This window comes from Limosilactobacillus reuteri, from assembly GCF_034259105.1.
In the GTDB taxonomy this organism is placed as follows: domain Bacteria; phylum Bacillota; class Bacilli; order Lactobacillales; family Lactobacillaceae; genus Limosilactobacillus; species Limosilactobacillus reuteri_G.
Genome location: NZ_CP139478.1, coordinates 175001 through 290343, shown reverse-complemented (window position 1 = coordinate 290343; position 115343 = coordinate 175001). Strand labels below are relative to the sequence as shown.

The following is a 115343-nucleotide window of genomic DNA, read 5'->3' as shown; positions in this document are numbered from 1 at the left end:
GTGAACTCGCTAACCTTAACTGGCTTCAACATGCTAATCCTAAATCACCATACGATCGCTACATTGCAACGCGATTAATTGCAATGCTTGGTAAAGATGGGACTGTTTCTTCATATGCTAAAAAGATTGCTGAAGGAAAATCCCTGAGCAGTTTCGATATGGGAGTTATCCGCTTCCGGCTTAATATGCTTGTTCATGAAGATGCCATTTTCTCAGGTTTTCAATTAAATAATAACTATGGCAAGCATATCCTCCCAAACGTTAAGAAACTTCCTCCACGTTACAATTACAATGAACTTTATGATGATGCAATGAACGAAGCCGCACGTGATACTAATAACAACCGTTTTGGTATTAAAAACAGCTTCTATACGCAGCGTGTGAAGAAAAACTTAGCGAAAACAAAGGGATCACAACGGAATTTCAATTATACTAAGTCACCAGAATATGGCGATTTGGAAGTAGTTTTGAATCAGTTTAAGAATACCAATTCAAACGTCCTCTTTATTATCCCACCGGTTAATTCAAAGTGGGAAAAGTACACGGGGATGAACATGAATATGTATTACCAATCTGTTGAAAAAATCAAATTTCAACTTCGCCAACAAGGGTTCAATCACATTTTGGATCTTTCTCATGATGGTGATAAGCCTGGATTTATGGAAGATACTATTCATATCGGTTGGGCTGGTTGGGTAAAAGTTGATAAAGCTACTAATAGTTTTATTTCTAACAAGCAACCGCAACCACATTATCAAATCAATAGTAAGTTCCTTTCACCAGAATGGACTAACTTAACCCCAACTCCTAGTAACTTACAGAAATTCCAAGAAAAATTACATTAACAAAAAGCGAGACTTGAAGAATTTTCTTCGGGTCTCGCTTTTATTAAACTACTAATTCTAATTGATCAACAACATCTTGTAATAAACTCATTCCTGCCAAACTATTGCCATGTTGATCAAGAGCTGGACTAAAAATACCAATACCACATTTTTGCGGGGCACAAGCCAATAAGCTGCCGCCAGTACCACTTTTAATAGGGAGTTCAATTTTAATTGTGTATTCTTTTGATTCTTCAAACGAACCAACTGTTGTTAGCAATTTCTTTACCAACTCGTTATCTTCATAGCTAATAAGACGCTCATTATCCCAAGGTTTAATTCCATCATTTGCCAAGACTGCTCCTAAGTTAGCAAGACTCTGTGATGTCACCATCATTGAGTTTTGCATACCCGAAATGTCAATTTAAGTTAGAAAGAAAATAGTTGCTCATCAGTGACGTAAGACATGAATACTTCATATGGAGTTCGATAGCCTAGTGATTTACGGGGCAGGTTATTTCGCTTACTCATCAGTTGGGTTACCAATTCATCAGGAAGATTGCGGAAATCTAGCTGTTTCGTTAAGCCATCCCGGCGTAAAAGACCGTTGTTGTTTTCGTTCAGCCCTCGTTGATTGGGAGCACCAACCTCGGCAAAGTAAGTGTGAAGGTCAAATTGATTGGCAATCTCGCGCCAGCCGGCGAATTCTTTTCCGTTGTCAAAGGTAATCGATTTGAAGAAGTGCCGCGGGAATTTCCGAAGCCACTGACTTAAGTGTTGGTTAATCGCATTAGCCGTCTTTTCGTGCACATTGAGTACAATTTCGACCTTCGATTGGCGTTCGGTCAGGGTCATTACCGCCCCTTGGTGCTTTTTGCCTTGGACGGTATCAGCTTCAAGGTGCCCAAATTCAGTGGCATAGTGCGGAAAGTCCTTGGCACGCTCGTGAATACTTCGCCCCAATTGGCCAGCCTTCCCACGGCGCTCGACATAGCCATTCGGGTGCCGCTTACCTCGCATCGGCAAGGAACGGACATCGAAGCCGAACTGGCCACGTTCAAACATCCGGTAAAGAGTTCGCCGGTTACAACTAATTGGGCGCTCAGCGCGCCCAATAATGGTATCAGGCGTCCACCTCTGGGCAATTTTGTCGTTGATATAAGTGAGTTCAGCCAGTGACAACTGAGTACGTTTTCGGCCACAACGTTGCTTATTGCGCATATAGTGATCTTGATAATCAGCAATTGAGGCACCGGTTTCCAGGTAACGATAAACGCGATAAACGGTTTCGGCGCAACGTTTGATCATTTGGGCCACTCGGTACGCTTTAAGCTTTTGCACGAAAGAATGGGCGATGATTGTCAGCTCGTTTGTGGTAAGATGGGTGTAAGTCATTTGTGGTTTCCTTTCTTTTGTTTAGGGGTATTCAAAAGTCTACCACAAATGGCTTTTCTATTTTTCTAACTTAATTTTACAAACGGCGAATAAAAAAGCCCTTGGTCAACTCTCAACCAAAGACTTCGTAGTTAATTTAATTTTCTTTCCGGTTCCGAATATTAAATGAATGACGACTGGAATGGCTCTTTCCATGGTTATCATTCCGATGACCACCATGTTGGTGACGGCGGAAATTCTTACGCCGGTAGTGGTTGCCACCATGCGCATTATTTCGGTTGCCATTACGGTTATTCCGCTTGTTACGTCGTGGAAGGGGACGTTCAGGAGTAATCTTAACGGGAACCTCACTCGCTGCTTCCTTCGTCATGTTATTTAACAATGCTGCTACTAGGTCAGTTGCATTATGAGTTTCTAATAGCTTTTCAGCGGCTTCTTCATAACGATCAGTTGAATCCTGCGCGATTAATTCATCGATATCATTAAAGGCTGATGCAACTTGACCCTTAAATGCTTCTTCAGCTGTTGGTGGCTTGAGTGGCAGCATCCGTACCCGGGTTAATTTTTCAATCTCATGAAGGTAGTCCATCTCATTTGGGGTAACAAAGGTTAAGGATACCCCGTGATGTCCGGCCCGCCCTGTTCGACCAATCCGGTGAACATAGCTATCTGGGTCAGATGGAATATCGTAATTATAAACATGCGTAACCCCGGAAATGTCTAAGCCCCGGGCAGCCACATCCGTTGCGACTAAGATATCAAGTTCATTGTTCTTAAACTTCCACATGATCTTAGAACGCTTATCCTGAGTAAGGTCTCCATGGATACCAGCTGCATTGTAGCCACGTGCAATCAAGCCCTTCGACAATTCATCTACCCGCCGCTTTGTCCGACCAAAGACAATTGTTAAGTCGGGGTCCTGAACATCAATCAAGCGAGTCATGATGTCAAACTTTTCATAGTCACGGGCACGAACATAGTACTGATCAACTAAGTCAGTAGTCAATTCCTTGGCCTTGATCCGCACAGTTTCCGGATCAGACATAAATTGAACCCCAATCCGTTTGATCTCTGGTGGCATAGTTGCTGAGAAGAGCAATGTTTGTCGATCATCCGGTGTTTCCTTGATGATGGATTCAATGTCCTCCAAGAATCCCATATTTAGCATTTCATCTGCTTCATCGAGAACGAGGGTCTTAATGTGGTCAAGCTTAACTGTATGACGGTTAATATGGTCCCGTAACCGTCCAGGAGTCCCAACAAGAATTTGCGGGTGTTGTTTCAAACTCTTAATTTGGCGCCGAATATCTGCCCCACCGTATACTACTTGCACGCGAACATGTTTATCCTTACCAAGACGATAAAGTTCTTCTTGAGTCTGGATCGCTAGTTCACGTGTTGGTGAAATGATAATTGCCTGAATATTTGGATTTTCAGTATCAACGTTTTCAATAATTGGCAATCCAAAAGCAGCCGTCTTACCAGTCCCAGTTTGTGCTTGGCCAATAACATCCTTACCCTCAAGAACCATTGGAATCGTTTGTTCTTGGATTGGTGTTGCTTCTTCGTATCCGCTCTGTTTAATTGCTTTTAATAGGCTATCTGATAAGCCTAATTCACTAAACTTCAAAAATTTTCCTCCTAAAAATGACCAGTCGATTCATGATATAAGCATCAGTAATCGACTGGCAAATATATTAACTATTCTGCTTTTAATGCCGTCAAGACTTCTTCTAGGTGAATGCCATGGCTTGCCTTCAATAGGACAATATCATCACCTGTCAAAGTAGCTGTAAGATCGGCAATTAATTGTTGAAGGTCACTGGCAGCATAATGATAGATATCTTCAGCTGGGTACCCTTCTTGGATCAACTTGGCTTTAAGATTTTTCATTTGTTCGCCTACAAGGTAAACGCTAGCAATCTTTTGGTGGTCAATCTCTTCTGCTAAGCTAGCATGCAACTTTGCCGCAGCATCCCCTAATTCCAGCATGTCCCCTAATACGGCGATCCGGCGACCAGCTACTGGTGTTTCTGCAATCGTCTTAAGGACTTCCTTGGCAGCGGTCGGGTTTGAATTGTAAACATCACTTAAGATCTGTTCACCATTCTTTCCTTTAACCCATTCAGCACGATTTTCCGTTAATTCAACGTTTGCCAACGCTTGCTTCATGTGGGCGGGAGTAATATGCAGAATCTTACCCACTTCCATAGCCGCTAACGCATTATTAATATTGTATTCACCAACCATTGGGATAGTGAATTCTTCATCTGGCCATTCGTTGACGGTAAATGATAACTGCCGTGGTTCATCGCGGACACTTGTTGCATACAAATTATTGCTTAGTTGCCGACCAAAGCGCATCTGTCGTTGGGCAAGATCTTTTACCCGTTCCTCTAATAATGGTTCATCCCCATTAAATACTAGTGTTCCATCTTCCTTTAGGCCATGAGTAATTTCCATCTTTGCATCAGCAATCTTATCACGAGTCCCGAAGAATTCGATATGTGCTTCCCCGATCATTGTAATAACGGCAATGTCAGGATTTACAAGCTTACTTAAGAAGTCAAGCTGACCAAAACGGTCCATGCCCATCTCAACTACCACTGCTTCGGTATTAGACTCCATGTTAAGAAGCGTTACTGGAACCCCAATCTCATTATTAAAATTAGCATATGTCTTCGTGACATTAAACTGCGTACTTAAGATTGACGCAATCATATCTTTAGTCGTCGTCTTCCCATTACTGCCTGTAACTGCAACAACAATCGGATTGATCTTATGCAAGTAGTACTTCCCTAGTTGTTGAAGGGCCGCTAGTGGATCACTAACGACTAATAGCGGGTGCGTCTGATCCGTTATCTCATGGTCACTAGCCCATAAACTAGCTACTGCACCATTGTTAAAAGCACTCGGTACGTATTGATGGCCGTCTTGGGCACCTTGCAATGGAACAAATAAGCTCCCTTGATCTAAGTGTCGACTGTCAAATGACACACTAGTCACTTCTACGTCTTTCCATTGTTCAATGTCATTTTGTACGTTGATCGCCTTGGCAATTTCCGCTAATTTCATTTTCATGAAAAAGATACCTCTTCTTTTGATACTTTGGTCTAGCTTTTTAATTATATCACTCTCACTAGTATAAGGCGATTAAAAACGATAAGTCGTGAGTAAAAATAGCAAAGACTGAGAAAAAGCAAAAGTTTTTTCTCAGTCTTTGCTATAAACTTATTACATTTGACGCAACCGTTCAATTCGCTTATCTAGCGGGGGGTGAGTGTCAAATAGATTTGAAAAAGGATGGTGCTTAGCGTTCTTTTCTGGATCGCTAATATATAATGCCGAACTGCTTGGGTCCACATGTTTCATTGGGACAGCAGTTTTTAGCTTTTCTAATGCACTAATCATCCCTTGCGGATTACGGGTTAATTCCACAGCACCTGCATCGGCTAAGTATTCCCGATTACGTGAAAGAGCCATCTGCGCAATGGTTGCTGCCAATGGCGCTAAGATAATCAAAAGAATCGAACCAAGGATGGCGAAAATACTTGATGGATTATCCCGGTCATCACTACTGCTCCGACCACCAATCCACCAGAAATTTCCAGCAAAATTAACAAGCATTGCGATTGCGGATGCTAAGGCTAACGCAATTGTTTGCAGACGGATGTCATAGTTACGAACGTGAGTCATTTCATGGGCCATTACCCCTTCTAGTTCCTCACGATTCATTTTTTCCATCAAACCAGTAGTAGCGGCCACAGCAGCATGCTTAGGATCATTACCAGTCGCAAAAGCATTGGGACTTGGGTCATGGATGATATAGACTTTCGGCATTGGTACCCGTGCAACTAAGGCCATATCTTCAACAATATGCCAAAGTTCTGGCGCATCACTCGCTGATCGTACCTCTGTCGCGTTATTCATCCGCATCACTACATCAGTCGATTGACCAATGATCACGGACATATAGATCACCGCAATAATCGCCGCAATGATCATGCCGCCAATCGCTGTCCGCGCAAATAAATAGCCAATTGCGGCCCCAATTAAAGCAAGCAATACAAAGAACCCAAACATCACCAAAATTGTTTTTCGTTTATTACGGGCAATTTGCTGATATAACATGCTTAATCACCTAAATCATCAAATGAAACTTTTGGCACAGCCTTGGCTTCTTCTGGCACTTGTAAGTAATCCATTTGTTGGAAGTGATGAATTTTAGCCACAATATTGCTTGGGAAAGATTGAATCTTAGCATCTAAAGCAGCCACAGTACTATTGTAAAGCTGCCGTGAGTAGGCAATCTTATTTTCAGTATTGGTTAATTCTTCCATTAATTTTTGGTATTCAGCACTTGCTTTTAAGTCTGGATAATTTTCAGCGACGGCAAACAATGTCCGTAAAGTTCCCGTTAATTCATTGGAAACTTCCATTTTTTTAGCATGATCGCTATCTGGAATACTATTTAATTCTGTCCGCAGCTTTGTTACCTTTTCCAAGGTCCCAGCTTCATACTTGCTATAGCCCTTAACTGTTGAAATTAAGTTAGGGATCAAGTCGTTACGTCGTTGTAATTGAACATCAATTTGACTCCATGATTCTTGTGCGTGTGTCCGCAATTGAATCAAACTGTTGTAAAGTCCCGCATAAATGGCAATCAGCAAGACAATGACAACAATTACAATAATAAGGGTCATTTTTGTTCCTCCTCTAAAAAATATTTGTCCTTAATTTTACCAAAAACTTAAGGATAGTGTTAGGTTTACCGAATATTTTAGCAAAATATTATCTTTTTCGGTATGATAGAAGTATAAATGAGGTGATTACATGAACGTTTTATTTGTCTGCTTAGGAAACATTTGTCGGTCACCAATGGCCGAGGCAATGTTCAAGCAAATGGTTGATGACGCAGGATTAAATGGCAAAATCAATGTTGATTCTGCTGGAACAAGCAACGAAGAAGAAGGAAATGGTCCCCATCCAGGTGCCGCAAAGACAATGCACGCACACGGGCTATCAACTGACGGCTTAATCTCACGCCCAATTACACGACAAGACTTCGATTGGGCTGATTACATCATCTGCATGGATAATATGAACAAGTACAACTTGCAACGTATTGCACCAGCACAAGATCGTGATAAAGTTCATTTAGCATATGAAGTAATTCCCGGCAAAGAGGATCAAGAAATTCCTGATCCTTGGTATACTCACCGCTTTGAAGATACTTACAATAGCCTAAACGAGACATTGCCATTATGGCTGGATAAGATTACTAAAGAATTATCATAATAACAAAAGAGGTTTGGAAAAAATTCCTTGCCTCTTTTTATAGTTTAAATTGATTGTATCCGGTAATTTCAACGTCCTTAGCTGTCAACTGAACCTTCATTAGCGCACCGTTATGTAAGTTTTCATACTTATATCCAGGTTCACCATACATCCCCGCAATATATTGGATGATCGATCCATGAGCTACTACGACCACATTACTTCCGTCAGGTAAGCTTTGTAAAAAGGCAATTGCCTGTTCTATACGAGTATTTAACTCATTACTATCTTCTGCAAGGTGGGCCGGATCGGCAGCTTTCAGCAGGTCATGCGCTTTTTCAACGCCAAATTCATCAACTAATTCACCGATACGCCTAAATCGCTTGCCTTCAAGATAGCTTGCCCAGATGGCTCCTTCCTCATTACTATGGCCTTCAAAAGACCCATAGAATACCTCGCGGAAGAATTCCTTTTGAATTGGTTCCTTCATCGTCGCAGTTGGGTGGTCCGCAATTAAAAGCCGTGCCGTATCAACTGCTCGTTTTAAATCACTGGAGAAAAGGTAATCGATCCTTAAGTCCGCTAAAACTTGGCCGATCTTTTTAGCATTCATCTTGCCCTTTTCTGTAAGTGGGGTATCTGACCATCCTTGCAAACGAGCAAACCGGTTAAAGTAGGTCTCACCATGCCGGACAAAGTAAACTGTGATTGCCATTCCATAACCTCCATTATAATTAGGCAACTGCTGGCGTGCCTAACCATTCAATCATATCTTTCATTTTAGCAGTTATTGCATCTGTTCCGGGAAGTAATAATTTCCGCGGATCATATCCTTTTTGTTCCTTATTGAGGTCTAATTCATTTTCAATATACTTCCGTGTTGCATCTTGGAACGCTAACTGGAATTCAGTATTGATATTCACCTTTGCAATCCCCATTGAAATTGCTTTTTGAACCTGTTCTCTAGGAATTCCTGAACCACCGTGAAGTACTAGCGGAATATCAATCGCATTCGCAATTTCTTGAAGGCGGTCAAAGTCTAACCCTGGCCAGTTAGCAGGGTAAATGCCATGAATGTTGCCAATCCCACAAGCAAGACGGTCAACTCCCATCGCTGCAAACGCCATTGCATCTTCAACATCAGCAAGTTCCCCACTGCTGGTATCCTGATTTTCTCCCACTTTACCGATTTCGGCTTCAACCGCAATGCCGCGTGAATGCGCTAATTGGACAATCTCTTTGGTTTTGGCGTAATTTTCTTCAATCGGCAACTTATGGCCATCAAACATGACTGACGAATACCCTAAGTTAATGCATTCAATCGCCGCATCATAGTTACCATGATCAAGATTCAGGATAACCGGAACTTTAATTTCCATTGCATCCATCTGGTCTTCAACCATATCTTTGACAAATTTATAACCACCCATATATTTGGCAGCTCCCATTGAAACTTGGATCAGCACTGGGGTATTAGTCTCCGCTGCCGCCCGCAAAATTGCCCGGGTCCATTCAAGATTATTAATATTATATGCCCCAATTGCGTATTGATTCTTCCGTGCATCATCAAAAAGTTTGTTTCCGTTATCAAAGTAAGCCATCATTCTTCCTCCTAAATTACCTGTAACTTCTGCTTGCTCGCTAATTCGATATAATTAATCATTTGTAAGAAGCTTTCAATCTCGAGACTTGCGCGACCGATTAGCGCCCCATCAACATTTGGTTTACTCATAATTTGACCAATATTCTCGGGATTAACACTGCCACCATAGAGTATTCGGACTTGCTCGCCAATCTCATTACCATACATTTCAACTAGGCTTTGACGAATTGCCTGACATCCCTCTTCCGCAATGTCTGGATTTGCTTGATGCGTGCTCCCAACGGCCCAACTTGGTTCATACGAAATAACAATCTGTGATAGTTTATTAGCTGGTACCCCTTTAAGGACGCTTTTTAGTTGGCGAAATACATAATGAATTTGTCCGTTAACTTCTGTTTGGACCATCTCTTCATCCGTACAAATGATTGGAATAATACCAGCATTGATGGCCGCTAAAACTTTTTGATTAATTGAATCATTACTCTCGTTAAAAAGGCGCCGGCGCTCTAAATGTCCTAGCATCACATATGTCACGCCCGCATCTGCTAAACTTCGCATGCTAATTTCTCCAGTATACGGTCCCTCTAACTCAGCAGATGCATTTTGAGCAATAATTTGTAAGTTAGAAGATCCTGCCACTTTTTTCATGTTATATAGCGAAACTGCTTGTGCCGCGATCCCAATTTCTTTATTTGCCGGGAGTTTTTCTTTAATTGCTTTAACAAACGCAACGGATTCATGAACGTTTTTATTCATTTTCCAGTTCGCAATAATAAATGGTTTGCACATTCCTTTACCTCCTTAAAACAGTAGCCTAAATAAGCGTCGACTATATTCTTCTTTCGTATCAAAAGGTCCAGCGGTTACACTAATTCCTTCACGATGGTTCCCTAAGAAATTTGTATCAAAATCACGGGCAGTCTTGGGAGTAACACCAACCGCGATCACCCGACTGGTATCTTCATTCAAGTAGTCGTAGATATTACTATCAAGAAATACCCCATCTTCGTTTGAATCGATGGCGACTTTAACGTCTTCTTGCTCATCATTCATAAAGATATTTCCTGCTTTATTAGCTGGAATATAGCTTCGTTGTCCACTGACTAGGCCAACATAAGCAGCATTATCATCGCTATGATTATCGATTGGTTGTTCACTTGCCTGTTTGTGGGCAAATGCCATTAATTTTGCCATTTCACTCCGGAGGTTCTTCCGGATAAAGACATTGTTATAGAAACAGGAAGAATCGTAAGGAGCACTTTCTGGCACATTTTGTTGGTAAAGGCGGTGGTAGTAAGGGTCATTTTCAACAACATTCGTATTGCTTAACCATTCCACACTGCCATTAATTAGGTTATGAACGAGAAGGACGCCTTTAGATTCGAGCTTAAGTGCACAATCTGATAATAAGAAATTTTTATCAATCAAGGTCACACCCATCGAATTCTTAATTTCAATATCTTCACCAAGGGCCGCAACTAAGTCCTCCCGATTTTCGTTTGTGACTTCAAATGAATCTGGCAGTGAATTGTTGTAGAACACATTCCGTGAAATTTGGGTATCTTCAACCTTGTCACCAAGCCATATTCCGCGCGTACAATCATGAATGCAGTTGCGTAAAATCTTAGCCCCAATCGCTGGCGAAAGGTTGATCGCACTAACATCATCGCTGACAAGGTTTTGCCGGACGTTAATGTTATAAATACTATTGTGTTCAATAATTGGCGATGGGTTGCCTTCAACACCGATAATTCCGGTCTGCCCGCAATCATGAATCGTATTGTTCTTAATCCGATGTGGATAAGCCTTATCATCGTCAATGGTTGGAACAATATTTCGACCAAGGGAAATCCCGGAACACTTAGCGTGAGAAACGTCACACTTGGCAATCTTCCATCCCTGACCACGATTAGTACCAATAATCCCCTTATTATATTGCGAAGATGCCCACCGACAAGCAGCCTTTGTCATTGTAAAGCCCAATAGAATAAGGTGATTGAGTCCTGCTTTTTCTGGATAGAAACACGTCTCACGGAAAGTCAGGTCAACATGTTCATCATTAGGATTTTGCGCTTGAAAGTTTGCATAGATTACGGTTGAATCTTCTGCTGGCAACTGTTCGGTATACCAGGTATAGCAGGTAAACTTCCGGTCTCGGGAAAGTTTGTTTTCACTTGGTGTTTCAACTTTTGCTAACTGATCAACCTCATACATTGCTTTATTATTTAGGAAGATTTCACCGGCATGATTAAAGGTTTGATCAACTAAAACGTTGTATGGATTATAGTTACCAAATTCGGCATTAGGGAGTTTTAATTGCCATACCGGACCAGCAACATGTTGCCAGCCAGTAACACGGTCAGCGCCCGTAATGATTGCCCGATTTTGCTTAGCAGATGCATAAATAATCGGCTTATCACTAGTGCCGGAATATTGTGGATGAACTTCCTCATGATATTCCCCCGGCATTACTTGAACATAATCCCCCGGTTGAGCGATATCCGCCGCTTGTTGGATGTACTTAAACGGAAACTCTTGTGAACCATTACCATTTTCAGAAGGATTAATATCAACAAAAATTTGCATTTTATTCAATCCTTTCTACCATGCATAATTTTCCACAGCTTGTCGTCCCTTACCCGTCGCATTATCCAGGATTATGCGCTGTTCAATCCTTGCCACGTTCTGTTTGGTTTCTTTAACCATATCTGGATTAACTGAAATATAATCAATCCCTTGTTGAATTAAGAAAGATGCTAATTCAGGATATTCAGATGGTGCTTGCCCACATATTGAAACCGTCTTGTTATCTTGGTGAGCAGCCTTGATAAGGTGGCTAATCGCACGTTTTACCGCAAGATTGCGTTCATCAAAGAGGTGGGCCACTGTATCATTATTCCGATCACAACCTAAAATAAGCATTGCTAAATCATTGGACCCAATCGAATAACCATCAACATATTTATTAAACTGATCTGCCAAGATGATATTACTTGGGATCTCGGCCATCATGTATACCTTAAAATCTGGACCACGATGTAACCCGGCAGCTGCCATTAATTTTGTAACTTTATCAGCTTCGGCAACGGTGCGGACAAACGGAATCATTACATTGAGGTTCTTTAACCGGAATTCTTGACGCACCTTTTTTACCGCCGCAAGTTCTAGCTTAAAAGCTTCGATATATTTGGAATCATAGTACCGAGAAGCGCCGCGCCATCCCAATAAGTCGGCAGGTTCATGGGGCTCATATTTATCGCCGCCCGTTAAATTACGGTATTCTCCCGACTTAAAATCAGAAAAACGTAAAACCATCGGCCGTGGAGCAATCGCCCGAGCCACTTTAGCAATCCCATCTGCTAACATATCAACAACTTTTTCAGGATGACCAGTTTCAATTAAGTAGAGGGGATGATCATGAATATAAGTCGTCAAAAGAAATTCTTCTCGCATTAAGCCAATACCATCAACAGGAAGTTCTGCATATTTTTCTGCTAGTTCTGGATCGCCTAAATTCATCATGACCCTGGTTGCAGTCGGCGCGTAATATTCTGCATGGTGACATTCCGTTGTCTCCTTTTCGCCGTTAAATTGTTCTGCAAGATCGCCTTGATAAACGACCCCGTTTTTAGCATCAACGGTTACTTGTGCGCCATCTTGCAGCATTTCAGTAACTGCTTGCCCACAGCTCTTAGTTCCAACAATACATGGGATCTGCATTTCACGAGAAACAATTGCGGCATGGCAGGTCATTCCACCATTATCGGTGATGATTGCTGATGCTTTTTTCATTGCCGGTACCCAGTCAGGCGAAGTCATCAACGTTACTAATATTTCTCCTTTTTCAAATTCATCAATATCTTTAGGATCCGCAATTACGTGCACCTTTCCAGTGGAAACGCCTGGACTTGCCGTTAATCCTTTGACCAAGATTTTTTTAGTTTTATTCATTGAGACAGTGGACTCCTTTGTTGCTTGCTTATTATTTTTATTCGACCAAACCGTTTCTGGACGAGCTTGCACTAGCCATAACCGATCTGTGCGTGCATCTAGCGCAAATTCCATGTCCATGTAACAACCATAGTGCTTTTCAATTTCTTTTGCATATCCCGCTAATTCATGAATTTGGTCTTCAGTTAGTGCCGGCTGGATTGCCCGGTCTGCTGGCACCGATTCTTCATGCACTCCGCCACCAGGGGTTTGACACAATTCAATCGCCTTCGGAACTACCGAACGTTCTACTACTTGAAGATTATTTTTATTAATTACAAAATGATCTGGTGTTACTTTTCCTAAAACAATGTATTCACCTAATCCCCAAATCGTATCAATAACAATTTGGGCATCATTTCCGTTCGCCACGTTAACTGAAAACATAACCCCAGAAGCTTTTGAGAAAACCATCATCTGAACGGCCGCCGATAAAGCCACTTTTTCATGAGGAAAATGTTGCTTATGCCGGTAATAGGTTGCCCGATCGGTAAACAAGGAAGCATAACATTCTTGAACCTTTGCTAATACCATTTCAGCTCCACGCACGTTCAAATACGATTCTTGCTGCCCCGCAAAAGAAGCATTTGGTAAATCTTCAGCGGTAGCACTTGACCTAATCGCTACAAACGGTTCGGTTTCACCCATTTTTTCTGATAAGGCTGTATAAGCTTTTTTGATTGTCATAGCAATCTCACTTGGCATCGGTGCTTCGACAATCATCTGCCGGATATGTGAGCAAACCCGATGAAGTTCATCAGCATTTTCATAATCATTAATTTCAGCTAATAATTTATTAATTTGGTCGTTTAATCCCGTTTCCGCCATAAATTGACGATAAGCGTGAGTTGTCGTTGCAAAGCCATATGGAACTGGAATTTTCATTGCAGAAGTCATTTCACCTAATGAAGAGGACTTCCCACCAACGAGATTAACGCCAGAGCGATGCAATTCATCAAACCATAAAACATTCTTTTGTTCGCGCTTTTCCATTACTGCATCTCCTTAAATTCAATGTATCTCTTTCTTAGGCGGTTCCTGAAAAAGAGTCAAGAAATTTATTTACAGCAAAAAAATGAGCAAACGGTGGCATTCCTGTCCGTTCGCTCATCTGTTTACTTAAAATTTATTTTAATTTGGCTATTTTTTACTGTCATTGTGTTTTTCTTAATTTCCTAAATTTCAAGAATAAGTTAGCCACTGGACTCAAATAAATAATACTGACCAATTGATTATTGGTTGATGGAGCTGTGATATCTCTTGGTAGAAGGCCTTACGATAGATATCCATTGACGAATGTCCATTAAACATAGCTCGTGGATAGTGATTCATCCAATCATTAGTCGCTATGATCTGAGCACTACTATAGTTATTTATAGCTTCACCTTTGGTAATCTCCTTGCGGAGAAACCGGTTATTGATCTCATTGGATCCACGTTCCCAAGGGGAATACGGATCAGCATAGAAAACATGATCGTGAACTTGTGTTAACTCACTAAATTCTGAACCGTTGTCAGAGGTTATTGTCTTAAAGATGCGATAGTAAGCATCTGTGCCCATTTTCTGGCGTAAATTTATAAAGAACTGATTTACTGCATGCGCAGTTTTACCAGCAATTTTACTCGTGATATTAACTCGTGAAAGGCGATCAGTCATTACTAGTACAACACTGTCATTACCGTTTTTCTGTCCCTGAACTGTATCTAGTTCCCAATGGCCAATTTCGGACCGTTGGTCCGCAGTTTGAGGTCGTTGAGCAATATTAGGCCCTAAGCACCTTTTAGCTTGCGGATGAGTTCGATGATGCTTACGTTTAGGTTTTTCAAAGAGGTCTAAATTGGACGTACGAAGCACACCCTCATTAATCCATTGATATAAAGTTACAACCGACTTTGGGATCAGGGTGCCATCATTCATTAAATCTCGAGCCTTATAAATAACCGCTTGTGGGGAGTAATGGTGGTCGTCAAACTCACCAAGCATTAGCTGATCAGCTAATCGTAAAAATTGCTTTGAAGAATAATATAAGCGACGACGACCAGAATGGCGGTGATGTTCAAGATATGTGGCCTGACCAGCTTCATAACTATAGATGTAGTAAGAATATTCGTAAATCTTACCATTAGATTTTTGACGACGAAGTTGGCGGACCGTACCACGGTTGAGCTCGTTATTAATTGTTTGATGATTAACTCCTAATTGGCGACCAATTGCGCGATTGGAAAGTCCTTGCGACTTTAAAGTCGCAATCATCACACGTTCTTCTTTAGTAAGATGAGCATTCTTTTTATGAGTAGTCAATAAACTAGTAGACATGGTATCATTTAAGTGCGTCATTTGACGGACATCCTTTCATATAGGTTTGGTTCACTTAATATGATACCTGATGTCACGCCGAATGGCGTTTTTTATTTACCACCAACTGGGTGGCTAACTTCATTCTATAATCCACCTTTTTCTTAATTTGGAATGGATTACAAATATCGTAAAAATTTGCAAACAAAAAAGGACTTTGATATAAGTTAAGTTACTTTCATAAAAAGCAAATACGCAGTACAACAATGGCCTCCAACGTTCGGCTCAAAAACCGAACATTGGAGGCCTATTGTTGCTTGCGGGGGCTCGAAAACGAAGTCACAAGTGACTTCTGTCTCGCTCCCTTTAACGACCTGTTGTATATTTCTCGCTAAAATTCTTTTGTACATTTTGTGGTGCTTTCGTAAATGGTTCTGATTTAACAAATTTACCGCGGATCATCAACCGATTGGCCCCGGTAGCGTCACAAGTAATCAAAGTAATAATCTTTTCCGGCGTATTGTCTACCACATCAACCCGGGTCGCCGCAATAAATTCACGCTGATAAATCTTATATTCATAAACGCGATCCATGTTGGTGATATAAATCATCTGTCCCACCTTAGCATGATAGTACAATGGGGAAAATAGGATTTTACTTCCATGGGCCATATTATGACCAGCTAACGCATAGTTTCCTTCCCCCATCTTCATGTCTGGACGAAGGGTTCCTGCTGCTAACGCAAGAGTTGTATTATCAACCCCATTAGCAATTGGAATCGTCATATTAATAGCGGGAACCGTAATTGCTCCAATGGTATTAATCGATTGCTTATTTGCACGAGCCTTGGCAGCCGTTTGCAAGTTAAGATCTTTGACACTTTGAAAATCATAAGTCGCCTTTTTCTTTTGGTTGCTTTGAACCGTTTGCCGAGTAATCTCAGGTTTATAACTCCCTACCAAGTAAGACTTAATCTGCTGGTTAAAAATTAAGACAACTGATACCAATAACAGTACAACAACCGCTGTCCACCGTAAACATTCAAGTGATCGCTTTTTATCTTTTTTCACGATATTGAACTCCTTACTTTTTATTATGAACTTAGTATAACCTGCTTAATTAATTTTGAGTAGCCCCCTGCTTATTTTGCGAATTAGGATTACCATTGTCATTTGGATCAAGCAGATACTCTTCAATTAACCGTACAATCTGCTTATTTTGCGGCAATCTAGAGTGCTGAGCATCTTTTCCCGTGACCGTTATACTCGTATAATGGGCCACTTGTTTTTGGTAAATATACCTACCAGCATCGACGCTTCCTTCTGGGACAAGGCCATCGGATGTATAAGTTTCTGTTCCCGCGACCGAATAAACTAATAAGTTTTTGGGAATCCGACTCCGATACTTTACAAAATCAGAAAACATTTGTGTCGGATGGCTAACAGAAGATTCCGCAAAGTTGTATGGCGTTCCCAGTGTCATCAGCCTTTTAATTGTAATCGCATCTTTATATTTAGAGTAGTAATGTTCCAACCAATAAGTCCATACTAGACCCCCATTGGAATGGCCAAACGCCTTAAAGTTATTAAAGTTATACTCTTCCGTCAATCGTTCAAAAGCCTGATTAACCATTTGTGCTTGTTTCTTTATATTTTGATAACCATCATGATTATTCTCAAAGCCAATCACGATAATTGGCTCGTTATCGCCACGATTTATCCATCCTTGCGAAACAATTTTACCGCTATTCATTACTTCTAATCGCAACACACTATGTTTTTTAGGACTATCTTCGTTAAGTTTACGAATAAGCGGATTAAAGCGGTTTTGTGTTGCTGAGCTTCCTGGAACCATAATTATCGGCGACGTTCTAGAATTATGTTGGGCAGCTAAATATTTATTTGTATCTTTCATCCAAAAATATGCTGGGATTGCCATTAGGACTAAGATCAATATTAGGCCAATCAATACTAAACGAGTGTGGAGAATTAATTTAGTCATTTTTTTCATGACTGGTCACGCCCTGTTCTGCTAATGTTAAGCGATTTTCAACTACTAAGGTCATTTTTACAAAGGGGATATAAGCAGCGATATCGATTAAAAGCAATACCAAGGTAAAAATCAAAATTCCCCAATTGCCATTTGTCCCCAAAAAACTAATAAGCGGTCCTGGTGTCCCCTGCAAAACCGGGTAAGGCGTTGAAGGTATTAAGTGAATCGCAATCGCTAAACTGGCAAGGAGAATGTTTACAATCGGTAAGAAGACAAATGGGATCAGAAATAATGGGTTAAATACAACCGGTAAGCCAATCATTGTTGCATAATTAAAATTAAATAATGTTGGTAAGGCTGTCCACCGTGCAACACGATGCATGTAGGAGCCATTAGAAGTTAACAGAATGGCAACTATCAAGGCCAGGATCAATCCATCGCCCCCAAAGTTAGCAAATGAATTATAAAGAGAACTGCCTAAAAACTCATACGGCACATTCCATGGAGTTCCATGAGCAAACGCATAGTTCAAGTTAGCAGTAAATGAATCTCCAGAGGTTAACGCCATCGAAGTGTATGGAACACCTAATCCTAACCAATCAAATATTGTTAGCCCCATTGTAGCTAATAACGTCAGCCATAGTTGCCGATGCTCTTGGGCAGTCGTAACTAACGTGGAGTAACTTGCTGACCAAGCATGATAGATTGTGTTGGAATTTAAGAAAAGAGCAACTGTCACTCCAAAAATAAGACTAATTGTCATTGGCAGCATTGAACTAAATGATCGTTCCTGTAATAACGGCAACGCATTGGTATTATCATCATCTTTTGGCTGGGTTAACCACCGGTAAAGCTGGCCGATTCCGTAACCAAGAATTAAAACGATTAACAAACTATTGCCACTGAGGAGCCGTTGATAAAAGCTAAGGGAAAATTGCGGGGACGACTTGCCATAACGATAAGACATTAGTAAAAGGGTCAAAATAGCGGTTATTCCGGCAAATTTACCGTCTCGCCGATACCTTTTCGCCGTAAACTTTGCTGCCATATAAACAGTATAAATTCCTAGAATCCCTAAGGTTAATTGACTAATGCTAGTTAACATAAATTGAATAATCCGCAACACGTTCTGTGGTATTACATCAAGAAAAGCAATATTATAAATAAATCCATCTGGTTTAAAAACAGTTTTCAAAATCATCTTTGCCATCGTTCCAATAAAGACAATGGGAAAAATCATAATTAATGTCTGCCGGGTTATCCTAACAAAAGAATAACGATGCAGGGCAATTATTCGATTAATAATTTTTTCATGCATAGGTAGCCCCCACTTTCTCAATTATCAATATTATACGCAGAGAAAGATCAATATTTAAAGACGCAAAAGAACGTTAATAATGATTTATTGGCCTTAATTCAAAAAAGCCGGGAAAAACTTTCGCTTTTCCCGACTTTTTTGAATAATAAGAAGTTCGATTACTTGAGACCGTACTTCTTGTTGAACTTGTCGACAGCACCGTCGGCTTGAGTAAACTTTTGCTTACCAGTGTAGAATGGGTGTGAATCTGAAGTAACTTCAACCCGAATTAATGGGTATTCATTACCGTCTTCCCACTTAACAGTTTCACTTGAAGTGGCTGTTGAGCCAGAGAGAAACTTGTAACCAGTAGATGAATCTTCAAAAACTACTGGATGATAATCTGGATGAATTCCTTGTTTCATAATTTATTACGCTCCTTTTGCCATGAATCATTGCCTGAAACATAGATAATCAACTTTAACAGGATACCACGATTTAAAGAAGTACGCAACTTCTAACCAATTTTTACTGAAGAATCGTCCTCAATAGAAACATTGGCGTGAAGGCGATTAAGCTTCCAGACAATCCGATCGTAACCCCGTAAAATATTTCCAGCATTATTAATTACAGTCTGTCCATCTGCCATTAAACCAGCAATTGTTAAAGCTGCTCCGGCACGAATCTCACCTGCCGAGACCTCTGCGCCATGAAGCTCTTCTGTATGTTTAACGACAATCATCCCATCATGCGCTTCAATCTTCATCCCCATTTTTTGTAATTGGGAAATATGTTTTACACGCTTTGGATAGATAGTATCAACAATCGTACTATCACCATCAGCAAGCGACATTAATGGAGTAAGCGGTTGTTGTAAATCGGTAGCAAAGCCAGGGAATGGCATCGTCTTAACTGTAACTGGATGTAAATTGCTGGATTTTGGTACATAAATCTTATCGCTATCAATTTGTAGGTTAACACCCATTTCAATCATTTTACTTGTAAATGATTCTAAGTGTTCAGGAATAACATTATGGATCATAACGCCATCACCAAGCGCTGCAGCCAATGATAGGTATGTTCCTGCTTCAATCCGATCAGCAATAATTGTATGAGTATTCATTGACTGAAGGGCCTTTACTCCAGTGATACGGATAGTATCGGTTCCAGTCCCGCGAATTTTGGCGCCCATATTATTTAAGAATGTTGCCAAGTCGATAATTTCTGGCTCACGAGCTGCATTTTCAATAATCGTTGTTCCTTCAGCGCGAACAGCTGCTAAGATAGCATTAATCGTTGCACCAACTGATACCATATCTAAAAAGATCCGAGACCCATGTAAGCCATTCGGCGCATCTAAATGAACAGTACCTTTTTCTTCGCTAACGGTTGCTCCAAGTGCTTTAAATGCTTTTAAGTGTTGGTCAATTGGGCGGGGGCCGATATTATCGCCTCCCGGAAATGTTAATGTCGCGCGATGGAAACGACCTAATAATGCACCCATAAAGTAATAGGAAGCCCGAAGACTTTTAATTGCCTTGCTTGGAAGTTCAGCTTCTACGATTTGTGTTGGATCAATATCTAAAACTCCGTGACTAAACTCGGACTTTACATTCATTGACTCCAAAATAATCATCAGATTGTGAACATCCAAGATATCTGGAACCGTGTCAAACTCTACAGGGGTATCCGCAAGAATAGCAGCTGGGATTAATGCCACTGTACTATTTTTGGCACCACCGATCGTGACTTCGCCAGAAAGACGGTTTCCTCCTTGAATGATCATTTTCTTCATTTCTGCGTTTCCTCACTTAAAAATTTTAGTCTGTTTTTCATTTAAGCTAAGTTAATGATTATTTCAGTTACAAAACAGTCAACTGTAATGATAATGAAATATCAAGAGAATTACAACCTTTTATAAACAATCTTAAAAAAAATCATAAGGTCAGGCTAAAAATTAGCATATTTAACTTAAAATTTAACAATTCTATTAAACAAAAAACAAGAGAAGTGACATTCTTGCCCCCATCTCTTGCATTAAATATATTATACACTTTAAATTTTTATTTGTCCTCAGCAGCTGCTTTCACAAATGCAGCAAATAATCCTTCTGGGTGGTTAGGACGTGACTTAAATTCTGGGTGGTATTGAGCAGCCACGAAGAATTTCTTATCAGGAATTTCGACTACTTCAACTAAATTCCGATCGGGGTTCACTCCGGAAATAACCAAGCCATGATTTTCCATTTCTTGACGGTAGTCGTTGTTAAATTCATAACGGTGACGGTGCCGTTCACTGATCATTGATTGGTTACCATAAGCCGCTGCAGCAACTGTTCCTGGCTTAAGCTTACATGGATATGCACCAAGCCGTTGTGTTCCTCCCATATCTTCAATGTCTGCTTGATCTGCCATCAAGTCAATAATATTGTGTTTTGTGTTTGTATCAAATTCAGTTGAGTTTGCATCAGTGTAACCTAATACATCCCGTGCAAATTCAATACATGCTGTTTGCATCCCTAAACAAATACCGAGGTAAGGAACATCATTTTCCCGAGCATACTTAATTGCAGTGATCATTCCTTCTACTCCCCGGTTTCCAAAACCACCAGGAACAAGAATTCCATCGTAGTCTTTCAATGTTTCTTCAACATTTTCTGGAGTAATGTTTTCAGCATTAAAGTGGTCAATCTTTACCTTAGCATTTACAGGATAACCAGCATGACGTAATGATTCATTAACTGAAATATAAGCATCCTGTAAATCAGTATACTTACCAACCATCGCAATCTTAACGGTCTTAGTTAAGTCGTGTTCGATATGATTTACCATTTCTGTCCATTCTGTCATGTCAGCTTCTGGTACATCTAAACCAAAGTGGTCGACAACCAATTGATCCATGCCTTGCTTTTGTAAGTTTAACGGAATTTCATAAAGGGTATGAACATCCATTGATTCAACAACGGCTTTAGGATCAACATCACAGAATAAAGCGATCTTCTTCCGCATATCATCAGTAATTGGTTGCTCTGTCCGGACTACCAAAATGTTAGGTTGGATTCCTAAACCACGTAATTCGCGAACACTGTGTTGAGTTGGCTTAGTCTTCATTTCACCAGCAGCACGAAGATATGGTACTAAGGTAGTGTGGATGTACAATACATTGTCACTGCCCACTTCTTCTTTCATTTGGCGAATAGCTTCCATGAATGGTTGTGATTCAATGTCCCCAACTGTACCACCAATTTCGGTAATTACAACTTCAGCATCCGTACTTTCACCAGCACGCTTAATCTTGTCCTTAATGGCATTAGTGATGTGCGGAATAACTTGTACTGTCCCACCAAGGTAATCCCCACGGCGTTCCTTACGAAGAACTTCAGAGTAGATTTTACCCGTTGTAACATTTGAATATTTATTGAGATCATTATCGATAAAACGTTCATAGTGACCAAGGTCCAAATCAGTTTCCGTTCCGTCATCAGTCACAAAAACTTCACCGTGTTGGTATGGACTCATCGTACCGGGGTCAACATTGATGTAGGGATCAAACTTTTGAATTGCAATCTTTAGGCCCCGATTTTTTAATAATCGTCCTAAAGAGGCAGCAACGATTCCCTTTCCTAATGATGATACAACTCCACCGGTTACAAAAATGTATTTCGTCATTGTCGTCTACTCCTTCTTTATATTTGCGGGTGTGATAATAGAAAAAACTCCCTATTTCAAATAAAACACTGAAACAGGGAGCTTATTTATCTACGAACTTATTGGCCTGTCTTTACAGGCGCCCAAGAAAGATAATACAGGGTCAATAAATAATAGTCAAGCACAAAGTTGAAAATTATTCGTCATCCTCGTCTTCATCTTCCTCATCATGTAATTCTGATAACTGACCCTCGATACCATCATCAAGATCATCATCGTCGTCACTGAAGTCATCAGTGTCGTCATCATAATCATCCTCAGAGTCGTCTTCATCGTCAGTATCAAGATCCTGATCTTCAGGATCATCATTGTCATAGTCAATTACATCGTCATCGTCATCGGTGTCTGCGAGGAAGGCATTGACTTTACGCCGCTTCTTCTTTGGACGATCATCCTCTTCATCTTCTTCGTTTTCACCAACCGTGGCTTCATCGATAGATTCGAATGGGTACCAAGCACGCAGACCCCAGGTGTTGTCACCAAGGGAAATAAAACTGCCATCAACATTTAAGTCAGTATAGAACTGTGCAAGACGTTCACGAATTTCCTCATCGCTCTTACCCAGATATTGCTGAACCTCGTTGGTTAAATCAACAAACGCCATTGCTTCTCCATGGTGAGCTAAAATAGCGTGTGCGACTTCAATCATTGAAAGTTCTGATTTGTCCTGACCGTCAAAAACCTTTAAATCCAAATTGGTGCACATCCCTTCAAAAAGTCTAAACTACATCATACAATATTAGGCCGCAAATTGCAATTCTAGTTGGTAACTCCCTATTAATTGTCCCGCTTGTTTTAGTTGGTATTTGACAGAAAGATGACCAGCCGGGGCGTTTACATCGATGTCTTTTTCCAAGCTTTCTGTCAACACATCAATTTTAATCATGCCGTATTCTGTTTGATAACGCATGATAGTTTCTTGCGTCGGGTCCAAAAATAGGTTTGGTTCGACATTTCCACGCCTTCTTAAACGGATCAGCTCATCTTCAAATTTGATTTGCACCGGCGTTTCTTGACCGTCTTGGTGTTCAATGTACCGTAAATAATACTTACCATTCATTTCGACAAAAGTACCTTCTTCAGTAAAGGTAAATTTTTCTTGCTGTCCATTCTGATCAATAATCGTTGAGAGATTCACATGAACAGGAATTACGCTCTTGATAATAAACTCCTCCTTTCACTTTACTCATCGTCATTATTATACTCTTTTTACTAATAAATACCCCGTGAAACGTCCATGTTCTCATGAGTTCTTGTATAATATAAATATATTATTTCACAGAAAAGAAGAAGTACGATGCCTAATTTTAAAAATCAGTGTTTTCAACAGTTTATTCAGCCTTTATCTCCAGCAGATAATCTGTCGTCTTTTATCTATACCAACGCTTTGTTACGTTCAGCTAGCGAACTCAAATTTCCCCTCCTTCATTTTTGGACATTAGAGGATACGGTTATTTTAGGGTTAAAAGATCAACGATTACCGCATTTATCAACTGCCCTTGCTTCGCTTACGCACCGCGGTTTCCACTATTTCATGCGTAATTCAGGGGGATTGGCAGTTGTGAGTGACGACGGTATTTTAAACCTATCAATTTTTTATCCATGGCACCTCGAAGATCATGAATTAACTATTGATGAAGCATACCAGCGAATGGTCAACCTAATTCAGGCAGCTTTTCCTAGCCTAGAAATCGCTACTGGTGAAATCACTCATTCATACTGTCCGGGGAGTTTTGATATCAGCGTTAACGGCCAAAAGATTGGCGGAATTTCTCAACGACGGAACAAAGTGGGAGTTACAGTAATGCTTTACTTAAGTGTCTGTGGTAATCAGCAGGATCGGGGCAAGTTAATTCGTGACTTCTATGATACAGGATTGCAACAAGATCAAAACAAGTGGCATTTTCCAGATGTTTGGCCAGGAGCAATGACAACTGTTTCTAAAGTGCTCAACTCACAATTAAGTGTTCAGGATGCGATCCAGCGAATCCAATCAATCGTTCAAATCATTGCTCTTGACAGCCTTAATAACTTAATGTGGTCGCCTAATTTTATATCAACTCTCAGTAAAGAACTAATCAGCATGAAACGTTTACAAGAACGTTTAGAGAAAGAAGATTAATATGAATCACTTTTATGACGAAAAACTTCGCCGTGAAAAGGTTTTTCGCGATCCAATTCACGGACAAATTATTGTCGATAATCAAATTATTATGGACTTAATTAATACGCCTGAATTCCAACGATTACGACGAATCAAGCAGCTAGGAACTTCATCATTTACCTTTCATGGCGCAGAGCATTCACGCTTTGGCCACTGCCTAGGCGTCTATGAAATTACCCGCCAAATGTGCAACTATTTTCAGCGAAACTATCCTAGTCAGCACCCTGGCGACGGCCTATGGGATGATCATGAACGGCCGGTTGCTTTATGCGCAGCCCTCCTCCATGATTTAGGTCACGGTCCTTATTCCCACACATTTGAACATATTTTCCATACAAACCATGAGCGAATTACCCGCCAGTTGATCACCGATAGCAGCACTAACATTAATAAGATATTACAACGGGTTTCACCTGACTTCCCCCATCAAGTTGCTAGTGTGATCGACCATACTTATGAGAATCCACAAGTAGTTCAAATGATTTCAAGTCAGGTTGACGCAGACCGAATGGACTACTTGCAACGAGACGCGTATTACACAGGAACAAACTACGGAAAGTTTGATCTTGATCGTGTTCTTCATGTTATGCGACCGGCTAAGAGGGGGATTGCCTTTGAAATTTCGGGGATGCATGCGGTAGAAGATTACATTATCAGCCGGCTCCAGATGTACCTGCAAGTCTACTTTCATCCCGTTTCTCGTTCAATGGAAGTTATCTTGGACCACCTCTTAATGCGGGCAAAATATATTTACCAGCACCCAAATGACTTTGAACCTGACTTCACCCCTCATATGCTGATGCCGTTTTTTAATGGTAAGTTCACCCTGGATGACTATTTGGCACTTGACGATGGTGTTTTAACCACTTATTTTATTCATTGGACCCATTCTCGTGATGATATTTTAAGTGATCTTGCTAGTCGTTTTCTTAATCGCCGGCCATTTAAATCAGTCATTTATGATCAAAATACACAAAAGCTTTTGCCAACTTTACGAAAGCTAATTCAGACTGCTGGATTTAATAGCCAGTACTACACCGCAGTTAACGACAGCTTTAAACTTCCGTATGATACTTATCATCCACAAGATTCTAATACCCAAACGCAAATCGAGCTTCTCCAACCTAATGGCGATTCTATTGAGTTATCCCAAGTTAGTACCTTGGTCGCCAGCGTGTCGGGACGAGAAGCCGGGGATCAACGGTTCTTTTTCCCAAAAGAGATGCTTGAAACGCGAAACAATATTGAAATTTTCGAACCAATCTATGAAGAATTTCAAAGCTATATCAAAAATAATCATATTATCAATCCAAAGGAGCAAAAATAATGGCAATTAAATTAGTCGCAATCGATATCGATGGAACATTAATCAATGACCAACGCCAAATTACACCACAAACTGTTGCCGCAATAAAAAAAGTCTGCGCACAGGGAGTAAAGATCGTCTTATGCACTGGACGTCCAATGACAGGCGTAAAGGCATACCTTGACCAACTGGACTTAAATGATTCAGATAATGAATTTGTTATTAGCTTCAACGGTGCGTTGGCCCAATCAACTAGTGGCAACGTCTTGGTAAACTACACTATGTCTTTCAATGACTATGCAGACTGGCAAACTTATTGTATTAAAGAGGGTATCAAGTCCCAGATTGAAACCCGGAATTACATCTACACAATTAACCGAGATTTAAGTCCCTATACAGTCTACGAGTCAGACCTTGTAAGTATGCCAATCCGTTACCGCACCTTTGAAGAACTTTCTAAAATGCAAGATCAATACGTAATCGCCAAGGCAATGATGGTTGATACTAAAGAACAAATTGACAAAGCATGGGCAGAACTTCCGGCAGAAATGCGTGATCGCTTTTCCATCGTCCGCAGTGAAGACTTTTATTTGGAATTCATGAATAAACAAGCAAGTAAAGGAAATGCTCTTCAATTACTTAGTGAAGAACTCGGAATTAAAAAAGATGAAGTAATGGCTCTTGGCAACGCACAAAATGATGATTCAATGATCGAATTTGCGGGGTTAGGGGTAGCGATGGGAAACTCAATCCCTAGCACCTTAAAGATCGCTGACGTAACAACTGCTGATAATAATCATGATGGTGCTGGAAAAGCGATTGAAGAATATGTATTAAACTAAAAAAAGCGGTAACTGTAGCTCTTTTCACGGGCTAGGACAGTTACCGTTTTTAATTATGTTTACGATGCCATTCGTTAATTTGATCCATTCGTGCTTGAAAGCGTGGTTCCCGCCCCTGAGTACTAGGATGATAAAAAGTTTGACCATCCAGTTCTGACGGCATCGTCTTCATCGTGGTTAATTTATCTTTAGCATCATACGCATACTGGTAATTTTTACCGTAATCCAACTCTTTCATTAACTTTGTCGACGCGTTTCGGATCGTTAAGAGGACAGGTAAATTCCCCGTCTTTTTGATCACGCGTTTTGCTATCTGGCGAGCAATATATGCCGCATTAGACTTAGGAGCTAGTGAGAGATAGATGACACACTCCGTTAAGTGGACATCACACTCAGGCATTCCCAAAAACTGACAAGCATTAAAAGTATTAACTGCTACCTGTAAGGCATTAGTATCTGCTAGTCCAATGTCTTCACTAGCAAAGCGAACTAATCGCCGCGCAATATACAATGAATCTTCCCCACCATCAATCATCCGCGAGCGCCAATAAACGGTTGCATCTACATCACTATTACGCATTGATTTGTGAAGAGCAGAAATAATATTGTAATGCTCTTAACCTTTTTTGTCGTATCTTAATGATTTAGTGTTAATCAATTGTTTCAAGGTGTCCATCGTTAACGTAACTTTTTGCTCATTCTTTTCGCTGTTTAGTACCGCCATTTCGAACGTATTAAGCGCAATCCGGGCATCCCCGTTCGCAAATTGAGCAATTAATGGAATAACTCCCTCCTCACAGTTAATTATCATCCCCGGAAAACCATGCGGATGTTTTAAAGCATGTTGTAACACTTCTTCAACATCACTAACACTAAGAGAGTTAAGAACAAATACCCGACACCGACTCAGCAAGGCGGCATTAATTTCAAAGGACGGATTCTCAGTTGTCGCACCGATTAAAATAATACTTCCCCGTTCGACAAAGGGTAAGAATGCATCTTACTGAGCCTTGTTAAAACGATGAATTTCATCAATAAAGCAAACCGTTCGTTCACCATATTCACGGTTTTGTTCTGCCTCTTCCATGATTTTACGGATGTCACGAATGCTGCTTATTACTGCACTAAAAGTAATGAAGTGGGATTTTGTCTGCTTAACAATAATTTCAGCTAATGTGGTTTTGCCAACCCCTGGCGGTCCCCAAAAAATCAGTGATGATAATTGATCATTCATGATAATTTCCCGTAAGATCTTATTTTTTCTCAATAAGTGTTGCTGACCAACAAATTCATCAATACTAGTTGGACGAACACGATTAGCTAGCGGCGTGTTTTGTTCGCTATTTTGGTTGAATAATGATTCTTGATGCATACTTTCCCTCCTTATACAAAAAAAGCAGGAGTCCAGCTACTTATTCGCTGGCTCTTGCTCGAATATCGTTATTATCAATAAATTATTAAGCGATCTTTGTTACCGCTCCAGTTTGACTGTTATATTGGTAAATACCAATCAAGCTTGCAACAGTGTTATCACTATTGTTTTGCCGAACTTCAAACTTGTAAACATTGCCATCCTTGCCTGTTGGCATAATTTGGTAACCTTGGGAGCCACTAAAGCCCATCTTGTTAGCAAATTGTTGGACTACATTATCACTAGTTGCATCAGATGCAGCTTGGTTAGCAGTAGAGGATGATCGTTGCGTTGCTGAGCTTGTAGAACTGGATTGCTTATTTGTTTGCTTGCTATTGGCAGATGATGAAGCTTGAGAACTCGTGGAACCTTGTGCAGAACTTACCTTGCTTTGTAAGTCAGCGTATGCATTGCGCATTGCCGTACTAGTCGACTTTTGTGATTTCAAATTGTTCTTAGCACCATCATAATCGCCATTTTCATATGCTTTTTGGGCGTTCATATAGCTCTGTAAATCATCAGCAAGTGCTTCCGTTTGAGCATTATGATCGTTTAATTGACTTAATTGTTCATATGCTCCTTCATAGTCATGATTTTGGATAAGCTTATTAGCTGTACGATAAGCCTTTGAAGCTTTACTTTCGGAAGAACGGACAGACGATGTGCTGGAAGAACTTGTATCACTACTTGACGAAGATTGTTTACCACAACCAGCGAGGGCAAAGACAGTGGCTACTGCAGCTGTTCCAACCATTGCTTTTTTGAAAAACTTAATTGTTGTCATTTTTCTCCTCCTTATTTCACATCGTATTATAACATGAATTGATAATGACTGTTTGTCTTTCCTAAATCTTTATCTTCTTTTAAAACGGCAGATTGTAAAATTTAAGTTGAACATTTAAGTGGACAGAAAAACCCATCAAGGTCTTTAATGGTGTTACCACACAATCCATTAGAAAGAAGGACCTTGATGAGCACCACTATTTTATCATTCCAGAACCGTGTTGTCATTGAAACGCTTCATAATGAAGGACGTTCCTTGCGATACATCGCTAACTACTTAGGCTTTAGTAAGACCACCATCTTTAACGAACTTCACCGGCTAAATAGTGGGTATCAAGCTGAACTAGCGCAAACTGACTTTGAACGCAAGGTTAGTCAACGGGGGCGGAAGTCTTCACTCACTAAAAGCCTTAAGCACTTGATTGAGGAAAAGATTCAAGTCCAGAAGTGGTCCCCTGAACAAGTTGCCCATGTAGTTGGGATTGCCTACAAGACGGTCTATAACTGGATTGATCAAGGATGGCTTGATGTACAGTTACCCGATTTGCCTGATCATGGAATTCGTCGTCATCGTGCTAAAGAAAAGCGTGGTACGTTCAGTCACGGCCGCTCCATTGAGGAGCGTCCTCATAAAGTCGAAACTCGCCAAGAATTCGGCCACTTTGAAGCTGATACCGTACTTTCTGGCAAACGTAAAGGTCAAGCTGTGGCGACTTTTGTGGAGCGTAAGAGTCGCCTGACAATTGTTAAACGGCTCCATGGTCGCGACAGTCAGTCCATGACTCAAGCCGTACTTGAACTAGCTAGTCAACTTCAAGACAAGCTCAAGACGCTTACCGTGGATCATGGGAAAGAGTTCGCTAACTATCAGGCAATTGAACAGCTAACGGGTACTCAGGTTTACTTTGCCCATGCCTATTCACCGCACGAACGCGGTAGTAATGAGAACCGTAATCGAGTTTTGCGACGGTTTATTCCCAAGGGACAAGCCATTGAAGAGCTGAGCGATCGCCAGCTGGTTCAAATCAATTGGTATCTGAATTCCCGACCACTTAAATGTCTTAACTGGCACACACCAATCGAGATCTTCTTGATTAATCTACGTCACTAAATTCGTTCAAGTTATTTCTTGCAATCTGCCAAACAGAAACGAAAAATAAGAAAGGCCGAAAGAAACTAAAAATATTTTTTCCTTCCGACCTACTTTATTTATTAATTTCAGTTTGCTTAAATATTACTTCTTTTCCAACTGTGCACTTTGGAAGACTTGCTTAAAGAGTGGACTAACAGGACGATTTTCGTTAATCCGTTTGATTGCATCCCCAATTAGTGGCGCAACCGATACCTGCTTGATTTTATCGATTTGTTTTTCCTTTGGCAATTGAATCGAGTCTGTCACAACAACTTCTTTAAGCGGTGCATTCCGTAAACGTTCAATTGCTGGGCCAGATAATACTGCATGAGTACATGATGCATAGACTTCTTCTGCGCCGGCATCTATCAGTGCTTGCGAACCTAAACTAATAGTTCCCGCAGTATCAATCATGTCATCAATCATAATACACTTCTTACCCTTAACGTCCCCAATAATATTCATGATTTGAGCAACGTTCGCCCGTGGACGCCGCTTATCAATAATCGCAATTGGAGATTTTAAAAACTCAGCAAGTGCTCGTGCCCGTGTTACTCCACCATGATCAGGAGAAATAATAACTGCATTTTCAGCAACACCCTGGTTGATAAAATACTCCGCTAAAAGAGGAGCACCCATCAAATGATCGACAGGAATATCAAAGAACCCTTGAATTTGTGCGGCATGAAGATCAAGTGCAATAATCCGATCAACACCGGAATTTTGCAACATATTAGCAACTAACTTAGCAGTGATTGGTTCACGGCTCCGTGCTTTTCGGTCTTGACGGGCATAACCATAGTATGGCATCACCACATTAATCGTCTTGGCACTAGCGCGGCGAAGCGCATCCACCATAATTAATAACTCCATTAAGTTGTCATTAACTGGGGCAGAAGTCGACTGGATGACATAAACATTGTCTCCCCGCACACTTTCCTCAATATTAATTTGGATCTCACCATCACTAAAACGATTAACAGATAATTTTCCTAAATCAACACCGACATGCTTAGCAATCTTTTCTGCTAAGGGACGGTTTGAATTTAACGCAAAGATTTTTAAATTTTGATCAAAATATTGCTGTGTCATTAGGTCCTCCGCTGATTAATAAAAGTTATACTACTACCACTTACATAATATAAATTAGTGAGGCAAAAAGCAAGTTACCATGGTAGCTTCTTAGCATAATTTTCTTTATTAACCTGCCGTGCCCGCGCAATTGCCATATCATATTGTTCCGTACTGTCTGTGATGGTCGAACCAGCAGCAACAAATGAATCTTTTGCAATATTAACAGGGGCTACTAAGTTACTGTTACTACCGATGAATGCATGGTCACCAACATTGGTATGGTGCTTATTTGTCCCATCGTAGTTAACAAAGACTACTCCACAGCCAACATTAATATCCTTACCTAAAGTAGCGTTACCGATATAAGTGAGGTGACCGACCTTTGTTCCCTCACCGATATAAGCCTTCTTAACCTCACAGAAGTTACCAATATGAACATTTTCGCCAATTTCTGTTTCTGGACGCAGGTGGCTATTAGGACCAATATCACTGCCATTGTGCATTTCTGCTTCTTGGAGGGTAGACGAAATAATTTTAACCCCATCGTGAATCTTGGAATCATTGATCCGTGAACCAGCACCGATATAACAATCGTTACCAATTTCTGTATGACCTTTGATTACAACGCCACCTTCAATAACTGTATCACGACCAATCTTAACATCAGCATCAATATAAGTTGTTTCAGGATCAATCATTGAAACACCTTCACGCATCCAATGAGTATTGATCCGGTTACGCATTACCTTGTTTGCGCGTGCAAGGGCAACTCGGTCATTTACCCCCATTGATTCGTCAAAGTTATCCATCTTGTAGGCTGTTACGATCTCATTTTCTTGCTTTAAAATGCCAATAACATCAGTTAAATAATACTCACCCTGAGCATTATCATTCGTGATCTTGCTAAGGGCTGCAAAGAGTTTCTTGTTATCAAAACAGTAAACTCCGGTATTAATTTCCTTAATTGCTTGTTCTTGAACAGTAGCATCTTTTTGTTCCACGATTCGTTCAACGATTCCAACATCATTTCGCACAATCCGCCCATAACCAGTTGGATCAGGAGCAATAGAAGTCAAAATAGTGGCTGCCGCATGCCATTGTTCATGATATTCAAAGAGCTTTTCAAAAGTCTCAGCCGTAAATAAAGGAGTATCACCACTGACAATAATAGTTTCGCCATCTTCATTTGCAAGAAGGTCTTTTGTTTGCATTACAGCATGCCCGGTTCCAAGCTGTTGTTCTTGGAGCACATACTTAGTACGGTGTCCCAATTGCTGTTCAACCGTTTCCGCCCCAAAACCAACAATTGTAATAATATTATCAATCTTGGCCTTTTCCAATTGGGTTAAAACATGCTCAACCATTGTCTTACCACAAACTTGGTGTAAAACCTTGTATAGCTTTGAGCGCATCCGGGTACCTTTACCAGCAGCTAAAATAATTGCATTACGTTTTGTCATTTCCTAATTCTCCACTTTCTTATCAAACACGTTTTCCATGAAGCTTCCTGCTTGTGCTGCAATCTTCTTCTCCGTGCCATCTTTAGTTTCCACTTTGATTAATGAAGTACAGTTATCGACTAACCGTTGACCGTTTACTGGACGACCCTCTGCAAAGACAGTGATTCCAACCAAGTTAGCATCAAATTCTTTAATCAAAGATTTCATTCCATTAATCGTGCCGCCGCCCTTCATAAAGTCGTCAACAACTAAGGCATTTGCCCCAGCTGATAATGTACGACGGGACAATTCCATCTTCTTTATTCGCTGAACAGAGCCAGAAACGTAATTAACACTTACAGTAGGTCCTTCAGTAATGTGCGAACTATTACGAACAATAACGAATGGTTTATTCATATACATCGCAACGCTTTGAGCAATCGGGATCCCCTTAGTCTCGACTGTCATAATAACATCAACATCAGTATCAACGTATTGAGTAGCGATTAACTTACCAATCTGCCGCAAAATTTCTGGTTGGCCGATTAAATCTGATAAGTAAACATAGCCTCCCGGTAGCAAACGCGAGTCATCATTAACCCGGTCAACCAAGTTATCAATGGCCGCTTGAGCATTTTCCTTAGAATAAAATGGCGTTAATACCGCGCCACCGCTTGCACCAGGAATTGTTTCTAATCGTCCCTGTCCCCAAGTTTGGAAGGTATGTTTAACAATTCCCAAATCTTCACTGATTGATGACTTAGCTGAGTCGTAACGCTCACCAAAAAACTTCAACGATACTAATGATCGCGGATGTTCAAGCAAGTAACGTGTCATATCCACCAATCGGTTACTCCGTCTAATTTTCATGTTCTTTCTCTGCCTTTCAAAAAGGATTAATTAACATTGATTTTAACATAAAACGTTCGGATTTTCGGCAAAATTTTAGTATTTACTGAAGAAAAAGAGTACGAGATAGGGGCATTTTATCACCATAAAGTTAGCATCTGAAAGCCCCGCAAATAACAATAGTCTCCAACACTTTGCTGGGCGTTGAAGACCATTGTTGTACTGTGCTATTTACCTACTTAAGCCCCAGTCTAATTCGATTCGATAAATTTACTATAAATCAAGGCTGTGGTATAGATGATAACTTCAATCACTGCGATAAAGAAACTAACCGGCCAATCTGTCAAATAACCGAGAAAAAGACCAAGCCATGTCCCTAGCAGTGAAAATAAAATTGCTAAAATAATCATCCGTGCTACACCATGCGTAAAGTATTTAGCACTAGCAGCGGGTAATGTTAGGAGAATAAAAATTAGCAAAGAACCGACAATCTGAGCAGCGACACTAACACTCAAAGCAAGTAATAAAAGAAAAACAACAGAAATTATTGTTTGATTTATCCCACTGACCTGCGCACCAATCGCATCAAAGGAGTCAAACTTAAGCCGGCGATACATTAACAATAGAATGACCAAAACAAGAATAGAAAGGTAGACAAGTTGCCATACCTCATTCAAACTAATTCCAACCACGCTACCAAACAAAATACTTGTTGCTGAGCTAGCTGACTGACTGCTCAAAGATAAGAAAAGAATTCCTAAGCCAATAAACAGCGCTGAAACGGCACTAATAACCGCTTCTCGTCGTGATTCTTTTATACTCATTTGTCCAACAATAACTGAGCTTAACATTGTAAACAGAATCATCCCATTTAGCGCTGGCCATCCAGCAAAAACGGCAAAAGCACCACCAGCAAATCCAATTTCAGACAAGGTATGCGTTAAGAATGATAAATTTCGTGCAACGACAAAAACTCCAATAATTCCACAAATAATCGCAATAAATGTACTAGCGACAAATGCATGACGCATAAAACTTAAAGTTAACATTACTTTTTATCCCCCTTTACCGGACTGGGTAACTCATTAATTGGCCCAGTGGAATAAGAACCGGGAGACAAATACAAGAAACGAGTTCCATATTGTTCTGCTAGATCCCAATCATGAGTAATAAACATTACACTCAAACCATTTTGTTGAAAACGGGTTACTAGGTCTAGCAATTCATACTTCATTTCATTGTCCAGACTTGCCGTCGATTCGTCCAGAATAAGGAGGTTAGGATTGGGTAATAAGGCTTGAGCAAGATACGCTCGCTGCTTCTCACCCCCTGATGCTAAACCAAGAGGCCGCTCAGCAATCTTTGTTAGGTTATTTTCACGAATCATCCGTTCAACGCGGTTTCGTTCGCTTTTAGTCAGCCATGGCAAAAGACGTGGTTTAGTATTTAAAGCAACAAAATCACGAATAGATAGCGGGTATTCCTCATCAATATTACGAAACTGAGGAACGTAGCCAAGTCGTGTACTTTGCGGAATAGTTATTGTCCCGCTTTTCGGTTTTAAAAACCCAAGCATCGAGCGAACAAGAGTCGTTTTTCCTACCCCATTTTCACCAACCACGACGAGAAAATCTCCTTCATTAATGGAGAAGCTTAAATGATCGATTACAGTATGATTTCCATAAGCGATCGTTAAATCATCAACTGATACAACTGCCATTATCTTCTTAATTCTCCTTTTGTTGAATGCGAGACAATGCTTGGTATTGCTTAAGCATCCACTGCATATAGTCATCCCCATTCGGCTTTGTTTCCGTTACCTTTAATACTGGAACATCATGTTCATGGGCAAGCTTAACTAAATTATCAACAACTTTATCACTTGTCTGCGAATTATCAACAAAGAAGGCAATTTGGTGATTAATGATTGCTTGTTGAATTTCTTCAATATCTTTTGGTGATGGATCGTTCCCATCTTCAACAGCTTTTTCGAAATGTTTGTCCATAACTTGATAACCAGCATTTTCTAAGGCGTAATCAAAAACTGGTTCACTAACTGCAACACGATTATTATTAGGATTTACCTGGCGCTTCACTTTCGCAATTTCTTCATTAAGTGGTTGAAGAGAAGCTAAATATTTTTGCGCATTCTTTTGGTAATCATTAGCGTGTTGCGGATCAAGTTTACCATATTGAGTTGCAAGGTCATTTGCTAATTTTTCGACTGTTTCAGGTGCATACCAAATATGCTCATTGTCGCCATCTTTCTTGCCGGTTAAAGATGCCACATTAATTACTTTAATCTTGTTATAGTTACTGCTTGATTTAACGAGTTTGTTTACCCAGCTATCGTAGCCAAGACCATTTTCAATTACTACATTGGCTTTAGCAACTTGCTGGGCTTGCTTAGTATTGGGTTGATAATCATGGGGATCAACCGAAGCATTATCAATAAACGAAATCACTTGGCCATGATCGCCAGCTACTTTCTCCGCTACTTCACCATAGAAATTCAATCCGGTCACCACTCTAATTGGCTTTTGATTTTCCCCATCGATTTCCACGGAACAAAGGATAAGCCAAGAATTATAACCAACAAAGCAATAATGCTAATAACACCGATAATATATTTTTTCATTCTTTCCCTCTTTTTTAATCGTAATCATTACTATTTAGAACAATGAATATAATAGCGAACTTTATGTCGGATTGCAACTATAAAAATAAAAAGGACAAGAGGAGAGTGGAAAATAACCTCCTTGCGGCGACGCGAAGCTAGTTCCACGTTATCTTACTATTATTCATAAAAGCAGTTGAGGCTGAGAGAAAACAAAAGTTTTCTCCCAGCCTCATTCTTCTTGGCCTTAAATATAATCAAAGCAAAGTTACAACATGAACGTCGCGACAAAATCCCCGGATACTATTTTGAATCCGTTTTGCTCGCGATTCTGTATGGCAGATTGCGAAGACGGTTGGTCCCGTCCCGCTCATTTGTGCAACATCGGCCCCCAATTCTTTCATCTTATTCTTTAAACGACCGATTTCTGGATAAAACTTCATCGTTAAAGGCTCTAAAACATTTCCCATATATTTTGTTGCTTCTTGCCAATCTTCTTTCTTTAAATTTGTCAGTAACGCTTCATTATTAAGATGTTGAAGCTTCTCATAATTAATTTGTCGTAAGATTTGCGGTGTGGAAACACTGATCTTTTGTTTTGCAATCACGGCCCAATAGTGGGGTTGTGGTGGTAACAATTCAATTTTTTCACCATGACCAGTGACATGGGCTAATTTGTTGTATATACAATACGGGACATCAGAATCAATCGTTAATGCAATCTTTGCTAGTTCTGATAAACTCAAGCCCAACCGCCAAATACTATTTAATGCGCGTAAAACTGCCGCTGCATCTGAAGAGCCACCACCCAATCCGGCCGCAACCGGGATTTGCTTCTTAATCCGAATCGTAACACCATCTTTACAATGAAAACGACTACGCAAAATATGAGCTGCTTGGTATGCTAGATTACGTTGGTCATTAGGTAAAAAACCATTATTTGTATAGACTTTAATTGTTGTAGGGCGCCGGTGTGTCTCAACAGTTACATAATCAGCCAGGTCTGCCGAGACCATTACCATATCCCATTGAGGAGAACCATCAAAATATCGCATCGGCGTATCTAAACTCAAATTCAATTTTGCTGGTGCTTTTTCTGTAACTATCATCCGGCAACCCTCCTTATTGTAATAATTTAGTTAGTTAAATTATACTAACGGAACTATAATCCTTGCAACTACTGTTTCCTAACTATTCCTAAAGCAAAAGGAGTGAATAAAAACTGCCTTCCTGTTGAAAGGTATTTTTACCCACCCCTATTATTTTATAAATATGAATTTTAATTTTTATCAGCTTATTCTGCTTCATCAAAGGCAATTGAAATATTTCGTGTTAACAAATCAGTATAACTATAGGAAACCCGATCCAATGTCCCCTGTTCATCATTCAAATGAATAACAAATACTGCAGGATAGGTCTTACTCAAAATACCGTGATGGGTGGTAATACGTTTACGTCCAGCTTGCGCTTTTACTAAAACATGCTCGCCAATCCGTTCATCTAGCTTCTTCTTAATTTCTACAATGCTATTAGGCACGACTCCTTCACCTCACTGTAGACTAGCATACTCTTTTTTTACACAAAAGGCAAAATTGTACCATAATGTTTTGTAACGGTCAACTATATTTTATAAGAAATTTTGCTGGTGAAGAGCATTCGCAAGTTCAATAAATTGTTCGAGGGTTAGTTTCTCAGGACGGATTTGCGGCGAAATGTCCAGCTGGGTTAAAACGGCCGTCATTTTCTCTTTTACCACTGGATCTTTACCAATTAAACTTTGGAGGTTATTCCAAAGACTCTTGCGACGATGAGCAAAGCATCCCCGGATAAAGCCAAATAATTTTTGCTTATCAAAAGGCTGAACCGGAAGCGGATTTGTCCGCGGTGTTAATACCACAATTGCTGAATCAACATTAGGTGCTGGCACGAACACTTTCCGCGAAACATCAAAAGCAATTTTAGCTTGCATTTGGTATTCAATCGCTAATGTCAAAGCACCATATTGTTTAGTGCCTGGTTTAGCCGTGAGTCGTTGAGCAACTTCCTTTTGCATCATTACACAAATCGTTGCCCACTCAACAGGACTAGCCAGTAAATTCATTAGAATGGGACTCGTAATGTAATAAGGGAGATTAGCAACCACCTTAATTGGTCGACTAGGATCCTTAAATTCCTTTTTGATTAATTCTGGTAAATTAGCTTGAAGGACATCTTGATTAATCACTTTTACATTATCATATGGTGATAATACTTCTTTTAACACCGGAATTAAATCTTGATCAATTTCTAAGGCTAAAACTTCTCCCGCCGCTTGTGCTAATTGCTCCGTTAAAGCGCCAATTCCAGGGCCAATTTCAATTACATTGTCATTAGCTGTAATATCCGCCGCCTCAACGATATTTTTTAAGACGTTCAAATCAGTAAGGAAATTCTGGCCGAAACTCTTTTTTGTTCGGATCCCGTACTTTTCCATTATCGCGCGGGTACGTGTTCGACTACCAATTTCTGGTGAATTACTCATGATCTTCCTCCTGATTTATTTGCTTAATTGCTTGTTCAAATGTTGCTCGGTCAACTTGAAACATGTTTAACCGGTGAATTAATTGTTTTCCATTGCCATAACCGATTCCAAGTAATTGCCCTAACTTTTCACGCCGTTTTCGTGAATCTGCTTGACCTGTTAATCCCCATTTTTGCAAGTCTTCTCGCTTGAAAACTTGCTGGGGTATCGTTGTTTGGGTATAAAGGTGCTCCAAAGCTGATTTTATAATTGCTGGCGTTGCATGCTCAACTCCCAAGCTACCGTGAGCCTCAGTTGGCACACCATCTTTACGTTTAATAAAAGCGTGCTTAACTCCCGGGATGGCTTCACTGATTATTTTTCTAATCCGCTCCCCGTTAAAGTCCGGATCAGTAAAAACAATTAGGCCCCGGCTTGCTTGTAACTTTTTCAACTTCGCCAAGTCAGCCGTTGAAATTGCGGACCCATTTGTTTCGTAGGTATCGGCATCAACCGCTTTTAAAATTTGCTTAGTATCATCTTTACCTTCAACAACTATAACTTCTTTTATTCTAATCATAGGCCTCTTTCTTCATTTTCCAAAAATAAGCGGCGGGCGTTCGTAAATGTTTTATATGCCACTTTACCAGCATCAACCTGCTTTAAATTTGCAATTGCATCCACCGTAAACTTAGTAAAACCGGGTTCATTTTGCTTTCCCCGGTATGGAAGTGGCGTTAGGTAAGGTGCATCTGTTTCAACCATCATCTTTTCCAAGGGAACAACTAACGCGGCTTCATGGACTTCTGTCGCATTTTTGAAGCTTACGACACCACTAAAAGAAATCATCATCCCGAGATCCATAAATTTCTCTGCCCATTCTGGCGACCCATTAAAACTATGCATAACACCGCCAAATTCATCGACGTGGGCATTCCGCAAAATTTCATACGTGTCAGCTAGTGCATCCCGGCAGTGAATCGAGACTGGTAATTTCAGTTCTCGCGCCCACTCAAGCTGTTCAGCAAAAATTTCTTGTTGTTGCTTGTGAGGAGACTGCTCGTCATTATAATAATCTAAGCCAATCTCTCCAATTCCCACGACTAAGGGATCTGCTAATTGTTGGCGTAATTCTTTCTTGGTTTCACTATTCCAATTAGCAATATCTTCTGGATGCCAACCAATAATTGGATGCAGGTTATCAAACTGGTGTCCCAACTTTAAAGCACGGGTATTCAATAGCTGGTTCGAGCCAACAATATTCATCTCCGTCACGCCATAATGAGCAGCACGGTTAATAAAGGCAGGCACATCATCATAAAACACATCGTCATTTAGGTGGGTATGGGAATCATAAACCAATTGCTGGTGTTGATGATTACGCACTTTATTCAACGCCCATTCCAGGTACTAAATTATCAGGAACAGTTACCACTTGAACATTGCCGTCTTTTTCAGCAGACAAAAGCATTCCTTGGCTTAACTCGCCCCGCATTTTCCGTGGTTTCAAGTTAGCAACAATCAAAACTTTTTTACCTACTAAAACAGAAGGATCTGGATACCATTTGGCAATTCCAGAAAGGATTTGCCGGCCTTCTTCTGTTCCATCATCCATGTGGAATTTTAGAAGCTTATCAGCACCTTCTACATGATCGGCAGCAGTGATTTGAGCCACTTTCAATTCAACTTTGTCAAAGACATCAATCCGAATTGGCTTTTTGCCATCTGTTTTCTCTTCTTGTGCTGTTTCTTGGGCTTTTTCTTTTGCTTCAGCCATTGCCTTTCTTCCTTTCTTCTTTTCGTTTGCTGTCATCTTACTCTTAATAAATTCAACCTCGGCCTTCACATCCAATCGTGGGAAGATCGGAGTTCCTTTGGCGACAACCTGAGCTTCTCCTGGGAACTCATTAAATTGAAGATCGATTAATGATAAGTCAGTCTCTTCAATTCCAAGTTGCTCAACAATTTGTTTTGGTGCATTCGGCATAATTGGTTGAATTAGGGCCGCAATAATCCGCAAACTCTTTGCTAGATGGGTCATCACATCTGATAATACATCCTTCTTACTATCATCTTTTGCTAATACCCATGGTTCAGTTTCATCAATGTACTTGTTAACACGACTAACCAACTTCCAAACAGCTGCCAACGCTTCAGCAAATCGTGTTTTGTCCATCAGTTCTTTATACTCAGCGATTACATCACTAGCAGTTTGTTCTAAACCAGCATCAAAATCAGTCGTTGCATCATTAGTACCAAGTAATTTGCCGTTTTGATACTTATTAATCATCGCAACAGTCCGATTGAGCAAGTTTCCAAGATCGTTAGCGAGGTCATAGTTTACCTTATCAACAAAGTCTTCTGGACTAAAGACGCCATCATTACCAAATGGCATTGCCCGCAATAAGTAATAACGTGTAGCATCAAGGCCGTAACGATCAACAAGGGTTTCAGGATAGATAACGTTTCCCTTTGACTTCGACATCTTCCCGTCACGCATTGTTAACCATCCATGACCAATAACGTGCTTTGGCAATGGTAAGCCAAGCGCATGAAGCATAATCGGCCAGTAAATCGTGTGGAAACGAACAATTTCCTTTCCTACCATGTGAATATCAGCAGGCCAGTACTTCTTGAAGAGGCTATCATCGTCACTGCCATATCCTAGTGCAGTAATATAGTTTGATAATGCATCAATCCATACGTATACCACGTGCTTAGGGTCATTAGGAACCTTAACTCCCCAGGTAAATGATGTCCGCGTAACTGCAAGATCTTCTAGCCCTGGCTTTAAGAAGTTATTAATCATTTCATTCATCCGTGATTGCGGTTCGATAAAATCAGGATGTTCCTTATAGTAGTTCATTAACCAGTCAGCATACTTACTCATCTTAAAGAAGTATGATTCTTCCTCAACTAATTGAACTTCATGACCTGATGGCGCTTTTCCGCCGATCACATTACCGTCTTCATCACGGTAAACTTCTGCTAACTGACTTTCTGTGAAGTATTCTTCATCATCAACTGAGTACCAACCAGTATACTTACCCTTGTAAATATCCCCTTGGTCAAGCAATTGTTGGAAAATCTTTTGGACAGCTTTTTCATGGTAGTCATCGGTTGTTCGAATAAACTTATCATTTGTAATTTCAAGTTTTTTCCATAGCCCTTTAATTTGGGCAGCCATTTGATCAACGTATTCTTGTGGCTTCATGCCGAGCTTTTCAGCCTTTTGTTCAATCTTAAGGCCATGTTCATCGGTTCCTGTTAAGTAGAATACGTCATAGCCCATCAAACGCTTAAAACGTGCTTCTGCATCACATGCAATTGTTGTGTATGAATTACCAATATGGAGTTTACCAGATGGATAGTAAATTGGTGTTGTAATGTAATAAGTTGGTTTTTGTTCAGCCATATAAGGCCCCTCTTTCTAAGATATTACTAATTAAGATTTAACATTTAGTATAGCATTTTATTAGGGCTTGCTCCATCCTAAAACAGATCAAGCTGTTCTGGTGATTTAGGTGCCAGACCCTTAAATTCAATGTTCATCATTTTTTGAAGACTTAATGCGTTCGGTGCTGCATCCTTGGCGGAGTTATTATTGAAGATAACACAGAGTTCTTTAGGTTGCGGCTGCAAGGACTCAATTTGTTTTTTAAAGAATTGAAGTTCTTCCGTCGAATATCGATACAGCGTCCGTGTTTTTCGCCATTCTTTTCCTTGACTTTCCCACCCTTTGCGATTGCGGCCATGAAGGCGCAGCATGGCTAAGTCGGGATTAGTTGTTGCAAGCACAAATGGTACTGACGTCGGCGTATTATGGGGTTCATCAGCAGCTACTAATGTAAAGTTGAGCTCACGACAGAAATCTAAGACTGACGGTAAAATTTCTTTCTTATACCAAGTTTGATTACGAAATTCGACTGCAATTGGCAAGTTTCCTAACCATTCCCGAATTAATCGTAAGTAAGAAAAGTCACGCACAGTTGCATCAAAATATGGAGGAAACTGAAATAATATCGTCTTTAATTGACCAGCAGCTACCAAGGGGGAGATTGTCCGGCGATATTGTTGAAAGACCTGTTCTAATTCGCCACGTTCCTGGTTTCGCTGATGCAGTGTCATTTTCTGGTTAGCTTTAACGATAAACTGAAAAGTTGGAGGAACCGTAGCAAGCCAGTTTTGAATTGTTGCTATCTGAGGTAAAGCGTAGAAAAAAGTATCAACCTCAACCACCGGAAAATGTTGAGCATACTCATCAAGCCTTACTGGGCGTTGTTCATCATGGATGAGTACTGGATGCTCCGTCCAAGTTGTCATCCCCATTGTTATTTTCATCTTTAATCCTCTCTTTCGTACCCCAAAAATCCTCATCAAATTACTTAGCAAATTCTTATACACCACAAAATAAATCTATATTCATTTTTTAAGGACTCGAATCGTTGCTTTTATCACTTTTATTCATTTTGATAGTAAAAGGCGAACGGATTATACACTATTTTCACACTTTAAAATGAAAGCGTTTCTCATACTTCGTTATTTCTCTAGGAAAAGCGTTCAAAACATGTTATTTTACAAGTGAACAATATGAAAGGAGCGATCAGAAATGCTACTAAAGAACAAAGGTATTCGTCACATTTTTTATCAAGAAAAGGATGCTACTAAAAAGAAGGGTACTCATTTAGTAGCACTCCCATTCAAAATTGATGGGAAGGTCGTTTTCTTTGAATGACCACTGGAGTAAAAAGAAGCTGGAAATTGTCCTTAGACAACTGCAGCTTCTTTTTTATACTTTTAATTCGTCAAAGAATTTTGTTGCATCGTCTTGAACCATTTGAAAGTCAAAAGGAAATTTCAATAACTGCTGATTAACCGCAATCACCTTTGCATTTGGATTGCGGTAATCTAGCAAGCCCGCAAATGGGTATACTTTCATCGAAGTACCCACAATCACAACTAAATCAGCTTGTTCCATTGCCTTGACAGAATTGATAATATCCTCTTGCTTAATTCCTTCATCATATAACACAATGTCCGGACGCAAGGGGCCATTATCCTTTTGATGCAGGCGACTCTTCAAATATTCGCTCACTGGAACAGTTTCATGACACTTTTCACAATAAACATGGAAGAGGTTCCCATGAAAGTCAATCAAGTGTTTCGTGCCAGCTTCTTCATATAAGTTATCGATATTTTGCGTTATAACAGTCGCACGGTCCTGTTGCGTCAAGGCTGCCTGTTTTTGATGAATTACGTTGGGCTTTGCATCTGGAAAATACAAATTTTGCTTGCAAAATTCATAAAAGCCTTCTGGATCCCTAACAAAATAACGGTGACTTAAGTAATATTCCGCATTCCGATTCTGCGTATATAGACCGTTTGCTGACCTAAAATCAGGAATGCCAGAAGCAGTTGAAACACCTGCTCCCGTTAGAAAGACAATATTTTTTGCGTCGTCAAATGTTTTTTGAATCGTCGCATCCATCTAACTCACTTCCTTACAATGTATGGAATGCTATTCTGTTCAAGAAATTCCCTCACTGGTTGATCATATATCTTCTTAAATTCTTCTGGCGCATTTTGAGTCGGTGCCGGAAGAGTAAACGAATTTTGACCATCACTCCGCCGAAGACCAACATAGGCGCGCTTATCCGTCCCCCGTTCTTTCATATCAGAGTGATAGATTTCAAAAACTTGACGCATCTCTAAACGTAATTGCCGGGCACTTAATACCGGTGAGAGAGTTGTGTATTCGTTATTGTGTAAGGCTGGTAAGCCCCATTCCTGCATTTGTTGATCAAACAAAGAATAAATCTTAACAATTGACCGGCGCATATCGAACGGTGACTTAATGGGCTTCTTTGTAATCTCAGCATACATCTTTTTTGCCGCGGCCAGTGCAAGCGGGTACTTTTCTGCTAAAGTTTTTTCATACTTTGAGAGGTGGTCACCGTAAAAGACCAGGGCATCCAAAAGGGTTAACAACCGTAACGTCCGTTCATCATCTTCCTCTTTTTCCGGAGTTAATGTATGCTCAATCCCCTTTAAATATTCCTCTTCAATTTTATCAGTAATAAAACCATGTTTACGTTGTTCTGCCACCACTACTCGATGCATAGCGATATTATACAAATCAGTTGACATAATCATCATCTGTTCATCGAGTTCCTTATCCCCAAGAGACAGTTGGAAAAAGATTTGTGGGAAACCTTTTAGTAACATCAAAAGGTGCAATAATTCGTGTGAAGCAGTGTAATTTGGCGCAGTCAAGTCAGTCACAATAATAACCAAGGCACCAGGAATAGTTTGTTGAGTTGCTTGGTCATGGCGAACATATCCTGATTTGTCACCATGAAACTGAACAAAGACACTACCTTCAGGATATAGACTATTAACCTGATCAAGAAGTGCCCGATTTTCTTTATTTAGTGTAATTCTCTCTTCAGTCATTAACTTGGTCCTTTCTGATCGTTGATAATATTTCTTTAGCAAGTGCTTGGTCAACATGTGATCGCTGCTTTAATTGTGCTACTACTAATGGTACTTCTGCTGGCGTTGCTCCGACACTTGCTGCTAATGACCGGTATTGGAGTTTCATATGACCAGCTTGAATCCCAGTGGTTGTCAATGCTCGTAAAGCAGCCAAATTTTGTGCCAATCCGACACTTGCTGTTACGGCTGCCAACTCTTTAGCACTCTTAATTTGACTAATATGATAGTTTATCTTAGTCATTTTATTTAATCCAATTGAACCACCAATTACACCAACTGGTAAAGGAAGAACAATTTTTCCTACCAAGTAGCCGTCCTGGATTTCCCAAGTACTTAAGCCGCGATATTGCCCATCACGAGCAGCGTAGGCATGGGCTCCGCTTTCAATCGCCCGCCAATCATTTCCACTGGCGATCATAACCGCATCAATCCCGTTCATTATTCCTTTATTATGGGTAGCTGCCCGATAAGGGTCAACTTGCGCAAGGTCACTAAGGCGGGCAATTCGTTGAGCAACCTCTTTACCATCCATCTCCGTAGTTGCTAAGTACCGAAAAGCAACTTTGCAAGTAGCAGTTTGCAGACTCTGCGTTGCAAGATTGCTTAAAATTGCGGTAATAACATGGAAGCCCTGGTCTGTTAACCATTTTCCAACCGCTTCTGCCATCGTATTGACACTATTAGCGCCCATTGCCTGACAAACATCGATCCCTAGGTCAATACTAATAAAGTCCCCAGGAGTGCGAACTTTCATCGACTTCGCACCTCCACCTCGTGCCTGCATTGAGGGGTGAGCCTGGTTAGCAATTGTTAAAATCTCATCTTGGTGTTCTAATAACCATGCTTTAACTGCTGCTTTATCGGACACATCGTCTAAAATAACTTGACCCACTAATTGACGGTCTTGCTGAGGGGCATTAAATCCTCCCGACCTGCTTACCCGGTGCGCACCATTGCTAGCAGCGGCTATGACTGATGGTTCTTCAACCACCATCGGCACAACATACTGACGATTGTTTACAGTTATATTTAAGGCTACTCCTTCAGGTAAAGAATAATCAGTAATATAATTTTCGACTAACTCATCCCCTAAGTCTGAACTTGTATTTGCTAATACTTGCTCTTCAATGGGGGATAGTTGACGAGCTTTTGTCAATTGTTGACGCCGATCATCGGCAGATAACTTATAAAAACCGTGTTGCCAATCAGTCATGGTGTCGCTTCCTTTGATTTACATATTCAGTGATGATTCCTTCGCGGACGCCACTCTCTGAAAAAATAACCCGACCATCACTGTTGCGTTGCAAAAGAGTTACAAGAGGCAGCATTCCGCCGATGATAATGTCTGCTCGTTCTGGTTCTAGACCAGTCATACGTTTACGCTGGGCCAAGTTACGATTTAGCAATTCACGATAAGTAGCAAATACTACTCGCGAGGAAAGCTGATACCCATGAATTGAACCATTTCGACGGTGATGGTGATGGTAAGACTGGGTCATGCGCGCCAAAGTCCGGTTAGCACCACCTAATAAAACAATCGGAACACGTGTCGCATAACGTAACCACGGAATTTTGGTCAATCGTTCGTTCATCGCTACCTGTGCACGAAAAAGGTCAGCCGAACGAACATAGCCATTTAAATGATATTGCTCTGATAAATTAACAGCGCCCACCGGAATAGAAATCAAGTTACGTGCTTTTCGCTGCTGTACCAATATCAATTCACAGCTTGCTCCACCAACGTCTAAAATTAAACAGTGGTTAAGCCGCAATGTTCGAACGACACCTAAGTAATCATAATAGGCTTCTTTTTTACCAGATAAAACTTGTAGATGAATACCAACTTCTTGCTGGACACGCTTCAAAAACTCTTGGCGATTTCGTGCCTGCCGAACTGCAGCAGTCGTGATCGCACGAACCTTAATATTGGGAATCTCTTGGTAGATTTTTTTAAATCGTTTTAGAGCCGCAATTGTGCGTTCAATTGCACTCTCTTGTAACATTTTTTCTCGTCCCATTCCCTCAGATAAACGTGTATTTTCTTTTACACGTCGAATTTCACGAAATCGTCCGTCTGGAGCAATTTCTGTTATTGCCATTCGGGCCGAGTTTGAGCCGAGGTCTACAATCGCGAGGTTTTCCACCATTTTCACCTCCGCTTTAATTAATTATTTTTCGTATAAATACATCTCTTTTATGTTACCATGTTCTGCTATGGGAGACACGAAAAAAAACGGGGCTCAGGGAAAAACTTATTTTCCTAGCAGCCTCGCTTTTTTAGTTTATATTTTTAGCCAAAGTAGTTAATCCCGATTGCATCACGAACTTCTTTAAGCGTCTGGTTTGCAACCTCATTTGCCCGTGCTGAGCCTTCTTTAAGAACTTGATCAACATAATCAATATTAGCTGCATACTCTTCGCGCCGCTTGCGAATTGGTTCAAGTTCAGCTTCAAGAACTTCATTTAAGTAGCGTTTGATCTTAACATCCCCAAGACCACCAGCTTGGTATTGCTCCTTCAATTTAGCAACTTGCTCCTTGTCTGGATCAAAGATGTCAAGGTAAGTAAAGACAGTATTGCCTTCAACATGACCAGGATCACTAACTTTGATATGTGTTGGATCAGTATACATCGACATTACTTTCTTTTGCACTGTATCAGCATCATCAGAAAGATAAATTGCATTGCCAAGGGACTTACTCATCTTTGCGTTACCATCTAGTCCTGGAATCCGACCCTGACCCTTTGGTGGAAACACTCCTTCAGGTTCAACTAAAATATCTTGTTGGTAAATCCGGTTGAACGTCCGCACAATTTCACGAGTTTGTTCAAGCATCGGTTCTTGGTCGTCACCAACCGGCACTGTATCAGCCTTAAATGCTGTAATATCTGCTGCTTGGCTTACTGGATAAGTAAAGAATCCAGCTGGCACACTTTCACCAAACTTCTTTTGCTTAATCTCAGTTTTAACAGTTGGGTTTCGGCGTAAACGCGCAACAGTTACTAAGTTAAGATAGTGCATCGTTAATTCACTCAATGCTGGAATTTGTGATTGAACCAAAATTGTCGATTTCTTTGGATCAATTCCAACTGCCAAATAATCAAGAGCAACTTCATGGAGACTACGGCGGATTTTTTCCGGGTCCCGGGCATTATCAGTCAATGCTTGTTGGTCAGCAATCATGATAAAAGTGTCATATTTACCTGTATTTTGTAATTCAACCCGATTCTTCAACGAACCTACATAGTGTCCAATATGCAACTTGCCAGTTGGTCGATCACCAGTTAAAATAACGTGTTTTTCTTCTGCCATTTTAAATTCCTCCTAAATTACAAAACGCCCTACTTAGTCATATAAACTAAATAGGACGCTTTTCGCGCGGTGCCACCTAAATTGCAATCATTATTGCCGCTCATTATGTATCTTGTTGTGACCATTTCGCACTTTGGGGACCTTTTCACCGACCGTCCCTCGCTAAGGCTCGCGCTACTTAATATAATTAATTTTAATCCAACTCCTACTAAAAAGGCAAGACAATCCTGAATATGACAAGTATAATAATATTAAACGTCGAACAGGAGTGGTCTATATGCGCTCAAAAAGAAATAAAACAATCGATTTCACGCTTGAGGAAGCTTCACCTGAGCTCCTCAATCAAATTATTCAGCCTACTGATAATCTCCAGACAATATCCGATAAGATTATCAATGGGGATTCCTTCAAGGTAATGACTAAATTATCACCACACCAGGTTGATCTCGCCCTTATTGACCCTCCTTACAACCTTAATAAACAGTACGATGGTTTAAGCTTTAAAAAAATGTCCACAAGCCAATATCAAACTTACACGCAAAAGTGGATTGACCTCTTAAAGCCATTATTAAAAGAAAATGCTAGTATCTATGTTTTTTCTGATTGGGCAACCAGCATGGCCTTAGCACCGATCCTCGAAAAAAATTTCACAATTCAAAATCGGATTACTTGGCAACGAGAAAAGGGCCGGGGTTCACTGAAAAATTGGAAAAATGGGATGGAAGATATTTGGTTCTTAACCGCGAACCCGAGTGATTACACCTTTAACGTCGACCAAGTTAAGCAACGACGACAGGTGGTAGCTCCTTATCGTCAAGATGGGGTAGCTAAAGACTGGCAAGCTACTAAAAATGGTAACTTTCGGGATACGATGCCTTCTAATTTTTGGGATGACATTTCAATTCCGTATTGGTCAATGCCAGAAAATACTGGTCACCCTACGCAAAAGCCCGAGAAATTGCTAGCAAAAATTATCCTTGCCAGTTCTAATCCTAATGACTTCATTTTTGATCCTTTTGCTGGTTCCGGTTCGAGTTTAGTGACTGCCGCTAAGCTTAACCGCCGTTATCTTGGAATCGAGCAAAGTCTTCTATATTGTGCATGGGGACAGTACCGACTTAATCAAATAAAAGATGATCCTAGCATCCAAGGCTACACTGACGGGGTCTTTTGGGAACGCAATACCTTGGCAGTACAACGAAAAATTAAACGCCAACAAAGGGCAAGTGATGAATAAATTAAAGAGAGGCTGTTGAAAAAACGAAGTTTTTTCTCAGCCTCTCTTTAATTCTACTGCTTATCCTTAATATCAAATTCTGGGAACCAAATACCAATTTCACGAGTAGCACTATTAACGTTATCAGACGTATGAATGATATTTCGCAAGTTACCATCAGGCCATTCACGACCATAGTCACCACGAATTGTTCCCCATTCAGCTTCACCAGGGTTAGTAGCACCTGCCATGTTATGAATAGCTTGAATTACATTAGTACCAGAAACAACAATTCCGACAATTGGTCCTTCTGTCATGTATTCTAACAATTCAGGGAAGAATGGTTTGTCAACTTTATCAAAATAATGTTGACGAAGCTTTTCTTCTGATGGGTCAATCATCTTAAGAGCTTCAATATTATATCCTTTCCGTTCAATACGGGTAATAATATCTCCAATATGACGAGTCTTTACCCCATCAGGCTTTACTAGTACAAGTGTGTATTCGTCTTTAACCATGGCGAAGCATCTCCTTTTTCTATATCTACTCCATTAGATTATCATAAGTCGACACTTCTTGAAAGCGTTTTTAAACAATAGAAAAATTTAATTTTTGTTTGGCAATTGATATTCAATCGTTAAAAGACGCCCAGCTTTCTCGTTAATTGCGTCACTAACTGAACCGTTGCTTAAAAGGACCAGTTCATGCATTGCCCGTGATGCCATTGTATAGATCATACCGACTTCATCAGTATTAGCTAGGTTTTTAGCAGAGACATCTGCAGCAAGGACAGCGTCGAATTCAAGCCCCTTTGCTAAGTAAATTGGGAGAATTAAGATTCCCTTTGGCAATTCACTTGCATCCTTATCTAGGAGATGAATATTTTCAACCTTTTGCCGGCGAAGTAATTGATAAATAACAGCGGCTTGCTCTTGATTCTTGGTTAAGATCGCTACAGTTTCATGTTCGGCAGCTAGTTTAAGCGTCTCATCTAACAAGCTTTGCTGACTCTCTTTATCAGAATAACGGACTAACAAGCGTGGTTTCTTTCCATGGCGAGTGAAGGAAATTATCTTATCTCCATCCGGCAACAAGGCCTTCGCAAAATTAGTAATCTCCGTCGTGGAACGATAACTCCGCCGTAAAGCAATTAAATTAGGTCGCTTTGCCTTTAATACCCCACTAAGTTTGTTTAATAAGTCCTCCGGTAACTGCAATGGCTTAAAAAGAGCCTGTTCACTATCACCGAGGACCGTAAACTTAGCTTGGGGAAAGGCGTGTTTTAAGTAGATTAACATCGCTGTCGAATAATCTTGCATCTCATCAATAAATACATATTGAAAAGAACGATTTTGTCCTGTACCGGAAATCAAATCACGCAGATACATCAAAGGTGCCGCATGCATTAATTCCAGCCGATGATATTCAATCTCATCTTGAAAAGCAAGAATCATTGTTGCCCATTCCCGCTGACTAATTGTTTTAGGTACCTCAACCTGATGCAAAAACTTATTATATTGATTATAAAAATCGAGAAAGTAATTATTATAGATCGCATCTGCAATCACACGTAAGCGTCGTTTAGCTAAGCGCCGCGAAAGGTAAGCATATTGCTCATCTTCATCCTTAAAGTCATCAATTGTCTTCTTACCATAAAGGTTGTGCAATTGTTGTAAATCAAGTGAATCCAGTTCTTTAGCTACCCAATCTTTTTTAGCTTCATCTTTAACTCGCCGCTGCAATTCACGAATTAACTTATTTTTTAATTGAACTAACTTATCAGCAGGAGCCATCGTCAATGGTAATTCTTTATAAAGATCTTTGACGTGGTCAGCTGAAAAGAAAACTTGACCATTAAAGCGAATATCAGCAAACTGCAAATCCTCAATTGTCATTTTCTCGACATAATGTGCAATTGACGTCATAAAAGATTCGCTTTCAATAAAGTCAGCCACAACATGAGAAGCATTTTCAGGTTTTTGCCGTTCTTCGTAGCGATCAAATAATGTTTCTACTTGCAAGCCTTCAAAACGCCGCCGGATAAACCCTTCTAATGTTACTTGCCGCATATTTCTTTCACCAAGACTTGGCAAAACTTCAGAAATGTAGTGGCTAAATAAATTATTGGGACTAAAGAGGACAATCTGGTCAGCATTCAATTCTGTTCGACTATGATAAAGCAAGTATGCAATTCGTTGAAGGATCGCTGAAGTCTTTCCTGAACCAGCCACTCCTTGTACTAGCAAAAGATCACTACGCGTATCACGGATAATATCATTTTGCTCTTTTTGAATTGTTGCCACAATATTATGCATATACTGGTCATTTTGCTTTCCAAGAGCTGCTTGCAAAACTTCATCACCAACCGTTTCATTGGTATCGAACATGTTAGTGATCTTACCATCCTTAATAGTGAATTGGCGTTTCTTTTTTAATTCTGTGGTTTGCATCCCAGCTGGCGTTTCATAATTGACTTTCCCAAGGGTACCATTATAGTAAACCCCAGAAATCGGTGCCCGCCAGTCATAAATTAAAAAGTCTGTTTTATCTTCATTCATTAAGGAAGAAGTACCAATATATAGCGTTTCACTCTTATCTTCACCAGGATCTTGAATATCAATCCGGCCAAAATACGGTGACCCTTTTAAGTTTTTCAAAGTTCTTAACTGGTGCTTTAGAATTGATTCACTTTCCGCTGCTCGTGAAACCAATTGTCGCTGCTGTTCAATCATTGACCGAGATTCAGCAATATCATCAACTTCATAACGGTTAATAGATGCATTTTCACTATAATTACGTTCAACTGCCCGTGTTTCACGATGAGCATCTTCAACAGCTTTAGTGGTAGCAGCTACCTGTTGGTCAATTTGTTTTTCAACATTATCAACCCGCGCTTGCTCCGTTTCTCGTTCATGATTTTCCATCAAAAGCCCCCTTTACTCAAGTTCGTTGGCTGATCGTTTCAATGCATTCTTTAAAATAAATGGCGCTAATACAGTTGCGATAATAATCACGGTAATTACATCTGAATAATACATTGGCGAAAGAAGATGTGCTTCATAACCAATCTGGGCTGTAATCAATCCCATTTCACCACGAGCAACCATCCCACTACCGACAACATAAGAACTTGGCATGCTAAAGCCAGATAGCTTAGCACCCGCTCCACATCCAAGCAGTTTTGTTAAGCATGCAAGGATTGTCATTACAATAACAAAGACAAACGATTCACCAATATTATCAAAGCGCATGTTCAAGCCTACACTGACAAAGAATAGCGGAATAAACATTGCATATCCAATTGGAATAAAACTCCGGTCAACAACTTCTTTATGCTTGGTGTTAGCCACAGCAATTCCAGCGAAGAAGGAGCCAACAGCCCCACTCAAGCCAACATAATCAGCAATCGCGGCCATGCCTAAACAGATAATCATCGCCATTACCGACGTTGAAGCAACTGTTAATAGGCGATCACTCATATGAATCAGGTAAGGTGCTAACCAACGAATCAATAGGTAAGTTCCACCAAAGAACACTAACTGCATCAAGAGGACAATTCCTAAAGGCTGACCATTGCCGTGACCACTATTGCTGCTTCCATTGATTACACTAATCATCACACTTAACAAGATAACACCAATAATATCATCGGCAACCGCTGCTCCAAGCACTGTTGCCCCCTCTCGGCTATCTAGGCGATTAAATTCACGTAATACTGCAACTGAAATACTAACAGATGTTGTCGCAAAAATAACCCCGATAAAAAGTGATTCAAGCTTAGTAAAGCCAAACATATAACTTACCGGTCCCATAATTACAATGGGAACAATTACCCCCAAAAGCGCCACAACAACAGCGTGCTTCAAGTATTTTCTTAGTAAGGATAGGTCGCTTTCCAATCCTGCGATGAACATCAAGATAATAACCCCAATTTCCTGAAATTCATTCATCATTGAATTTAAATGAACCCAATCTAAAACAGCGGGTCCTGCAATGATTCCAACTAGGATTTGTCCAATCACTTCTGGAATTTCAACGCGACGACATAAGTGTGCTACGATCTGGGTTGCAAGCAATAACCCCGCCAACACTGCAATAAATTCCATTTCTTTTCCTCCAATTTATCAATTAAGCTAATGCTACATAATTTTGATTTTAACATAGCTGTAATTTCAATCCTAATTATATTACTAGCAAGGTCATATTCTTATAAAGAAGAAAAGAGATTTAGAAAAACGAATCGTTTTTCTAAATCTCTTTTCTTAGTTCATTTTAAGCCATCTAGCGGGTTCGAACCGCCGACCTCATCCTTACCATGGATGTGCTCTACCTAGCTGAGCTAAGATGGCGCTTAAAGTATACCCGAAGATAGTCTTAAATTGCAAGAGTTACCAACCTAACTCTTCTGCATTTGCGGGAACTGCTAATTTACCAGCGGCTAATTCCGCGAATGCTTGATCAATCATCGCAAAAGCTTGATCTAATTCTTTCTCTGTAATAACTAATGGTGGTTGGAAACGAAGAATACTCCCCCGTAAACTAATGATAATTGCTCCTAATTCAAAGATGCGGTACATTAGCTTGGTTGTTGCTTCTGTATCACCTTTTCCCGTAACTGGATCAATGATATCAATACCACCATCGAGTCCATACATTCGAACATCACCTACAAAGGGATATTTTTGCTGTTCAAGCTTAAAGAATTCAGCTGCTTTTTTGCCAAGTCGTTGTGAACGCTCTAAAAGATGCTCATTTTGAATAACATCTAAGGTCGCGTTTGCTGCTGCAGTCGTAACCGGGTTACCAGCTGTAGTGTAAACATTGGCTGGGGCCCCTAATGATTCCAGAATCTCCTTACGACCAATCATTGCACTAAGCGGCATTCCCGAAGCTAACGACTTACCAACAGACATTAAATCTGGTTCAATCCCAAAATGCTGGATCGACCACCATTTGCCAGTCCGCCCCATCCCTTGATTAACTTCATCAACAGCAAAGAGAATTCCATTAGCTTTAGCAAACTCGTATACCTTTTGCATATAAGCAGGAGGAGTCTTAACAATTCCCCCATCACCTTGAATTGGTTCAATAAGGATTGCAGCCACTTCATCAACTGGCAAATAAGTTTCAAAAGGCAGCATAAATTGATGGAACATCCGCTCAACAAACGCCTCGTCACTTTCATTAGTTAATCGTTCCCAGGGACTAGGGAATGGTACTTTTACTACGCCTGGTAGCATTGGGCCCATTTTTCGTGTCATATTTAATGAAACACCTGACAAGCTCATTGAACCGTAAGTTGAACCATGATAGGCCCCCGTAAAGGAAATAATATATTGGCGTCCAGTATATGCTCGCGCAAATTTAATAATTGCGTCATTAGCATCCGAACCAGAATTACCCCATACCATTTCAACTGGCCCACTTATCGGCGCTAATTCTGCTAATCGAGGTGCTAACCGCGCTGCTTGTGAATTAGCAAAGTACGCTGGAGTATACTGAATCATTTTAGCTGCTTGTTCTTGAATAGCTTGTACTACTCGCGGATGCGCATGACCAGTATTAGTCGAACTAGCACTGGCAAGCAAATCGATATAATCATTTCCTTCTATATCAGTAACCATTGCCCCCCGTCCATGATCTAATACAATATCGTAGTACTTAATCCGGGCAGCAGTTGCAAATGCATTTTGTTCTTCTAATAAAACATCTCTATTCGTTTTCTTCTGCTTCAGTTTCGTTTTTAACATTTTGTCCATCTTCTTTCTTTGCCATTGACGAGTGGCGCATTCCATAAGCAAAGTAAATAATTAAGCCAAAGATAAACCAGATACCAGCGTAAAGTTTTGCTTGGTAATCTAATCCCATAAACACAAGTAATGAAGCAAGAAAACCTAGAGCTGGTAATACTGGATAGAATGGCATCTTAAATGAAGGATTTGGAATATCTTTTCCTTCACGACGACGTAATGCATAAACACCAAGTGAAACAAACATAAAGGCAATCAACGTACCGGCTGAGATCAATTGGGAAAGAAAGGCGAATGGGAAGAAGGCACCGATCAAAACAGCACCAATTGTAAGTGTCCAAAGTGCACGGTTTGGTCGATTATGTTCATCAAGTTTCCCAAGCCATTTTGGCAACATTCCATCACGACCAAATGAGTAAATCAACCGCGAACCAGCCATACTCATCCCAATCAAGGCGGTAAACATTCCTAGAACAGCAATTGTTTGAACAACAGTTGCTACACCACTATGATGAGCTGCACGTAATGCAAGCCCAACTGGTTCAGCACTATTAGCGTATTGTTGATATGGTAATACCCCAATCAATACAAGACTAACTGCTATAAAAAGAACAACTGCGATTACTAAGGAACCAAGGATTCCACGTGGCATCGTTTTTTGTGGATTGATTGCTTCCGCTGAATTAGCAGCAATTGAGTCAAATCCGATATAGGAAAGGAAAATCATCGATACCCCGGCATATATACCTTGCCAACCACCAAATGCACCATTAGCTGTTTCATGGTATTGTGGAATAAATGGCATAAAATTGCTTGCTTTTATAGCGGTTAAACCAACAACAATAAAAAGTAAAATTGCAAAAACTTTAAGAATAACAAGAAGATTTTCAACACGAGCAGCTTGTGATACCCCGCGTGAAATTAAGAGGGCTACTAAAATAATTACAACAACTGAAACAATATCAACAACTCCGCCTTCTGTACCAAAAGCATTTGATAATGAAGCAGGCAACTTCCAGCCAAGCGGAACAAATAATGCCCGAAAGTTAGCAGAGAGACCAGACCCAACAAAGGCCAAAGCAATAAAGTATTCAGCTAATAGTGCCCAACCAGCGACCCAACCAAAAAATTCTCCAAACACGACGTTAATCCATGAATAGGCTGAACCAGCAAACGGCATTGCAGCAGCCATTTCTGCATAGGCGAAGGCAACTAGCCCGGCCACGATCGCAGCAATTAAAAAAGAGATAACTACTGAAGGTCCTGTATGCATTGCGGCCACTTCACCAGGAAGAGTGAAAATGGAAGTGGACACAATCGTTCCAACACCTAAAGCTAAAAAGTCCCGCACCTTCAAAGATCGAACTAAATGACCGTCTTTATTATCATAAACACGCGGGTCTTCTTTACGTGTAATTGTTTTCCAAAAACTCATAATCATCCTCCTTTTTTAAATGATTAAAATTTGATTAGAATTATAAGAAAATCTTTAATACATTTTACCAAGGTGCTCTTCTCTGGTCAATCGTTTATTTAAATTAATTAAAGAAAGCGATTTCTACATTTACATCCATATTAAACATTTTTTTCTTAACATAAATTGATGTCATATTGCTAGCCCCCCAATTTTACAAATAATAATTTAATGAGTATAAAATGAGGTTATTACCCTTCGCTATTTTAATCATTCGGGTTAAAATAGTTATAATCATATTCGAAAAGAGTGATTTTATATGTTATCACCAGATGAAATTCGTTACTCAATCAAGGTCATGCGGCATACATTTCCCAAAGCAGGAACAACTTTGATTGCTGACACAAACTACCACTTTCTTTTGGCTACAATCTTGAGTGCACAGTCAACAGATCAATCTGTCAATGAAGTAACGCCAGCACTATTCGCTCGTTTTCCGTTGCCAGCAGATTTAGCAGGGGTTGAACCCGCAGAAGTTGAGCCTTATATCAAAAGATTAGGGCTTTATCGAAATAAAGCTAAGTTCTTAGTCAAAACTTCTCAACAAATTGTTACTGACTTTAACGGTGAGGTTCCCCACACCCTCAAAGAGCTAATGACCTTATCTGGAGTTGGGAGGAAAGTTGCTGATGTTGTCCTTGCAGAATGCTTTAACATTCCAGCTTTCCCAGTTGATACCCACGTTAGTCGTGTTGCCCGCCGCCTTAGAATGGTTGAACCCAAAGCATCCGTTCTTGCAATTGAAAAGAAATTAATGAAAACTATACCTCCTGAACATTGGTTAGATGCTCATCATAGTATGATTTTTTGGGGTAGATATATCTGCAGAGCAAGAAATCCTAAATGTCAAACTTGTCCACTGTTATCACTCTGCGTAACAGGCCAAAATAATATGATTTAACTTAGAAGATTTTAGAAGATCATGGATAATAATAAAATGAGAGAAATAGACAAAAATCAATATATTGGAAGTGGCTTTAGTGCTTATGGCGGTGAATTAGAAGTCTTATTAACCTACCAAGATGATAAGATTCAAGATTTACAAGTAATCAAACATCATGAATCTGAAATGGGTCAATGGGCTTTAGATGAACTTCCCGGTAAAATTATTGCGGCTAATAGTGCAGATGTGGATGGTATTACTGGGGCCAGTGCAACAAGCCGTGCAATTAAAGAAGCAACTAAAGATGCACTGCAACAGGCACGACAAAATTAAGTATAAATACAACAATGGAGCTGTGACATAAGTTAGGTCACTTCTATAAAATACGAACAGCGCAGTACAATAATGGCCTTCAGCGTCCGGCAAATGTCGAACACTGAAGGCCTATTGTTGCTTGCGGGGGCTCCCAGAGGCTAGCTTCGCGTCGAAAAACGAAGTCACGAGTGACTTCTGTCTCGCTCCCATTTTCTTTTCTTACATAAAATTAAACATTTAATCGTTAGCAGCTGCTTTTCTTTCCCGTCCTAAAACAAGCGTTATTACCCAGGAAATAATTAGGAATATCGATACGAACCAATATGGATATTGATAATTAACATCTAATAAATAGCCACTAATAAGAGGCCCAATAATATTTCCCACACTTGTCAATGACATATTTACCCCGTTCAATAATCCTTGGTTTGTCTTGCTCATCTTAGTTAACAATGTAGTAATTGTTGGGCGCAACAGATCGAACGCTTCAAAAACAAACAAGGTTGCAATAATGATATGCCAATGATTGTGATCATAAATCACCATGATCGTTCCAACTAAACTAAGGAAAAAACTGTATCGCATTAGTCGAACTTCTCCCAGCCAACGAACTAGCCGATCAAAGAAAAAGACTTGCAGAATAAGCGAAATAATCCCGTTGAGGGTTAAAACAAGCGCTATTGCGTTTAAGTCAAAATTATGAACTTCATTGACATATAAACTATAGATACTTTCAAAGCCAGCTAATCCAAATGAAGCTACAAAGATCATTCCAAAGAGCGTGATTAGTATTGGGGTCATAATTTGTTTCAACTGACTCCAACCACCAGTCAATAATTCATTTTCCGGATTTTTAGTTTCACTCTTAAATAGTTCATCCTCATCGTGAGGTAAAAAGCGCCAAGCAACAACCGTACTAATCAATCCCAGAATACCAGCAACCCAAAATGGGAATTTATAATTTACATGCGCTAACATTCCACCAAGACCTGGTCCTAAAATTAATCCCCCACTAAAAGCTGCTGACAACCACCCAATAACTTTGGCGCGGTCTTTTTCACTAGTAATGTCTGCCGCTAATGCCATTGATGTTGGCACAAACATAGCTGCTGATAATCCATCGACAGCCCGTGATAAGTCAAATAACCATAAATGCTGTGCTAAGGCAAAAATAAATTCAGCAATCGCAAATATCAGCAATCCCCATACTAACATTGGTTTTCGTCCAACCTTGTCTGAAATCCGACCAACAATGGGTGAAGCAATAAATTGCACAAACGCAAATAGGGAAGACATCACTCCCATGTCAAAGGCAGTAAAGTGGTATTCATTTTTAATGAACGGTTCAACTGGGAAGATAAGACTCATTCCGAGACAAATCAAAAACTCACAAAAAAGGACTACAAAGATTACACGCTTTACTTCTTTTGTCATGATATATTTCCTTTCTATATTTTTACAGAATAAAAGTGGTGCCACCAAATTTATCTGATGACGCCACTTTTATTTGTTAAGTATAGAAGCAACTCTACCATGCATAATTTTTTTATGCTAGTCTATTTTCTTTATTTAAGTTTTCCTTAATCTTTTGCTTGCAAACTTTCTTGATACTTTTCCTTAATGAAATCGGCTGATGTTTGCAGCTTTTGCAGTTCTTCTTCTGTCAAGTCAAGTTGTGCTTGTTCTACAACTCCATCACGACCAACAACCGCTGGGTAAGATAAGTAGACTCCATATTCTTCACGGAAATTTGATACCGGTAATTCAGTTAATGAATCGGATAAAATTGCATTGACGAGCTTAACAGCTGCCGTTGCAACTCCATAATTAGTATACTTTTTCCCTTGAAAGACAGTCCAGCCACCCATCTTAGCTTCCTTATCAAGCTCTTCTAAGTCTAATCCGCGCTTATCTGCTAATTCAGTTAAAGGACGGCCAAGAACGCGAACAGTGGACCATGCTGTAAATTGTGAATTACCATGTTCTCCAAGATTATAACCATCTACAGAACGCGGATCTAAATTAAGTCGTTCAGCCACTGCCCGCTTCATTCGTGCAGAGTCAAGCAGGGTTCCTGTTCCTAATACATGGTTCTTCGGAAGACCTGTTATTTTTTGGTAGAGCGAGGTAATAACATCAACCGGGTTAGTAATAGCCACGATCTTGCCGTTAAAGCCGCTTTCCTTGATCTTTTGTGCAACCTCTTTTACTGCTTGGCGGGTAAATGGAAGTTCCGCAAAACGATCAGCATTAGGATTATCTTGAAGTTTGATATTTCCTAACGCGGATACAATTACATCCGCATCCTTCAATGCACTGTAATCATTAACAGTAATATTGGTATGGAAAGGCAAATTAGCCATCGCATCTTCAAAATCAAGTGCATCTGCCTTAACCTTTGCTTCGTTTTTGTCGATCAGCACTAGGTCATCTGCAAAGCCCATTGCCACAATATAGTGGGCAACCGTTGACCCCCACATTACCCATTCCGATAACTCCAACTTTTCGTGTCATTACTAAGACCCCTTTTAATTTATTTTTAATTATTTTCCAATCTTAACATAATTATTTTTTAATTACTATAGACAGGCAAAATAAAAAACCTAAATTTCAAGAATAAGTTAGCCACTGGACTCAAATAAATAATACTGACCAATTGATTATTGGTTGATGGAGCTGTGATATCTCTTGGTAGAAGGCCTTACGATAGATATCCATTGACGAATGTCCATTAAACATAGCTCGTGGATAGTGATTCATCCAATCATTAGTCGCTATGATCTGAGCACTACTATAGTTATTTATAGCTTCACCTTTGGTAATCTCCTTGCGGAGAAACCGGTTATTGATCTCATTGGATCCACGTTCCCAAGGGGAATACGGATCAGCATAGAAAACATGATCGTGAACTTGTGTTAACTCACTAAATTCTGAACCGTTGTCAGAGGTTATTGTCTTAAAGATGCGATAGTAAGCATCTGTGCCCATTTTCTGGCGTAAATTTATAAAGAACTGATTTACTGCATGCGCAGTTTTACCAGCAATTTTACTCGTGATATTAACTCGTGAAAGGCGATCAGTCATTACTAGTACAACACTGTCATTACCGTTTTTCTGTCCCTGAACTGTATCTAGTTCCCAATGGCCAATTTCGGACCGTTGGTCCGCAGTTTGAGGTCGTTGAGCAATATTAGGCCCTAAGCACCTTTTAGCTTGCGGATGAGTTCGATGATGCTTACGTTTAGGTTTTTCAAAGAGGTCTAAATTGGACGTACGAAGCACACCCTCATTAATCCATTGATATAAAGTTACAACCGACTTTGGGATCAGGGTGCCATCATTCATTAAATCTCGAGCCTTATAAATAACCGCTTGTGGGGAGTAATGGTGGTCGTCAAACTCACCAAGCATTAGCTGATCAGCTAATCGTAAAAATTGCTTTGAAGAATAATATAAGCGACGACGACCAGAATGGCGGTGATGTTCAAGATATGTGGCCTGACCAGCTTCATAACTATAGATGTAGTAAGAATATTCGTAAATCTTACCATTAGATTTTTGACGACGAAGTTGGCGGACCGTACCACGGTTGAGCTCGTTATTAATTGTTTGATGATTAACTCCTAATTGGCGACCAATTGCGCGATTGGAAAGTCCTTGCGACTTTAAAGTCGCAATCATCACACGTTCTTCTTTAGTAAGATGAGCATTCTTTTTATGAGTAGTCAATAAACTAGTAGACATGGTATCATTTAAGTGCGTCATTTGACGGACATCCTTTCATATAGGTTTGGTTCACTTAATATGATACCTGATGTCACGCCGAATGGCGTTTTTTATTTACCACCAACTGGGTGGCTAACTTCATTCTATAATCCACCGCAAAATAAAAAACGATTGATGACTCCTCGAATTATTCATACGAGGTTTAATATCGGCATACCGCACAATTTTGGACCAATTCTCGTGCTGCTATGGCGTAGTCAAACCAAGATGTACTGTTTTTGCTAAAGGCTACCAAATTATGGGGCTGGATAAATCTTTGATCCTCAATTTTGGGCGTACTTGCCCCTTGGTCGAACGGCCTTTTTTTGATTTATCGTACTGAGCTAGCCCCACTGTAGCGCTTGGATTCGAGCTAACAGTTGATAAAACAAATCCTGATAGACGTGGTGGCGACTTAATTTTAGATAAAGTTGCCGGCCGCTGGTCACCAGCTTACCCGCTACTTTAAACAGCCATAAGCGCAAGGTTGTAACCTGTAATCGCTGATGTTGTGCAGGCAACAATTGGCGCATCAAGCTGACTAAATTATAAGCGAGGACACTGAGCATCATGCGGGCATAATTTGGTATAAATTGCGAGCTAGTCATTTTATCCAGGTAAAAGCCAGCTTTGGCTTCCTTGATATAGTTTTCCATTTGACCCCGTTGGTGATAGGCGTGAAACGCATCTTCGGCGACAAAACTCGTTAAATTGGACACGAGGTATTCATGTTGAAATAACAATTCACCAGCTGGTCGAGTTGATTTAATATAGATCTGGCGCGGCTTAGGCCATGATCGGGCTTGATAAGACGCGCGATAATAATGGACCTCGGTCTCAGTCCAATTCTGCTCATCACTGATCTGAACAAAACGTTCAGCCAGTTGGTTCAGCCGCCGATTGGCTTTCAGGCGGATCAAGTAAAAAGTGTCGTTGGCTTCACAAGTTTCGTATAATTCTGGAGTCGCAAAGCCACTATCCCCGCGGACCAAGATATCAGCGTTCGGTTTGACTTGATGATAGTGCTGTAGTAGTGGTGTGATAAAGGGGGCAATATCCGTACTGGTATAAACATTACCTGGGCGCAATTGAGCCTTTAAACAGTGGCCCGTTTGCCCGTCAAAAGCGACCAGCGGATGGTAACCCGTGGTACCGTAATGCGCATTAAAGGCCGTTTTTTCCTGATGACCATGAGTATCGGCATGGGTCGAGTCAATATCGAGAATTAGCTGTTGTTGCTTGGCGCCAGTCCACGCTTGGTCAAGCAATGCTTGATTCAACGTTTGTAATGAGGTGATGGTCTGCTCGTCACAGCGTTGCCAAAAACGGGATAACGACGGTTGTGAGGCCAATTGCGGTTGTGTCAATAGTAATTTAAATGTGGGGTCATCGCGCAAACTAGTGGCAGCTAGATCGGCAGGGTAGCCGGCGATCAACTGCAGCACGACCTGCTCTAGTAGACTAACGTTGCTGTAACGAGCGTAATGGCGCTGGTCATCAAAATGGACTAATTGATACGCTAAGGTCGTGAAATTGAGTTGCGCCATTAATTCTTTGACCAACACTAGCCCAGCATCAGTGGAAAGTTCACCACCAGTGTGCGAAATATGTAATTTAGGATTGAAATTAACTCGTTTTTCCGGTAAAGTTGCCATGAGAAGGACCTCTTTCTTTTGGTGGATAGCTGACTTGTGGTGAATCAACTATACCAAATCGGAGGTTCTTTTTCTGCACTAAAAAGGTGAAAAACAAAAAAACACAGTACCGCCCATGATAACGGGGTGACGCTGTGCTTGGAGAACTTATGGTGAATAATTCAGGGACTCAAATAAAGTAAAATTTAAATTAAAAAACACGTTGACAAAAATTAGAGAATCATTATAATGGAACACGTAACAATTAATTGAACGTTAAAACATATCGAAAAGCAGAGTAAGTAGCGAGGCTTTTAAGAGAGCTTCTGGGTGGTGTGAAGAAGCAAGCGTAACTACTGAAGATGGGCTTGGAATGGTATCGATGATTGTTAGTCGATAACGGGTTAGCACACGTTATTAGTGCTAGGTAATTCTAATTATTTTATTAGAGTAACCTACTGAGGCTGGGTCTGTGAAGATCCGGCAAATAAAGGTGGTAACGCGAAGCACTCGTCCTTTGAATAAAGGGACGAGTGCTTTTTTATTTACTAGCAACTTAACGTTTTAATTAACCAACGAAAATATTTAATTGATTGAAAGGGAGTTTTTACTATGAAGAGAAAGAAAAGAAGAAATATCATTATTTGGTCAGTAGTTGCACTTATCGTTGTTATTGCCGGATACTTTAGTTTTATCCGTCCGCAGCAACAAGCAAAACGGACTGTTACTGTCGGGATTATGGCTGGTTCAAAACAAGACGATGAAATTTGGAATTCAGTAAGCAAAACCGCTAAAGATAAGTACAATGTCACTTTAAAATTCAAACGATTCACTGATTACAACCAACCAAACAAGGCTTTGGAAAATGGCGATGTTGACTTAAACGCCTTCCAACACAAGTTATTCTTACAAACTTGGAATAAAGCCCATAAAACTGATCTTGTTTCTTTAGGTGATACATTTATTACTCCAATCCGGTTATACTCCAAGCAATACAAGAGTGTAAAGGAAATTCCTAATGGTGGAACGATCGCAGTACCAAATGATGCTTCAAACGAATCACGGGCATTATTCGCATTAAAGAATGCTGGTTTGATTGACCTAAAGAAGGGCACAAAGCTCGCAACCGTAAGTTCAATTTCTAAGAACCCACGCGATCTTAAGATTAAAGAATTAGCCGCTGATCAAACAGCCCGGTCGTTAGATAACGTTGATGCCGCAGTAGTTAACACTAACTATGCGCAAGCTGCTGGTCTTAATTACAAGAGTGCTATTTTCGTTGAACCAGTTAACAAGGATTCAAAGCAATGGGTCAACATTATTGCTGTTAAAGGCAGTGAAAAGAACAACAAGATTTACAAAGATGTTGTGCGTGCTTACCAAACTGAAAAAACAAAACGAGAAATTAAGAAACTATACGGAACAGCAGAAATTCCTGCTTGGGACCTCAACTTCAATAAATAAAGGAGGATTAATATGGCGAACCCGATCATTGACTTAGACAACATTAGCGTAACTTTTAAGCAACGAAAACAGGTTGTTCATGCCGTTAAGGATGTTACCTTAAAAGTAGAAAAAGGCGACATTTATGGGATTGTTGGTTATTCTGGAGCTGGTAAATCAACATTAGTTCGAACTATCAACCTCCTACAACTTCCTACCGCTGGTTCAGTAACAGTTAATGGCACTGTTTTTTTCAAAGACCATCAACAGCAAATTAGTAATAAAGAGTTACAAGAAAAGCGCCGAAAAATTGGAATGATTTTTCAACACTTCAATTTATTAAATGAAACTTCAGTAATTGAAAATGTCCTTTTTGCTCTTAAACATACTGACCTGGATGATGACGCAAAGGAGAAGAAGGCGCTTGAACTTTTAGACTTAGTTGGCTTAAAGGATAAGGCTGAATTCTACCCGGTTCAATTATCTGGTGGTGAACAACAACGAGTTTCCATTGCCCGGGCATTAGCTAATGATCCTGAAATCCTAATTTCTGATGAGGCTACTTCGGCTCTTGACCCCCAAAACACTAATCAGATTTTGGACCTTCTTAAACGGCTCAACGAAAAATTAGATTTAACGATTGTCCTCATTACCCATGAGATGGATGCCGTTAAACGAGTAGCTAATAAGATTGCTGTCATGGAATATGGACAAATCATTGAGCGCGGCACCTTGCAGAAGGTGTTCCTCCAACCACAACAGGACTTAACCCGTCAATTTGTGGGAGGTTCCTTAGCCGCAGTCGATACCCTTAAAGCATTTGACCTTGGCCACCTTGACGATGATGAAGAGTTGCTGCAATTGGTCTACGATGCAAATAACGTGACTAAATCGATCATTATCGAGTTATATAAGAAGTTGCAAGTTGAAGCAAGTATGCTTTATGGAAATATTGAAGTCTTGGCTGGTTCACCAGTCGGTACCCTGTTTGTGGTTATTAAGGGCGATGCTGATAAGCGTCAACAAGCTATTGACTTCTTAAAAGAAAACGATGTTACTGTCACAAAGATTGATGATCGGAGGATTTGGAATGAATAATCTTATACCAAATGTAATTCAACTTGGTTGGGGTGGTGACAACGGTTGGGGCACTTCAATCGTTCAAACTATCTACATGACTTTCTGGCCTGCTATCTTCGGCGGAATTTTAGGATTAATTTTCGGAGTTGCGCTTGTGGTCACTGAGCCCGGTGGAATTTTAGAAAATCGAATTGTTTTTAGTATCGTTGATAAAGTCGTATCTGTTTTCCGGGCAATTCCATTTATCATTTTGTTGGCCTTCATTGCCCCCTTCACCCAATTGATTGTTGGAACACAGATTGGAACAACCGCCGCATTAGTGCCGCTTTCATTAGGTGTATTTGCTTTCTATGCTCGTCAAGTTCAAGTTGCGCTTGAAAGTGTTGACCACGGTAAAATTGAAGCTGCCCAAGCTATTGGGGCTACTAACTGGGATATTATTATTGACGTTTACCTCCGCGAAGCACGTTCTGAACTTGTCCGTGTCTCCACCGTTACACTAATTAGTTTAGTTAGCCTTACTGCAATGGCTGGTGCAATTGGTGCTGGTGGTTTGGGTAATACTGCTATTTCATACGGTTACGACCGCTTTAACAACGACGTAACCCTTGTCGCCACGATTCTTGTTCTTTTATTTGTTTTAATCATTCAAGTAGTTGGCGATATTTTAGCCAAGAAGCTTAACCACCAAGACCGTTAACATACTAGGAGGGGTTATTATGGAAGTCAGTGAAAAAGTCAAAGTACTGCAAGATTTAATAAAAATTCATTCTGTTAATGGAAATGAAGTTGAAGTAGCCCATTACTTACAAAAACTTTTAGCAAGTCACGGAATTGATTCAAAAGTTGATGAATTTGGTGACCGTCGTGCAAATTTGATCGCGGAAATTGGAACTGGTGAAAGCAAAAAAATTCTTGGGCTTACTGGGCATCAAGACACTGTGGCAGTACCTAATCCAGATCGCTGGCAACATGATCCCTTTGGCGGTGAAATTAACGGTGATTATGTTTTCGGTCGGGGAGCAGCTGATATGAAAAGCGGTCTGGCTGCTCAAGCCATCGTCTTAATCGAATTAAAAGAAGCTGGTCAGTTGCCATCAGGAACGGTTAGGTTTATTGCTACCGCCGGAGAAGAACTCGGTACTCCTGGTGCCTATCGATTACAAAAACAAGGGGTTGCCGATGATCTTGATGCATTAGTAGTCGGCGAACCAACTGGCGGAAACGTTATTTTTGCTCACTCAGGAAGTATGAACTATCGCGTTACTAGCTATGGAAAGTCTTGCCATAGCTCGCATCCGCAAAACGGTATTAATGCAATTGAAGGGTTGCTAAAGTTTATCGAAGAAGAAAAACACCTTTTTGATAATAGCAAGGATGATCAATATCTCGGTAAAGTACAGCATAGTATTACAGTTATTGATGGTGGTTCTCAAGTTAATACCATCCCCGACAGCGCTAGTTTACATGGCAATATTCGTCCCACGGCAGCATTTAATAATGTTAAAGTTGCAGATCGATTAAACGATGCGCTTGAATACATTAATCACACAACTCCCTTCCAATTAGAACTAAAAATTATTCAAGATTTCTATCCCATTGCAACAGAACCTAATAATGATTTTGTCCAAATCGCCCTCAATGCTGCTCAGCGCAATTATCCAAATGATATCAAACTCGATATTATCAATGGTGCAACAGATGCGAGTGTATTTACATTAAATCGGCCAGATCTTCCGGTTGTAATTTTAGGTTGTGATGATTGGAATGCGGCTCATCAAAATGATGAATATACAACTATTTCCAGTTACGTTGCTACAATTAAAGCTTATAAGCAAATTATTCGTGATTTCTTCAAAGAATAAGCAAGATGTTTAAATGAATACCCTAATTAGTAAAATAAGAGATGCTTTTTAATCAATTATAGCCAACTAATGTTATAATGTAGTTGATGAAAGCGATGTCATTTTTATTAAGAAAGGGTGTTTACCATGATGTCATTATTGAGTAACGTAATCGCCGTTGTAAGTTTTTCCGCAATTTTATTAGCTTCAATTATAAGTTTATTTGTGGGTGGTAAACACCAACATAGATTTTATTAACAAGCTCATAGAAAATAAGGGTGAACAATACTTATCTCTCGCAGACTGTTATTGTTCACTCTCTTTTTATGCTAATATAGGGAAAACACCGTATTGGAGGCAATATTTGTGAAAAATGAAAATACCTTATATCACAAACGGGCACGGGACATTTTAGGAAAACCATTCACCTCCATTGTTTCGCGTTACCTTGGCGTTAGCATTGCTATTGGGATAGTAACTGGTCTTGTAATCGGGGTCTTTCGCTGGATTATCGATCATACACTGACTTTACTTACTATTATCTATCCTTTTATGGGAAAATATCCCTTAGTTTTGATCCCTTATGTATTAGGTACATTTATCGTTGCATGGTTAATTGGAAAAATTGTAAAGCCTTATGAAGAGGACGTTGTTCGTTCCGGGGTTACACAATTAAAAGCTGTTTTGCTAGGAAGACATCGTATCCATTGGTGGCCTGTATTATGGCGAAAGTTTGTTGCTAGTTTGCTCACTATCTGTCCTGGACTTTTCTTAGGACGTGAAGGACCAAGTATCCAAATTGGTGCTTGTATTGGAGCTTGCTTTAACGAAAAATTTTTTCACCTCACAGATAAAGATAAATATTTATTAATGGAATGTGACGTTGCTGCCGGGTTATCTGCTGCTTTCAGCGCTCCTCTAGCAGGAACAATGTTTTTACTAGAAGAAATGACTCATAATTTCAATTCCCAAATTTGGATTCCCGCTTTAACTTCTTCCATTGTTTCTGCATTTATTACTTTTTTGTTTTTTGGCATTAAGCCCTGCTTATATATTCCAATAACAACCAAATTGCCTGTCGCATCTTATCCATGGTTAATCGTTGCGGGAATTGTTATTGGTTTCTTAGCATACTGTTTTCAATTTGCTGCTCTCAACCTCACCTGGTGGTACAGCAGAATCACCTTTATTCCCAAAGAATTCCATAGCATTATTCCATTATTATTAGTTATTCCTGTTGGATTATGGAATCCTTATATCCTTGGTGGTAGTCACGATTTCATTAAGTACGTCACCAATATGTCCCTTTCAACAAATTGGCAAGCAATGATCGCGATTTTATTAGTTTATTTCATCCTTCGTTTCGGTGGCACAATGATCGCATATGGTGCTAATGTCCCCGGAGGTATTTTCATGCCATTATTTGTTTTAGGAACCGTTATCGGCGCATTAACTGGAACTATTCTTATCCATATGGGAATAATCCCTGCCAGCTGCTATGTCAACATCATTATAATTTCAATGGCCGCATATTTTGGCGGGGCAGAAGGACTACCATTTACAGCAATTTTATTAGTAACTGAAATGGTGGGTTCAGTTGAACAAATTTTACCAATGACCTTAATTACTTTAGTCGCCTATTACGTTAATCGCCTATTAGGTGGTCGTCCTTCACTTTATGACGCAATGTTAGAAGAAAAATAATAATTTAAAGCCAAAATCGAGAATGAGGCTGGGAGAAAACTTTTGTTTTCTCTCAGCCTCATTCTCGATTTTTAACTATTTATCAAACAAACTTAAATATTCTCCGTAACCTTCTTCTTGCAATTTATCAACCGGGATAAACTGCAGAGCGGCTGAATTGATGCAATAGCGCAATCCTCCGCGCTCAGTTGGGCCATCAGTAAAGACATGACCTAGATGTGAATCAGCTTCCTTACTTCTTACCTCGGTTCGTTCCATCCCAAATGATTGATCGCGCTTTTCTGTAAGAGCACGCTTCTTAATTGGTTTAGTAAATGCCGGCCAACCACATCCTGCATCGTATTTATCTAATGATGAGAATAATGGTTCCCCACTAACAACGTCAACATAAATACCCGGTTCATCAAATCGATCATATTTACCACTATATGGTTTTTCCGTAACTCCCATTTGAGTCACAGCATATTGCATTGGCGTTAATTTCTTTAATTCATTTTTATCCATTCAGCATCCTCCTCGTTTTCGTTACCTATTTTGATTATACGAATTCTCAGTGAATACTACTAATTTCCTGCTCAGTTATTTAACACTCCTTTCCATCGATGCAACAACATCCACGAAATCAATTGAACAATTCCGGCACAAACTAATGTTAAAGCCATTGTTAAAATTGTTCCCCACAAAATCGGCACTACCTGTTGCCCCTGCAGTCCTTCAAATAATAATTGACCAAGCCCACCAGCATTGATCGTTGCCGCAATAGTCGCCATTGCCATTGTCGAAGCTAGTGCCACTTGGATTCCGCTAAAAATTGCCGGTAATGCTAGTGGCAATTGAATTTGGTGAAAAACCTGTCGAGATGTCATTCCCATCCCCACACCAACTTCGATTAATTGTGGATCAACGCCACGGATTCCCGTAATGAAGGAACGCAATAGGACATATTCAGAGTAGATCGTTAAAACAATAATTGCAGTCTTCATTCCTAATCCAGAAATCGGTAAGAGTAAGGCAAAAAATGCAAAACTTGGAATTGAATATAAGAGTGAAAAGAAATAGATCAAACTGTTAAGCCATTTTTCACGCCGTAAGAATAATAAGATTATTACAACCGCAATCACTAAGGCAATTGCTAATGAAGAAAGAACCATCGTTGCATGTTGCTGCACATCATCAAGCATTATCGGCCAATTCTCATTCCAATACTCAATCATATTGTCGCCTCCACAAATCTTGATTTTGGCGAATCGTTCCTAAAAGCTGCTCAACAAATTCCGTTGCTGGACGGCGAACAATTTCTTCTGGCGTAGCAAATTGAACAATACGTCCTTCATGCATGATCATCACTCGTTGGCCTAAAAATAAAGCTTCGTTAATATCATGGGTTACAAACATAAAAGTCTTTTCTGCCAATGACTCATGAATCTTTTTTATCTCTCGTTGCAATTCCATCCTTGTTAAGGCATCCAGCGCGCCAAAGGGTTCGTCAAATAACACATATGGCGGATTAGTTGCTAAGGCCCTTGCCACTCCTACGCGTTGTTGTTGGCCCCCAGATAATTGTTGAGGATAGCGGTTTATATATTCAGTGGGGGTTAGTTGAACAAGACTTAGTAATTCTTTAACACGATTATTAATCTCTTTCTTATCCCAATGCAGCATCTTAGGCACAACTGCAATATTTTGTCCAATTGTCATATGAGGGAATAATCCGATCTGTTGGACAACATATCCCATGTGCCGGCGCAATTTTACTAGATCGAGTTCCCGAAGCTTTTGTCCATCAATTAAAATTTCACCAGCACTTGGCGCTATCAACCCATTAATCATTTTCAAGGTAGTAGTTTTCCCTGAACCAGATGAGCCAAGAATCGTTATAAATTCGCCCTTGTTGACTGTAAAATTGAGATCAGGAATCACCGTTTGATCGTTAAAACGCTTCTCAACATGCTTAAATTGAATAATTGGTTCTGTCATGCTTTTGTACCTTTCTAATTAAAAAATCAAAGCTAATCATTGCCAGCAAGGATAAAATAGCAACGCTTACTGCGCCAATCACTACATAACTCATATCGTATAATCCTAAGCCAGTAAATATTAGGGTCCCCAATCCACCAGCACCAATATAAGTAGCTAAGGTTGCACTAGCAATGATTTCAACCAATGCTAGTTTTATTCCGTTTAAAATATAGGGCAACGCCAGGGGAATTTCTATTTGCCGACGTAATTGGCGCTGATCCATCCCTAAAGCTATCCCAACTTCCTTATATAGTGGACTCACTTCATTAAAACCAAGAATTGTATTGATTAGCAACGGCGGAAGCGCTAAAACAATTAAAGCAATTAACGCAGGGACAACCCCCGTTCCAATAAATGGAATTAATAAAAACAGCAATGCCAAACTAGGAATAATTCGCAACAATTGCGCAAACATCACACAAAATTGAGCAACTGGTTTTATTCGTGAACCAATATATCCTAATGGCAATGCAATGATCATTGAAATCACTAGCGTTGCAACAGTCAGAACTATATGCTGACCAACATATTGCCAATATTGGCCGCTATTTGTTTGAAAATACTGAATTATTTGCCCCAGCAAGCTACCACTCCCCATCTATTACCTATAACGAAGGAGCAAATACCTAACAAGAAAAACTAGCTATCTGCCCCTTTGGCACTTATTTCATATTTTGATTATACCAATTTTTAGCAACAGTCTTATAATTTTGCCCGTCGACATTAACTTTCTTGTTTAGATCTGTTAATTGCTTAGTTGTTAACTTCGCATCAACTTTATTTAAGGCTTGCTCCATTTTGGGATGACTTTTGACAGCTTTTTTATTTACTACTGGAACTAAATTATATGGTGGCCATATGTTCTTATTGTCCTTTAGTAAAGTAAACTTGTCAGTTGCTAATTGACCATCAGTTGTTGAAACCGGAGCTGCTTGTGCTTTCCCTTGTTCCATAATCTTATAGAGTAAATTTACGTCATAATCCTTAATCGACTTAAAATCAAATTTACCATACACCTTATTCATTTCCGGAAGGGCATCAGCACGTTTTTCGAACTCACCCTGTGAAGCAAAGTTAATCTTCTTTGCATTCTTTTGCAGTTCACTTAAATTGGTAATGTGGTACTTCTTTGCGTCCTTAGTTGGCATTGCAACACCTTGGCGATTATCACCTGGGGCGTATTTAAATGTCGTTAAGCCGTCTTTTTGAATACCATCGTGTGCTAATTTAGCCATTTGACTAGTACTCTTGCCGGTCCCCTTCTTTTTAAGGTATGCCTCTACAATTGTGCCCGTATAATCAGGATAAACATCAACCACGCCTTTTTGTGTTGCATTAAAAATCACATTATTTGAAATGTTGGGTTTCCGAGTAACCTTATAACCTTCATGCTCAAGTGCGAGCGCGTAAATTTCACTGACAGTCTTACTTTCTGAAACATTTTTTGAACCCACAATAATTGGTTTATTGCTGGCAGCACTTGCTACTGCTGGCGTAATAGTCCCTGCTAGTAAGCCAGCAATGCTTAATAATGAAAGAGCAACGATTTTCTTAAATCTCATTTATTTTCTCCTAACTTGTAACTAAAAAAGTTTCAATTGATAAACTAATACTATATCTAAGAAAAATAATTGTCAAGGAAACAGTAAATTTAATCCCTTGACATCATGTAACTTTATAAATTACAATCAACATTAAAGGAATGATAATATGAAAATTTCAACCCGTTTTAGTGATAGCATCCATATTCTTGCTTTCATTAATATTTATCAAGGAACTATTCCATTAACAAGTAATAATATCGCTAGCAGCATTGAAACTTCGCCAGTTGTCGTCCGACGTTTGATGAGCGCGCTCAATAAAGCTGGATTAATCAATACCGTCCATGGTGCAGCTGATCCAGCGCTTGCAAAACCACCTGAAAACATCTCACTCTATGATATTTTTCTTGCGATCGAAGGGGATGCGCATCTATTTACAATTGATGAACGAACAAATCCCCAATGCATCGTTGGCGGGAATATCCAAGAGACGCTTGACGGCTTTTACCAGCAAGCGGAAACAGCCGCGAAAGCTAAACTTGCAAGAACCAGTTTACAAGATGTCATCGACACTATTCGCGTTAAGCAAGCAATAAAAGATGCCGAAAAAGAAAGAAGGAACTAATAATGAAGTATATGGTTACTGGTGCAACCGGGCACCTTGGTCAACACGTTGTTAAGCAATTAAGCAAACTTACATCCCCAGATAACATCAGTGTCGGCGTTCATAATCCCGCCAAAGCTTCCCAATTCAAAGATGCCGGATATGAAATTGCCGCAATTGACTATCATGACGTTGCTAAGATGACGGCAGCCTTTAGCAGAATCGATGTTGTTATCTACATTCCAAGCATCACCTATTTAGTTAAGGATCGAATTGACGAATTTGAGAATTCATTAACCACAATGTTTAAGGCTGACGTTCATAATTTAGTCGATGTTAGTTTTATTGCAGATCAATATAACAATCCTTTCCAAATGGCTGGTTACTACGCATACTTACCTGCCCGGCTTGCCAGTTCCGGCCTTCAATACGCCGTTGTTAAGAATTCATTGTATGCTGACCCACTTGTCCCTTACCTTCCAGAATTAATTAAACGCCACAACATTATTTACCCAGTTGGTGACCAGGCAATGAGTTTTATTTCCCGCCAAGATAGTGCTGAAGCTATCGCCAATGTAGCAGTTAAACCATACTTGCGAGATAAGGGACAAAATTATCTCCTTACCATGAGCAAAAATTATACAATGCCAGAACTTAGTTATATTATGACTAATGTTACGGGGGAAGAGATTGGTTATGACCCCGTTACCGTAAAAAATTTGCTGAAATTTACGCTGCTGAGGGTGACGGAAACGAACTCGCTTCTATGTACCAAGCAGCTGCAATAGGCTTGATGAACCAAGTTACTGACGACTTTGCGCATATCACTGGACATCAACCAACAGATATGAAAGAATTCCTTATAAAAAACTACTAAGCGCTTAGTAAATTTTGAAAGGGTGTCTTTTCTATGTTTACTCTTCCACTTGGTATTGGACAAATTCATGCAATGCACGAGTTATTTAAAGCAAACCCGCGTCTTGCTGCCCTTGTCCTTCTTTTGATTATGGGAATTGCTATTTACTATAAATTTCATCGTTAATATAGTCACAAATCGAGTAGGAGATAATTGATTAGTTCAATTATCGACCTCTCACACCACCGTACGTACGGTTCCGTATACGGCGGTTCGACAACTTAATCACATTGAATTGACTGGAGCGTCTTGGACATATTCATAAGTCCGAGTTGTTCCAGTTTTCTATTAGTTAGAGAATAGCTCAAGGTCTTACTATGTGCAGTTCGCCAGTAGCCCTTTCGGGTACTAGCGAAGACATATGCATCACGCTGGGACATCCCCAACTTCTGTAAGTTAGTTACCTTAGTTTTAAACTTTTTCCATTGCTTCCAAATATACTGCCTTATTCGGACCCTCAACCACTTGTCAAGGCGTTGAATAAAGTTAGTTAGTTTCCCAATTGAGTAGTACTGAAGCCACCCACGCATTTTTCGATGAATTTCTTCAAACATTCTTGTCAGAGATATTCCACGATTACGTTTAGTTAATAACTTCAGTGCTTTCTTTACTCGTTGTTGCGATTGTTTAGCTGGACGGGCGTAGGCCCCATTGTGGTCTACACCCAACGAAAAGCCAAGAAACTTCAACCGTAGCGGGCTACCGACTTTGGTTTTATCTGGGTTCACTTTAACTTTCAAGCGCTTTTCTAGAAACTGGGTAATGCTTCGCATTACTCGTTCTCCGGCTCGTTGACTTTTAACATAGATGTTACAATCATCCGCATAGCGCACAAAGTGGTGACCACGTCTAGTCAACTCTTCGTCCAACTCATTTAGATAGATGTTCGCCAGTAGTGGTGACAATGGCCCTCCTTGTGGGGTTCCTTTTTCACTCTTAGCGAAAAGCCCATGGTCTAAGACTCCGCTAGTTAGAAACTTACGAATGAGTCTTAGTGTCCATGGGTCATCAATATATTGTTGGAGATACTTAATCATCAAGTCATGATTAACGTTATCAAAATAGGCTTTTAGGTCTAAGTCGACAACTCTTCGATAACCTTGATTATAAAGATCTACTACTTTTGAAATAGCGTCATGGGCCCCACGGTGGGGACGGAAGCCAAAGCTATTATCAGAGAAAATACGCTCAAAGATAGGCGTAAGAATTTGGGCTACAGCTTGTTGAACCATTCGGTCCACCACCGTTGGTATTCCAAGTCTTCTTACTCCACCATTAGGCTTCGGAATTTCTACCCGTTTGACTGGAGCTGGTTTATACTTGCCCTCACGCAAACTAGCGATCAGTTCCGTCTTATTTTCTCTGAGATATGGCAGAAGGTCATTGACTGTCATATCGTCAACGCCTGCTGCTCCTTTATTTCTCTTAACTCGCAAATAAGCCTGATTAAGGTTATTGCGATCCAAGACCAGGTCTTGGATAGTGACACTCATACCTTTACCTTCACCATAACCGGTACTACGCGCCCTTGTGTACTTTCGGTTTTCCAAACCTATCCTCGACAAGCGGTCAGCTTGTTGTTCTGTTTTCTGCGATTGTCGCACCTGATTACACCTCCGATATAAGTTACAAGTTATTGTCGTTCAGTCCTTCATCTGATTATTCAAACTACTATGACCTCGGCTGACTTCTGGCTTACTCAACACTGCATCACTGCACCGCTTGTTTCTGTGGAAATTAAACTTATTCCTCTTGTCGGAAACGTGTAGGCCAGATCTCCCCGGGTAAGAATATTAGCTTTCGTACCATGTCATCGTTAGCTTTACTGAGACCAACTTCGAGTAGTATTGGACTTCAACTTGTCTAGCAGCCTTATCCAGTTAATTCCAGCCTTATAGCTACTTCTTGTTCATCGATGCAGTACTTTGCCTTAGACTTCCTCCAGATTCCACCTCACGGTGGACACCCTTGTCCTCAGCTCATGGTTCCGACTACTACGGCCCATAGCGGACTTTCACCACCTAGCTAATACCCATGCCGGGCGCACTAAAAGAGGATGGAAAATCAGAATTTTTCCATCCTCTTTTATCAATATGCAGAAAATAATTCTCTTAAAAAACTATTACCAACTGGCAACTTATCTCCTAAATCATAATTATCAAGGATTGTTGCCCCAATATCGCTAAAACTTCTGCCACCAAGCGAAATATTTTGTTTAATCTGCGGGGCTGTTATAAGTAAGGGCACATATTCACGAGTATGTTTTTCACCAGGATAAGTAGGATCATTCCCAAAGTTCCCTGTCACAATCAGTAAATCATCAGCTTGCAGTTTATCAATAACTTTTGTAAGTTCGTGGTCAATCCGCATCAATTCCGTTCCAAAACCTTCAGGATTACGCGCTTTACCAAATTGCTCTATCTCTCCCACTTCTGCTATACAAATACCCGTAAACTTTTTATCAATTAGCTCTTGTAGCTGAATAAAACTCTCTTTATTATTCCCAATTATTTCTTTACGAGCCAAATCAAAGAACTGGGTACTTTTTCCGATTAATTTCACCGCATAGTCTTCTTTCAGTAGACAATCAATAACCGTTGAGCTTGATGGAGTTAAAGGAAATTTATAAAGTTCTTGGGGATAAAAATTAGCCGGCTGGTTCCCACTAAAGAGAAGGCCATTCACATTTTCGATAGTATATGGGGAATTATCCAGCATTTTTCGTAAAATCTGACAATCTTCTTTTAATTCGGCAACCGAAATAGTATGTTCATGCGCAATTAACCAAACACTCGAAGAACTAGCCGTCGCTACTAGCAAACCACCTGTTGCCAATTGTTCAAGGCCATAATCTTTCAACGCAGTACGGATATTCATTAAGGAATTGCTTAAAAGAGGGCGCTTTGCTTTTCGCGCAAAATTAGTCGCTATTTCCAACGGTACACCATCAATAAAAACGTCAGGTTCAGCGGTCGTTGCCAAGCCCATCATCTCCCACTGGCTCTCCCGATCACTCAGGCCCGTTGAAATTGAACTCATTTGACCATAAGCAGCGTGAAGATTTTCAAGCGAAGACATTCCCATAATCGGGTGCAAGTTGCCAAGCCCATCATCTCCCACTGGCTCTCCCGATCACTCAGGCCCGTTGAAATTGAACTCATTTGACCATAAGCAGCGTGAAGATTTTCAAGCGAAGACATTCCCATAATCGGGTGCAAGTTGCCAAGACCCATTTTCTGAAAAGTCGGTAGTTGTAGCCGTACTCGAAAATGTTCCCCAAGGTGTCCTAGCGTATCAGCCCCTAAGCTCTCAAACTGATTGGCGTCAGACGTTGCTCCAATACCTAATGAATCAATTATCACTACAAAAATTCGTTGATAAGATTGTCCATTTTGCATTATTTTTCACCAGTTTCCTTAATATTTCTAATTTTTTATTATATCATTGCATAAAAACCCTATAATTAAATTGTAGAAAGCACGAGGACTAAGCGGGGGTATTATGAAAAAACTATCTAATAAGCAAAAATTAATCATCATCCTAGTAATTGCAGCAATCGCAGTCGTGCTCCAATTTGGATTCCATTTACAACTTTTTGCCCAAATTCTAGTTACTGTCGTCGGCGCAATTGTTGCTTTTTCAATGTTTATTGGCATGATAAAAACTATCCGTAGTGGTAAGTATGGCGTTGATCTGCTTGCCATTATGGCTGTCGTCGCAACGCTAGCCGTTAGCGAATATTGGGCAGCGATGGTTATTCTTGTAATGTTAACCGGAGGAGATGCCTTAGAAGATTACGCTGCCAAAAAAGCAAGCACTGAATTAAAAGCATTACTTAATAATTCACCGCAAACGGCGCACTTAATCACCAATGGCAAAACCAGCGACATCCCAGTTAACGATGTCAAAGTTAGCGACCAGCTTATCGTTAAACCCGGAGAATTAGTACCAGTCGATGGAATCATTAAAAGTGGCGAAGGTTTATTTGATGAGTCTTCATTAACTGGTGAATCACGGCCAGTTTACAAAACAGCCGGTGATGAAGTGATGTCTGGATCTGTTAATGGTGATAATGCCATTACTTTACAGGTCACCAAGCTAGCCAAAGATAGTCAATATCAGCAACTTGTTAAATTGGTTAAGGAGGCTGAATCAACCCCTGCCCACTTTGTTCGATTAGCCGACCGATACGCTGTTCCATTTACGATTATTGCCATTATTATCTCTTCACTCGCATGGGTGCTTTCTGGCCGTCCCGAACGATTTGCGGAAGTTCTCGTTGTTGCTTCACCATGTCCGTTAATCCTTGCAGCTCCCGTGGCAATGGTTTCTGGAATGAGCCGAGCTTCACGAAATGGAATTGTTGTCAAAACAGGGAGTGTACTGGAAAAACTAGCAGTTGCTAAAACTGGTGCATTTGATAAAACAGGAACTATTACAAGTGGTCAATTGACCGTTGATAAAATCCTCCCTACAGAAAAAATCGACTCAACTCAGCTCCTCCATTACGCCGCAAGCGCTGAACAACAATCATCACATATCTTAGCACGCTCACTGTTTTCTTACGCCACTGCATATAATATCTCCTTATCACCTGTCGATCAACTTACAGAAATAACCGGTAAGGGCATTTTAGCAACTGTTGATGGACGGGAAGTTAAAGTAGGAAAATTAAAATTCGTATCACCAGAAAATCTTAACCAGATGTTAGCATCAACAGCTATCTATGTGAGCGTCGATGGGCAATACTATGGTGCAATTACTTTTACCGACCATATTCGTCCTGAAGCAAAGCAAACAATGAACCGGTTAAAACAGCTTGGTGTTACCAATCTATTAATGTTAACGGGAGACCAAGCTGTTATTGCAGATAAAGTTGCCCAACAAGTAGGGATCACCCAAGTTAAAGCCGATCTTCTTCCACAAGATAAAATCAATGCACTTAAAGCCATTCCAACAAATGAACATCCTGTTTTCATGGTTGGCGACGGCGTAAATGACGCACCTTCTCTTGTGACAGCTGATGTTGGAATTGCGATGGGAGCTCACGGATCAACTGCTGCTAGTGAATCAGCTGCCGTTGTTATCCTAAAAGATGACCTTTCGCGAGTGGCAAAAGCCGTTAGCATTTCTCAGGAAACTCTGCGGATTGCAAAACAGGCGGTCCTAATCGGAATTGCAATCTGTACTATCCTAATGCTTATTGCTAGTACCGGAATTATTCCAGCCTTTTTCGGCGTCATGTTACAGGAGATAATTGATACTGTCTCTATCCTCTGGGCACTAAAAGCGCGGAAAATGACAGACTAAATAGAATAGCGAGGCTGAGAGAAACGCACTTCTTTCAGTCTCACTATTTTTATTTATTATTGGCATATAATTTTTGAACTGCTTGCACATCATCTGGTTGAATCGTATAGAATGATCCAGCAGGCTGCATTACTGAAACAGCATTGGTATGATCAAGTCCAATTGCGTGACCTAGTTCGTGTTCGGCTGTATTAGCAATTCGTTCCTGACTATAGCCATAACTTGGGTCAGTTAAATAATATGTATTTAAGTACACCGTTGCATGCATAAATCTTCTTGTCAACGAATTCGAGGATGTCTTCGTTAATCCAGCAGCATTTGAATCAGAGCGGTTCATCGTCGTTACAACAATATCCGCTTTACTTTGATTGTTTACTGGTTTAAATGTAAATGCCCCCGTTTGATTCCAGTTTTGGATTGCGGTATTAGTAGCTGCGTCAAGTTGAGCATTATTTGTATTTACATAGACCGTTGCTTGATTAGTCGCCCATCGCCCAGTAGATGGAATTGAAGTTTGTGTACTTGTTTGTTGTTCTGTCGTTGATCCTTGTTCGTTTTTGGAAGAACCATTATTTGCATCGTTTAAGTGCAGATTAGAATTATCGTTTGAGCTTGTATCGTCTCTGCCAATTAACTTAGCAATGCGATCTCGAACGTTCCATGCAGTTTGGTTCGCCGTTGCTTGAACCCGTGCATCGTTGAAATAAAGCCATCCTCCACCTACTAAAAGTCCTATTATAAATATCCGCTTAAGCAGTCGAAAAATGAAATTTATCTCGTTCACCTTCTTTCAATTGTTACTAATTATAAAAAGTCAATCGGGATAAATCATGAACTAAATTTTAAATTTTGGTAACGATCAGTGACAATTTAATTCACGTTCTAAATCACGAGCATAAAATTTCAAAATTTGTTCAATCGCTATCACATCATTTTGGGCTTGATGGTATTTAACCCGGGGAAGGTGCAACAAGCGACACATCTTTTCCAGGCTGATCCCATTTTTACTTTTCCATACTTCTTTAGCGACTAGCTTTTCCAGATCTAATGACTGAATCGTACGCCAGGGACGGTCCTCTTTCCTAATCTTTAATCGATTTGCTTCATAATTCAATGATTCAAAGTCAGTTCCATTATCCCAACTCACAATATAGTCAGGCCGCTCTACCACAATGAAATGAAAAATCCGGTTAAAAATCTGTCTAACCTCATATCCGTTTACTTCTGAAAGACGGAGGTCATATTGTCGCAAAAAGGCCAATTGTCGCTCAGCAGACATATTCTGGGCATAGAGGTAGTAATTAAAGCTGTTTTGTGTTTCAAACATCTTCCCCGCAATCTGAGCAACGCCATTTCGATGATTCTGCTGATCTTGAAAAAACTTAAGGTCCAAAATAAGGAATCGCGCTTGACTATTTAATCGTTGACGTAATTGATCAAAGTTTTTAATGGCCGGCGCTTTCTGGTCCTCTTTATTCTTCTCAGCTGGCAACGACTGTAAAATCATCTCCGTCACCGGCGCAAAAGAACTAAAGCGAACTACCGACATCCCATCTTTTGCCATCTCTACTCCCCCTAAACATATGTTCGATTAATTATATCATAGAGTTGAGAGTTAGCATATAAAAAATAGGACTGGAGAAAATTTTGTTTTCTCGCAATCCTATTTTTCCTAGTGTAAACATGTGATAAAAGTGATTAAGCCAAAGATAATACCAGGGAAATTTGCCCAGAAGACTGGCCAATCACGTTGCTGCTTGAAGTAAGCATAAATGCACCATAACGTACAGTTAAGCGCTGCCACTAATGGTTGTAAAGGAGCGCCATAATTTCCGGCCAAATTATTCTTAATCTGTGAAATGTAAGATACATACATCAAAATAGCTACAACTGTTGCAACCTTGCTTAAGATGTCGATAAACTTGGTCTCTTGAATAACTTGCTTCTTTTCATTTGCTTTTTGGGAGTGTTCTACTAAGTGTGCAGCTTTCATTATAATCTCTCTTCAATCAAAACTTTTTATAAATTAGTAAAACGTTTTATTTCGATGAAACACCACCTATGATCAATAATATACAATGTTCATCTAATGCGTTTTTCTTTAATATACAAGTTCTGACTGCAGTTGGGACTAATATATTTACGATATCATCCTAACATTTTGTTCAATACAATATAAACTGTACAATTGTCTTATTTAAGCGTTTTAAGTGACAAAGCATTTATTCTTAGTATAATTTGAAGGTACATAAAATAATTTCAACTTTGGAGGCTTTTTAATGGAAACAGTCAAAAATATTATTATCGGATTTGGCAAGGGCGGAAAAACACTCGCAAAGTTTCTCGCTCAACACGGAGAACAAGTTCTTGTTATTGAAAAATCGAAGCAAATGTATGGAGGAACCTGCATTAACATTGCCTGTCTCCCCTCCAAACGGCTAATTATTGAAGCTGCTCATGGAACCTCATTTGAGGACGCGGTCGATGGGAAAAATGTGATGACTTCCCAACTCCGCCAAAAAAATTATCAAATGTTAGCAAGTGAAGATAATATCACTGTCTTAGATGGAACTGCTCATTTTACTGGTAACCACACGATTGATGTGCAAACGCCAGATGGGCAAACTCTTTCCTACAAGGGTGACCGTATTTTTATCAATACTGGCGCAACACCAACCATCCCTGATATTCCTGGATTGAAGAATAGTCCATTTCTCATGAATTCTACCCAAGCAATGGAGCAGCCTAAGTTACCGCGTGAACTCGTGATTATCGGTGGCGGTTATATTGGCCTTGAATTCGCAAATATGTTCACTTCCTTTGGCTCACACGTCACGGTTCTTGATCACCATCAGACTTTACTACCACGTGAAGATGATGATGTAGCAGAAATGGTAATTCAAAACTTTAAGGATAACGGGGTTCGCTTTGAAGTTGGGGTTGATATTAAAGCAATTAGCGAACAAGATGAGCAAGCTGCGATCACTTTTGCTAAAGCGGATAATCGTGAAACAACCATTTTCGCTGATAAAATTTTAGTGGCAACCGGACGGAAACCTGCAACGGCAGACCTTGATTTGCAAAACACAGATATTAAGGTCGCTAAAAACGGAGCGATTGTTGTCGATGACCTCCTCCATACCAGTGTGCCTGATGTGTGGGCAATTGGGGATGTTAAAGGTGGTCCCCAATTTACTTACATCTCACTTGACGACTTCCGAATCATTAAAGATGAATTATTCGGTAATAAGGAACGGCGAGTTAGTGATCGTTTAATTGTTCCTACTAACGTCTTTATCGAACCTTCCCTTGCACAAGTCGGCTTAACGGAAAAAGAGGCGCAAAAACAAGGGAAAGATTACCTGCTCTTTAAGATGCCTGCTGCTGCAATTCCAAAAGCAAAAGTATTAAAGGATACCCGTGGACTGCTTAAGGTATTAGTCGATCCACAAACGAACTTAATTATTGGGGCTACCCTTTATGTCCAGGAAGCGCAAGAAATTATCAACATGATTGTTCTTGCAATGCGGGCAAAACTCCCCTATCAAATGCTTCGGGACCAAATCTATACGCACCCAACAATCAGTGAAGCATTCAATGATTTATTTAAACAGCCAGTAAATAACAAATAATAATAAATGGTCGGTGAAAAATTTTAATTTTTCCCGACCATTTTTCTAGTGCGCCCGGCATGGGTATTAGCTAGGTGGTGAAAGTCCGCTATGGGCCGTAGTAGTCGGAACCATGAGCTGAGGACAAGGGTGTCCACCGTGAGGTGGAATCTGAAGGAAGTCTAAGGCAAAGTACTGCATCGATGAACAAGAAGTAGCTATAAGGCTGGAATTAACTGGATAAGGCTGCTAGACAAGTTGAAGTCCAATACTACTCGAAGTTGGTCTCAGTAAAGCTAACGATGACATGGTACGAAAGCTAATATTCTTACCCGGGGAGATCTGGCCTACACGTTTCCGACAAGAGGAATAAGTTTAATTTCCACAGAAACAAGCGGTGCAGTGATGCAGTGTTGAGTAAGCCAGAAGTCAGCCGAGGTCATAGTAGTTTGAATAATCAGATGAAGGACTGAACGACAATAACTTGTAACTTATATCGGAGGTGTAATCAGGTGCGACAATCGCAGAAAACAGAACAACAAGCTGACCGCTTGTCGAGGATAGGTTTGGAAAACCGAAAGTACACAAGGGCGCGTAGTACCGGTTATGGTGAAGGTAAAGGTATGAGTGTCACTATCCAAGACCTGGTCTTGGATCGCAATAACCTTAATCAGGCTTATTTGCGAGTTAAGAGAAATAAAGGAGCAGCAGGCGTTGACGATATGACAGTCAATGACCTTCTGCCATATCTCAGAGAAAATAAGACGGAACTGATCGCTAGTTTGCGTGAGGGCAAGTATAAACCAGCTCCAGTCAAACGGGTAGAAATTCCGAAGCCTAATGGTGGAGTAAGAAGACTTGGAATACCAACGGTGGTGGACCGAATGGTTCAACAAGCTGTAGCCCAAATTCTTACGCCTATCTTTGAGCGTATTTTCTCTGATAATAGCTTTGGCTTCCGTCCCCACCGTGGGGCCCATGACGCTATTTCAAAAGTAGTAGATCTTTATAATCAAGGTTATCGAAGAGTTGTCGACTTAGACCTAAAAGCCTATTTTGATAACGTTAATCATGACTTGATGATTAAGTATCTCCAACAATATATTGATGACCCATGGACACTAAGACTCATTCGTAAGTTTCTAACTAGCGGAGTCTTAGACCATGGGCTTTTCGCTAAGAGTGAAAAAGGAACCCCACAAGGAGGGCCATTGTCACCACTACTGGCGAACATCTATCTAAATGAGTTGGACGAAGAGTTGACTAGACGTGGTCACCACTTTGTGCGCTATGCGGATGATTGTAACATCTATGTTAAAAGTCAACGAGCCGGAGAACGAGTAATGCGAAGCATTACCCAGTTTCTAGAAAAGCGCTTGAAAGTTAAAGTGAACCCAGATAAAACCAAAGTCGGTAGCCCGCTACGGTTGAAGTTTCTTGGCTTTTCGTTGGGTGTAGACCACAATGGGGCCTACGCCCGTCCAGCTAAACAATCGCAACAACGAGTAAAGAAAGCACTGAAGTTATTAACTAAACGTAATCGTGGAATATCTCTGACAAGAATGTTTGAAGAAATTCATCGAAAAATGCGTGGGTGGCTTCAGTACTACTCAATTGGGAAACTAACTAACTTTATTCAACGCCTTGACAAGTGGTTGAGGGTCCGAATAAGGCAGTATATTTGGAAGCAATGGAAAAAGTTTAAAACTAAGGTAACTAACTTACAGAAGTTGGGGATGTCCCAGCGTGATGCATATGTCTTCGCTAGTACCCGAAAGGGCTACTGGCGAACTGCACATAGTAAGACCTTGAGCTATTCTCTAACTAATAGAAAACTGGAACAACTCGGACTTATGAATATGTCCAAGACGCTCCAGTCAATTCAATGTGATTAAGTTGTCGAACCGCCGTATACGGAACCGTACGTACGGTGGTGTGAGAGGTCGATAATTGAACTAATCAATTATCTCCTACTCGATCAGCTTATTATCAAGACGATCAATTAGTTTAGAAATATGATTGTTAAGTTGATCAATCGTGTCTTTTTGTTCATCGATACGTTCTTGTTGCCGCTCAATAGTATCACGTAATTCATCTTTCTTACTTTGTTTACTCTTCTTTTGACTCTTCTTTAAGGACTTTACTAATGCTCCCATTGTATTAACGTCAAATTCATTTAATAAGCCAGCCAATTCATCTAATTTAACATCCCGAACTGAACGCTTATCGCTAGTTTTTACCTTTCCTTTTGCCATAATATCATCTTCTTTCTACTTCTTTAATTACCTAAATTTCAAGAATAAGTTAGCCACTGGACTCAAATAAATAATACTGACCAATTGATTATTGGTTGATGGAGCTGTGATATCTCTTGGTAGAAGGCCTTACGATAGATATCCATTGACGAATGTCCATTAAACATAGCTCGTGGATAGTGATTCATCCAATCATTAGTCGCTATGATCTGAGCACTACTATAGTTATTTATAGCTTCACCTTTGGTAATCTCCTTGCGGAGAAACCGGTTATTGATCTCATTGGATCCACGTTCCCAAGGGGAATACGGATCAGCATAGAAAACATGATCGTGAACTTGTGTTAACTCACTAAATTCTGAACCGTTGTCAGAGGTTATTGTCTTAAAGATGCGATAGTAAGCATCTGTGCCCATTTTCTGGCGTAAATTTATAAAGAACTGATTTACTGCATGCGCAGTTTTACCAGCAATTTTACTCGTGATATTAACTCGTGAAAGGCGATCAGTCATTACTAGTACAACACTGTCATTACCGTTTTTCTGTCCCTGAACTGTATCTAGTTCCCAATGGCCAATTTCGGACCGTTGGTCCGCAGTTTGAGGTCGTTGAGCAATATTAGGCCCTAAGCACCTTTTAGCTTGCGGATGAGTTCGATGATGCTTACGTTTAGGTTTTTCAAAGAGGTCTAAATTGGACGTACGAAGCACACCCTCATTAATCCATTGATATAAAGTTACAACCGACTTTGGGATCAGGGTGCCATCATTCATTAAATCTCGAGCCTTATAAATAACCGCTTGTGGGGAGTAATGGTGGTCGTCAAACTCACCAAGCATTAGCTGATCAGCTAATCGTAAAAATTGCTTTGAAGAATAATATAAGCGACGACGACCAGAATGGCGGTGATGTTCAAGATATGTGGCCTGACCAGCTTCATAACTATAGATGTAGTAAGAATATTCGTAAATCTTACCATTAGATTTTTGACGACGAAGTTGGCGGACCGTACCACGGTTGAGCTCGTTATTAATTGTTTGATGATTAACTCCTAATTGGCGACCAATTGCGCGATTGGAAAGTCCTTGCGACTTTAAAGTCGCAATCATCACACGTTCTTCTTTAGTAAGATGAGCATTCTTTTTATGAGTAGTCAATAAACTAGTAGACATGGTATCATTTAAGTGCGTCATTTGACGGACATCCTTTCATATAGGTTTGGTTCACTTAATATGATACCTGATGTCACGCCGAATGGCGTTTTTTATTTACCACCAACTGGGTGGCTAACTTCATTCTATAATCCACCAAAATAAAAGTAATATGGTTACGTTTACATTGCTAATAGGTTCATCATGGTTGGTGTCAGCGGATGTTCTAAGACTAAATCCATTCCCACTGCCGCTTTTTTCTTTGGACCAACTAATTCTTCTCTTACGGAGTCCGGTTGAATATAAGCAGGACCTAAATAATAAAATTCTTTGCCAACTGCATCGCTCTGTTTTACAAATAAGTGTAACTTTACTTGTGGTTTACCCTCTTTTACTCCCGCAAGCAACCGCTGCACCTCATCAGATGAAAGATGGCGAGGTGTCCGTGTGTACCAGCGCAACGAACGGCCATCTTGGAGTTGATTATTATAGATAGCGTTTCTTTTTTCTTCTGCATCCTTATGGTAGGTAATGAAAATCGGACACACATCTTCTGCCACCCGATACCCATATAACGGAGCACTTACGTCGAGGGGCCAGTTTAATAAGCGACAAACATCTTTTCGATCATATTGCTGATAAAGGGTAAATGCTTGCTTGAGATCATATTGCTTGGCGATTTCAAGGCCCGTTGTTAATACATCGGTAAACAAGCGCTTGAAATCATTGTGACTTTCTAGTCCTGCTCGAATTTTTGAATTTAACTGATATGTTAATAAATCTGGATGGTCAACAATCGGCTGTCCGCCATACTGATCCTTTTTTAACTGTTTACCAGCTTTTACATTAAAGAATTGCAAGCTTAAAATATCATCAACTGATTGTAAAACAGCTGGTGTAACGCGAATATTTTGTTGCTCTAGTTCTGCTTTAAAAGCATCAATTGAACACGTACCGCGAAGTAAGCATTGAAGGAGAATCAATTCATGTGGCCGTTTACCGTTAAGCAGCTCTTTAGTTAAAAAGGCTAGTACTTGACGCTCATAATTAGTTAATTTAAGTTCTATCCCCATTTTTTCTAAAAAGTCACCATAATGGTTGAGTTGGGAATTTTGCGCAAATACTCGGGGATCAACAGAACCATAACGATAAAAGTCATCCAACAATGGTGTTCTCCCTAGTTGGTTAGTTAAATCATGGTATGCTTGCCGCAATTCACGCATCGAGTCCAATTTAACTTTATCAAGGGAGGCTAAAATTTGTTCTTCGGCAACCTTCGTAAAGTTAATGGTTGAAACATCAAAATTCGTTGGTACCTTGACTTCACGGCGCGCTAGATCCTTACTACGACTATTATCCTGATTAAGCGCAAGAGGAATCATGTAGTTATGCTGGTAATTTCCAATAAAATCAATAACTGTCACAAAATCTTTACCAGGATATTGACGCAATCCGCGCCCGAGTTGTTGGGTAAAGACAATTGGTGATTGGGTATTGCGCATCATTACAATCTGATTTACTGATGGAATGTCGACCCCTTCATTAAAAAGATCAACGGTAATGATATACTCAATCTTTCCTGCCTCTAATTGCTCAACTGCCTTTGCTCGCTCTTGACTACTACTTTGATTTGTCAATGCAATCGCAGGATGGTTAGCCGCGTTAAATTGGACTGCTAATTCTTTTGCCTCCGCCTGCCGACTACAAAATACTAATCCACGAGGCTGATCGCCACAATATCCATAATAGTCTAATTGGTTAAGAACATAATTAACCCGTTTCGAAGCAATCAATTGGTTTAACTTAGAAGTCTCAGTAATAACTTCTCCATCAACTTCATAATCAGTAACCCCCACGTAATGGAATGGTGCTAACATTTTAGCAGCCAATGCATCTTTCAGCCGAATTTCATAGGCTAAATGATAATCAAACAGTTTAAAGACGTCTTGATTGTCCATTCGTTCAGGGGTTGCAGTCATCCCCAACCAAAATTGCGGCATAAAGTGGTTTAAAATTCGTTGATAACTAGGTGCTGCTGCACGATGGGCCTCATCGATCAAAATGTAGTCAAATTCGGTAGCTTTGAGCTTATCCAGCACTGCTTGTTGGCTTAGTGTTTGAACAGTTGCAAATAAATATTTAGCATTCCAATCATGTCGATTACCTGTCAGCAATCCATAATCATTTTTCTTTCCGCCGATAACTCGTCGAAAACTAGCTAACGATTTTTTGGCAATTTGTTCTCGATGAACAATATATAAGAAACGGCGCGGCTGATATTTCTTGACCGCAAACGCTCCCAGATATGTTTTTCCGGTTCCCGTTGCTGAAACTACCAGCCCTTTTTTAGCGCCAGTTTTTATCAGATTGCTTAATTGTCCTAAAGCGGCCTGTTGCATTTGATTAGGTTCAATTGGTTTTAATTTTTCCGGTTGCGTCACCCTAGTCTTTGGTGGTTGCCAATTCTTGCGATACTCCGCAATCCACTCTGACGTTAGAACAGTACTCTCATGTTTAACAGCATTCAATTCCGCCGTTAGTTGTTGAAAAAGGCTTCCTTCTTGGTGGGAGCTTAATTTCAAATTCCACTCCTTATTAACTAACAAAGCAGACCGTGTAAAATTAGCACTCCCAATAATTACGGTCTGATATTTCCCATGATCAAATAAATACCCCTTAGTATGAAACCCATTAAGATCAGCAATCTTGACCGTTAAATTAGGAATTTTTTGCAGTTCTTCAAACATCGCGGGGTGATTAAAATTTAAGTAATCACTGGTAATGATCGTCCCTTGTACCCCCCGCTGTGCTAAGTCAGCCATCACTGCCTTAAATGGAACCAACATATCTAACGTAATAAAGGCGACTGACCACGTAAAGTTTTTACATGACAGCAATTCGTGCCGTAACGTTTGCCAAATTGTCGATGATTGGTTATTGGTTAATAATTGCGGACCTAGCAGCGTATTACCTTGATATTGAGTACTAATAAGTCCATTCAAAATTGCGTCTTGCAGCACTGAATTGTCCATGAAATCCACCTTTCTAAAAATCAGCTAAGAAATAAAAGCGAACCACAAATAATACCACAAATAAACCCGATAATCACATCACGGGGAAAATGAACTCCCCCAATCACTCTCGTAATAGCAGAAACAACAGCTAAAGCAAGTAAGGTTATTCCTAAAAGCAAGTTTAGCCTTAACCCACACATCGCAATAACAGTCGCAGAAAAAACATGACGACTAGGCAATGAATCACCAGTTTTTTGCCGTCGAATTAAGGGATTAATCGGAAACTTTTCGTATGGTCGTGGCGCGTCAATCCGTTGGCGAATAAAAGAAAGCAGGATAAAGCCAATACCAGGAATAAGCAGAAAAGGCCCTGCTTTCAAGACATCATTTTTCCCCACCCATACTAATATAGCGATATAGGCAACGTACATAACCCACACAACAAATTTATTAACCACTCGTAATAAAGGAATTGTCCACGGGTGTCGATAAAAAGGAGCTGTAATATGCTGATAGAACTGTAGATAATCTGTTTTCATTATGGCAAATCATTCCCGGTCGCAAGATATAGGTCATACCATTCTTGACTCGGCAACGTAATATCGCTTCCCTTAGCACTGTCAATAATATGAGCTGGTGTCATAGTACCAAGCAACACTTGCATATGCGCGGGGTGCCGTAAAATCCATGCAACGGCAATTGCATTTTTACTTACCTTATATTTTTGCGCAAGAGTTCCTAACATTGCGTTTAGTTCAGGGAATTGATCATTATTAATAAATGTCCCAGCAAATGTACCGTACTGGAAAGGTGACCATGTTTGAATCGTCATCCGTTTCCGACGCGTGTATTCTAATAATCCCCCGTCATGATTGATCGCAGCATCATCAGTCATGTTTGTATGCAAGCCAAAATCAATCATCCCCGTATGCTTTAAACCAAACTGTACCTGGTCAATCAAAAGCCGTTGATTTGTCGCCGCTTGAAGGAGCGCGATTTGCTGCGGGTTAAAATTTGATACTCCAAAATGGCGGACTTTCCCAGATGCTTGAAGTTGGTCAAAGGCTTCTGCTATTTCTGCGGGCTCCATTAAAGGGTCTGGACGATGAATCAAAAATGAATCAAGATAATCAATCCCCATCCGTTGCAAAATTCCATCAACAGCAACGATTAAATGCTTCTTCGACGAATCATACCGTGTTATTTTGTTATCTGCGTTCGCAAAAAGGCCTCCTTTTGACTGAATATAAAAGTCATCACGAGTAAGACTGCTTTTCTTTAACGCTTCACCAAAATGGATTTCTGAAGATCCGCGACCTAACTGTGGGTCATTGCCATAAATATCAGCTGAATCAATAAAATTTATTCCAGCATCGTGGGCGGCTTCTAAGGCATCAATGGCTTTGGGCACTGCTAACGTCCCCATCCGCATAATACCTAATGCAATATTCGATACTTCCCAATTTGTTCCACCAATTTGTACGTTTTTCATAATTAAAGCCCCTTTTTCTTTCTCCACCTTATACCGTTTCTATTTTAAGTTACTTTCTTAGATGTTATCAATTAAAATTCATAAAACAGAGAATAATCGAGTAGGAGATAATTGATTAGTTCAATTATCGACCTCTCACACCACCGTACGTACGGTTCCGTATACGGCGGTTCGACAACTTAATCACATTGAATTGACTGGAGCGTCTTGGACATATTCATAAGTCTGAGTTGTTCCAGTTTTCTATTAGTTAGAGAATAGCTCAAGGTCTTACTATGTGCAGTTCGCCAGTAGCCCTTTCGGGTACTAGCGAAGACATATGCATCACGCTGGGACATCCCCAACTTCTGTAAGTTAGTTACCTTAGTTTTAAACTTTTTCCATTGCTTCCAAATATACTGCCTTATTCGGACCCTCAACCACTTGTCAAGGCGTTGAATAAAGTTAGTTAGTTTCCCAATTGAGTAGTACTGAAGCCACCCACGCATTTTTCGATGAATTTCTTCAAACATTCTTGTCAGAGATATTCCACGATTACGTTTAGTTAATAACTTCAGTGCTTTCTTTACTCGTTGTTGCGATTGCTTAGCTGGACGGGCGTAGGCCCCATTGTGGTCTACACCTAACGAAAAGCCAAGAAACTTCAACCGTAGCGGGCTACCGACTTTGGTTTTATCTGGGTTCACTTTAACTTTCAAGCGCTTTTCTAGAAACTGGGTAATGCTTCGCATTACTCGTTCTCCGGCTCGTTGACTTTTAACATAGATGTTACAATCATCCGCATAGCGCACAAAGTGGTGACCACGTCTAGTCAACTCTTCGTCCAACTCATTTAGATAGATGTTCGCCAGTAGTGGTGACAATGGCCCTCCTTGTGGGGTTCCTTTTTCACTCTTAGCGAAAAGCCCATGGTCTAAGACTCCGCTAGTTAGAAACTTACGAATGAGTCTTAGTGTCCATGGGTCATCAATATATTGTTGGAGATACTTAATCATCAAGTCATGATTAACGTTATCAAAATAGGCTTTTAGGTCTAAGTCGACAACTCTTCGATAACCTTGATTATAAAGATCTACTACTTTTGAAATAGCGTCATGGGCCCCACGGTGGGGACGGAAGCCAAAGCTATTATCAGAGAAAATACGCTCAAAGATAGGCGTAAGAATTTGGGCTACAGCTTGTTGAACCATTCGGTCCACCACCGTTGGTATTCCAAGTCTTCTTACTCCACCATTAGGCTTCGGAATTTCTACCCGTTTGACTGGAGCTGGTTTATACTTGCCCTCACGCAAACTAGCGATCAGTTCCGTCTTATTTTCTCTGAGATATGGCAGAAGGTCATTGACTGTCATATCGTCAACGCCTGCTGCTCCTTTATTTCTCTTAACTCGCAAATAAGCCTGATTAAGGTTATTGCGATCCAAGACCAGGTCTTGGATAGTGACACTCATACCTTTACCTTCACCATAACCGGTACTACGCGCCCTTGTGTACTTTCGGTTTTCCAAACCTATCCTCGACAAGCGGTCAGCTTGTTGTTCTGTTTTCTGCGATTGTCGCACCTGATTACACCTCCGATATAAGTTACAAGTTATTGTCGTTCAGTCCTTCATCTGATTATTCAAACTACTATGACCTCGGCTGACTTCTGGCTTACTCAACACTGCATCACTGCACCGCTTGTTTCTGTGGAAATTAAACTTATTCCTCTTGTCGGAAACGTGTAGGCCAGATCTCCCCGGGTAAGAATATTAGCTTTCGTACCATGTCATCGTTAGCTTTACTGAGACCAACTTCGAGTAGTATTGGACTTCAACTTGTCTAGCAGCCTTATCCAGTTAATTCCAGCCTTATAGCTACTTCTTGTTCATCGATGCAGTACTTTGCCTTAGACTTCCTTCAGATTCCACCTCACGGTGGACACCCTTGTCCTCAGCTCATGGTTCCGACTACTACGGCCCATAGCGGACTTTCACCACCTAGCTAATACCCATGCCGGGCGCACCAAAAAACGCGACAGCAAAGGAAAAATCCTTTGCCATCGCGCTAGGTCAGGGCGGTATGTGGGATTCGAACCCACGCGTGCCGGACCCACAAACCGGTGTGTTAACCAAACTTCACCAATACCGCCATAACAACTGTTAATAACTATAACACAAAATGACGGTAAAGAGAAAGACTTTTTTATTTTTCTTGGTCCTTTTTTAAATAATTAACCATTCGCAAGAAATTATCAACATCTAAACTTGCCCGACCGATTAATACCCCATTTACATCTGGCTTGTTCATAATCATTCCGATATTATCCGGATTGACGCTTCCCCCATAGAGGATCCGAATCTTATCAGCAATCTCATAAGTATAATTATCAGCAATTGTTCGCCGAATTTGACGGCATCCTTCTTCAGCAAGAACTGGATTGGCGTGCTGACCGTATCCAACTGCCCAACTTGGTTCATAGGAAACAACTACATTTTTAATTTGATCAAGAGAAACGCCCCTCAATACGCTCATCAATTGCTGGAAAACGTAGTGAATTTCACCATTAACTTCTTTCTGGACCATCGTTTCATCTGTACAAATTATCGGGGTAACTCCCATTTGAAGGGCTGCCAACACTTTCCGATTAACCAACTCATTATCCTCGTGGAATAAATGGCGCCGTTCAATATGTCCTAACATTACATATGAAACGCCAGCGTCAGCTAAGCCTCGTAAGCTAATTTCACCAGTGAAAGCTCCCGAATATTCAGCAGCCGCGTTTTGTGCGATTATCTTTAATCCTGAATCATCAGCAGCTTGAACCATACTGGGTAATGCAAAAGCTTGGGCTGCAATTCCTACTTCAACTTCTTGCGGATCTGGCAGCTTTCCTTTAATTGCATCCACAAATTCAACCGATTCTTGGACATTTTTATGCATCTTCCAATTAGCAGCAATAAAGGGTTTGCGCATTTCTCACTCCTCCTTTTGTTATCCATCTTTAAGTATGGCATATTTTTAACAATTATTTTGTTAAATATTAGCTAAATTTCTTGATCATTGCTATCCTAAAGTTAAAGCGTTTTCTTGAGGAGTATCGGAGCATGAAAAAAATATACAAATTAGCAGCCAATTTTAGCCATATTTTGCGTCTATGCACAATCGGTGCCCTAGCAATTCTAGGGATTTTATTAACTATTATCTTATTTACAGAAACTTTTTCGCTGATTCCCCTTATGCAAGCGGGAAATACGGACCATGTCATTTTTAAGATTTTGGATCGCGTTATTGTCTTTTTCCTTTTCTTTTCATTTATGACAATGATAATTGCCGCGCTAAAACATCATGGCCGGATTGCAGTCGATTTTCTATTAAGCTTAGGAATTATGGCTTTAATTCGGGGACTAATTGCTGCCCACGGTCAGCCTTATGAAATTCTTACTAATTCGATTGCCATTTTATTATTAATCATCGGCATGGTAGTATTGAAACACTTTATGAAATAGGAGTAGTAATAATGAAGAACGCATACTTAATTCATGGCACTTCTACCAGGGATGACGACTGGTTCCCATGGCTCGAAGAAGAAGTGAAACCAATAATCGCCCTTGATCGGATATGGTTACCAAATCCCTTCAATCCCCAACAAGCTGAATGGGATCAAGCGGTTGACGAACAAATTCATCCCCAAGATAACCTCATCCTCGTCGCTCATAGTCTCGGCTGCATTACGGCCCTTCGTTATATTGAACGTCATTATGTTAAAGATGCTCGACTTTTACTGGTGGGAGCATTTGATAAAGGATTACCAGCTTATCCCGAATTAGATGAGTTTATGAAAGATCGGCCTCATTATGAGCATATACTCCCTAAACTCGCTAAAGCTACCGTTATAACAGCTAAAGATGATCCAATCGTTCCTTATCAAAATAGCATTGCGGTCGCTAATCAAATTAGAGCAAAACTCATAGTTACAGAAAAAGGTGGCCACTTTTTGACTAGTGACGGCTTTACAAAATTCCCATTAGCCTTAAAAGAATTAAACAAGCTAGCTGAATAACTTGGTTTTTTAAAGAATCAACTCGCTTTTGCTTAATAATTAAAATTCCTAAATTTCAAGAATAAGTTAGCCACTGGACTCAAATAAATAATACTGACCAATTGATTATTGGTTGATGGAGCTGTGATATCTCTTGGTAGAAGGCCTTACGATAGATATCCATTGACGAATGTCCATTAAACATAGCTCGTGGATAGTGATTCATCCAATCATTAGTCGCTATGATCTGAGCACTACTATAGTTATTTATAGCTTCACCTTTGGTAATCTCCTTGCGGAGAAACCGGTTATTGATCTCATTGGATCCACGTTCCCAAGGGGAATACGGATCAGCATAGAAAACATGATCGTGAACTTGTGTTAACTCACTAAATTCTGAACCGTTGTCAGAGGTTATTGTCTTAAAGATGTGATAGTAAGCATCTGTGCCCATTTTCTGGCGTAAATTTATAAAGAACTGATTTACTGCATGCGCAGTTTTACCAGCAATTTTACTCGTGATATTAACTCGTGAAAGGCGATCAGTCATTACTAGTACAACACTGTCATTACCGTTTTTCTGTCCCTGAACTGTATCTAGTTCCCAATGGCCAATTTCGGACCGTTGGTCCGCAGTTTGAGGTCGTTGAGCAATATTAGGCCCTAAGCACCTTTTAGCTTGCGGATGAGTTCGATGATGCTTACGTTTAGGTTTTTCAAAGAGGTCTAAATTGGACGTACGAAGCACACCCTCATTAATCCATTGATATAAAGTTACAACCGACTTTGGGATCAGGGTGCCATCATTCATTAAATCTCGAGCCTTATAAATAACCGCTTGTGGGGAGTAATGGTGGTCGTCAAACTCACCAAGCATTAGCTGATCAGCTAATCGTAAAAATTGCTTTGAAGAATAATATAAGCGACGACGACCAGAATGGCGGTGATGTTCAAGATATGTGGCCTGACCAGCTTCATAACTATAGATGTAGTAAGAATATTCGTAAATCTTACCATTAGATTTTTGACGACGAAGTTGGCGGACCGTACCACGGTTGAGCTCGTTATTAATTGTTTGATGATTAACTCCTAATTGGCGACCAATTGCGCGATTGGAAAGTCCTTGCGACTTTAAAGTCGCAATCATCACACGTTCTTCTTTAGTAAGATGAGCATTCTTTTTATGAGTAGTCAATAAACTAGTAGACATGGTATCATTTAAGTGCGTCATTTGACGGACATCCTTTCATATAGGTTTGGTTCACTTAATATGATACCTGATGTCACGCCGAATGGCGTTTTTTATTTACCACCAACTGGGTGGCTAACTTCATTCTATAATCCACCTAATCAAGGAAGTTCTTAAATTAATGACTAAATTTAAAAGACATACAACCGAAGAAATGAATAACTGGGAAAAAACGCAAGCAAACGAACTAGCAAAGATTCGGGCTTCCCAACACCATTTAATCTATAACTTGGTTGCTTATGTTGTTATTTCAATTATCGAGTACTGGTTAGCTGAAATAAGTAAATCGCAGACGTTACGGGCCGATGCTTTCAACAACCTTTCGGGAATTATCTCGACCTTTTTACTGATGATGGGCTTACACATTGCCCAGGATGTCGATGATGATGATATCATTGGTGCACGGCTGCCTTCGGGAAATTATCAAGCGCACATGGGATCTGACCAGCGAGTACAATTCGTTCGTTGGCGTTATGAGACAATTTTTTCCCTTGTCACAGCGGTCGTTATGGTTGCGATTGCTTTAAGCGTTATTATCGATGGCATTAAAAGTCTCCTCAATCCTGCAAGCCGGGTGGTTCCACAACCAGTCGCATTAATTGGGGCCGGAATCGCGTCAGTTATTATGTTAGTTGTTTGGTATATGAATCGCCAAACAGGACTTAAATTAAAAAACGCCGCGTTGCTTGCTTCCGCCCAAGATAGTCTGAGTGATGCTTTCACAAGTATTGGAACTTTGATTTTAATTGGCGGTGCCCTCCTCTTTAACCTTCGTTGGCTTGATGGTGCTACCAGTATTGTCGTCGGTTTCTTTATTCTATATTCTGGACTAAAAATTTTCTTTGAAAGCAGTCTTAACTTAACCGACTACTTTGACCCCCGCGCTGAACAGGAGTATCGCCAAACAATCACCAACATTCCGCACGTTGTAAAAGTTGTCGAACTAAAAGCTCACTATAACGGAAATGTGGTCACGCTTGATGCTTCCGTGATGGTTAACGCTAAAATGACGATCCTCAAAAGTTTCCAATTATCAGAGCACATCGAAAATGTAATGCGAGAAAAATTTGGAATAATTGACACCGATATTTCTTTTGTCCCCGACCCTCATTCATTTTCTGATAAAGATATTTCTGGCGAATTTTAAAATTAAAGTTTGACAAAATCAAATTAGAATGTTTTAATAATTACAACTTAACTTGAAAGGAACGACTAACATGATTCAACACTCATTAAGTTCAACCAAGTATTATAACAACTATGCTTACCGTGCATAATTGTCTGTACTCATTTAGGTACGGACAGCGGTGTTCGTACCTAAGCAGGGTTGTTTTAATGAGTCCTTTGCTAGGTACATTGATCTAGTAAGGGCGTGTAGTTTCCGCGATTTTTTTATACTACCGTAACACCAACTAGATTAAGCAAATGCCGCTGATCTAGTTGGTATTTTTTATTAAAAAATAAGGAGAATTACACAATGAAAACTATTAACAAATCAAAAAATAGTCCTGAGCCAGTGATTGGCTTTAGCGAAAGTTTACTTATTCTTGGCGTTATTTTATGCATCTTAGGCTACCCTATTATTTTTAAACACCAAGAACCGCAAGCCCCATTATTTATTTCCTTTGTTTTGCTCGCCGTTTACGGACGAATTCGTGGATTTAAATGGGATACAATAATGAATGGAATGCGTCATGGTTTGCGAGCCGGTGTTGACCCCCTCATTATCTTTCTTTCTATCGGTGTCTTAATTGCTACCTGGATTTTCTCAGGCACTATTCCAACAATTATGTACTTTGGGTTTGAAATTATTTCTGTAAAGTTCTTCCTACCAACAGTTTTTATCGTTTGTACCCTTGTTGGAGTCGCTTGTGGAAGCTCATTTACAACTGTATCGACAATGGGGATCGCCTTTATTGGCATTGGTGCAACCCTTAAAATCAACCCGGGGTTAACTGCGGGGGTAATCGTTTCAGGCGCCTTTTGTGGTTCAAATATTTCCCCGCTTTCAGGAACCACAAACCTTGCCGCCAGTGTTGGTGAAATTAGTATCTACAAGCATATTAAATCCCTGCTCACCACCGATATTCCTGCCTGGGCAATCTGTCTTATTCTTTACACCTTCTTAGGGTTAAACTCCAAAAATGTTAGCTTAGGTGCCGTTCACCAAATGATGGCCGGTCTGCAAAATGGGTTCTGGATCTCAGGATGGGCTCTTCTCCCAGTTCTGCTCCTAATCGTATTAGCCATTTTCCAAGTTCCTGCTATTCCTTCCCTTGGCCTTGGCTCACTCTTCGCGGTCGTACTTGGCTGGATCCATGCACCTAAAACCAGCCTCACTACGATTACTAATACCATCATGACTGGTTACGTTTCCCATACCGGTGATAAAACAATCGATACATTGCTTTCTAAAGGTGGTATCTCTAGTATGCTTACTTCTCTAGCCCTAATTATCTTCGCGCTTGCTTTAGGTGGCTTATTGATCAAGTTCAATATTATTAGCGCCATCATTAATCACTTAACTGGGATTGTAAAGACGCCTGGTCGATTAGCATTCTCCACAGCCCTTACTTGCATTGGGGTTAACCTCCTTGTTGGGGAACACTACCTCGCAATTATTCTTCCTGGGCAATCATTTCTCCCGTCATTTGATAAATTAGGCTTAAAGCGAGTTGACTTAACCCGAATTCTCAATGATGCAGGCGCCGCAGTCAACGCAATTGTCCCATGGACTGTTTCTGGAGTATTCATCGCTAGTACCTTACAAATTAATCCGTTAAACTTCATTCCTTGGGCATTTTTTCCATTCCTCGTTACGATCCTAACTATCATTGCAGGAATGCTTGTGAAAGTCCCAACCGAAAGTCCTGCTGCAAACTTAGCAACTGAATAAATTGAATTTCCGATGTCATTACCATTTTCGTGTTATAGTGATGATAGGATAACGAGTAAATTCGTCATCTATTTTCATATGTCGTTACACTCATACAGGAAGAGGCCGAGTCAATTTCCAGCTTCTTATAGGAGGGATTATTATGCGGTCATTTACTCACAATGAATTAGCGCAATATAACGGGCAAGAAGGTCGTCCAGCATATATTGGAGTTCGCGGAAACGTTTATGATGTTTCTGAGGTTCCAGAGTGGAAAGGTGCGGAAATCCATGGTAATGTTTTCGGCCATGATTTATCAGACGTCACCTATCAACAAGCAGCCAAAAAGTATTCACCAGTTTCAAAACTCCCAATTATTGGAAAATTAGTTGATTAATACTAAAAGGCATGAGATTTGCGTTCTCATGCCTTTTAGTATTTACTGTAGTTCTAATAACTATTCTGCATCAATAACGGTAATTCGTTCACGATGGTGGCGTGGTGCTAAAATTTCATTGACCACTAACTTCGCCATTGTCCCTGCAGTTACCTTTGATTCATTTTGTTCATGGCAGATTGTAAAATTTAAGTTGAACATTTAAGTGGACAGAAAAACCCATCAAGGTCTTTAATGGTGTTACCACACAATCCATTAGAAAGAAGGACCTTGATGAGCACCACTATTTTATCATTCCAGAACCGTGTTGTCATTGAAACGCTTCATAATGAAGGACGTTCCTTGCGATACATCGCTAACTACTTAGGCTTTAGTAAGACCACCATCTTTAACGAACTTCACCGGCTAAATAGTGGGTATCAAGCTGAACTAGCGCAAACTGACTTTGAACGCAAGGTTAGTCAACGGGGGCGGAAGTCTTCACTCACTAAAAGCCTTAAGCACTTGATTGAGGAAAAGATTCAAGTCCAGAAGTGGTCCCCTGAACAAGTTGCCCATGTAGTTGGGATTGCCTACAAGACGGTCTATAACTGGATTGATCAAGGATGGCTTGATGTACAGTTACCCGATTTGCCTGATCATGGAATTCGTCGTCATCGTGCTAAAGAAAAGCGTGGTACGTTCAGTCACGGCCGCTCCATTGAGGAGCGTCCTCATAAAGTCGAAACTCGCCAAGAATTCGGCCACTTTGAAGCTGATACCGTACTTTCTGGCAAACGTAAAGGTCAAGCTGTGGCGACTTTTGTGGAGCGTAAGAGTCGCCTGACAATTGTTAAACGGCTCCATGGTCGCGACAGTCAGTCCATGACTCAAGCCGTACTTGAACTAGCTAGTCAACTTCAAGACAAGCTCAAGACGCTTACCGTGGATCATGGGAAAGAGTTCGCTAACTATCAGGCAATTGAACAGCTAACGGGTACTCAGGTTTACTTTGCCCATGCCTATTCACCGCACGAACGCGGTAGTAATGAGAACCGTAATCGAGTTTTGCGACGGTTTATTCCCAAGGGACAAGCCATTGAAGAGCTGAGCGATCGCCAGCTGGTTCAAATCAATTGGTATCTGAATTCCCGACCACTTAAATGTCTTAACTGGCACACACCAATCGAGATCTTCTTGATTAATCTACGTCACTAAATTCGTTCAAGTTATTTCTTGCAATCTGCCTCATTAAATAATAATTCATCCTGACCAAGAATATAATTAGTAGCAACCCCAGCTTCAAATACTGCTGATGGTGAAATTCCTAGCCAATCAATGTCAGAAATGGTTTCAAGATACTGTAATTCTTTTAACTGCTGGCGGGGTGTATTAATCCACGTCTCCGCACCAGGCATCTTTTCAATATCGTCAACAAATAGATGCTTATCTTTACCAGTTTTAAGGCTTCCGGCACCAAGAATGAAAATTAAACGGATTTTATGTTTCCGGGCTAAAACTACTAATTTCTCAGCCAGTCTTACTTGCCGATCCGCATTCTCTGGACTAGTACCATATGCATCAACAATCACATCAAACCGCGACAACAAACTATCATTTAAGGCAAAAATGTCACCACTGATCAAATTGGCATCATCACCAAGGATCTTTCTGGCCTTACTTTCATTTCGAACAATTCCAGTTACATTCAAATCTTTTTTTGTCGATGCTAATTTATAGATTGCACTGCCTGCCATTCCAGAAGCACCAATTATTCCAACTCTTATCATGACTATCCCTCCTTGGACTATATTCCCTTCATGAATAACTCTATCACGAGGAAGTATTCTTGCCAAAGAAAAGGCTTTCTATTCGTTACTAGCTAAATAATGGCGAATATTGCGAATACACTTATTAAGCTCAACCCAGGCATTAAAATTTAGGTCAAGGTCTTTCACTTGATAGCGATCAGGTGGCGTAATGACTGCTCGCTCTTGTCCATGATATTTAAGAATTAGTTGTGCGTCTACTTGTTCTAATGTATAGCCACGTCCATGAAGCCAATTTTGGAGCGCTTTTAAAGTTGCTGTATTCATTACATTCCCTCCTTATCCTTATTTTATTATAAAGACTTTTCTAACAAATAGCTAAATCTGGCCAAAAATGTCATAATTAGAGAAAAGATTAGAGAGGAGTTTTATATATGCAAACAGTTGTTATTACTGGTGGAACCTCTGGGATTGGTCTTGCCACTGCTGATATTTTTCTTGAAAATGGATGGAATACGGTGCTTATCGGTCGTGATGCAGCAAAGGGGATGCAAGTTGAACGACAATTAGGCGAAACGTATTCTCCGGCACAAGTTGCTTTTATTCAAACCGATATTAGTAAATCAAGTGAGGTTGAACATGTTAAGCAAATAACTCTCAATAAATTTAAAACTGTTGATGCGATTGTCAATAATGCAGGAATCGTTATTCACGGCGAGGTTCATGAAACAAGTGAAGAAGATTGGGATAAAATCTTTGATGTTGATGTTAAGGGGACTTTCCTTATTAGCAAAGCCTTCTTACCAACAATGATTGAACAAGATCATGGTAGTATCGTTAATATTTCCTCTGTCTCAGGAATGGCTGGTGATCGAGCAATGGTTGCTTATAATGCCGCCAAGGGAGCAATTATTAACATGACTCGGGCAATGGCAATTGATTACGGTAAAAATAATATTCGCGTAAATGTTGTTGCACCTGGTCCGACTAATACCCCGCTTTTTCACCAAGATAAACAAAAATTCGCAAAAAACAGTCCATTAAATCGGATTGTTGAACCCGAAGAAGTCGCCGCTGCAATTTATTTTGTCGCTAGCCCAGCTGCTAGTGCAATTACAGGAGAAGTAATTCCTGTAACAGCCGGCTTTGAAATCTCAACGGGACAACCAATGTAATTAATAAAGCCACTAGTAGCACTTAATGTGTGTTACCAGTGGCTTTATTAATTATGACTTGCCCCGAATTTTTACATCATTTTTTAACGGGGACATAAATTTTTATCTAATAACTATAGTCAGTAGGTTTTCTCACTAATTCCTCTAAACAAGATATTATTTAGTATAATCCACATCCTTTGTTTCTTTTGTCAATAACCAAGAAATAACTGCTAGTACTGATAAAACTAGCATATAATATCCAGCCGAATGTAATCCATAATTAGCAATTAACCAAGTTGTTACAGTTGGAGCAACAGCTGCCCCAACCACTGCAGCTAAGTTATAAGTAATTCCTGCACCAGAATAGCGAACTCTGGTTGGGAACAGTTCAGGCAAAACAGCGCCGACTGGACCATAAAGAGTGCCCATTACTAAGAATCCTAGTCCTAAGAAGAGTAAAACGCCAACTAAGTTATGTTGTCCTGTAAGGAAATATGGGAATACCAAGGAATAGCCAACTAGTGCTACTGACGCAGTTAATAAAACTTTTTTCCGACCAACACGATCTGCTAATACAGAAGTTAACATGATCAAAACAGCGAATTCAACAATTGCACCCATTAATAATAATCCTGAAATGTCAATTTAAATTAGAAAAAAGGTGAAAGTTGTTCTTCTGTGACATGACTCAAGAATACTTCTAATGGTGTACGATAATTAAGAGATTTTCGTGGGATATTGTTGCGACGATGCATTAGCTGAGTGACTAGTTCGTCTGGTAAATCGCGAAAATCTAGCTTTTTACTAAGACCATCACGACGCAAGAGGCCGTTATTATTTTCGTTTAACCCTCGTTGATTGGGAGCACCGACTTCCGCAAAATAGGTGTGAAGATCATACTTATTGGCTATTTCTCGCCATCCAGCAAATTCTTTCCCGTTATCAAAAGTAATTGATTTAACAAAGTGACGTGGCAGTTTAGCGAGCCATTGATCAAGCTGACAATTCACTGCTTCGTCTGTTTTATGATGAATATTAAGGACAATCATTACTTTGGATTGTCGCTCTACTAGCGTCATTACCGCTCCGCGGTGAGCTTTACCTTGAACTGTATCAGCTTCAAAGTGCCCAAATTCATGTTGGTAATGCGGAAAATCACGATATCGTTGATAGATACTGCGTCCTAATTGGCCAGCTTTACCACGATGTTCCACATAGCCATTGGGATGGCGTTTTCCTTTCATCGGTAGCTGTTTAACGGAAAAGCCATACTGATTGCGGGCAAACATGCGATAAAGGGTGCGCATACTGCAGCTAATTGGGTGTTCATGACGACCAATAATAGTATCAGGAGTCCAACCTGCCTTGATTTGCGCATGGATATAGTTAACTTCGATAGTTGGCAGTTGGGTCTGCTTCCGACCACAACGACGCTTATGACGCTGATAAGTCTGAAGATATTGGTCGATGGTTTTACCGTCGTTGAGGAAACGATAAACACGATAGATGGTTTCTTGACTACGCTGAAGTAATTTAGCAGCCCGATAAGCTTTAGTACCTTGATACCAAAAATCAGCTATGAGAGTTAATTCACGTGTGGTAAGATGTTTATAGGTCATTTGTGATTGCCTTTCTTTTGATTAGGGATATTCAAAAGTCTATCACAAATGGCTTTTTATTTTTTCTAACTTAATTTTACAAACGACGAATAAAAATTCCGAAGAGGTAAAACCTAAAGCTGTTGTAGCATATGATAATGACCAGGTTGTTAATGTAAAGAATAGTGCATAGGTTGCTCCCATGATGAAAGTTCCTTTTAAGATTTCACGCCAATTAGATTTGAATACTTCACGAAGAGGCGAAGCAGTTGTGTTATCACGTTCTTGAGCCAACTTAAACAAAGGTGTTTCTTGTAAACGACGTCGGACATATAACCCTATAACGACTAAAACAGCCGAGGCCCAAAAAGGAATTCGCCAACCAAACGTCATCATTTGCGTTGGTGTTAGTACCCGTTCTAAAGCAAAAAATAAGCCATTGCATAGGAAGAATCCGATTGGTGCTCCCACTTCCGGAAATGCACCATATAATGCCCGCTTGTTAGCCGGAGCATTTTCAGTAGCTACTAACACAGCTCCGGACCATTCGCCTCCAAGCCCGATTCCTTGGACAAACCGACAAAGGCAAAGTAACAATGCTCCCCAAACGCCGATAACTTGATAGCTAGGAATGAAACCAATGGCTACCGTTGCCACTCCCATTACTAAAAGTGAGACCACAAGCGTTTTCTTGCGTCCTAAACGATCACCATAATGTCCAAAGAGGAAGGAACCTACCGGGCGTGCTACAAAGGCTACTCCAAAAGTCAACAAACTTAAAAGTGTTGCGAGTAAAGGGGTCATTTGCGGAAAGAAAATTTTGGGAAAATAGGCAGCAGATGCAGTCCCGTAAGCGTAAAAATCGAAAAACTCAATTGCCGTTCCCATCATCGAAGCCAAAATTACTGTCTTGACAGGATCACGTTTTACATTAAGCTTGCTGTTTGTCTGCGGGGTGTTAGTTACTGTACTATCCATAGTATTTACCTCTCATTTCAGTTTAATTTACGATCTATTATCACTTCTAGTCTTAATTTCACTTTCCATTTTTCCACATCCCTTCAAATCGAGTAGGAGATAATTGATTAGTTCAATTATCGACCTCTCACACCACCGTACGTACGGTTCCGTATACGGCGGTTCGACAACTTAATCACATTGAATTGACTGGAGCGTCTTGGACATATTCATAAGTCCGAGTTGTTCCAGTTTTCTATTAGTTAGAGAATAGCTCAAGGTCTTACTATGTGCAGTTCGCCAGTAGCCCTTTCGGGTACTAGCGAAGACATATGCATCATGCTGGGGCAGCCCCAACTTCTGTAAGTTAGTTACCTTAGTTTTAAACTTTTTCCATTGCTTCCAAATATACTGCCTTATTCGGACCCTCAACCACTTGTCAAGGCGTTGAATAAAGTTAGTTAGTTTCCCAATTGAGTAGTACTGAAGCCACCCACGCATTTTTCGATGAATTTCTTCAAACATTCTTGTCAGAGATATTCCACGATTACGTTTAGTTAATAACTTCAGTGCTTTCTTTACTCGTTGTTGCGATTGTTTAGCTGGACGGGCGTAGGCCCCATTGTGGTCTACACCCAACGAAAAGCCAAGAAACTTCAACCGTAGCGGGCTACCGACTTTGGTTTTATCTGGGTTCACTTTAACTTTCAAGCGCTTTTCTAGAAACTGGGTAATGCTTCGCATTACTCGTTCTCCGGCTCGTTGACTTTTAACATAGATGTTACAATCATCCGCATAGCGCACAAAGTGGTGACCACGTCTAGTCAACTCTTCGTCCAACTCATTTAGATAGATGTTCGCCAGTAGTGGTGACAATGGCCCTCCTTGTGGGGTTTCCTTTTTCACTCTTAGCGAAAAGCCCATGGTCTAAGACTCCGCTAGTTAGAAACTTACGAATGAGTCTTAGTGTCCATGGGTCATCAATATATTGTTGGAGATACTTAATCATCAAGTCATGATTAACGTTATCAAAATAGGCTTTTAGGTCTAAGTCGACAACTCTTCGATAACCTTGATTATAAAGATCTACTACTTTTGAAATAGCGTCATGGGCCCCACGGTGGGGACGGAAGCCAAAGCTATTATCAGAGAAAATACGCTCAAAGATAGGCGTAAGAATTTGGGCTACAGCTTGTTGAACCATTCGGTCCACCACCGTTGGTATTCCAAGTCTTCTTACTCCACCATTAGGCTTCGGAATTTCTACCCGTTTGACTGGAGCTGGTTTATACTTGCCCTCACGCAAACTAGCGATCAGTTCCGTCTTATTTTCTCTGAGATATGGCAGAAGGTCATTGACTGTCATATCGTCAACGCCTGCTGCTCCTTTATTTCTCTTAACTCGCAAATAAGCCTGATTAAGGTTATTGCGATCCAAGACCAGGTCTTGGATAGTGACACTCATACCTTTACCTTCACCATAACCGGTACTACGCGCCCTTGTGTACTTTCGGTTTTCCAAACCTATCCTCGACAAGCGGTCAGCTTGTTGTTCTGTTTTCTGCGATTGTCGCACCTGATTACACCTCCGATATAAGTTACAAGTTATTGTCGTTCAGTCCTTCATCTGATTATTCAAACTACTATGACCTCGGCTGACTTCTGGCTTACTCAACACTGCATCACTGCACCGCTTGTTTCTGTGGAAATTAAACTTATTCCTCTTGTCGGAAACGTGTAGGCCAGATCTCCCCGGGTAAGAATATTAGCTTTCGTACCATGTCATCGTTAGCTTTACTGAGACCAACTTCGAGTAGTATTGGACTTCAACTTGTCTAGCAGCCTTATCCAGTTAATTTCAGCCTTATAGCTACTTCTTGTTCATCGATGCAGTACTTTGCCTTAGACTTCCTTCAGATTCCACCTCACGGTGGACACCCTTGTCCTCAGCTCATGGTTCCGACTACTACGGCCCATAGCGGACTTTCACCACCTAGCTAATACCCATGCCGGGCGCACTAAAAAAACCAGCTAACTGTTGAACAGTCAGCTGGCCGACAGAAATGTCTCTACCACTATCACTGTTCACATCCCTAGTATAGTGATACGAACAGCACTAATTATTCGCATCATCTAATTAATGATCCGAATAATAATAATATTTACGTGTACATTAGTAGTAAATGACATTAATCTGTTCTCGCTTTCGTCTTAATTAATAGTAAGATCTTATCATAACCATAATTAGAAATCAATAAAAATTCACATCATTTTTTAATTTTATTCTAAATTTATAGTGTTATATATTCTTCCCCATTTCTCCATTTCAATAATAAGTGGAGTTAACGTTTGTCCAAAACGGGTTAATTTATATTCTGTTTTAGGAGAAATGACTGGATATACTTTCTTTTCGACAATGTTATCTTTTTCTAATCCGCTAAGTTGTAAAGATAGCATTCGCCTAGAACAATTTGGCATTCGTTTTTGTAATTCACTAAAACGACATACTTTATTTTTAATTCGCCGTTTGTAAAGTAATTCATCTATTTGAGAAGTCAGAACACCAGTTATTTCCCATTTATCCTTAAATTTCATAACATCATTACCCTGATAAACTGCATCTTTTGTAGTTGTTGCATTTTGATCACTGATTAAAAAGGCAGCATTATAGCCTACGTACTCTGTTTTACCTGTTATTCAATTTATGTAATAACAAAAACTATTAGATAAGGCTTCCAGCTTCTTGCTGAATAACTTGTGCAGAAAGATTATTTCCAATCTTACATACTTCTGCAAATGAATTACCATTTAGCAGTCCAGCAATCACTCCACCACAGTGAGTATCACCAGCACCGATTGTATTGACAACATTTTCGACTTTATCACTGCTAATGATTCTTCCACCATTATCATCATATAAGTAAGTTCCCTTAGCACCTAGAGTAACAAGAACTGGTTCGTCAGTTTTTCCAAAAACGTCACTTGTCTTTTCTTCCAATGTATCTCTATCACTAAGAAAACCAATTTCATCCTCATTGGCATTAATAATTACGCCTTTTGTGATTAGCCTATTTAAAATCTGGGAATCAATATGACTAATTCGTGGTGAAGCGTCAAACAGAATGTATGAATCATTATCACGTTGTTCCAAGTGGTCCAACAGTAAATTGGCTGATTTTACGTCTTCCATTTCATAACCACTTACATAGAAATACTTATAATCAGACAAATTAATCTTACTAAACCACTCATCTTTCCAATCCTGTTCAATTCCTGGAACCGTGATGAAAGTCCGCTCACCATTTGGCTCAACCAAGCAAAGATCCCAACCGTTATCTTGATGGTTATCCTCAAGTAAAATTGGAATTTTGCTATAATTCATTGTTTTTCGAACTATTTCACTATATTGTCCCTTTCCCACAGGCACAAAAAGGTCAGCAGAGTTAGCACCTAGATAGTGTTTAATTGCACCGTAGACATTGAAAGCACAACCACCAACATTATAGGACTTTAATTTTGCTGTAACGTCACTGCCCGAAGTCGGCATCTGCGCAACGTCCATTATTACATCTACAAAAGCAGCACCAATAATTAGACTTTTTTTGGTCATAATACTCAATCCTCCTGCTTATCACTACTCTTAATAAACATAACAATAATTGCAGCAATCCCTGAAACGAAGACAGCCAAACTACTGTTATTTTCAAAAATACCATGAGCAAACGGTCCACGATATGCTGCATTTGACGTAAAGAGAAAGCCGAAAATAGTAGCAATAATCCAAGAAATAATTCCTGGCCAGTTATAGTGTACAGATGAATTTGGTTCCATTAGCTTAACATCATAGCCATTCTTACGGTAAATAACGCTATCTACTAAGAAGATAGCAACCCATGAAGCAAGGCAAATGCCCAAGAAGTTTAAGAACAATTCAAAGTTGCTTAAAAAGTCACCAGAAATAAACAAAACATAAATAGAAATTAGAATAATAATCACAGCATGCAAAATTAATGATGTCTTTTGTGAAACTTTAATTCCAATCGTAGAAAGATTGATTCGCGCTGAACGGAATGAAACTAAACATTGTGGAATAATACCACCAGCAGCCACCAAGAAGTAGAGAAAACCAAACCAGCCTGGAATAGCTCCATACATTACTTGGTATGGGTCACTTGCACTAGCTAAACTTGGGGAAATTGTACTTAGCAATACCCCACCAGCCATTAAAATGAAAAGTGGTGTAGCAGCACCTAAAGTAGTATTCCAAAAAGTAGCAGATGGCTTCGTGTTAGGATGAACGTATGCACCCCAATCAGCTGCAGCCATTGACCATGAGATACTAGAACCGGCAGCAATGAAGGCAACAGCTGGTAACCAGCCTGTTACCCAACTGCCCGGCTTCATAGCAAATGCCTCACCCCAATTTGCGTTCATTAAGAACATAATCAACATAACTAATGTTAATCCACCAAATATCCAGCTTAACCAAGTCTGAATTTTAGCTAAAGTATCTTCCTTAAAGATACCTGACAGAAAGACTAATCCTGCGAAAACAACTAAACAAATAAACTTTGTAAAGCCAGTTTGTGGGACATGGATTGTTTTTAGCATTGCAGAAAATAGTAAAGTACCAGTAATTACATTGACAGCAAGCCAGCCAACCATATTTAGCCAAGCCATAAAGTTAGGAATTTTGTTACCATGCGTACCAAAAGTTGCTCGACTCATCTTAAATGTGGTTACACCTTCACGTTGCCCAATCATTGCAACCCAACCCGGAATTGCAAAAGTCAATGCACCAATCAACGCTGCCGTAACTGATTGCCAGAAGGATAAATGATAACTAACAATAATAGCACCATAAACGAAACCCATAATACCGATATTAGCAGCAAACCAGTTATAGAAAAGTTTCTCAGGACTTAACGTTTTATCTTTTTCTGGAACTTTAACAAATTCATTATCCATAGTAATTCACCTCATTTTACTATGCCTTAAATTCAGAAATCTTATCTGCAAACTCTTGAATATTGTGTTGAGGGTTCTTTTCGTCAATTAACTTTTTCCAGTCTTCTGGAATGTTTTTAGCACCAACTTTTGCTCCACAAATTGCAGTTGCCATTGCGCCAATCGTATCGGTATCGCCACCTAAATTAGTACAAATGAAGGCACTCTTCTTTACGTCCTTAGCATAGTAAGCAATTGCCAGTGCTGCTGGAATACTCTCTGAAATCGTGGTTCCTGTTCCAACAGTATTGGAAATTGCTCGACTAAATGCTTCATCATTACCTTCGTACTTATGTGCAAGGGCAATCCCGACTTCAAGCCGTTCTTTGTTATGTGCAGCCCACGTTGGCGTACCTAATTTAAAACCAGCATCGTTTGCCTTTTTAGCATAATCAATAATGTCATCCCAGTCGTAGTCAGCCATTGCAGCAGTAACAGCTCCTGCAATCATTGCAGCTCCTGAAATGGAAACATCACTAGAGTGAGTAATCTTAGTAACCTCATAAACCATCTCAATTAACTGATCAAAGTCTTCAGGTTCATAAAGAGTACCAATTGGTGAAATCCGCATACCACAACCATTAGTTAAAGCAGTTTTGGTAACTTCAGATGGGTTCTTCCCTTCCTTTACCAGTTTGAGTGCTGCTTTACTACTTGGGCCTAAAATATTATTGGTCCATGCTCCAACAGCGACAGCCCACTTCATAATGTGCTTAACTAGTACTTTAGTATCTGGTTCCCAGTTTGTTTCAATGAGCGCATCTAAGATTGCAAACGCTTGGTTGGTATCATCGGTGTACTCACCAGCCTTAAAATTAATCGCAATATTATTATCGTCTGTACCATCTAAAAAGGTTGTAATATTCCGGCCAAACTTATCCCGAATTTTTTGAATTGGCCATAATTCAGTAGGCATACCCATTGAATCACCAATTGCTTGTCCATATAATGCTCCTAAAATTTTATCTTTATCTCGCATAAAAACTCCCCACGCACCAAGCGTTAAATCGAATTCAGCAAAATTGCTATATGTGTCTTTGGCCTTTTCATAATGTTTCTTCTTCATCAACAGCGACGGCTGACATTCTTAATAGTGTTGTCGAAGCAATTGCCTTATATTCGTATTCAAGTGTAGAATATCTTGATATATCAACGTTTACACACTGTACCATGTATCATAGTAGACTTTTGATAGCCAATCATATTTTTATTAATTTTCTGAAAATTCAACCAATAGGTGTTTAGGATGGCTAGCCCTTCCTACTGCACCACTTAACTGTTACAAGAGCTACTTTTAATTACGATTACTTGGACGTTCTACCTTCATTGTTAGCTTCCACGTTTGCCCAAGGGATCACAATATTTAAGTAAACTATACTTTAACTATTGCATAAAAATTTGTCTATTCTTTCCGGTCAAAATTCATTAAACCAAGGTTGCCCCTAATGAATTCTTAAAATGATCCAGCGCCCACTGTTGACCATTCTTAGTGAAGGTTGCGACGTCTTTCGTCGGAATAGTAAGATGGTAATTCAAATTATAGGCAGAAATGGCCGTATGAAGAACACAAATATCAGTACACAAGCCGGCAAGCCACAAGTCATCAATTTTTCGTTCACGTAAATAATTATCGAGATTAGTATTCTGAAAAGCGGAATAACGATTCTTATTGAACTGGTATACCCGGTCGCTATCGCAGTGCTGGTCATACCACTCCTTTAACTCGCCATATAGTAACTGTCCTGGCGTCCCAACAATATTGTGCCGGGGGTATAGCTTATATTCCGGGCTAAACTTATCCCCCGTATGCCCATCGGTTGGGAAGATTACATAATCCCCTGCCCGATAAAATTTATCGACCAATTCAACGAGACTATTCTCAAGCTTTTGCGCCGGCTTACCGCATGTTAGTGCACCGTCATCTGCAACAGAATCATAAGTATAATCAATTATCAATAATGCTTTTGCCATCATTTCTTACCTCTCTTACATATTGGTAGCTTCATCAATTAATTTTTGTTGTAAATCAGCAAGACGCTTCGTTAGATAAACAGGGAAGCGGTCAGGATTGAGCAAGCGTTGGGTTGCTGCCGGCAACTGTGCTAAATTCTTCTTCGCAAACCGTTGAATTACAAAGGGATTAGCTTCGCATGTCGCTGTCTTATCAGGCGTTAACACCTGCTGCAGTAACGGCTTAGCAATAAAGTCAGTCAAAATAACCTTGTTCCGGGTCACATGAACGTCGGCACTGATTGCCGTAATCTTGGACCCAATCTGTTCATCAGCCAGGGCAATCACATCCGCAACGGCATGCTGGGGATCATGCTTATCGTATAAGCGGTAAACCTGCTTATGTCCCGGCAGCGTTACCTTTTCTCGACTATTGCTGATCTTGATTTTGGGCTCCCACTTACCTTTATTTTCAAGCGCCGCCATCTTATAGACCCCACTCAAAACGGGACTAGATGAACTCGTTATCAATCTTTCCCCAATTCCAAAGTTGTCCAGTGGAGCACCTTGGTTTAATAGCGACTTGATAATATGAGCATCGAGAGCATTCGAGGCAGTGATCTTCGCATCAGGGAACCCTGCATCATCCATCATCTTCCGGGCCTGCTTTGCTAGTTGGGCAATGTCCCCTGAATCAATGCGGATGCCGACTGGTTCATGCCCTGCAGCCCGTAATTCCTTAAATACCTTAATTGCGTTTGGCACCCCGGATTGCAAAACATCGTAAGTATCAACCAGCAACGCCGCATTATCAGGATAAATTTTTGCCCATGCCCGAAAGGCGGTCAATTCATCAGGAAAACTTTCGATCCAGGCGTGAGCCATTGTCCCGACTGCTGGCACATTAAACAGTTTAGCTGCGAGAACATTGGAGGTGCTTCCACAACCACCAATGATTGCAGCCCGTGCTCCGTAGATTGCGGCATCGGGTCCTTGCGCCCGCCGCGCACCAAATTCCATTACTGGCCGATTGTCCGCGGCATTTGTGATTTGCCATGCCTTTGTTGCAATCAACGACTGGTGATTAATGATGTTTAAAATAAGCGTCTCGAGCAATTGGACGTCCATCAAGGGACCAGTAATACTTAGAAACGGTTCTTGCGGGAAAACCGGCGTCCCTTCCGGTAATGCTTCAATGGAGCACCGATTGTGGGCTTCAGTTAAGTAAAAAAGAAAGTCATCCGAAAAATGCTTCAATGATTTCAAGTAAGCAATATCATCAGGAGAAAAGTGCCAGTTCTTAACTTCATCAACTACCTGCTTTAATCCAGCACTGATGACAAAGCTGCTATCATCAGGAGCCTTCCGATAAAAGACATCAAACCGAGCCTGTTTATCATGAGAAAGCGTTAGATAATAACCATTTGCCATCGAAAATTCGTACATATCGGTTAATAATTCATGATTCATCTAATATTTGCTTCCAATCTTTTAAGTAAAAAGTACCTAAATTATAGTAAAAAATAAAAGTATGATTAACTTTTATTATTCCGATTATAGCACCGCTATTTTTAAATACAACCTTCCGCCAGTTTAAATAGCTTAGGTGGCCGTCCCGAACGCTTAGTAGCAGCCGTTCCAACCTCCTTAAATATTTTTCGATGGGTTTTCTTAAAGTTAGAATTATCAATTTTCTCGACCGTTGTTTGTAAAAAGATCGCATAGACTTCTCGTGCCTGGCGTAAAGTAAAGGTTGACCCCAGGATCTGGAGAATCGTAGGCTGATAGTTTAATTTATTTTTAATGCGCCTAATTGCAGTCCCAATAATTTGGTGATGGTCAAATGCTAACGGTGAATCGTCGGATAACCCCAAGACAAGTTCGCCGTTTTGCAGCAGGAAGTCACCATGGTCAAAATTGAGACTAAACCACCGCACTTCTGTCGCCCCGTATCCGGCTTTAAGCTGGGGCATCACTGGTAAAAATGTCATGTAAGCAATCGCCAACGCGCGGTCGCCACTAACCCGCTGGGGATTAGTAAATGTTGCTAATTGTTCGGTCGCACTATTGGAAAGCTGAACCCCAATTTTATCCTTAATCAAACGAATGCAAGCAATTTTGGCGCTTTCATTGCTCCGTAATAGAGTTTCCGGGAGTGCCCACCGATCCTTAAAAGGTGCATATGCCCGTTTTACAAGCAGGATTTGGGGCAAGTGCGTTTGCGGATTAAAGCTCCAGATAATATTTGCAATCGTAATTAGCGGTCGTGCAACAATTTTGTCAACCATCTTTTTCACCTCATCAAATATTATAGCGCAATCCAAAATTGCAATCCTGAAATGTCAATTTAAAATGGCAGATTGCAAGAAATAACTTGAACAAATTTAGTGACGTAGATTAAGTAAAAAGACTTCAATCGGCGTTCGCCAGTTTAAGCATTTGAGTGGTCTGGAGTTCAAATACCAGTTGATTTGAATTAACTCATCATCAGTGATTTCCTCAATCGGTTGACCTTTGGGGATAAAGCGTCGTAGTACTCGGTTGCGATTCTCATTACTGCCTCGTTCATGTGGAGAATAAGCATGCGCAAAGTAGAGGGGAATCCTGGCCTGCTCTTCAATTAGCTTGTAGTTAGCGAATTCTTTCCCATGGTCAACAATAAGGGTCTTGAGATTATCTTCTAACTGGTTAGCTAATTCTAAAATGGCCTTGGTCATTGAGGTACTATCTCGTCCCTGAAGCCGTTTAACGATGGTAAGACGACTCTTACGCTCGACAAACGTAGCTATTGCTTGACCTTTACGCTTTCCAGATAAAACTGTATCTGCTTCAAAGTGACCTGAGGTATGACGGTCAATAACTTCAGCGGGACGATCTTCAATGGAACGTCCATGGCTAAAAGTCCCACGGGTTTCTATGGCTCGTCGGCGGCGAATTCCATGGTCAGGTAAATCAGCCACGCCAATATCCAATACTCCTTGATCAATCCAGTTGTAGATGGTCTTGTAGGCGATTCTAACTACATGAGCCACTTGTTCAATCGACCATTTTTGGATC

Annotated in this window: 100 protein-coding genes, 2 tRNA genes, 11 pseudogenes and 1 other annotated feature (2 of these 114 running past the window's edge); of the genes and pseudogenes, 28 read left to right on the top strand and 85 right to left on the bottom strand. The window is 40.2% G+C overall.

Annotated elements, in window-relative coordinates; translation table 11 throughout:
* Positions 1-845: the 3' portion of a D-alanyl-lipoteichoic acid biosynthesis protein DltD gene (gene dltD / locus SH603_RS02290; protein WP_169477943.1), read on the top strand. 445 nt of this gene lie to the left of the window's left edge; the window shows 845 of its 1290 coding nt (coding positions 446-1290); its start codon lies off the left edge, out of view; the stop codon is at positions 843-845.
* A 43-nt stretch (positions 846-888) separates the two neighbouring features.
* Here the strand turns inward: dltD and SH603_RS02285 are convergent.
* From SH603_RS02285 to SH603_RS02260, 6 genes and pseudogenes are all read right to left on the bottom strand, one after another.
* A pseudogene (locus SH603_RS02285) lies at positions 889-1233 on the bottom strand (glutaminase); the annotation flags it as partial.
* Positions 1234-1253: 20 nt separating this feature from the next.
* A complete protein-coding gene (locus SH603_RS02280) occupies positions 1254-2219 on the bottom strand; it encodes an IS30 family transposase (protein WP_321534034.1) in 966 nt (321 codons plus the stop codon).
* 136 nt (positions 2220-2355) lie between these two features.
* Positions 2356-3849 carry a DEAD/DEAH box helicase gene (locus SH603_RS02275; protein ID WP_169470693.1) on the bottom strand — a complete coding sequence of 498 codons (1494 nt, stop codon included), beginning with the start codon at positions 3847-3849 and terminating at the stop codon, positions 2356-2358.
* Between the two features lie 71 nt (positions 3850-3920).
* Positions 3921-5300 (bottom strand): UDP-N-acetylmuramoyl-tripeptide--D-alanyl-D-alanine ligase, encoded by a 1380-nt coding sequence (locus SH603_RS02270; RefSeq protein WP_169477985.1) that lies wholly within the window; start codon positions 5298-5300, stop codon positions 3921-3923.
* Positions 5301-5453: 153 nt separating this feature from the next.
* Positions 5454-6350 (bottom strand): zinc metalloprotease HtpX, encoded by an 897-nt coding sequence (htpX, locus tag SH603_RS02265; RefSeq protein WP_169473642.1) that lies wholly within the window; start codon positions 6348-6350, stop codon positions 5454-5456.
* Positions 6351-6352: 2 nt separating this feature from the next.
* Complete coding sequence (locus tag SH603_RS02260; RefSeq protein ID WP_003667234.1) at positions 6353-6922, bottom strand: LemA family protein; 570 nt, start codon at positions 6920-6922, stop codon at positions 6353-6355.
* A 130-nt stretch (positions 6923-7052) separates the two neighbouring features.
* On the opposite strand from SH603_RS02260, the gene SH603_RS02255 reads away from it, so the two are divergent.
* Positions 7053-7517: a low molecular weight protein-tyrosine-phosphatase gene (locus SH603_RS02255; RefSeq protein WP_169470704.1), complete on the top strand. Its 465-nt coding sequence runs from the start codon at positions 7053-7055 to the stop codon at positions 7515-7517.
* 37 nt (positions 7518-7554) lie between these two features.
* Here the strand turns inward: SH603_RS02255 and SH603_RS02250 are convergent, their stop codons facing one another.
* The 14 genes from SH603_RS02250 to SH603_RS02185 all read right to left on the bottom strand — a co-directional run bounded on the left by SH603_RS02250 (position 7555) and on the right by SH603_RS02185 (position 23519).
* A complete protein-coding gene (locus tag SH603_RS02250) occupies positions 7555-8211 on the bottom strand; it encodes a histidine phosphatase family protein (RefSeq protein ID WP_153706752.1) in 657 nt (218 codons plus the stop codon).
* A 19-nt stretch (positions 8212-8230) separates the two neighbouring features.
* Positions 8231-9097, bottom strand: a complete 867-nt coding sequence (gene fba / locus SH603_RS02245; RefSeq protein WP_169470706.1) for a class II fructose-1,6-bisphosphate aldolase — start codon at positions 9095-9097, stop codon at positions 8231-8233.
* An 11-nt stretch (positions 9098-9108) separates the two neighbouring features.
* Positions 9109-9888, bottom strand: a complete 780-nt coding sequence (tpiA, locus tag SH603_RS02240; protein ID WP_169477984.1) for a triose-phosphate isomerase — start codon at positions 9886-9888, stop codon at positions 9109-9111.
* Between the two features lie 12 nt (positions 9889-9900).
* The gene (locus SH603_RS02235; protein ID WP_321534033.1) at positions 9901-11685 is read right to left on the bottom strand and encodes a right-handed parallel beta-helix repeat-containing protein; all 1785 of its coding nucleotides are present in this window, start codon (positions 11683-11685) and stop codon (positions 9901-9903) included.
* A gap of 15 nt (positions 11686-11700) precedes the next feature.
* Entirely contained in the window at positions 11701-14082 is a 2382-nt protein-coding gene (ppsA, locus tag SH603_RS02230; protein WP_321534032.1) for a phosphoenolpyruvate synthase, read from the bottom strand.
* 213 nt (positions 14083-14295) lie between these two features.
* Positions 14296-15426: an IS30 family transposase gene (locus SH603_RS02225; protein ID WP_013923736.1), complete on the bottom strand. Its 1131-nt coding sequence runs from the start codon at positions 15424-15426 to the stop codon at positions 14296-14298.
* A gap of 324 nt (positions 15427-15750) precedes the next feature.
* A complete protein-coding gene (locus SH603_RS02220; RefSeq protein WP_321534031.1) occupies positions 15751-16455 on the bottom strand; it encodes a class A sortase in 705 nt (234 codons plus the stop codon).
* 49 nt (positions 16456-16504) lie between these two features.
* Complete coding sequence (locus tag SH603_RS02215) at positions 16505-17395, bottom strand: alpha/beta hydrolase (RefSeq protein WP_169472626.1); 891 nt, start codon at positions 17393-17395, stop codon at positions 16505-16507.
* Positions 17379-18695, bottom strand: coding sequence for a PTS transporter subunit EIIC (locus tag SH603_RS02210; protein WP_321534030.1), 1317 nt, complete (start codon positions 18693-18695; stop codon positions 17379-17381). The genes SH603_RS02215 and SH603_RS02210 overlap by 17 nt, the downstream gene beginning before the upstream one ends.
* Before the next feature lie 158 nt (positions 18696-18853).
* Positions 18854-19099 carry a type B 50S ribosomal protein L31 gene (locus SH603_RS02205; RefSeq protein WP_003665599.1) on the bottom strand — a complete coding sequence of 82 codons (246 nt, stop codon included), beginning with the start codon at positions 19097-19099 and terminating at the stop codon, positions 18854-18856.
* 92 nt (positions 19100-19191) lie between these two features.
* Positions 19192-20469 carry a UDP-N-acetylglucosamine 1-carboxyvinyltransferase gene (locus SH603_RS02200; RefSeq protein WP_135951666.1) on the bottom strand — a complete coding sequence of 426 codons (1278 nt, stop codon included), beginning with the start codon at positions 20467-20469 and terminating at the stop codon, positions 19192-19194.
* Between the two features lie 268 nt (positions 20470-20737).
* Positions 20738-22342, bottom strand: a complete 1605-nt coding sequence (locus SH603_RS02195; RefSeq protein ID WP_113896832.1) for a CTP synthase — start codon at positions 22340-22342, stop codon at positions 20738-20740.
* A 175-nt stretch (positions 22343-22517) separates the two neighbouring features.
* Positions 22518-23075, bottom strand: a complete 558-nt coding sequence (rpoE, locus tag SH603_RS02190) for a DNA-directed RNA polymerase subunit delta (RefSeq protein ID WP_169470818.1) — start codon at positions 23073-23075, stop codon at positions 22518-22520.
* Positions 23076-23120: 45 nt separating this feature from the next.
* On the bottom strand, positions 23121-23519 hold the full coding sequence (locus tag SH603_RS02185; RefSeq protein WP_169472623.1) for a DUF1934 domain-containing protein: 399 nt from the start codon (positions 23517-23519) through the stop codon (positions 23121-23123).
* Positions 23520-23678: 159 nt separating this feature from the next.
* On the opposite strand from SH603_RS02185, the gene SH603_RS02180 reads away from it, so the two are divergent.
* From SH603_RS02180 to yidA, 3 genes are read left to right on the top strand one after another with little or no spacing between them, the layout of a single operon-like run.
* Positions 23679-24503: a lipoate--protein ligase family protein gene (locus tag SH603_RS02180; protein ID WP_169470820.1), complete on the top strand. Its 825-nt coding sequence runs from the start codon at positions 23679-23681 to the stop codon at positions 24501-24503.
* Position 24504: 1 nt separating this feature from the next.
* Positions 24505-25872 (top strand): HD domain-containing protein, encoded by a 1368-nt coding sequence (locus SH603_RS02175; RefSeq protein ID WP_153702260.1) that lies wholly within the window; start codon positions 24505-24507, stop codon positions 25870-25872.
* Complete coding sequence (gene yidA, locus SH603_RS02170; RefSeq protein ID WP_321534029.1) at positions 25872-26693, top strand: sugar-phosphatase; 822 nt, start codon at positions 25872-25874, stop codon at positions 26691-26693. The genes SH603_RS02175 and yidA overlap by 1 nt, the downstream gene beginning before the upstream one ends.
* Before the next feature lie 49 nt (positions 26694-26742).
* On the opposite strand, the pseudogene SH603_RS02165 reads toward yidA, so the two are convergent.
* Together SH603_RS02165 and SH603_RS02160 are read right to left on the bottom strand one after the other, a co-directional pair.
* Positions 26743-28065, bottom strand: a pseudogene (locus tag SH603_RS02165) (replication-associated recombination protein A).
* An 85-nt stretch (positions 28066-28150) separates the two neighbouring features.
* Positions 28151-28888 (bottom strand): hypothetical protein, encoded by a 738-nt coding sequence (locus SH603_RS02160; protein WP_321534028.1) that lies wholly within the window; start codon positions 28886-28888, stop codon positions 28151-28153.
* A 186-nt stretch (positions 28889-29074) separates the two neighbouring features.
* Between SH603_RS02160 and SH603_RS02155 the strand changes: the two genes are divergently transcribed.
* Positions 29075-29998, top strand: coding sequence for an IS30 family transposase (locus SH603_RS02155; RefSeq protein ID WP_321533676.1), 924 nt, complete (start codon positions 29075-29077; stop codon positions 29996-29998).
* Between the two features lie 123 nt (positions 29999-30121).
* Here the strand turns inward: SH603_RS02155 and SH603_RS02150 are convergent, their stop codons facing one another.
* The 13 genes and pseudogenes from SH603_RS02150 to SH603_RS02090 all read right to left on the bottom strand — a co-directional run bounded on the left by SH603_RS02150 (position 30122) and on the right by SH603_RS02090 (position 42839).
* Positions 30122-31111: a ribose-phosphate diphosphokinase gene (locus SH603_RS02150; RefSeq protein ID WP_321534027.1), complete on the bottom strand. Its 990-nt coding sequence runs from the start codon at positions 31109-31111 to the stop codon at positions 30122-30124.
* A gap of 74 nt (positions 31112-31185) precedes the next feature.
* On the bottom strand, positions 31186-32553 hold the full coding sequence (glmU, locus tag SH603_RS02145; protein WP_321534026.1) for a bifunctional UDP-N-acetylglucosamine diphosphorylase/glucosamine-1-phosphate N-acetyltransferase GlmU: 1368 nt from the start codon (positions 32551-32553) through the stop codon (positions 31186-31188).
* A gap of 3 nt (positions 32554-32556) precedes the next feature.
* Positions 32557-33402 (bottom strand): pur operon repressor, encoded by an 846-nt coding sequence (gene purR, locus SH603_RS02140; RefSeq protein ID WP_321534025.1) that lies wholly within the window; start codon positions 33400-33402, stop codon positions 32557-32559.
* A gap of 230 nt (positions 33403-33632) precedes the next feature.
* Positions 33633-34430 (bottom strand): metal ABC transporter permease, encoded by a 798-nt coding sequence (locus SH603_RS02135; RefSeq protein WP_135951430.1) that lies wholly within the window; start codon positions 34428-34430, stop codon positions 33633-33635.
* Positions 34430-35101 carry a metal ABC transporter ATP-binding protein gene (locus tag SH603_RS02130; RefSeq protein ID WP_003667190.1) on the bottom strand — a complete coding sequence of 224 codons (672 nt, stop codon included), beginning with the start codon at positions 35099-35101 and terminating at the stop codon, positions 34430-34432. Before SH603_RS02130 ends, SH603_RS02135 begins: the two co-directional genes overlap by 1 nt.
* 7 nt (positions 35102-35108) lie before the next feature.
* Positions 35109-36019: pseudogene (locus SH603_RS02125) on the bottom strand (metal ABC transporter solute-binding protein, Zn/Mn family).
* 236 nt (positions 36020-36255) lie between these two features.
* Positions 36256-37107, bottom strand: a complete 852-nt coding sequence (ispE, locus tag SH603_RS02120) for a 4-(cytidine 5'-diphospho)-2-C-methyl-D-erythritol kinase (protein ID WP_169472619.1) — start codon at positions 37105-37107, stop codon at positions 36256-36258.
* A 185-nt stretch (positions 37108-37292) separates the two neighbouring features.
* The gene (locus SH603_RS02115; RefSeq protein WP_003665581.1) at positions 37293-37535 is read right to left on the bottom strand and encodes a Veg family protein; all 243 of its coding nucleotides are present in this window, start codon (positions 37533-37535) and stop codon (positions 37293-37295) included.
* A 90-nt stretch (positions 37536-37625) separates the two neighbouring features.
* A complete protein-coding gene (rsmA, locus tag SH603_RS02110) occupies positions 37626-38519 on the bottom strand; it encodes a 16S rRNA (adenine(1518)-N(6)/adenine(1519)-N(6))-dimethyltransferase RsmA (RefSeq protein ID WP_169470826.1) in 894 nt (297 codons plus the stop codon).
* Positions 38512-39078 carry a ribonuclease M5 gene (gene rnmV, locus SH603_RS02105; protein WP_135951420.1) on the bottom strand — a complete coding sequence of 189 codons (567 nt, stop codon included), beginning with the start codon at positions 39076-39078 and terminating at the stop codon, positions 38512-38514. The genes rsmA and rnmV overlap by 8 nt, the downstream gene beginning before the upstream one ends.
* Positions 39075-39893, bottom strand: a complete 819-nt coding sequence (locus SH603_RS02100; protein WP_169470827.1) for a TatD family hydrolase — start codon at positions 39891-39893, stop codon at positions 39075-39077. The genes rnmV and SH603_RS02100 overlap by 4 nt, the downstream gene beginning before the upstream one ends.
* Positions 39886-41913, bottom strand: coding sequence for a methionine--tRNA ligase (gene metG, locus SH603_RS02095; RefSeq protein ID WP_169470828.1), 2028 nt, complete (start codon positions 41911-41913; stop codon positions 39886-39888). The genes SH603_RS02100 and metG overlap by 8 nt, the downstream gene beginning before the upstream one ends.
* A gap of 77 nt (positions 41914-41990) precedes the next feature.
* A complete protein-coding gene (locus SH603_RS02090; protein ID WP_321534024.1) occupies positions 41991-42839 on the bottom strand; it encodes a DUF72 domain-containing protein in 849 nt (282 codons plus the stop codon).
* A 268-nt stretch (positions 42840-43107) separates the two neighbouring features.
* Here SH603_RS02090 and SH603_RS02085 point away from each other — a divergent pair, with 268 nt between their 5' ends.
* A complete protein-coding gene (locus SH603_RS02085) occupies positions 43108-43233 on the top strand; it encodes a hypothetical protein (RefSeq protein ID WP_263863252.1) in 126 nt (41 codons plus the stop codon).
* Between the two features lie 54 nt (positions 43234-43287).
* On the opposite strand, the gene SH603_RS02080 is transcribed toward SH603_RS02085, so the two are convergent.
* The 5 genes from SH603_RS02080 to trpS form a co-directional block, all read right to left on the bottom strand.
* On the bottom strand, positions 43288-43986 hold the full coding sequence (locus SH603_RS02080) for an NAD-dependent protein deacylase (protein ID WP_169472617.1): 699 nt from the start codon (positions 43984-43986) through the stop codon (positions 43288-43290).
* 5 nt (positions 43987-43991) lie between these two features.
* Positions 43992-44951, bottom strand: coding sequence for an IpaB/EvcA family protein (locus SH603_RS02075; RefSeq protein WP_321534023.1), 960 nt, complete (start codon positions 44949-44951; stop codon positions 43992-43994).
* A complete protein-coding gene (locus tag SH603_RS02070) occupies positions 44944-46206 on the bottom strand; it encodes a hydroxymethylglutaryl-CoA reductase, degradative (protein ID WP_169470832.1) in 1263 nt (420 codons plus the stop codon). The genes SH603_RS02075 and SH603_RS02070 overlap by 8 nt, the downstream gene beginning before the upstream one ends.
* Complete coding sequence (locus SH603_RS02065; protein WP_003667177.1) at positions 46199-47140, bottom strand: Ppx/GppA family phosphatase; 942 nt, start codon at positions 47138-47140, stop codon at positions 46199-46201. The genes SH603_RS02070 and SH603_RS02065 overlap by 8 nt, the downstream gene beginning before the upstream one ends.
* Positions 47141-47283: 143 nt before the next feature.
* On the bottom strand, positions 47284-48306 hold the full coding sequence (gene trpS / locus SH603_RS02060; RefSeq protein ID WP_169470833.1) for a tryptophan--tRNA ligase: 1023 nt from the start codon (positions 48304-48306) through the stop codon (positions 47284-47286).
* A gap of 277 nt (positions 48307-48583) precedes the next feature.
* Between trpS and SH603_RS02055 the strand changes: the two genes are divergently transcribed.
* Positions 48584-49543 carry a DNA-methyltransferase gene (locus tag SH603_RS02055; RefSeq protein ID WP_169470834.1) on the top strand — a complete coding sequence of 320 codons (960 nt, stop codon included), beginning with the start codon at positions 48584-48586 and terminating at the stop codon, positions 49541-49543.
* Positions 49544-49596: 53 nt separating this feature from the next.
* Here SH603_RS02055 and ndk read toward each other — a convergent pair whose 3' ends face one another.
* From ndk to SH603_RS02025, 6 genes are all read right to left on the bottom strand, one after another.
* Positions 49597-50040: a nucleoside-diphosphate kinase gene (gene ndk, locus SH603_RS02050; protein WP_003665559.1), complete on the bottom strand. Its 444-nt coding sequence runs from the start codon at positions 50038-50040 to the stop codon at positions 49597-49599.
* 87 nt (positions 50041-50127) lie between these two features.
* On the bottom strand, positions 50128-52446 hold the full coding sequence (helD, locus tag SH603_RS02045; protein WP_169472615.1) for an RNA polymerase recycling motor HelD: 2319 nt from the start codon (positions 52444-52446) through the stop codon (positions 50128-50130).
* A gap of 12 nt (positions 52447-52458) precedes the next feature.
* On the bottom strand, positions 52459-53628 hold the full coding sequence (locus SH603_RS02040; RefSeq protein WP_321534022.1) for a cation:proton antiporter: 1170 nt from the start codon (positions 53626-53628) through the stop codon (positions 52459-52461).
* Between the two features lie 169 nt (positions 53629-53797).
* A tRNA-Thr gene (locus SH603_RS02035) sits at positions 53798-53871 on the bottom strand.
* Between the two features lie 39 nt (positions 53872-53910).
* Complete coding sequence (locus tag SH603_RS02030; RefSeq protein WP_169470836.1) at positions 53911-55272, bottom strand: aspartate aminotransferase family protein; 1362 nt, start codon at positions 55270-55272, stop codon at positions 53911-53913.
* A complete protein-coding gene (locus tag SH603_RS02025; RefSeq protein WP_065533600.1) occupies positions 55235-56707 on the bottom strand; it encodes an APC family permease in 1473 nt (490 codons plus the stop codon). The genes SH603_RS02030 and SH603_RS02025 overlap by 38 nt, the downstream gene beginning before the upstream one ends.
* 298 nt (positions 56708-57005) lie before the next feature.
* On the opposite strand from SH603_RS02025, the gene nth reads away from it, so the two are divergent.
* A complete protein-coding gene (gene nth, locus SH603_RS02020; RefSeq protein WP_321534021.1) occupies positions 57006-57647 on the top strand; it encodes an endonuclease III in 642 nt (213 codons plus the stop codon).
* Between the two features lie 21 nt (positions 57648-57668).
* Positions 57669-57962: an FMN-binding protein gene (locus tag SH603_RS02015; protein ID WP_065533598.1), complete on the top strand. Its 294-nt coding sequence runs from the start codon at positions 57669-57671 to the stop codon at positions 57960-57962.
* Between the two features lie 219 nt (positions 57963-58181).
* On the opposite strand, the gene SH603_RS02010 is transcribed toward SH603_RS02015, so the two are convergent.
* The 4 genes and pseudogenes from SH603_RS02010 to SH603_RS01995 all read right to left on the bottom strand — a co-directional run bounded on the left by SH603_RS02010 (position 58182) and on the right by SH603_RS01995 (position 63364).
* Positions 58182-59378 (bottom strand): MFS transporter, encoded by a 1197-nt coding sequence (locus SH603_RS02010; protein WP_321534020.1) that lies wholly within the window; start codon positions 59376-59378, stop codon positions 58182-58184.
* 146 nt (positions 59379-59524) lie between these two features.
* Positions 59525-60458: pseudogene (locus tag SH603_RS02005) on the bottom strand (L-lactate dehydrogenase).
* Between the two features lie 120 nt (positions 60459-60578).
* Entirely contained in the window at positions 60579-61709 is a 1131-nt protein-coding gene (locus tag SH603_RS02000; protein WP_013923736.1) for an IS30 family transposase, read from the bottom strand.
* Positions 61710-62053: 344 nt separating this feature from the next.
* Entirely contained in the window at positions 62054-63364 is a 1311-nt protein-coding gene (locus SH603_RS01995; RefSeq protein ID WP_321534019.1) for an IS1380 family transposase, read from the bottom strand.
* A gap of 256 nt (positions 63365-63620) precedes the next feature.
* Positions 63621-63864: a binding site (T-box leader), on the top strand.
* Positions 63865-63955: 91 nt separating this feature from the next.
* On the opposite strand from SH603_RS01995, the gene SH603_RS01990 reads away from it, so the two are divergent.
* The 5 genes from SH603_RS01990 (at position 63956) to SH603_RS01970 (ending at position 69414) form a co-directional block, all read left to right on the top strand.
* The gene (locus tag SH603_RS01990) at positions 63956-64807 is read left to right on the top strand and encodes a MetQ/NlpA family ABC transporter substrate-binding protein (RefSeq protein WP_019254252.1); all 852 of its coding nucleotides are present in this window, start codon (positions 63956-63958) and stop codon (positions 64805-64807) included.
* A 12-nt stretch (positions 64808-64819) separates the two neighbouring features.
* Positions 64820-65884 (top strand): methionine ABC transporter ATP-binding protein, encoded by a 1065-nt coding sequence (locus tag SH603_RS01985; RefSeq protein ID WP_003665505.1) that lies wholly within the window; start codon positions 64820-64822, stop codon positions 65882-65884.
* A complete protein-coding gene (locus tag SH603_RS01980) occupies positions 65859-66566 on the top strand; it encodes a methionine ABC transporter permease (protein WP_003667163.1) in 708 nt (235 codons plus the stop codon). The genes SH603_RS01985 and SH603_RS01980 overlap by 26 nt, the downstream gene beginning before the upstream one ends.
* 19 nt (positions 66567-66585) lie before the next feature.
* Complete coding sequence (locus tag SH603_RS01975) at positions 66586-67731, top strand: ArgE/DapE family deacylase (RefSeq protein WP_086142143.1); 1146 nt, start codon at positions 66586-66588, stop codon at positions 67729-67731.
* A 345-nt stretch (positions 67732-68076) separates the two neighbouring features.
* The gene (locus tag SH603_RS01970) at positions 68077-69414 is read left to right on the top strand and encodes a ClC family H(+)/Cl(-) exchange transporter (RefSeq protein ID WP_321534018.1); all 1338 of its coding nucleotides are present in this window, start codon (positions 68077-68079) and stop codon (positions 69412-69414) included.
* 75 nt (positions 69415-69489) lie between these two features.
* On the opposite strand, the gene msrB is transcribed toward SH603_RS01970, so the two are convergent.
* From msrB to SH603_RS01945, 5 genes are all read right to left on the bottom strand, one after another.
* A complete protein-coding gene (msrB, locus tag SH603_RS01965) occupies positions 69490-69918 on the bottom strand; it encodes a peptide-methionine (R)-S-oxide reductase MsrB (protein WP_035155634.1) in 429 nt (142 codons plus the stop codon).
* 71 nt (positions 69919-69989) lie between these two features.
* Entirely contained in the window at positions 69990-70628 is a 639-nt protein-coding gene (locus tag SH603_RS01960) for an ABC transporter permease (RefSeq protein ID WP_169471398.1), read from the bottom strand.
* Positions 70621-71391, bottom strand: coding sequence for an ABC transporter ATP-binding protein (locus SH603_RS01955; RefSeq protein WP_169478273.1), 771 nt, complete (start codon positions 71389-71391; stop codon positions 70621-70623). The genes SH603_RS01960 and SH603_RS01955 overlap by 8 nt, the downstream gene beginning before the upstream one ends.
* On the bottom strand, positions 71366-72031 hold the full coding sequence (locus tag SH603_RS01950) for an ABC transporter permease (protein ID WP_135951768.1): 666 nt from the start codon (positions 72029-72031) through the stop codon (positions 71366-71368). The genes SH603_RS01955 and SH603_RS01950 overlap by 26 nt, the downstream gene beginning before the upstream one ends.
* 64 nt (positions 72032-72095) lie before the next feature.
* Positions 72096-72995, bottom strand: coding sequence for a glycine betaine ABC transporter substrate-binding protein (locus SH603_RS01945; protein ID WP_321534017.1), 900 nt, complete (start codon positions 72993-72995; stop codon positions 72096-72098).
* A 148-nt stretch (positions 72996-73143) separates the two neighbouring features.
* Between SH603_RS01945 and SH603_RS01940 the strand changes: the two genes are divergently transcribed.
* The 3 genes and pseudogenes from SH603_RS01940 to SH603_RS01930 all read left to right on the top strand — a co-directional run bounded on the left by SH603_RS01940 (position 73144) and on the right by SH603_RS01930 (position 74620).
* Positions 73144-73599 carry an Rrf2 family transcriptional regulator gene (locus SH603_RS01940; protein ID WP_169471394.1) on the top strand — a complete coding sequence of 152 codons (456 nt, stop codon included), beginning with the start codon at positions 73144-73146 and terminating at the stop codon, positions 73597-73599.
* Between the two features lie 2 nt (positions 73600-73601).
* A pseudogene (locus SH603_RS01935) lies at positions 73602-74455 on the top strand (NAD(P)H-binding protein).
* Positions 74456-74488: 33 nt separating this feature from the next.
* Positions 74489-74620: a hypothetical protein gene (locus SH603_RS01930; protein WP_263863256.1), complete on the top strand. Its 132-nt coding sequence runs from the start codon at positions 74489-74491 to the stop codon at positions 74618-74620.
* Between the two features lie 95 nt (positions 74621-74715).
* On the opposite strand, the gene ltrA (SH603_RS01925) is transcribed toward SH603_RS01930, so the two are convergent.
* From ltrA (SH603_RS01925) to SH603_RS01915, 3 genes and pseudogenes are all read right to left on the bottom strand, one after another.
* The gene (gene ltrA, locus SH603_RS01925) at positions 74716-76098 is read right to left on the bottom strand and encodes a group II intron reverse transcriptase/maturase (protein ID WP_321533896.1); all 1383 of its coding nucleotides are present in this window, start codon (positions 76096-76098) and stop codon (positions 74716-74718) included.
* Positions 76099-76582: 484 nt separating this feature from the next.
* Positions 76583-77485 carry a phosphopentomutase gene (locus SH603_RS01920; RefSeq protein ID WP_321534016.1) on the bottom strand — a complete coding sequence of 301 codons (903 nt, stop codon included), beginning with the start codon at positions 77483-77485 and terminating at the stop codon, positions 76583-76585.
* A 116-nt stretch (positions 77486-77601) separates the two neighbouring features.
* Positions 77602-77892, bottom strand: a pseudogene (locus tag SH603_RS01915) (phosphopentomutase); the annotation flags it as partial.
* A 103-nt stretch (positions 77893-77995) separates the two neighbouring features.
* On the opposite strand from SH603_RS01915, the gene SH603_RS01910 reads away from it, so the two are divergent.
* A complete protein-coding gene (locus tag SH603_RS01910; protein WP_321534014.1) occupies positions 77996-79804 on the top strand; it encodes a heavy metal translocating P-type ATPase in 1809 nt (602 codons plus the stop codon).
* Between the two features lie 49 nt (positions 79805-79853).
* Here SH603_RS01910 and SH603_RS01905 read toward each other — a convergent pair whose 3' ends face one another.
* The 3 genes from SH603_RS01905 to SH603_RS01895 all read right to left on the bottom strand — a co-directional run bounded on the left by SH603_RS01905 (position 79854) and on the right by SH603_RS01895 (position 81797).
* Positions 79854-80588 carry a M57 family metalloprotease gene (locus SH603_RS01905; RefSeq protein ID WP_321534013.1) on the bottom strand — a complete coding sequence of 245 codons (735 nt, stop codon included), beginning with the start codon at positions 80586-80588 and terminating at the stop codon, positions 79854-79856.
* Between the two features lie 75 nt (positions 80589-80663).
* Positions 80664-81368 carry a hypothetical protein gene (locus SH603_RS01900; RefSeq protein ID WP_321534012.1) on the bottom strand — a complete coding sequence of 235 codons (705 nt, stop codon included), beginning with the start codon at positions 81366-81368 and terminating at the stop codon, positions 80664-80666.
* A 108-nt stretch (positions 81369-81476) separates the two neighbouring features.
* Positions 81477-81797, bottom strand: a complete 321-nt coding sequence (locus tag SH603_RS01895) for a hypothetical protein (protein ID WP_003671366.1) — start codon at positions 81795-81797, stop codon at positions 81477-81479.
* Positions 81798-82083: 286 nt separating this feature from the next.
* Between SH603_RS01895 and SH603_RS01890 the strand changes: the two genes are divergently transcribed.
* A complete protein-coding gene (locus SH603_RS01890) occupies positions 82084-83436 on the top strand; it encodes an FAD-dependent oxidoreductase (RefSeq protein WP_169478269.1) in 1353 nt (450 codons plus the stop codon).
* Positions 83437-83927: 491 nt separating this feature from the next.
* Positions 83928-85310 carry a group II intron reverse transcriptase/maturase gene (gene ltrA, locus SH603_RS01885; RefSeq protein WP_321533896.1) on the top strand — a complete coding sequence of 461 codons (1383 nt, stop codon included), beginning with the start codon at positions 83928-83930 and terminating at the stop codon, positions 85308-85310.
* Between the two features lie 75 nt (positions 85311-85385).
* Here the strand turns inward: ltrA (SH603_RS01885) and SH603_RS01880 are convergent, their stop codons facing one another.
* The 8 genes from SH603_RS01880 to tpiA (SH603_RS01845) form a co-directional block, all read right to left on the bottom strand.
* The gene (locus SH603_RS01880) at positions 85386-85670 is read right to left on the bottom strand and encodes a hypothetical protein (protein WP_321534011.1); all 285 of its coding nucleotides are present in this window, start codon (positions 85668-85670) and stop codon (positions 85386-85388) included.
* Between the two features lie 62 nt (positions 85671-85732).
* Positions 85733-86863: an IS30 family transposase gene (locus SH603_RS01875; protein ID WP_013923736.1), complete on the bottom strand. Its 1131-nt coding sequence runs from the start codon at positions 86861-86863 to the stop codon at positions 85733-85735.
* Positions 86864-87003: 140 nt separating this feature from the next.
* Entirely contained in the window at positions 87004-89853 is a 2850-nt protein-coding gene (locus SH603_RS01870) for a DUF3427 domain-containing protein (RefSeq protein ID WP_169471449.1), read from the bottom strand.
* A 20-nt stretch (positions 89854-89873) separates the two neighbouring features.
* Entirely contained in the window at positions 89874-90374 is a 501-nt protein-coding gene (locus tag SH603_RS01865; protein ID WP_169472840.1) for a phosphatase PAP2 family protein, read from the bottom strand.
* Positions 90374-91327: an aldo/keto reductase gene (locus tag SH603_RS01860; RefSeq protein WP_135951792.1), complete on the bottom strand. Its 954-nt coding sequence runs from the start codon at positions 91325-91327 to the stop codon at positions 90374-90376. The genes SH603_RS01865 and SH603_RS01860 overlap by 1 nt, the downstream gene beginning before the upstream one ends.
* A gap of 179 nt (positions 91328-91506) precedes the next feature.
* Positions 91507-92889 carry a group II intron reverse transcriptase/maturase gene (gene ltrA / locus SH603_RS01855; protein ID WP_321534010.1) on the bottom strand — a complete coding sequence of 461 codons (1383 nt, stop codon included), beginning with the start codon at positions 92887-92889 and terminating at the stop codon, positions 91507-91509.
* 493 nt (positions 92890-93382) lie between these two features.
* Positions 93383-93457: transfer RNA gene (locus tag SH603_RS01850), tRNA-His, on the bottom strand.
* A 54-nt stretch (positions 93458-93511) separates the two neighbouring features.
* Entirely contained in the window at positions 93512-94282 is a 771-nt protein-coding gene (gene tpiA / locus SH603_RS01845; protein ID WP_321534009.1) for a triose-phosphate isomerase, read from the bottom strand.
* Positions 94283-94413: 131 nt separating this feature from the next.
* On the opposite strand from tpiA (SH603_RS01845), the gene psiE reads away from it, so the two are divergent.
* A complete protein-coding gene (psiE, locus tag SH603_RS01840; protein WP_003665465.1) occupies positions 94414-94815 on the top strand; it encodes a phosphate-starvation-inducible protein PsiE in 402 nt (133 codons plus the stop codon).
* Between the two features lie 11 nt (positions 94816-94826).
* Positions 94827-95369 (top strand): RBBP9/YdeN family alpha/beta hydrolase, encoded by a 543-nt coding sequence (locus tag SH603_RS01835; RefSeq protein WP_169473748.1) that lies wholly within the window; start codon positions 94827-94829, stop codon positions 95367-95369.
* A 79-nt stretch (positions 95370-95448) separates the two neighbouring features.
* Here the strand turns inward: SH603_RS01835 and SH603_RS01830 are convergent, their stop codons facing one another.
* Positions 95449-96579, bottom strand: a complete 1131-nt coding sequence (locus SH603_RS01830; RefSeq protein ID WP_321533685.1) for an IS30 family transposase — start codon at positions 96577-96579, stop codon at positions 95449-95451.
* 139 nt (positions 96580-96718) lie between these two features.
* Here SH603_RS01830 and SH603_RS01825 point away from each other — a divergent pair, with 139 nt between their 5' ends.
* The 3 genes from SH603_RS01825 to SH603_RS01815 all read left to right on the top strand — a co-directional run bounded on the left by SH603_RS01825 (position 96719) and on the right by SH603_RS01815 (position 99869).
* On the top strand, positions 96719-97744 hold the full coding sequence (locus SH603_RS01825; RefSeq protein WP_321534008.1) for a cation diffusion facilitator family transporter: 1026 nt from the start codon (positions 96719-96721) through the stop codon (positions 97742-97744).
* Between the two features lie 330 nt (positions 97745-98074).
* A complete protein-coding gene (locus tag SH603_RS01820; protein ID WP_321534007.1) occupies positions 98075-99493 on the top strand; it encodes a Na+/H+ antiporter NhaC family protein in 1419 nt (472 codons plus the stop codon).
* A gap of 142 nt (positions 99494-99635) precedes the next feature.
* Positions 99636-99869 carry a cytochrome b5 domain-containing protein gene (locus SH603_RS01815; RefSeq protein ID WP_003665459.1) on the top strand — a complete coding sequence of 78 codons (234 nt, stop codon included), beginning with the start codon at positions 99636-99638 and terminating at the stop codon, positions 99867-99869.
* A 60-nt stretch (positions 99870-99929) separates the two neighbouring features.
* On the opposite strand, the pseudogene SH603_RS01810 reads toward SH603_RS01815, so the two are convergent.
* Positions 99930-100043, bottom strand: a pseudogene (locus SH603_RS01810) (NADH-flavin reductase); the annotation flags it as partial.
* Positions 100044-100142: 99 nt separating this feature from the next.
* Here SH603_RS01810 and SH603_RS01805 point away from each other — a divergent pair.
* The gene (locus SH603_RS01805; protein ID WP_321533676.1) at positions 100143-101066 is read left to right on the top strand and encodes an IS30 family transposase; all 924 of its coding nucleotides are present in this window, start codon (positions 100143-100145) and stop codon (positions 101064-101066) included.
* Positions 101067-101080: 14 nt separating this feature from the next.
* Here SH603_RS01805 and SH603_RS01800 read toward each other — a convergent pair.
* A pseudogene (locus tag SH603_RS01800) lies at positions 101081-101638 on the bottom strand (NAD(P)-dependent oxidoreductase); the annotation flags it as partial.
* A 78-nt stretch (positions 101639-101716) separates the two neighbouring features.
* Entirely contained in the window at positions 101717-101944 is a 228-nt protein-coding gene (locus SH603_RS01795; protein ID WP_135951799.1) for a hypothetical protein, read from the bottom strand.
* A gap of 107 nt (positions 101945-102051) precedes the next feature.
* Here SH603_RS01795 and SH603_RS01790 point away from each other — a divergent pair, with 107 nt between their 5' ends.
* Entirely contained in the window at positions 102052-102792 is a 741-nt protein-coding gene (locus SH603_RS01790; RefSeq protein WP_169473797.1) for an SDR family NAD(P)-dependent oxidoreductase, read from the top strand.
* 156 nt (positions 102793-102948) lie between these two features.
* Here SH603_RS01790 and SH603_RS01785 read toward each other — a convergent pair.
* From SH603_RS01785 to SH603_RS01730, 12 genes and pseudogenes are all read right to left on the bottom strand, one after another.
* A pseudogene (locus SH603_RS01785) lies at positions 102949-103404 on the bottom strand (MFS transporter); the annotation flags it as partial.
* A 20-nt stretch (positions 103405-103424) separates the two neighbouring features.
* Positions 103425-104393 carry an IS30 family transposase gene (locus SH603_RS01780; protein WP_003668074.1) on the bottom strand — a complete coding sequence of 323 codons (969 nt, stop codon included), beginning with the start codon at positions 104391-104393 and terminating at the stop codon, positions 103425-103427.
* Positions 104394-104474: 81 nt separating this feature from the next.
* Positions 104475-105350, bottom strand: a pseudogene (locus SH603_RS01775) (MFS transporter); the annotation flags it as partial.
* A 171-nt stretch (positions 105351-105521) separates the two neighbouring features.
* Positions 105522-106905, bottom strand: a pseudogene (gene ltrA / locus SH603_RS01770) (group II intron reverse transcriptase/maturase).
* Positions 106906-107609: 704 nt separating this feature from the next.
* Positions 107610-107924, bottom strand: a complete 315-nt coding sequence (locus tag SH603_RS01765) for a winged helix-turn-helix transcriptional regulator (protein ID WP_169473445.1) — start codon at positions 107922-107924, stop codon at positions 107610-107612.
* 127 nt (positions 107925-108051) lie between these two features.
* The gene (locus SH603_RS01760; RefSeq protein WP_169471444.1) at positions 108052-108939 is read right to left on the bottom strand and encodes a PfkB family carbohydrate kinase; all 888 of its coding nucleotides are present in this window, start codon (positions 108937-108939) and stop codon (positions 108052-108054) included.
* A gap of 5 nt (positions 108940-108944) precedes the next feature.
* The gene (locus SH603_RS01755) at positions 108945-110297 is read right to left on the bottom strand and encodes a purine-cytosine permease family protein (RefSeq protein WP_169473449.1); all 1353 of its coding nucleotides are present in this window, start codon (positions 110295-110297) and stop codon (positions 108945-108947) included.
* Positions 110298-110316: 19 nt separating this feature from the next.
* Positions 110317-111315, bottom strand: a complete 999-nt coding sequence (locus SH603_RS01750; protein WP_169473455.1) for an ADP-ribosylglycohydrolase family protein — start codon at positions 111313-111315, stop codon at positions 110317-110319.
* A 446-nt stretch (positions 111316-111761) separates the two neighbouring features.
* The gene (locus SH603_RS01745) at positions 111762-112307 is read right to left on the bottom strand and encodes a cysteine hydrolase family protein (protein WP_169473451.1); all 546 of its coding nucleotides are present in this window, start codon (positions 112305-112307) and stop codon (positions 111762-111764) included.
* Positions 112308-112322: 15 nt separating this feature from the next.
* Positions 112323-113756 (bottom strand): nicotinate phosphoribosyltransferase, encoded by a 1434-nt coding sequence (locus SH603_RS01740; protein WP_169471445.1) that lies wholly within the window; start codon positions 113754-113756, stop codon positions 112323-112325.
* Between the two features lie 101 nt (positions 113757-113857).
* Positions 113858-114574 carry an NUDIX hydrolase gene (locus SH603_RS01735; RefSeq protein ID WP_169473453.1) on the bottom strand — a complete coding sequence of 239 codons (717 nt, stop codon included), beginning with the start codon at positions 114572-114574 and terminating at the stop codon, positions 113858-113860.
* 96 nt (positions 114575-114670) lie between these two features.
* Positions 114671-115343 carry the 3' portion of an IS30 family transposase gene (locus tag SH603_RS01730; RefSeq protein ID WP_321534006.1) on the bottom strand. Its footprint extends 251 nt past the window's final position, so 673 of the gene's 924 nt are visible here — the last part of the coding sequence; its start codon lies beyond the right edge, outside the window — the gene reads right to left on this strand; the stop codon is at positions 114671-114673.

Coding starts and splice junctions, on each gene's coding strand:
- SH603_RS02235 (WP_321534033.1), bottom strand. CDS start 11,685: ATGCAAATTTTTGTTGATATTAATCCTTCTGAAAATGGTAATGGTTCA.
- SH603_RS02255 (WP_169470704.1), top strand. CDS start 7,053: ATGAACGTTTTATTTGTCTGCTTAGGAAACATTTGTCGGTCACCAATG.
- SH603_RS02000 (WP_013923736.1), bottom strand. CDS start 61,709: ATGACGCACTTAAATGATACCATGTCTACTAGTTTATTGACTACTCAT.
- SH603_RS02270 (WP_169477985.1), bottom strand. CDS start 5,300: ATGAAAATGAAATTAGCGGAAATTGCCAAGGCGATCAACGTACAAAAT.
- ispE (WP_169472619.1), bottom strand. CDS start 37,107: ATGATAGTTACAGAAAAAGCACCAGCAAAATTGAATTTGAGTTTAGAT.
- SH603_RS02130 (WP_003667190.1), bottom strand. CDS start 35,101: ATGGCAGTTGTATCAGTTGATGATTTAACGATCGCTTATGGAAATCAT.
- SH603_RS01895 (WP_003671366.1), bottom strand. CDS start 81,797: ATGAAAGCTGCACACTTAGTAGAACACTCCCAAAAAGCAAATGAAAAG.
- SH603_RS02155 (WP_321533676.1), top strand. CDS start 29,075: ATGAGCACCACTATTTTATCATTCCAGAACCGTGTTGTCATTGAAACG.
- SH603_RS02025 (WP_065533600.1), bottom strand. CDS start 56,707: ATGAGTTTTTGGAAAACAATTACACGTAAAGAAGACCCGCGTGTTTAT.
- SH603_RS01820 (WP_321534007.1), top strand. CDS start 98,075: ATGAAAACTATTAACAAATCAAAAAATAGTCCTGAGCCAGTGATTGGC.
- SH603_RS02080 (WP_169472617.1), bottom strand. CDS start 43,986: ATGGATGCGACGATTCAAAAAACATTTGACGACGCAAAAAATATTGTC.
- SH603_RS01990 (WP_019254252.1), top strand. CDS start 63,956: ATGAAGAGAAAGAAAAGAAGAAATATCATTATTTGGTCAGTAGTTGCA.
- SH603_RS01955 (WP_169478273.1), bottom strand. CDS start 71,391: ATGACAGAACCAATTATTCAATTTAAGCATGTTGAGAAGCGTTTTAAC.
- rsmA (WP_169470826.1), bottom strand. CDS start 38,519: ATGAGTAATTCACCAGAAATTGGTAGTCGAACACGTACCCGCGCGATA.
- SH603_RS01910 (WP_321534014.1), top strand. CDS start 77,996: ATGAAAAAACTATCTAATAAGCAAAAATTAATCATCATCCTAGTAATT.
- SH603_RS01995 (WP_321534019.1), bottom strand. CDS start 63,364: ATGGCAACTTTACCGGAAAAACGAGTTAATTTCAATCCTAAATTACAT.
- SH603_RS02210 (WP_321534030.1), bottom strand. CDS start 18,695: ATGCATGAAAAAATTATTAATCGAATAATTGCCCTGCATCGTTATTCT.
- SH603_RS01755 (WP_169473449.1), bottom strand. CDS start 110,297: ATGGATAATGAATTTGTTAAAGTTCCAGAAAAAGATAAAACGTTAAGT.
- SH603_RS01890 (WP_169478269.1), top strand. CDS start 82,084: ATGGAAACAGTCAAAAATATTATTATCGGATTTGGCAAGGGCGGAAAA.
- rnmV (WP_135951420.1), bottom strand. CDS start 39,078: ATGATTAGAATAAAAGAAGTTATAGTTGTTGAAGGTAAAGATGATACT.
- helD (WP_169472615.1), bottom strand. CDS start 52,446: ATGGAAAATCATGAACGAGAAACGGAGCAAGCGCGGGTTGATAATGTT.
- htpX (WP_169473642.1), bottom strand. CDS start 6,350: ATGTTATATCAGCAAATTGCCCGTAATAAACGAAAAACAATTTTGGTG.
- SH603_RS01815 (WP_003665459.1), top strand. CDS start 99,636: ATGCGGTCATTTACTCACAATGAATTAGCGCAATATAACGGGCAAGAA.
- SH603_RS01945 (WP_321534017.1), bottom strand. CDS start 72,995: ATGAGATTTAAGAAAATCGTTGCTCTTTCATTATTAAGCATTGCTGGC.
- SH603_RS02150 (WP_321534027.1), bottom strand. CDS start 31,111: ATGACACAGCAATATTTTGATCAAAATTTAAAAATCTTTGCGTTAAAT.
- SH603_RS01825 (WP_321534008.1), top strand. CDS start 96,719: ATGACTAAATTTAAAAGACATACAACCGAAGAAATGAATAACTGGGAA.
- SH603_RS01790 (WP_169473797.1), top strand. CDS start 102,052: ATGCAAACAGTTGTTATTACTGGTGGAACCTCTGGGATTGGTCTTGCC.
- SH603_RS01745 (WP_169473451.1), bottom strand. CDS start 112,307: ATGGCAAAAGCATTATTGATAATTGATTATACTTATGATTCTGTTGCA.
- SH603_RS01950 (WP_135951768.1), bottom strand. CDS start 72,031: ATGGGGAGTGGTAGCTTGCTGGGGCAAATAATTCAGTATTTTCAAACA.
- SH603_RS02175 (WP_153702260.1), top strand. CDS start 24,505: ATGAATCACTTTTATGACGAAAAACTTCGCCGTGAAAAGGTTTTTCGC.
- purR (WP_321534025.1), bottom strand. CDS start 33,402: ATGAAAATTAGACGGAGTAACCGATTGGTGGATATGACACGTTACTTG.
- SH603_RS01900 (WP_321534012.1), bottom strand. CDS start 81,368: ATGGCAAAAGATGGGATGTCGGTAGTTCGCTTTAGTTCTTTTGCGCCG.
- SH603_RS01735 (WP_169473453.1), bottom strand. CDS start 114,574: ATGGTTGACAAAATTGTTGCACGACCGCTAATTACGATTGCAAATATT.
- msrB (WP_035155634.1), bottom strand. CDS start 69,918: ATGGATAAAAATGAATTAAAGAAATTAACGCCAATGCAATATGCTGTG.
- SH603_RS01975 (WP_086142143.1), top strand. CDS start 66,586: ATGGAAGTCAGTGAAAAAGTCAAAGTACTGCAAGATTTAATAAAAATT.
- SH603_RS01760 (WP_169471444.1), bottom strand. CDS start 108,939: ATGACCAAAAAAAGTCTAATTATTGGTGCTGCTTTTGTAGATGTAATA.
- SH603_RS01870 (WP_169471449.1), bottom strand. CDS start 89,853: ATGGACAATTCAGTGCTGCAAGACGCAATTTTGAATGGACTTATTAGT.
- SH603_RS01985 (WP_003665505.1), top strand. CDS start 64,820: ATGGCGAACCCGATCATTGACTTAGACAACATTAGCGTAACTTTTAAG.
- glmU (WP_321534026.1), bottom strand. CDS start 32,553: ATGACAAAACGTAATGCAATTATTTTAGCTGCTGGTAAAGGTACCCGG.
- SH603_RS02065 (WP_003667177.1), bottom strand. CDS start 47,140: ATGGTGGAAAACCTCGCGATTGTAGACCTCGGCTCAAACTCGGCCCGA.
- SH603_RS01860 (WP_135951792.1), bottom strand. CDS start 91,327: ATGAAAAACGTACAAATTGGTGGAACAAATTGGGAAGTATCGAATATT.
- SH603_RS01750 (WP_169473455.1), bottom strand. CDS start 111,315: ATGCGAGATAAAGATAAAATTTTAGGAGCATTATATGGACAAGCAATT.
- SH603_RS02085 (WP_263863252.1), top strand. CDS start 43,108: ATGCTACTAAAGAACAAAGGTATTCGTCACATTTTTTATCAAGAAAAG.
- SH603_RS02040 (WP_321534022.1), bottom strand. CDS start 53,628: ATGGAATTTATTGCAGTGTTGGCGGGGTTATTGCTTGCAACCCAGATC.
- SH603_RS02055 (WP_169470834.1), top strand. CDS start 48,584: ATGCGCTCAAAAAGAAATAAAACAATCGATTTCACGCTTGAGGAAGCT.
- SH603_RS02070 (WP_169470832.1), bottom strand. CDS start 46,206: ATGACTGATTGGCAACACGGTTTTTATAAGTTATCTGCCGATGATCGG.
- SH603_RS01795 (WP_135951799.1), bottom strand. CDS start 101,944: ATGAATACAGCAACTTTAAAAGCGCTCCAAAATTGGCTTCATGGACGT.
- SH603_RS02195 (WP_113896832.1), bottom strand. CDS start 22,342: ATGACGAAATACATTTTTGTAACCGGTGGAGTTGTATCATCATTAGGA.
- metG (WP_169470828.1), bottom strand. CDS start 41,913: ATGGCTGAACAAAAACCAACTTATTACATTACAACACCAATTTACTAT.
- SH603_RS02090 (WP_321534024.1), bottom strand. CDS start 42,839: ATGAAAATAACAATGGGGATGACAACTTGGACGGAGCATCCAGTACTC.
- trpS (WP_169470833.1), bottom strand. CDS start 48,306: ATGGCAGAAGAAAAACACGTTATTTTAACTGGTGATCGACCAACTGGC.
- SH603_RS01765 (WP_169473445.1), bottom strand. CDS start 107,924: ATGAAATTTAAGGATAAATGGGAAATAACTGGTGTTCTGACTTCTCAA.
- SH603_RS01830 (WP_321533685.1), bottom strand. CDS start 96,579: ATGACGCACTTAAATGATACCATGTCTACTAGTTTATTGACTACTCAT.
- SH603_RS02015 (WP_065533598.1), top strand. CDS start 57,669: ATGGATAATAATAAAATGAGAGAAATAGACAAAAATCAATATATTGGA.
- SH603_RS02135 (WP_135951430.1), bottom strand. CDS start 34,430: ATGTTAACTTTAAGTTTTATGCGTCATGCATTTGTCGCTAGTACATTT.
- SH603_RS02030 (WP_169470836.1), bottom strand. CDS start 55,272: ATGTTAAAAACGAAACTGAAGCAGAAGAAAACGAATAGAGATGTTTTA.
- SH603_RS02260 (WP_003667234.1), bottom strand. CDS start 6,922: ATGACCCTTATTATTGTAATTGTTGTCATTGTCTTGCTGATTGCCATT.
- SH603_RS02180 (WP_169470820.1), top strand. CDS start 23,679: ATGCCTAATTTTAAAAATCAGTGTTTTCAACAGTTTATTCAGCCTTTA.
- tpiA (WP_321534009.1), bottom strand. CDS start 94,282: ATGCGCAAACCCTTTATTGCTGCTAATTGGAAGATGCATAAAAATGTC.
- SH603_RS02280 (WP_321534034.1), bottom strand. CDS start 2,219: ATGACTTACACCCATCTTACCACAAACGAGCTGACAATCATCGCCCAT.
- SH603_RS02215 (WP_169472626.1), bottom strand. CDS start 17,395: ATGAAAAAAATGACTAAATTAATTCTCCACACTCGTTTAGTATTGATT.
- SH603_RS02200 (WP_135951666.1), bottom strand. CDS start 20,469: ATGAAGAAAATGATCATTCAAGGAGGAAACCGTCTTTCTGGCGAAGTC.
- SH603_RS02225 (WP_013923736.1), bottom strand. CDS start 15,426: ATGACGCACTTAAATGATACCATGTCTACTAGTTTATTGACTACTCAT.
- SH603_RS02010 (WP_321534020.1), bottom strand. CDS start 59,378: ATGACAAAAGAAGTAAAGCGTGTAATCTTTGTAGTCCTTTTTTGTGAG.
- fba (WP_169470706.1), bottom strand. CDS start 9,097: ATGGCTTACTTTGATAACGGAAACAAACTTTTTGATGATGCACGGAAG.
- SH603_RS01805 (WP_321533676.1), top strand. CDS start 100,143: ATGAGCACCACTATTTTATCATTCCAGAACCGTGTTGTCATTGAAACG.
- SH603_RS01960 (WP_169471398.1), bottom strand. CDS start 70,628: ATGATTGAGTATTGGAATGAGAATTGGCCGATAATGCTTGATGATGTG.
- SH603_RS01880 (WP_321534011.1), bottom strand. CDS start 85,670: ATGGCAAAAGGAAAGGTAAAAACTAGCGATAAGCGTTCAGTTCGGGAT.
- psiE (WP_003665465.1), top strand. CDS start 94,414: ATGAAAAAAATATACAAATTAGCAGCCAATTTTAGCCATATTTTGCGT.
- SH603_RS02075 (WP_321534023.1), bottom strand. CDS start 44,951: ATGACTGAAGAGAGAATTACACTAAATAAAGAAAATCGGGCACTTCTT.
- SH603_RS01835 (WP_169473748.1), top strand. CDS start 94,827: ATGAAGAACGCATACTTAATTCATGGCACTTCTACCAGGGATGACGAC.
- SH603_RS01875 (WP_013923736.1), bottom strand. CDS start 86,863: ATGACGCACTTAAATGATACCATGTCTACTAGTTTATTGACTACTCAT.
- SH603_RS01780 (WP_003668074.1), bottom strand. CDS start 104,393: ATGACCTATAAACATCTTACCACACGTGAATTAACTCTCATAGCTGAT.
- SH603_RS01980 (WP_003667163.1), top strand. CDS start 65,859: ATGATCGGAGGATTTGGAATGAATAATCTTATACCAAATGTAATTCAA.
- yidA (WP_321534029.1), top strand. CDS start 25,872: ATGGCAATTAAATTAGTCGCAATCGATATCGATGGAACATTAATCAAT.
- ndk (WP_003665559.1), bottom strand. CDS start 50,040: ATGGTTAAAGACGAATACACACTTGTACTAGTAAAGCCTGATGGGGTA.
- SH603_RS02250 (WP_153706752.1), bottom strand. CDS start 8,211: ATGGCAATCACAGTTTACTTTGTCCGGCATGGTGAGACCTACTTTAAC.
- tpiA (WP_169477984.1), bottom strand. CDS start 9,888: ATGTGCAAACCATTTATTATTGCGAACTGGAAAATGAATAAAAACGTT.
- nth (WP_321534021.1), top strand. CDS start 57,006: ATGTTATCACCAGATGAAATTCGTTACTCAATCAAGGTCATGCGGCAT.
- SH603_RS01740 (WP_169471445.1), bottom strand. CDS start 113,756: ATGAATCATGAATTATTAACCGATATGTACGAATTTTCGATGGCAAAT.
- SH603_RS01930 (WP_263863256.1), top strand. CDS start 74,489: ATGTTTACTCTTCCACTTGGTATTGGACAAATTCATGCAATGCACGAG.
- SH603_RS01920 (WP_321534016.1), bottom strand. CDS start 77,485: ATGATGGGCTTGGCAACGACCGCTGAACCTGACGTTTTTATTGATGGT.
- ppsA (WP_321534032.1), bottom strand. CDS start 14,082: ATGGAAAAGCGCGAACAAAAGAATGTTTTATGGTTTGATGAATTGCAT.
- SH603_RS01940 (WP_169471394.1), top strand. CDS start 73,144: ATGAAAATTTCAACCCGTTTTAGTGATAGCATCCATATTCTTGCTTTC.
- SH603_RS02160 (WP_321534028.1), bottom strand. CDS start 28,888: ATGACAACAATTAAGTTTTTCAAAAAAGCAATGGTTGGAACAGCTGCA.
- SH603_RS02205 (WP_003665599.1), bottom strand. CDS start 19,099: ATGAAACAAGGAATTCATCCAGATTATCATCCAGTAGTTTTTGAAGAT.
- SH603_RS01865 (WP_169472840.1), bottom strand. CDS start 90,374: ATGAAAACAGATTATCTACAGTTCTATCAGCATATTACAGCTCCTTTT.